Source organism: Billgrantia sulfidoxydans, assembly GCF_017868775.1.
GTDB lineage: Bacteria > Pseudomonadota > Gammaproteobacteria > Pseudomonadales > Halomonadaceae > Halomonas > Halomonas sulfidoxydans.
Genome location: NZ_CP053381.1, coordinates 448014 through 560157 on the forward strand (window position 1 = coordinate 448014; position 112144 = coordinate 560157).

The window sequence follows — 112144 nt, forward strand, 5'->3', positions numbered from 1 at the left end:
GCACGCTCGAGGATCTGGCCTGTGAGCAGCGCCGACCGGTGCGCGACCTGCGCTGTACGCTGCTGCTGGCACTGGCCGGGCGCGAGAGGCTGCTGTGGCTCAAGGTGGGCGATGGCGAACTGGTGCTGGAGCGGGCGGTATCCAGCGACGCCGGAGAGGGGGGTGAAGCGGAGCTGACGCCGCATCTCTCGACCCTGGGCGAACGCGGCAGGGGGGAGTTCGCCAACCAGACATGCTTCGTCGACGAACGCCTGGGCTTCGAGCAGGTGCAGTACGGCTGCGAATCGACGGCGGCACTGACGGGGGTCGCGCTGCTCAGCGACGGGGCGGCCGAGAAGCTGGTCTCGCTCGATGGGCAACAGGTGGCAGGACAGCTCAGCCACTGGCTCGACGACTTGCGCCAGGGGCGGTTGCGCCAGCGGGACCTGGTGCGTCGCTTCTACGGAGAGAGCTTCTGCCGCGGTACCAGCGGTGACGACCGCAGCATTGCCCTGCTGGCCAGGGAACTGCAAGCGCGGTGAGGCGTCGATGACCATGTAGGGGCGCAACCTCCGGCGTGGACGCGGAGACTTGCAAGATTCGTGCACGCCGTAGGCTATGCTTTGCCGTAGAGGCTCCAGCAGCTGTCGACTCGCCGCGATGCCAGGTACGGCTCGCCATCGGCGATGCGTGGGCAGGCGATACGACTCCCGCTGCACGGGGAGTGCCCAAGGATGGAGGAAGCGATGCAGAAGCCGCAGTACAGGCCGGACATCGATGGCCTGAGGGCGATAGCCGTCACCCTGGTGGTCGCTTATCATGCCGGAATTCCAGGATTTGACTTCGGGTTCATCGGCGTAGACGTCTTCTTCGTCATCTCCGGCTACCTGATCACGAGTTTGCTGATAAGGGAGCTGGAGCGCACCGGCGATATAAGCCTGCTCGCGTTTTACGGTCGCCGTGTCCGGCGGCTGATGCCGGCCATGGTCGTCGTGATCCTGTCCTCCCTTGTCCTTGGCTACCTCCTCCTCACCCCTGTGGGACAGCAGCAGAATCTGTCTGAATCGGCTATCGCCTCCATCGCGTTCTTCGCCAACTATTATTTCATCGCGACGACAGGCGGCTATTTCGATGGCCCCACCGACCAGGTGCCGTTGCTGCACATGTGGTCCCTGTCGGTGGAAGAGCAATTCTATGCCATCTGGCCGGTCCTCCTTATCGCGAGCCTGTCGCTCGCCAGGCACCATGGAAAACGGTCATGGGTCGTCTTTTCGACGCTTGCCGCGTTAGGAATCGGTGCCTCTTTTTGCTACGGGTGGTGGCTTTCCAGCGTCAATCCGAATGCAGCTTATTTCTCCGTTCTCTCCCGCGGCTGGCAGTTGTTGGCGGGCTCGCTGCTGGCGTGTGTGCTGGGGCGCGGGCTGCTTTCGCAGGTCTCGAACGCTGCTCGGTCTGCCCTGGCTGCGCTTGGAGCGGCGCTGCTGCTGGCAGCGGCGTTCGTCATCGAGGGCTCCCACGCGTATCCCGGCTGGGTGGGAATGCTGCCCGTTCTCTCGGCGGTGGCATTGATCGTGGCCGGGTTCGGCCGAGCTTCTAACCCCCTGTCCCGGTTGCTCGCCACACGGCCCTTCGTCTTCGTGGGAAAGATATCGTACCCCTGGTATCTCTGGCACTGGCCCTTGCTGGCCATGTCCCGCGCCTATCACCTGGGTGAGGGTGATCTGGAGCGTGACGTGATGCTGGCATCTCTCTCGTTCGTTCTCGCATTCCTGACCTATCGCCTGGTGGAAATCCCTGCCTCGGGTTTCTTCGCGAGGCGATCCGTATCCCACAAGCAGCTCGTCAAGCTGGGCGGGTTGTCGTCTCTCCTGCTCGCCCTCGCCGCGTTCGGGTTGATGAGCCATGCCAACCAGCAGAAGAGCACGGGCTTCTATCGACAACTGGACCGGGCGGCGGAAGATGTGCCCGAGCTGCGAGGAGAGTGCCATTTGAGCACCCCCTTCCAGGGGCTACCGGATGCATCCAGCTGTGTGAATCGGTCCGATATGGGCGCACCGGATCTGCTGCTATGGGGGGACTCCCACGCGGATCACTATTCCCCGATGCTGGAGGAGCTATCCGAAGTCCTCCAGTTCGCTTTCCTGCAGAGATCCTTCAGTACCTGTCCGCCATTGATAGGCTATTCCCACGGTTATTCTCAGGGCCATCCCCGGGAGAACGATCGGAACTGCGAGCTGTTCAAGGAGGCCCTGACCGATGAACTCGCCGAGTTGGCGCAGAGGGGGCTGTCGGGGGTCGTGTTGAGTGCCAGTTGGCTGGGGCGAGCGAGCAGCGAGAGCCACCTGTCGCTGGCGGAAAAGGGACTCAGGAATACCGTCGATCTTCTGCTTGCGCATGGGCTGAGGGTGGTTGTCGTGGCGCCCACGCCTGTGTTCAGCGTACCCATGACGGACTGCCTGGCCAGGCGAACCGTGGCGTCATGCAGCACCTATCAACGGCGGCTGGAAAAACGCAGGGAGGCCATACTTTCCATCATGCACGATATCGCCGAGGAGGAGCCGGGCGTCAGAGTCGTCGACTTCCACGCGCAGCTGTGTCCGGGCGGGAAATGTCACTCTTTGCTTGGCGACACCGTGGTGTATCGGGACGAGCACCATCTCACGACTCGCGCCGCCAGGGAGCTTTCCCCCTACGCGCGCAACGATATCGAATGGCTCCTGTAAAACCGACGGTCGTCGGTTCAGTACCGAGTGGGCACAAAAATCCGAGGCTGTGTGGCCTCGTTTTTCCTATTTGGTAGCGGGGGCCGCTGATCTTGAAACGAAGAGCGAACCGACGGTCATCGGTTCAGTACCGAGTGGGCACAAAAAACCGAGGCTGTGTGGCCTCGTTTTTCCTATTTGGTAGCGGGGGCCGCTGATCTTGAAACGAAGAGCGAACCGACGGTCGTCGGTTCAGTACCGAGTGGGCACAAAAAACCGAGGCTGTGTGGCCTCGGTTTTCCAATTTGGTAGCGGGGGCCGGATTTGAACCGACGACCTTCGGGTTATGAGCCCGACGAGCTACCAGACTGCTCCACCCCGCATCAATGTGCTGAGTATTCTACGCTTTTTCTGCGCTGTGTCAAGGTGGGCGGCAATCCTCGTGCAAGCGCGGCGCATGTGTCCATAATCAGGAGGGGAAGCTTGAAGGCGAGCCCTTCTGCCAGCATCCTGTTACGGCTGGCCTGCTGTGCCAGGTCAAGCAATGCAATGACAAGTGTCATGATCAGGGAGGTGGACTATGACTCAAACAGCACCCGTAGCGTGGGTCACCGGGGGAACCGGTGGCATTGGTTCGGCGATTTGTCGCGCGCTGGCGTCGGCCGGCTACCACGTGGTGGCGGGCTACCACAATCCGGAAAAGGCCAAGGCCTGGCTCGAGGCACAGAAGGCCGACGGATTCGACAATATCTCCCTGTCGGGTATCGACCTGACCGATTACCAGGCGTGCGAAGAGGGCGTAAAGGAGATCGAGGCGGCCCATGGGCCGATCAGCGTACTGGTCAACTGTGCCGGCATCACTCGGGACGGCACCATGAAGAAGATGACGCCGGAACAGTGGCATGAAGTCATCGACACCAACCTCAACACAGTGTTCAACACCTGCCGTAGCGTCATCGAGGGCATGCTCGAGCACAAGCATGGGCGGATCATCAATATCTCCTCGATCAACGGCCGCAAGGGTCAGTTCGGTCAGGTCAACTACTCGGCGGCGAAGGCGGGCATGCATGGCCTGACCATGGCACTGGCCCAGGAGACGGCGACCAAGGGCATCACCGTCAACACCGTGTCGCCTGGCTACATCGCCACCGACATGATCATGAAGATTCCCGAAAACGTGCGTGAAGCCATCCGTGAAACCATCCCGGTGAAGCGCTATGGCACACCGGAGGAGATCGCTCGGCTGGTCGTGTTCCTGGCCGACAAGGAGTCCGGCTTCATCACCGGGGCCAACATCGATATCAACGGTGGTCAGTTCATGGGCTGACAGGCAGTGAGGCTTGACGGGAGGCCTCGTGGCCTCCCGTTTTTGGTTGGTACCGCAAGACGTCAGGGCGGCGGCAGGCGCGTCAGGCGCGTCAGCAGCGAATCGAACTCGCCGACTTCCCGTTCCCATTGCTCGGGGGAGACCGGCCCCGTGGCCAGCAAGTTGCGCAGCACGATGCGAACCTCTTCGGCGCGGCTCAGCTCGCGGCCAAGCCCCTCGTTGAGTCGCTCGACCTGGATGGCGAGCCGCAGCGGCTCGTCATGCTGACTGATGCGCCCCAAGGCGAGCAGCGAAAGATGAACGCGTAGCCGGGCCAGCCCTTCAGCGACCTCTTGTGGAGACAGCGGGTCACGCCGTGAGGCATTGCGCTGCTCGTGGGCACGGCGCATCTCATCGGACAGGCCGAGTTCCGGGTCGAGGGGGACGTCCTCGCAGGCGCCTCCCGCGAGGCACGCGGCATCGGCCGCCAGATGGGCGTCGAGCAGGGGGCGGCAGGCCTGCCACTGCTGGATCTCTTCCACCACGGCCAGGCGCGCCAGGCGCTCGCGACGGGTGCGCACGATACCGCTCCAGCGGCGTCGCATGCCCTCCGTGCGCCGCCCCGAAGGCAGCGGCTCCAAGGCGGCGACCTGCGCAATGGCCTGCTCCAGCACCTGACCGTCGGCGTGACGGGCCGGCTGCCAGGCGTCGAGCCGGTCGATGAGGGCCTGCATCTCGTCGAGACGTTGGCGCGTACGCTGGGCGCGGTCGTCGCGCTGGGCCTCGCGCATGGCGAAGATCTGGTCGCATGCCGCGCGGAACTCGCGCCACAGCGTCTGTTCCTCACCGCGCGGGGCACGCCCCAGCTCCCGCCAGCGCTGTTGCAGGCGCTTGGCGTGTTCCGCCCGCTCGTCGGGGGAGGAAGGACGCTCGATCAGCGCCTGTGCCTCTTCGATGAGCCGGCGTTTGGCGTCGGCCACCTCCTTGGCGCGCTGGTCGATCAGGCCCTGCAGGGCGAAGCGGATGCGGCCGAAGCGTCGTCCGATGGCCTGGGCCTGCTCGCGAGGCACGGGGGAGTGGCGACGCCACTCCTCGCGGGCCTGATCGCGGATGCGCCGCAGCGCGTCCGGATCGGCGTCGGCGGCGGGCGTATCCAGCAGGGCTTCGAGCTGCTCGCACAGGGCGCTGCGCGCCTCGAGGTTGCGCTGTCGTTCGCTGGCCTGGCGCTCACGCCAGGGTGCCAGGCGTTCGTGAATCCGGTCGGAGGCGTGGCGAAAGCGCTCGGAAAGCTCGCGGCTGGCGGCGGCATCGCCGAGACCCTTCCAGTCGCGCACCAGCTGGCGGTGCCGTCGGTCGAGCTCGGCATCCGCGATGGCACGGTCATCGGCGAGCTGATCGATGGCCTGGCACAGCTGTTCGCGTTTGGGGCCGGCGACGAAGCCGCGCCAGTCGCGTAGCTCCGCCAGCCGGGCGCCAAGCCGCTTGAGCGTCGCCTGGTGTGGGCGCAGGCTCGCGGCGGGCAGCGTATCGGCGCGATGCCTGAGACTCTGGTGGAGACGGCTGGCGCCCTTGAAGGCGCCGCGGTCGAGCAGCGTTTCCAACTGGGCGAGATCCTGGGAGAAGCGCTCGAGGCGTGCCTCGAGGGCCTCTTCCGCCGGCTCCTCCCGGCCGGCCAGCCACTGCTGGGCGCGGGCGAGCAGCGGCGTCGGCGGTAGCGTGCCGGGCCAATGGCATGCGGCGACGCTGGCCTGCAGGCGCTCGGTGTCCTTGTCCTTGAGAGCCTGCTCGATATCGGCGACGTGCGCTTGGAGGCGCTCCCAGGCGTCGAGCACCGCGTCGTAATCCTTGAGCACGGTGTCGTAGCGTCGACGCAGCGTCTCGTCGGTCACGTGCAGGTCGGAAAGCGCTTGCCAGCGGTTGGCCAGCAGCACCTTCTGCGCACGCAGGCTGGCGATGTCCTGGCCCGTCAGGCGATCGCCCCTGGGCAGGCCGGCGAGGCTTTCCTCCAGCGCCTCGAGCAGCGACTCCCGGGCCTCGGCCGCCTGCTCCCGGCGTCGATCCGTCTCGGCGATGGCGTGCTCGCGTGCCTCGTGATCGGAAATGACCTTGCGGCAGCGCAGGCAGGCCTCCTGGAAGCGGCGCTCCTGTTCGGTACCGGGCAGGTCGTCGAGCGCTTCCCACTCGCGCACGAGGTGCCGGTACCGACCCGCATAGAGGGGCTCCCAGGGCGCCCTGGCGTGGGTCTCCAGCTTGGCCAGCAGCGCTTCCCGCTGAGCCCGAGCGTGAGCCAGGGAGGCGGCATCCGTGCGCAGCCGGTTCAAGCGCTCGCGCGCTTGGCGCATGACCTGGCGATCGCGGCGCGCCTGCTGGGCCAGGCGCTGCAGGCCGGCTTCGCTGGTGACGCGCGTTGCAGCGGCGTGACGCACGGCGGCGATACCGTTGTCGCAGGCCTGCTCGATGAGATCCTCTTCTTCCGTCAGGCGTGCCACGGCGGCCAGACGCAGCTGCTGGTTGTCGCCCTCCAGTGCCACGCGCGACAGCAGGAGCCTGTCGTCGAGGCCCTCGACGATGCGCAGCCGCCGGGTCAGGTCGATACCGCCGCCCTGGCTGCTGAGCAGCACGATCAGGCGTTGGCGGATCTCGGTCAGTTCCGGCTGGCGGGTCAGAAGTTCCAGAAGGGTTTCGGGCGAATCGATTCTTGCCAGCGCCGCCTGGCGCACGGAGTCCTCCGCATCGAGACACAGCGTTTCCAGTGCCTGGCGCTGCTCAGGGCGCGCAGGGTCGAGCCGGCTGGCGGCCTGACATCGCACCTTGGCATCGGGGTGCTGCCAGCGCGGGGCGAAAAGGCGGCGAAGGAATCCGGGCATGGGGCATCCTGAACGTGAAGGGCGCAGCGACGGCTGCGCAAGCCGTATTGTTGCTGTCGGGGCGGCGTCTTTCGTCTAATGTATGTTATCTAAGCACGCGCCGCGGCTACAGAAAAGCTTGTCGGAACAGGAGCGTGTGGACAAACGACGACAATGGCCGCCGAGCCTTGGCTGGCCGTATCATCAGTTGCAGGGGGGATGGGAGTCGCTTAGCTTTAGTCCCACGACCCGACAACACCCGAGTGGAGTCCGGCAATGAGTCTCAAAGTGGACAGGGCAGACATGGCATTCACCTTCAAGGGGGGCATGCTGCCCATGACGGTCATGGAGTTGGCGAGCGCGGATCCGGAGCAGATCCGCGAACAGCTCTCGGGCAAGCTCAGCCAATCCCCTGCCTTCTTTCAGCATACCCCCGTGGTCCTGAGCGTCGAGAAGCTCGACGAGCCCCACCTGGCCCTGGAGCGGATCTGTGCCGTATGCCGCACTCACAAGCTGCTCCCGGTGGCGGTGCGAGGTGGCGCCGACCCCGTGAAGCAGTCGGCCTGGGCGCTGGGGCTGGGCTGGTTTCCGCCCTCCGACGGGGCGCGGGCCCGCTCGCTCGAAGAGGTTCCGCCCGTTGAGATGCCAGCGGCCAGCACACCTGAGGCGGCAGCCTCGGTGGCCAGCGGCGGCCGCATCTATCGCGGTACGGTGCGTTCGGGACAGCAGGTGAGCGCCCCCGATGGCGACCTGGTGGTCATCGGCGCCGTCAACGCCGGGGCGGAGGTGCTGGCCGCCGGCAGCATTCACGTCTACGGCGCCCTGCGCGGCCGGGCACTGGCCGGCATCCATGGCGATACCGACGCCGGCATCTTCTGCCGTGAACTGCATGCCGAACTGCTTTCGGTGGCGGGCAACTACAAGCGTCTCGAGGACATCGATCCCCACCTGCTGGGTTCCTCGGTCCAGGTCGCCCTGCGCGATGCCCAATTAGGGATCACCTCGCTGGCCTAGGCCGCTTGCGCTCTCTCTTCGTCTTTACTTCGTCTAATCCAAAGGAACGTGTAACTTGGCCAAGATCATCGTAGTGACCTCAGGCAAGGGTGGGGTCGGCAAGACTACCAGTGCAGCGGCCATCGCCACCGGGCTGGCGCTGCGAGGCAACAAGACCGTCGTCATCGACTTCGACGTGGGGCTGCGCAACCTGGACCTGATTATGGGCTGCGAGCGCCGCGTGGTGTATGACCTGGTCAACGTGATCCAGGGGGAGGCCGGCCTCAACCAGGCGCTGATTCGCGACAAGCGGGTCGACAACCTGCACATCCTGCCGGCCTCACAGACCCGCGACAAGGACGCCCTCACCGCCGAGGGCGTCGAGAAGGTGCTCGATACCCTGGGCAAGGATTTCGACTACATCCTCTGCGATTCCCCCGCCGGCATCGAGCGCGGTGCCCAACTGGCCATGTACTACGCCGACGAGGCGATCGTGGTCACCAATCCCGAGGTATCGTCGGTGCGAGACTCCGACCGAATCCTCGGGCTGCTCGCTTCCAAGACGCGCCGCGCCGAGCGCGGCGAAGACCCGGTCAAGGAGCACCTGTTGATCACCCGCTACAATGCGACCCGGGTCGATCATGGCGACATGCTCAATCTCGAGGACATTCGCGAGATCCTGGCCATCGACCTGATCGGCCTGATTCCCGAGTCCGAGGCGGTGCTGCGTGCCTCCAACCAGGGGGTGCCCGTGACCCATGACGACAACAGCGATGCGGGCCAGGCCTACATGGATACCGTCTCGCGCCTGCTCGGAGAGGAAGTGCCGCTGCGCTTCCATGAACTCCAGAAGAAGAGCCTGCTGAGCCGCATGTTCGGAGGAGGTCGCCGGTGAAGTTGCTGGAATTCCTGAAGCGCGAACGCAAGAAGACCGCCTCGGTGGCCAAGGAGCGGCTGCAGATCATCGTGGCGCACCAGCGTAGCCAGCGTGGCCAGCCCGACTACATGCCGATGCTGGAGAAGGAGCTGCTGGAGGTGATTCGGCGCTACGTCCAGGTGGACGACGACGCTATCAACATCAGCCTGGACAGCGAGGACAACTGCTCGGTGCTGGAGCTCAACGTCACCCTGCCGCGCAGCTAGGGGAAGCCGGACGGAGCGCCGCGCGGCTGAGTCGCCCGCGGGGCTATGTTAGGCTGTGCCATTCAGGACGCCGTCAGGAGACACCGCGCCCATGGCGAAGCCCAATGCCGCCCCGATGACCTTCCTCTGGCACGACTACGAGACCTTCGGCGCCGATCCCCGTCGCGACCGGCCCTCGCAGTTCGCCGCGATTCGCACCGACAGCGACTTCAACGAGATCGGCGAGCCGGTCGAACTCTTCTGCAAGCCGGCGGACGACTACCTGCCGCATCCCCAGGCGTGCCTGATCACCGGCATCACGCCGCAGCAGGCGCGCCGCCGCGGGCTGCCCGAGGCCGAGTTCGCCGGGCGTATCCATGCGCTGATGAGCGAGCCGGGCACCTGCGCGCTGGGCTACAACAGCCTGCGCTTCGACGACGAGGTGAGCCGCTGCCTGTTCTACCGCAACCTGCTCGATCCCTACTCCCGCGAGTGGCAGAACGGCAATTCGCGCTGGGACCTGATCGATGCGGTACGCACCTTCCATGCCCTGCGCCCGGCGGGCATCGAGTGGCCGCGCCGCGAGGACGGCTCGCCCAGCTTTCGCCTCGAGGACCTGACCGCGGCCAACGGCATCGCCCATGAGGGCGCACACGATGCCGTGGCCGACGTGCGTGCCACCATCGCGCTGGCCCGGCTGCTCAGGCAGCGCAATGCGCGCCTGTTCGATCACCTGCTGGCGCTGCGCAACAAGCGCGAGGTGGCCAGGCGCCTCGACATCCCGGGCCGCAAGCCGGTGCTCCACGTATCGCGCCGCTACCCGGCCAGCCGGGGCTGCAGCGCGCTGGTGATGCCGCTGGCCGAGCATCCCACCAACCCCAATGGGGTGATCGTCTACGATCTCTCGGTGGACCCCCAGGGAATGATCGAGCTGGATGCCGAGCAGATCCGCCAGCGGGTCTTCGTCAGCAGCGACGACCTCGCCGAGGGCGAGGCGCGGATTCCGCTCAAGGTCATCCACATCAACCGCAGCCCGGTGATCCTGCCCGCCGCGGCGCTCAAGGACGTGGAGGGGCCGCGCCAGGGCGAGTACGGTGAAATCGTCGAGCGCCTGGGGCTCGATCTGTCCGCCTGCCGGGCCAACTGGAAGCGTCTCGCGGCGAGCCCCGAGGCGGCCGCCAAGGCGGCCGAGGTCTTCGCCCAGCCACCTCCCGACGGCCCCCACGACCCGGACCTGATGCTCTACAGCGGCGGCTTCTTCTCGCCGGCCGATCGCCAGCAGATGGAGCGTGTCCGCGCGACGCCGCCGTGGGATCTGGTGGATGCCCGGTTTGCCTTCCAGGACCTCCGCCTGGAGGAGATGCTGTTCCGCTACCGGGCGCGCAACTACCCCGACACCCTCAGCGGCGAGGAGCAGGCACGCTGGGAGGCCTACCGCTGGGAGCGCATGAACGACGGCGCCGTGGCCGGGTTCACGCTCAAGGACTTCGCCCGCGAGATCGAGCGGCTCAACCAGGTCGCCCTGAGCGATCGCGACCGCCTGATTCTCGAGGAGCTGGTCATGCATGTGGAGGCGATGATGCCGGCCCAGGCTTTCGGCTGAGCAGCGATTGACGCTGCGTTTCCCCGAGTCGATATGAAGCGCCCGGCCAGTGCCGGGCGCTTCGCCGAAGGCGGCTGCCGTCAGTCGGCGGCTTCGGGCATTGGCTCGAGGTGACGGGTCAGCGCCGCCACGTCGCTGGGTTCGTCACCCGGGTCGTAGGCGATGGTGGCGATGGCCGTGTCGAGCAGTGTCGGCCAGGTCTCGCGCAGGTCCTCGGCGGTGACCGCGAGCACACGCTGGGCCAGGCGCTCGCGGCGGTCGAACTCCGTATCGCCGAACGACAGCGCGCGCCACAGGCGGTTGGTCCGCTCCGACAGGCTGGTGTCGCGCTGCAGCAGACCATCGTGCACGGCTTGACGGTAGGGGGCGAGGTCGTCGTCGTCCATCTCCGCCAGGCGACGGCCGAAACTCTCCAGGAAGGCGTCGATGTGCGCCTGGATCTCGTCGCTGGTGGCATCGGGAGACTGCACCAGCAGGCTCAGCCCCGGGGCGTCGAGCAGCGGTGAATAGCCGGCACTGACGACGTAGCCGAGCTGCTCCTCGGTGCGCAGGCGCTGGTAGAAGGGGGTGTCGATCACCTGGCCGAGCACCGAGAGGCGCGCCTGGGCGTCGAGCGAGCGGTTGCTGCCCTGCAGGTAGCGCAGCACCAGCGACTCCTCGCGGGTGGTCACCGGGCGCAGGATAGGCAGTTCGTCATCGATGCGCAGCGGCGTCAGGTCGGGGATCGCCTCGCGAGGCAGCGACGGAGCGAGCATCTCGGCCACCAGCCGGCCTTCGCGGCGAGCCAACTCGGCATCGAGATTGCCGATGGCCAGTGCCTGCAGGCGCAGCTCGCCGAGGAAGCGCTTGCGGAAGGCGCGCAGGTCATCCACCGTCAGCTCGCGGCTGGCGTCCAGCAGGCTCTGGGTCGGCCAGTGGGGCCGCATCAGGGCCTCGGCCAGAGTGCGATGGCCCTGGCGGAACAGCGCCGCCTGTGGCGCGTTGCGCCATTCGCGCTGCAGCCGGTAGCGCACGCGCTCGAAGCTCGCCTCGTCGATGTCACCCTCGAGCAGCTGTTCGAGGGTGCGGCGCATGACCCGATCCTGGCGGTCTCGCCAGCCCGAGAAGGCCAGCGTGATGCCCCGCGCGTGGGCATAGGCCTCGGCATCGTGGCCGGCCAGGCGCGCGGCATAGAACTCCTCGTTGAGGCTGTCCTCCAGCCAGCCGGCCAGCAGGTTGGCCAGCACGGCATGGCGCGGGTCGCTGCTGGCCGCGGGGTTCTGCAGGCTGAAGCGCCACTCCACCTTGGGCGTGTCGAAGCTGGCGTCGGCCATGTGCCAGAGTTCGAAGCCGGGCGCTTCCAGCAGCTGCGAGGGGCGTTCGTCCTGCTCGTCGAGCAGTGTCACGTCCTCGGCGATGAAGGGGTTGGGGGCCGGCAGGGCAAGGCCCGCCAGCGGCCGGGTCGTGGCGGCCCCCGGCTCGATTTCGCGCCAGGGGGTGTCGAACCAGGGCGAAGTGCGTTCGCCTTCGACATCGGGGCCGCTATAGACGCGCAGCAGCCGCTCGGGGCGCAGCGCCTCGAGATAGGGCTCGATCAGCTCGGGCTCGAAGCCGTCCATGCGGTACGCGGCGTACTGCACGTCCTCCATCGGGAAGCGGGCCAGGTTCATGGCCAGGCGCATGGCGCTCTGTAGCGTCGAGCCGTGCTGCTGGAAGCGAAACTCCTGTTCGGCAAGCCGAGCCTGCTCGGCGTAGCGCCACGCCTCCAGACCATTCTCGCGGATCGCCTCGATGGCGGCGAACAGCGTGGCCTCGATCTCGTCGATGCGCTCGGCGCCGGCCGGCGTCAGGCTGATGCTGACGGTGAACAGCGCATGTCGCTCATCGCCGCGGCCCACGCCGGCCGAAAGCCCATCGGCCAGACCGGCCTCGCGCAATACCGCGAACAGGCTGCCTTCGCCCTCGTGGCCCAGCAGGTGCGCAAGAAGGTCGGCGGGCTTGTGGCGATAGTGCTGGATGGGGTCGGGCACCGGGAACATGAAGCTCACCTGACGGCTATCGCGCACCGATTGCAGCTCCACGTAACGCGGCAGGCTTCCCTCCCGTACCAGCGGCTCCTCGATGACCGGGCGTTCCAGGCCGCGGTCGGCGATGTCGGCGAAGCGCTCGGCCACCATCGCTTCCAGCTCGTCCAGCGGCTGTGGCGCCACCAGTGCCAGGTGCATGACGTTGGCGTCGTAGTAGCGCTCGTAGAACTCGATCACCCGCTCACGCAGGGAGGGTTCGCCCTCGGGCCGGTCGGCCAGCGTCTCGCGGCTGCCCACCGAGAAGCCGGTGGTGGGGTTGGCGGCATTGAGTACCTGGTTGAGCACGTCGTTCTCGCGCCGGCCGTCGTCACGTATCCGCGCCATGTACTCGGAGTGGACGATGTTGCGCTCGCTCTCCAGGCGGCTGGGGTTGAACAACGGCGTGAGAAAGAACTCGCTGAAACGGTCCAGGGCGCCGGGCAGCGCCTCGGGTTCGATGTCGAAGAAGTAGTTGGTGTCCTGTGGCGCGGTGAAGGCGTTGTGGCTGCCACCGTGGCGCTGCAGGTAGCCCTGGTAGGCATCGGCCTCGGGAAAGGGCTCGGTGCCGAGGAACAGCATGTGTTCGAGGAAATGGGCCAGTCCGGCAAGGTCGTCGGGATCCTGGGCGCTGCCGACGCCGACGTTCAACGAGGCGGCCGCCCGGTCGGCCTCGGGATCGCTGACGAGCAGGGCGGTGAGGCCGTTGTCGAGCCGTAGCACGCGATAGTCGCGGCTGTCGTGAGGGCTGACGTGAGGAAGCACGACTTCCTCGACCGCCTCCTCGGCAGCGGTATCGCCTGGCTGCTTTGCCTGGGCCAGGCCGGACAGCAGAAGGCCGGCCAGCAGCAGGTAGGCCAGCCAGGGCAGCGAGTGTCGGCGGCCAGGGCGAGGCAGGGGCGGGCGGGGCGTGGGCATCATTTCTCCTCTTCGTTCCAGCGCAGCATGGGACCCGTGGGATGGGCGCAGGCGGGATCCTGGTTGGCAGGGTCGTTCACCCTTCTTGATACCGGAAAGGCGCCCAACAGTTCCCGCGGAGCAGTTTGCAACAGGGCGCGTGCCGCGTCTGGCGGGGTCTCCGGATCGAGCCAGCGCATGGCGTCGGCGGTGTCGATCAGCGCCGGCAGCCTGTCGCCGAGCGGCGCCAGGAAGGCGTTGGTCGGCACGGTGATCAGCGCCATCGAGTCGGCATGTTCGGTCAGGTCGGTATGGTAGCGGCACCAGATGGCGGCCAGCAGCATCGGGCCGCGATCGACCCGGGTGACCAGGAACGGCTGCTTGAAGCGCGGCTGCGTCTTCCACACATAGATGCCTGCCACCGGGACCAGGCTGCGACGAGCACCGAAGGCGTCGCGAAACATGGGGCGGGCCTCGAGCGACTCGGCCCGGGCACAGTGGGGGGCGTGATCGAGCACGCTCAGCCAGGAGGGCGTCAGTCCCCAGAAGACCCGGGTCAGCCGGGCGCGACCGGCGGCCAGGCGGATGTGGGAGACAGGGCGCCTCGGCGCCAGGTTGGTGGCGGTCACCAAGGGAGACTCCTCGCACAGATCGGGCAGCAGTCGGGCCACGTCGAGTGGCGGAATGTAGAGGCGGCCGGCCATGGAGTCTCCGGATGACGTGGTGGCGTCAGGTTAGCCAAGTCGAAGAAAACGGAAAAGGGGTGATGCGCATGGTCGAAAACAGTGTTCGATGTGCGCTATCCTAAGCTACCGGGCGACGTCCTGTCGCCCCGCGATGTACCACCTCCTGCGAGGAACTCGATGGCTCGTCCCCGACAGCATGCGCCCGAAGCACTTCATGCCCAGGTCATGGCCGCCTGCGATGACTGGCTGCAGGGCAACCCTGTGCATGCGCTCTCGCTGCGCGCGCTGGCGCGCGAGGTGGGCTGTGCGCCGAGTACGCTGCTCAAGCTCTACGGCAGCTTCGGCAACCTGCTGCAGCATGTGAACATCGAGACCCTGGCACGCCTGCGCACGGTCATCGAGCCGTTGACCCAGGGGGCGGAGCCTGAAAGGCAGATGCGCGCCCTGGCGCTGGCCTACTGGCAGTTCGCCCAGCGCGAGCCGTTCCGCTGGCAACTGCTGTTCGATTATCCGCTGGCTCAGGAGGGTGAACTCGACCAGCGTCAATCCGACATGATCGAGGCCCTGTTCCTGCGTGTCGAGACGAGCCTCAAGGAGTACCAGCCGGCACTTGGCGACCTGGAGGCGAGGCGTCTCGGGCGCACCCTGTGGGGTAGCGTGCATGGCCTGGTGCAACTGGGCCTCAACGAGCGCCTGGGCTACTGGCAGGGGCAGCAGCTCGAAGTGCCGGAGCTGCTCGACCAACTGCTCTCCACCATCCTCGCCGGCCTGAGACACAGGTCCGATATCGCGTGAAGCTGGCGTTGTACGGGCTGGTCGGCTCCCTGCTGGTGTTGGGCGGCTGGCGCGTGGCGCGCTCACCGCGACCGCTCATCCGCTTTCTCATCTACCTGCTGGTTCGCTGCTGCTATCGGTTGCGCCTGCGCGGTCGCAACGCCATCCCGGCCAAGGGAGCGGCGGTGGTGGTGTGCAATCATGTCAGCTTCATGGATGCGCTGGTCATGGGCGGGGCCAGCCCGCGCCCGCTGCGCTTCCTCATGGACCGGCCGATCTACGAGTCGCCCTGGCTCAACTGGCTGTTCCGCCTGGTGGGGGCGATTCCCGTGGAATCCGACCGGCGCGACCCCGGCAGCGTACGTCGCGCGCTGGAGGAGGTCAGCCGGGCGCTGCGCGGCGGCGAGGTGGTGATGCTCTTTCCCGAGGGGCGATTGACCCCGAATGGCGAGGTGCAGGCTTTCCGCCGAGGGCTCGAGACGATCCTGGCGCGCGACCCGGTGCCGGTGATCCCGGCCGGCCTGTCCGGCCTGTGGGGCTCGTGGACCTCGCATCGCGATGGCCCGGCGCTATCCAAGCGGCCGCGGCGTTTCCGTGCCAGGGTGGCGCTCTACTTCGGCAAGCCGATTCCCCCCAGGCTGGCACGGCGCGAGCTGCTCGAGGCGCGGGTGCGGGGGCTCAAGGCCGAGGCCGACGCCTGGGCCTGTCCGCACGAGGTCTCCCCGTTGCGGCGAGGCTGATCACGTCTGGCGCTGGCGGCCGCTGCGCACCACCTGCCAGCAGCGCGCCGAGGTGATCAAGTTGTCACGGACTTCGAGAATTTCCATGCGTACGCTGCCGATCTGCAGGCAGGCGGGACCGTCGGGGAAGGCTTCCAGGTGTTCCAGGATCAGGCCGTTGAGGGTCTTGGGGCCGTCGGTGGGCAGCTTCCAGCCCAGGGCGCGGTTGATGTCGCGGATGTTGGCGGTGCCGTCGATCACATGGCTGCCGTCGTCCTGGCGATGGATCTCCTGATCCTGGCCGGCCACGTCGGTGGTGAACTCGCCGACGATCTCCTCAAGGATGTCCTCCAGCGTGACCAGCCCTTCCACGTCGCCGTATTCGTCGACCACGATGCCGATGCGGCGCTTCTGCTTCTGGAAGTTGAGCAATTGGGTGTGCAGCGGCGTCGATTCGGGAATGAAATAGGGCTCGCGCGCCTCCTGCACGATGGAGGCCTTGGTCACCTCGTCGCGCGACAGGAAGCGCGCCGCGTTGCGCAGGTGCAGCATGCCGATGATGTTGTTGATGTCGCCCTTGAACACCGGCAGTCGGGTGTGCTGGCTGGTGCGGATCTGGGCCAGGATGGCCTCCAGCTCGTCGTCGAGGTCGATCCCCACCACCTCGTGGCGCGGTACCATGATGTCGTTGACCGTGACGTTCTCGAGGTCGAGGATCGACAGCAGCATGGCCTGGTGGCGGTGGGGGATCAGCGTTCCCGCCTCGTGCACCACGGTGCGCAGCTCGTCGCGGGTCAGGCTGTCGGCGCCGCCCTCGAGGCTCTTGATCCCGATCAGCCTGAGCAGCCCGTTGGAGATGGCGTTGACCAGCCACACCAGCGGATAGAGCAGCTTCAGCAGGGGCTCGAGTATCAGCGATGAGGGGTAGGCGACGCGTTCGGGCTTGATCGCGGCATAGGTCTTGGGGCTGACCTCGGCGAAGATGAGGATCACGATGGTCAGGATCAGCGGGGCGATCGCCGGCCCGGTGACCTCGCCGAAGAAGTGGATGGCGAGCACGGTGGCGATGGCGGCCGCCAGGTTGTTGACCAGGTTGTTGCCGATCAGAATCACGCCGATCAGGCGATCCGGGCGTGCCAGCAGGCGCAGGACCCGGCGCGCCCGGCTGTCGCCGCTGCTGGCCTCATGGTTCAGCCGGTAGCGGTTGATCGACATCATGCCGGTCTCGGAGCTCGAGAAGAATGCAGAAAGGCAGATGAGCAGAAAAAGCAGGCCGAACAGCAATCCCAAAGGGAAGTCGTCGCTCAAGGTCGTAGGATCCTCGCTGGCGTGTCAGCCCCGTTTGTAGGGATTCGGCCTTTCAGTGTCAAGGCGACTTCCTGCTCAGGCGCGGTTGAGGACGACTTCCAGCACGAACTTGCTGCCGAAATAGGCCAGCAACAGTACGGCGCAGCCGCCCAGCGTCCAGCGTACCGCGCGCATCCCGCGCCAGCCCAGTATGTGGTGGCTGATCAGCAGGATGGCGAAGATCACCCAGGCGGCGAGCGACAGAATCGTCTTGTGGGCCAGGTGCTGGGCGAACATGCTGTCGACGAAGACGAAGCCACTGACGATCGACAGGGTGAGCAGCGCCATGCCCGCCCAGATCAGCTCGAACAGCACCCGTTCCATGGTGGTCAGCGGGGGCAGGACCTGCACCACCCCGCGGGTGTGATGATGGCGCAGGGCCTGGTTCTGCAGGCCGAGCAGGACGGCCTGGCAGGCGGCAATGAACAGGATGCCGAAGGCCAGCGCCGAACTCATGGCGTGCAGGGCGATGCCCGGCGTCATGCCGCCGGTGCGCTCGGGGCTCGGCAGGCCGACCGCCAGCAGCAGCGCCAGGCCCGACACCGGAAACAGGGCCACGGCCACGCTCAGTACCGGCTTGGCCAGGCTCACGCTGAGCAGCAGGATGACCATCACGGCGGTCAGCACCACGGCGCTGGTCGAGAGCCCGGGCATGAGGCCGGGGCTCTGGTCGAGCAGCCCGAAGGCCACGGGAAGGTGGAACAGCAGGCCCAGCAGGCCCAGGGCGCGGACCAGGGCAGGGCGCTGCGGCACACGTCGAAGCAGCGTGAGCCCTTGCCAGGAAGCCGCGCCCAGGTAGAGGATAAAGGCCATGATGGCCAGAGGAAGCGCCTGCATCAGTGTCGTCCGTGCGCCGTCACCAGCGTCTATTCATCTCGTGTGGATGGTGTCTGCCGAGGCCACTATACCCAATCCTCGCTGCGGCGCACAGCTGTGGCGCGTGGCGGCATGCATGGAGACTGTCCGTCGCAGGGCGTATAATGCCGCCCAGATTCTTCAACCGCTTTAATCAGGCTGTTTCCTTGCCTCACAATGGATGTGGCGCTTCGCCGCGGCCTTACGCAATGCGGTAACCCGACAGCCTGTCAGCCGGAGTGGCTTATGTTCCAGAACCTCAGCGAGCGGCTCTCCCAGACGCTCAAGTCGATCAAGGGCCAGGCGCGCCTGACCGAGGACAACATCAAGGACACGCTGCGCGAAGTGCGCCGCGCGCTGCTCGAGGCCGACGTCGCCCTGCCAGTGGTCAAGGACTTCATCGAACGGGTGCGGGCGCGCGCCGTGGGGCAGGAGGTATCGAAGAGCCTCTCGCCGGGCCAGCAGTTCGTCAAGATCGTCCAGCAGGAACTCGAGGCGACCATGGGCGAGGCCAACGAGGGGCTCTCGCTCAAGGGGGCGCCCGCGGTGGTGCTCATGGCCGGCCTGCAGGGCGCGGGCAAGACCACCTCGGTCGCCAAGCTGGCGCGCTACCTGCGCGAGCGCGAGAAGAAGAAGGTGCTGGTGGTTTCCGCCGACGTCTATCGCCCGGCGGCCATCGACCAGCTCGAGACGCTTGCCGGCGAAGTCGGCGTCGACTTCTTCCCCTCCCGGAGCGACCAGCGGCCGGTGGCCATCGCCGAGGCGGCGATCAAGCACGCCAGGATCCAGTTCCACGACGTGGTGATCGTCGACACCGCCGGCCGCCTGGCGATCGACGACGCCATGATGGCCGAGATCGCCGAGCTGCACCGCGCCTGCCAGCCGCAGGAAACCCTGTTCGTGGTCGACGCCATGACCGGCCAGGACGCCGCCAACACGGCCAAGGCGTTCCACGAGGCGCTGCCGCTGACCGGGGTGATCCTGACCAAGGCCGACGGCGATGCCCGCGGCGGTGCCGCGCTGTCGGTGCGTCACATCACCGGCAAGCCGATCAAGTTCATGGGCGTGGGCGAGAAGGTCGACGCGCTGGAGCCCTTCCACCCGGATCGGGTGGCCTCGCGCATCCTCGGCATGGGCGACGTGCTGTCGCTGATCGAGGAGGCCGAGCGCACGGTCGACAAGAAGAAGGCCGAGCAGCTGGCCAAGAAGGTCAAGAAGGGCGAGGGCTTCGACCTCGAGGACTTCCGCGACCAGCTCCAGCAGCTCAAGAAGATGGGTGGCATGGGCGGTCTGCTCGGCAAGCTGCCGGGCATGGGCCAGATGGCCGAGCTGGCCCAGGGGCCGGGGCCTGAGAAGGAACTGGGCAAGCTCGAGGCGCTGATCAACTCGATGACGCCTCAGGAGCGGCGCAAGCCCGACATCATCAACGGCTCGCGCAAGCGGCGCATCGCCGCCGGCGCCGGCCTGCAGGTGCCCGACCTCAACCGCCTGCTCAAGCAGCACAAGCAGATGCAGAAGATGATGAAGAAAGCGGGCAAGAAGGGGGGCATGCAGAAGATGATGCGCGGCATGTCCGGCATGATGGGCGGCGGCGGGCCGGGTGGCCCCGGCGGCATGGGCGGCATGGGTGGCCCCGGCGGCTTCCCCTGGCGATAGCCATGGGGCGGCTGCGCCTGTGAGGCTCGAGAAAAGGGTTTCAAAGCGGGGCTGATTTCCGTAGAATGCTGCGTCTTCATGGCAGGACCGTGGCTCTGCCCGGCTGCACGCTTGTAACGAAGCGCTTGTAAAGAAGTGACCGAATGACGCGAAAGCGGGTCCACGGACCCGCTTTCCTGGCAGATGCCGAGAACCCCGGCCGTTCGCCGGGGCCGGCGCATCGGTATTAAACGTAACCTCAACCGAAGGACAGTTAACGCCATGGTTACCATTCGTCTGGCACGTGGTGGCGCCAAGAAGCGTCCCTTCTACCACCTGACCGTGACCGATTCACGCAACTCCCGCGACGGCCGTTTCATCGAGCGTCTGGGCTTCTTCAACCCGATCGCCCGCGGTCAGGAAGAGCGTCTGCGCGTCGATCTGGACCGCGTCGCTCACTGGCAGGAGCAGGGCGCCCAGCTGTCCGATCGCGTGGCCGAGCTGGTCAAGGAAGCTCGCAAGCAGGCCTGAGCCTGCCGTGCAGCGGTGACCCCATGAGCGAGCAGGCCGTACGCAGCGAACGCGACGACCACGTGGTGCTGGGCAAGCTGACCAGTCCCTACGGCGTCAAGGGGTGGCTCAAGGTCTACTCTCACACCAGCCCGATGGATGGCATCCTCGAGTATCCCGAGTGGGTGCTCCGGCAGGATGGTACGCTGACGCGCCATCGGCTGCTGCAGGGTCGGCGCCATGGCAAGGGCCTGGTGGCGCTGCTGGAGGGCATCGATTCGCGTGAGGCCGCCGAGCGCGCCGCCGGCGCCGAGGTCCTGCTGTCCAAGACGGAGCTGCCCGAGCTGGACGGCGACGAGTACTACTGGCACCAGCTCGAAGGGCTCACGGTCGTGACCCGCGAGGGCATGGTGCTGGGTCGCGTCGCCTACCTGTTCGAGACCGGCGCCAACGACGTGCTGGTCGTCAGGGGCGATCCGCAGGACGTGCCGCCGGCGATCGACGATCGCGAGCGCCTGCTGCCCTTCCTGCCCGAGGAGGTGATCGTCGAGGTGGACCTGACGGGCGGCGTCATGACCGTCGCCTGGGATCCGTACTTTTGACTGTCGAGGCGAATGCCGGGCCGAGCGAGTCGCCAGGCATGTGGGTCGGTGTCGTGTCGCTGTTTCCCGAGATGTTCGAGGCCATCACCCGGCACGGCGTCACCGGGCGGGCGGTCAGCCAGGGGCGAATTGCGCTGGAGTTCTGGAACCCGCGCGACTACGCCAGCGACCGTCATCGCACCGTGGACGATCGGCCTTATGGCGGCGGCCCGGGCATGCTGATGAAGGTCGACACCCTGCGCGCGGCCATCCACGCCGCCCGAGAGCGCGCCGGTGAGGCCACGGGGCGGCGCCCCAGGGTCATCTACCTGTCGCCCCAGGGACGGCGGCTCGATCAGCAGGGCGTGCACGAGCTGGCGTCCGGCCCCCCGCTGGTGGTGGTGGCCGGGCGCTACGAAGGCATCGATGAGCGCATCGTCGAGAGCGACATCGATGAGGAATGGTCGATCGGCGACTATGTGCTCAGCGGCGGCGAGCTGCCGGCCATGGTGCTGATCGACGCCGCGGCAAGGCTGGTACCTGGCGTGCTCGGGCACCAGGACTCCGCGGTCGAGGACTCCTTCAACGAAGGGTTGCTGGATTGCCCCCACTATACGCGCCCCGAGGAGATCGACGGGCGGCGGGTGCCGGAGGTGCTGCTCAGCGGCCATCATGGCGAGATCCGGCGCTGGCGCTTGAAGCAGTCGCTGGGGCGGACCTGGCTGAGGCGTCCCGACCTGCTCGAGGGCAGGTCGTTGAGCGACGAGCAGCGCAAGTTGCTCGAGGAGTTCATCGAAGAATACGCCTCGTCTGACAAGTAGGTCGGGGCGGAGGTGCAGGGCACTCTCCTGGCGAGGAGCGGTGGATCTGCGTCACCCATCATCTCCCGCGCTCTCGAGCCAGGCTCGGGCGCCGGGATCACGCACCGTCCGTGCAATCGAGTTCGGTGCCGAACATCGAGGAGTTTATGTCATGAGCAGCAAGAACAAGGTGATCCAGGCGCTCGAAGCCGAGCAGATGAGCAAGCAGGTGCCGGAATTCGCCCCGGGCGATACCGTCGTCGTGCAGGTGAAGGTCAAGGAAGGCAACCGCGAGCGTCTGCAGGCCTTCGAAGGCGTGGTGATCGGCAAGCGCAACCGCGGCCTGAACTCTGCCTTCACCGTGCGCAAGATCTCCCACGGCGTCGGTGTCGAGCGTACCTTCCAGACCTACAGCCCGCTGGTCGATTCCATCGAGGTCAAGCGTCGCGGCGACGTGCGCCAGGCCAAGCTGTACTATCTCCGTGAGCGCAGTGGCAAGTCGGCGCGTATCAAGGAAAAGCTCTCCTGATCCAGGTTGGCTGACGGCGCTTGCGCCATCGCGAAGCCCCGCCACCGCTCACGCGGGGCGGGGCTTCGTCGTATCGGGCGATGACATGACACACGATACCCGCTCCCTGGCCCTGATCGAGAGCTTCCTCGACGCCCTGTGGCTGGAACGCGGGGCGAGCGAGCATACCCTGGCGGCCTATCGCCGCGACCTCGAGGCCTGGGCCGCGCGGCTGGACGAGGCGGGTGATGCGCTGCTCGCCCCGGGCGAGGCGCTGCTGCCGGCCTGGCTCGACGAGCGCCGCGCCGCCGGCTACCAGTTGCGCAGCAACGCCAGGCTGCTCTCCAGCCTGCGCGGCTTCTACCGCTGGGCGCTGGCCGAGGGTCGTATCGGGCGCGATCCGCTGGCCGAAGTGCGCCTGCCGCGGGTGCGGCCTAACCTGCCCGACACCCTCGACGAGGACGAGGTGGAGCGTCTACTGGCCGCGCCGGATCTCACGACCGATCTCGGCCTGCGTGACCGCGCCATGCTCGAAGTGCTCTACGGCTGCGGTCTGCGCGTGTCGGAGCTGGTAGGGCTCAGGGTGGATGCCCTCAACCTGCGTCAGGGCGTAGTACGGGTGCGTGGCAAGGGCGACAAGGATCGGCTGGTCCCGCTGGGGGAAGAGGCCGTACACTGGCTGACGCGCTACCTGCGCAGCGCCCGTGGCGCGCTGATGGCCGACGTGACGCGGCCGGCGCTGTTTCCCGGACGTGGCGACAACTGCATGACGCGCCAGACCTTCTGGCACCGGATCAAGGCCCATGCGCGTACCGCCGGTATCACCCGGCCGCTGTCGCCGCATACGCTGCGGCATGCATTCGCCACGCATCTGTTGAATCATGGGGCCAACCTGCGTGTCGTACAGCTGCTGCTCGGTCACAGCGACCTGTCGACCACGCAGATCTATACCCACGTGGCACAGGCTCGACTCGAAGCCCTGCATGCCGATCATCATCCTCGAGGCTGAATCATGATTGAGTTCCTTCACCGTCCTGCCGGCGCCCTGTTTGCCCTGGTCCTTCCTCTGGCAGCACTCCTGCCCGGCGCCGCCCTGGCCGATGGTGCCGAGCGGCTTGCCGAGCGCCTCAAGGTCAACGGCCAGCCGATGCCCGTGGCCAGCGTGCACGAGACCCCCCTGGAGGGTTTCTACCAGGTGCGCCTGGAAACCGGCGAGGCATTCTACAGCGACGCCGAAGGCAACTACTTCCTGGTCGGCGATCTCTACGAGAACGGCGAGAATGGGCTGACCAACCTGACCGAGCAGTCGCGCAACGTCGAGCGCGCCGAGCGGCTCGCCCAGGTGCCCGAGAGCGAGCGAGTGGTCTTCCGCGGCACCGCTGACAGCCGCGCCGAGCTGGTGGTGTTCACCGACACCACCTGCCCTTACTGCCGTCAGCTCCACGAGGAGGTGCCGACGCTCAACGAGATGGGCATCGAGGTACACTACCTGGCCTTTCCCCGTGCCGGCATGAACTCCCAGGGGGCGCGTATCCTCGAGCAGGTCTGGTGTGCCGACAACCGCAGCGAGGCCATGAACGCCGGCAAGCGCCAGGAGACGCTGTCGGGCAGCGGCGACTGCGACAATCCGGTCGAGGAACAGTATCATCTGGGCATGGCGTTGGGCGTCCAGGGCACGCCGGCCATCGTGCTGCCCGACGGGCAGCTGGTGCCGGGCTACGTGCCCGCCGAGCGCCTGGCCGAGATGCTTGGCCTGGCAGAGTAGTAGTCAGGGTGACAAGCGCCGGCAGCTCAAGCACTGCCGGCCGCAATCAGAACGCTGGACATTGGACACCATCAGGGGAGCAGGACATTGAAACCGGTGAGAGTGGGAATCTGTGGTCTGGGTACCGTCGGCGGCGGCACCTTCAACGTACTGACGCGCAACGCCGACGAGATCGCGCGGCGGGCCGGCCGCCCGATCATCATCGAACAGGTGGCCCTGCGTAGCACCAACCCGGAGTGCGACCTCACCGGTATCAAGACCACCAACGACGTGTTCGAGGTGGCCCGTAACCCCGACATCGACGTGCTGGTCGAGGTGCTGGGTGGCTATGACGTGCCCCGCGAGCTGGTGCTCACCGCCATCGCCAACGGCAAGCACGTGGTCACCGCCAACAAGGCGCTGATTGCCGTGCACGGCAACGAGATCTTCCAGGCCGCCCATGAGCAGGGGGTGATCGTGGCGTTCGAGGCCGCCGTGGCCGGTGGCATTCCGGTGATCAAGTCGCTGCGCGAGGGGCTCGGTGCCAATCGCATCGAGTGGGTCGCCGGCATCATCAACGGCACCGGCAACTACATCCTCACCCACATGCGCAGCGAAGGCCGCGCCTTCGAGGATGTGCTCGCCGAGGCACAGGCGCTGGGCTATGCCGAGGCCGATCCCACCTTCGACGTCGAGGGTATCGATGCCGCCCACAAGCTGACCATCCTGGCCTCCATCGCCTACGGTGTGCCGCTGCAGTTCGAGAAGGCCTACACCGAGGGCATTTCCCGGGTCACCGCCGAGGACGTCGAGCAGGCCGACAACCTGGGCTACACCATCAAGCACCTGGGGATTTCCAAGCGCACCGAGGCGGGGCTGGAGCTGCGCGTGCACCCGACCCTGATCCCCAAGGAGCGGCTGCTGGCCAACGTGCACGGGGTCAAGAACGCCATCGCCATCATGGGCGACGCCGTAGGGCCGACGCTCTACTACGGCGCCGGCGCCGGCTCCGAGCCCACCGCCTCGGCGGTAGTCGCCGACCTGCTCGACGTGGCCCGCGACATCGCCACGGACCACCACTACCGCGTGCCCTACCTGGCCTTCAGCGGCATCGGCGAGGACGAAGGCAACCTGCCGATCCTGCCCATGGAGGACATCGTCACCGCCTATTACCTGAGGCTGCTGGCGGTGGATCGTCCCGGGGTACTGGCGCGGGTGGCCACCATCCTTTCCGAGCAGGGCATCTCCATCGAGGCGCTGATTCAGAAGGAGGCCACCGAAGGCGAGCTGGTGCCGATCATTCTGCTGACCCACAGCTGCCGCGAGAAGCACATGAACGAGGCGATCCGCCAGATCGAGTCGATGGCCGACATCGCCGGACCGGTAACACGCATTCGCGTCGAGTCGCTGGACGAGCAGGAGTAAGGGCATGCGTTATATCAGTACCCGCGGGCAGGCGCCTGCGCTCTCCTTCGAAGAGGTCGTGCTGACCGGCATGGCCAGCGACGGCGGCCTCTACGTGCCGGAGACCATCCCGCAGCTCTCCCGTGAAGAACTCGCCGGCATGGCCGGGCTCTCCTACGCCGAGATCGCCTTCCGCGTGATGAAGCCCTACGTCAACGGCGAGATCGACGACGAGACCCTCCGCGGCATCGTGCGCGACGCCTACGCCACCTTCAGTCACGACGCGGTGGTGCCGCTCAACCAGCTCGACGCCAACCACTTCCTGCTCGAGCTGTTCCACGGCCCCACGCTGGCGTTCAAGGACGTCGCCCTGCAGCTGCTCGGCCGTATCCTCGACCACTTCCTGGCCAAGCGCGGCGAGCGGGCGGTGATCATGGGCGCCACTTCCGGCGACACCGGCTCGGCGGCGATCGAAGGCTGTCGCCACTGCGACAACCTCGACATCTTCATCCTCCATCCCCATAACCGGGTCTCCGAGGTGCAGCGTCGCCAGATGACCTCGGTGCTGGCGAACAACGTCTTCAACATCGCCATCGAGGGCAACTTCGACGACGCCCAGGCAATGGTCAAGGCGAGCTTCGCCGACCAGGGCTTCCTCGACGGCACGCGCCTGGTGGCGGTGAACTCGATCAACTGGGCGCGCATCATGGCCCAGATCGTCTATTACGTGGCCGCCGGCGTGGCGCTGGGGGCGCCGCATCGTCAGGTCAGCTTCTGCGTGCCCTCGGCCAACTTCGGCAACGTCTTCGCCGGCTACATGGCCTATCGCATGGGGCTGCCGGTCAAGCAGTTCATCATCGCCACCAATGCCAACGACATCCTGCACCGGACCATCGCCGCCAACGACTTCTCCAAGCAGGAGCTCAAGGCGACCCTGGCGCCCTCCATGGACATCGTGGTGTCGTCCAACTTCGAGCGCTTGCTGTTCGAGGCCTACGAGCGTGACGGTGCCGCCGTGGCGGCGCTGCTCGAGCGCTTCCAGCAGGAGTCCACTGCCCTGGCGGATGCCCCCCTGGCCCGGCTGCGTAAGCTTTTCTCGAGCCACAGCGTCGACGATGCCACCATCCTCGAGGTGATCCGCGAGGCGCACCACCGCACCAAGGAAGTGCTCGACCCCCACACCGCCACTGGCTACCGCGCCGCCGAGCGGGCCCGGGCCGACGCCGAGACGCCGATGATCACCCTGGCCACGGCCCACCCGGCCAAGTTCGCCGAGGCGGTGGTCAAGGCGGGCTTCCCCGGCGTGCCGCTGCCGCCGCACATGGACGACCTGCTCGAACGTGAGGAGCGCTATACCGTGCTGCCGGCGGAGCTGGCGAAGGTGCAGGCGTTCGTGGCCGAAAACCGGCGCTAGAATGGAAGGCCGAAGCTGAGCGAGGGCGCCGGGGAAAGGCCTCGGGAAGCCTCTATGCCGCTGGCGCCAGATGCCCGCTCAGGGCTGATCCGGCGACAGGCCAGGGGGCGCTGTGAACCCTTCCCTGGGCGCTACTTTTGCCATCCATGGCAAAAGACCCCCTCTTCGGCTTGTCCCCGGCGCCCTTCGCTCGGCACACCGTTTCCATCGCCTTGTACCATCGGATGCGAACCAGAGGAGCCACGCTTGGACGTGACCGCGCCGCCCGACCTGCACGCCCGACTCAAGCCGCGGCTATTGCCGCGTCCGCGCAACGAGGCACTCTACGCCCGCGCCCGCGCCGAGGGGCTGAGCGAGCTGCAGGCCCGCGTGCTGGCCGGCCGCCTGGCCGACTACGAAGGCGAACTGGCACCGCTGACCCAGCCCAGCCTGCGCTACCTCGAACACCCGGAGCGCCTGGCCGACGGCCGCCGCGCCGCCGAGCGCATCGCCACCGCCGTGGCCGAGGGCGAGCACATCGGCATCCTCACCGACTACGACGTCGATGGCATCACCTCCCACGTGGTGATCCGGCGCACCCTGGTGGAACTCTTCGGCGTGCCGGAGTCGCGCCTGCACAGCCTGATCGGTCACCGCATCCACGACGGCTACGGCATCAGCCTGCCGCTGGTGGAGCGCACGCTCGGGCTCTCGCCGCGGCCGACGCTGGTGATCACCGCCGACTGCGGCAGCTCCGACGAACCGCGCATCGCCCGGCTCAAGGCGGAAGGCATCGACGTGGTGGTGAGCGACCATCACGCCTTGCCTATCGAGGGACCTCCGCCCTCGGCCCATGCCGTGGTCAATCCCACGCGCAGCGACTGCCGGTATCCCGACCGTACTATCGCCGGCTGCATGGTCGCCTGGCTGGTCATGTCGCTCACGCGCAGCGTACTGATCGAATGGGGCGTGATCCCCGAGGCGACGCCCAAGCTCTCCGCCTGGCTCTCCTACGTGGCGCTGGGCACCGTGGCCGACTGCGTGTCGCTGGGGGCGAGCCCGGCCAATCGCGCGGTGGTCAGCCACGGCCTGGCGCTGATCAACCGCATGGAGGCGGCCTGCTGGCGCGCCATGGCCACGCGCCTGGGCGAGGACAGCGTGCCGTTTTCCGCCGAGACGCTGGCCTTCCAGATGGGGCCGCGCATCAACGCCCGTTCCCGCCTCGACGACCCCTACGCGGCATTGCACTTCATGCTGGCGGCGGACGATGCCACCGCGATACGCCATTTGCAGACGCTGGACGAGGACAACCAGTCGCGCAAGGTGATCGAAGCGGAGATGGTCGAGGAGGCGCGCACCCTGGCCCTGCCCCAGATCGAGGCCGATCTTCCGGCGCTGGTGGTCTACCTCGAAAGCGGACATCCCGGCGTGCAGGGCATCGTCGCCTCGCGGCTGGTGCAGGCCTTCGGACGCCCCGCGCTGGTGCTGACGCCGGCCGCGGCGCCCGGCATGCTCACCGGCTCGGGGCGCTCCATCGAGGCGCTGCACCTGCGCGACGCCTTGCAGCGCGCCCATGAGCTGGCGCCCGAGGCGCTGCCGCGCTTCGGTGGCCATCGCGGGGCGGCCGGGGTCGGCGTGCCGGTGGAGCGGTTCGAGGCTTTCCGTGTCGCCTTTCTGCAGGCCGTAGGCGAGCAGCTGGTCGGGCTCGAGCTGTTTCCCCAAGTGTTCACCGACGGGACGCTCATGCCCGAGCAGTTCCGGCTGTCCACGCTGCTCGAGCTGGAGGCGCTGGGCCCCTACGGGCGCGAGTTCGACGCGCCGCTGTTCGAAGGGGAGTTCCTGGTGGAGTCGCTGCGTTCGGTGGGGGCCGATGGCACTCATCTGTCGATGACGCTGTCGGCCGGTGCGGCGAGTCTCAAGGCGATCTGGTTTCGTGCCCTCACGCCGGGAGAATTGCCCGCCTTTGGTCTGGGTGACAGGCTGCGCTGCGCCTATCGGCTCAACCGCAACCGCTGGCGGGGGCAGGAGTCGCTGCAGCTGATGATCGAACATGCCGAGCCGCGTCGCGGTTGAAGCGTGCCTCGCGTACAGGTGAGTGAGATCAATGATTTCCCTGGCCCGACCCGCTAGAATCCGGGCCGTTCGGGCGCGATGCCCGCCTCCCAAGGAATCGTGAATGGATCCACAAGATCTCCCCACCGATCCCCATCGCCCCTACGAGGACGTGATGGCGATGCTGGTGGGCACGCTGTTCGTCGCCCTCGGCGTCGCCTTCTATACCCAGGCGCTGCTGCTCACCGGCAGTACCGCCGGCATGGCCTTCCTGCTGCAGTACGCCAGCGGCTGGCGCTTCGGGGTATGGTTCTTCCTGATCAACCTGCCGTTCTACTACCTGGCGGTGAAGCGCATGGGCTGGTCGTTCACCCTGCGCACCTTCGTCGCCATCGCCCTGGTGTCGCTGTTCTCCGAGCTGACCGGCCAGTGGGTCGCCTTCGACAGCCTGAACCCGCTCTACGCCTCGCTGATGGGTGGTAGCCTGATCGGCATCGGCATGCTGGTGCTGTTTCGCCACCGCACCAGCCTCGGTGGTATCAACATCCTGGCGCTCTACCTGCAGGGCCGCTACGGCCTGCGTGCCGGCTACGTGCAGCTCGGCATCGACGGGCTGATCATGCTCGCCGCTTTCCTGGTGCTGCCGCCGGAGCGGGTCTGGCTCTCGGTGCTCGGCGCCGTGGCGCTGAACCTGATCATTGCCCTTAACCACAAGCCCGGCCGCTATATGGGGGTTTCCTAATAATTAGGCCAGACGCCGGGCGTCGCTAGCTCGATCAGGTGGCCGTCGGGATCGCGAAAATAGAGGCTTTCGCCGCCGCGAGGCCAATGGGTGCGGCCCTCGATCGCGATGCCGTGGTCGTCGAGCTGGCGCTCCCAGGCGGGTAGTTCGCGGGCCGAGACGGCAAAGGCGAGATGCACCCGCCCCTTGCCATCGTGGGGCGGAATGGTGCCCATGTCGTGGGGCAGCACCACGGTCTCCAGCGTCTCGCCCTGCAGGAACAGCAGCAGCACCGAGCCGGCGCCGGCGTCGTAGGCGGTGAATCGGTGGTCGGCGTTGAAGGGCTCGAGACCCATCACGCCTTCGAAGAAGACCCGCGCCCGATCCATGTCGTCGACGTAGAGCGCGGTTTCGAGAACGCCGTTGAGCTTGGGCATGGCGTTTTCTCCTGCAACCATAATGTTTTCAGCTTAGCAGGCGCTGTTCGTTCGCCAGCGACGCTCACTTGCAGGGTAGGCGTGTTGCTTCGCACAAGGGAAAAGTTCAACGGCTTACGCTGGAATAGAACTAAAGGATGAGGATTTCTCGTATTAAAACGAACGTTTGGCCTTGATCCAAACGGATGTTTGGCGAAAACTGACCGGGTAGGGCACCGCTCCGGCGAGGGCGGAACTCATAAACAGCTCCAGCTCGCATCTGGATAGAGGACGTCGAGACCATGCAGAACAAGTTCAACAAGATCACCTGGGCCGTGGCCATCGCGGCTGCCGCTTTCACCAGCCAGGCCAACGCCGGCGGTTATCAGATCAACGAGCAGAGTGTCAGCGGCCAGGGCTATGGCCACGCGGGTCGGAGCTCCAACGTCAACGACGCCACCATCGTGTTCGGCAACCCGGCGGGCATGTCCTTCCTCGACCGCGCGCAGCTGACAGCGGGCGGGACCTACCTGAACGTCAATAGCGAGATCAGCGATGCCGAGGCGAGTCGCTCCAACCTCCTTACTGGTGGGTTTGCCCAGCCGGTTGACGGTTCCTCTGAAGGCGATATGGTGCCGGGTACCCTGATTCCCTTTGCTTTTTATGCGCATCCGGTGAATGAGCAGCTGGCCTTCGGTTTCGGTGTTTATGCACCGTTTGGTTCGAAGACCGAGTACGAAGACGGTTTCATTGGCCGCAACCTGGGCAATTATACCGAGCTGAAGGTGATGAGTGCTCAACCCACCGTGTCTTATCGCTTCAATGACCAGTGGTCTATCGGTGCTGGACTTACCTATAACCGTGTGGAGGGTGAACTTCAGCGCCAAGTGCCGCAGCCCGGTTTTGGCATGGCGGATCCTGATCAGGATCTGGATTCACGGGTGGAAGGGGATGACGATGCCTGGGGTTATAACCTGGGGGTCATCTTCCAGCCGGTTCCGGAGACCACGCTGGGTCTGACTTACCGCTCGAAGGTCGATTACGACCTTACGGGCACCTATAGGGCAACCAATCCCGATGGTTCGGTCGCTACCAATCCCCTTACAGGTGCAGCGTTGGAGGACAATGCACGCTTGAACTTGGTGACGCCAGAAACCGTCAACTTCTCCGTGACCCAGCAGATGAGCGACCGCTTGAAGCTGATGGCGGGTGCCTCTTGGGTTCGCTGGAGCCGCTTCGATGAAATCCATGTAACGAATGATGGGGGCGACACTATCACCCTGGAGACTCAGGACTACTCGAATGCCTGGGCTTATGGGGTCGGCGGTGAATACCAGCTCAACCCGCAGCTGGCGCTGCGTGCCGGTGTAACGCTCGACTTTACGCCAACCAGCGACCAGTATCGCAGCGCGCGGATTCCCTCCGACGATCGCCGCATCTTCTCCATCGGTGCCGGCTGGACGCCTACGGAGAATCTGACGCTGGACTTCGCATACTCTTATCTGACCGAGCGCAGTACGCAGGTGGATCAGACTCGCACGGATCATGCTGGCACGATAGCGGAGACTCAACTGACCTACACCGCCGACTACAAGAACGAGGCCCATGGCTTCGGTGCTCAGTTGACCTACCGCTTCTGATCGTATCGAAACTCTCCGAGGTTGATACTCCCCGGGCCCGGCACTGCCGGGCCTTGTGCGTTGGGCTGCTAGGCTGCCTCGGTGAGAAAAGCCGCATGTATTAGCTCGCGGGTATAGGCCTCGCGGGGGGAGCGGAACAGGGCCTCGGTCGCGCCCTGTTCGACCACCCGTCCCTCCTTCATCACCAGCACGGTATCGGCCAGCGCGCGCACCACGGCGAGATCGTGGCTGATGAACAGGTAGGTCAGGCCGTGGCGTTGCTGCAGCGTTCGCAGCAGCTCGATCACCGTGGCCTGCACTGAACGGTCGAGCGCCGAGGTCGGCTCGTCCAGCAGCAGGAAGCGCGGCTTGAGCACCAGCGCGCGGGCAATGGCGATGCGCTGGCGCTGGCCGCCGGAGAACTCGTGGGGGTAGCGCTGCCGCGTGGCAGGGTCCAGCGACACTTCCTGCAGCGCCTCGATCACTCGAGCGATGCGCTGCTGGCGGGTCAGCTCCGGATAGTGGACGCGCAGGCCTTCACTAACGATCTCGCCCACCGTCAGGCGTGGCGACAGCGAGCCGAAGGGGTCCTGGAACACCACCTGCATGCGCGAGCGCAGTGGGCGCAACGTGCTGCTGTCGAGGTGGGTCAGGTCGGTATCCTCGAAGCGCACGTCGCCCGAGCTCTGCAGCAATCTCAGCAGCGCCCGGCCCAGCGTCGACTTGCCGGAACCCGATTCGCCAACGATCCCCACCGTCTGGCCCTGGCGAATGGTGAGGTCGATGCCGCGCACCGCCTCGAAGTAGTCGCTGGGTCGGAACAGGCGCTTCTTGAGGGCGAAGCGCACCTTGAGGTCGCGAGCCTGCATGATCACCGGGGCGCTTTCCGCTACCGGCGCCTTGCGTCCGTGCGGCTCGGCGTCGATCAGCATGCGCGTGTAGTCGTGGCGGGGGGAGGCGAACAGCTCCCGGGTCGGGGCGCTTTCGACCACCTCGCCATGGCGCATCACGCAGACGCGGTCGGCGAAGTGCCGGACGATGCCCAGGTCGTGGGTGATGAACAGGATGGCCATGCCGTACTGGCGCTGCAGGTCTTTGAGCAGCGTCAGGATCTGCGCCTGGACGGTGACGTCCAGCGCCGTGGTGGGTTCATCGGCAATCAGCAGCCGCGGCTCACAGGCCAGCGCCATGGCGATCATCACGCGCTGACGCTGGCCGCCGGAGAGCTCATGGGGATAGCTCGACGCGCGGCGCTCCGGCTCGGGAATGCCGACCTGCTCGAACAGTTCGATCACTCGCCGCTTCGCCGCCTGGCCGCGCAGCGTGGTGTGCTTGTCGAGCACCTCGCGCACCTGGTGTCCGATCCGTTGCAGCGGGTTCAGCGAGGTCATCGGCTCCTGGAAGATCATCGAGATCTCATTGCCGCGGATGTGTCGCATGCGCCGGAGGGGGACGTCGAGCAGTTCCTCCCGGCCCTGGCGACCGTGCCAGTGGATGGCGCCGCGGGTCGAGGCGAACTCCGGGAGCAGGCGCAGGATGGCCGTGGAGGAGACCGACTTGCCCGAGCCGGACTCCCCCACAAGCGCCAGGGTCTCGCCTTCGGCGAGAGAGAAACTCACCTCCTTGACCGCCGGCACCTTCCCGTGGGGCAGGGCGAAGTCGACCTGCAGGTGATCGAGCTCCAGTAATGGCTGAGACATGCAGGCCTCCTTTAGCGAGTGCGAGGGTCGAGGGCGTCACGCAGCCCGTCACCGAGAAAGTTCAGGCACAGCAGGGTGAGCGCAAGAAAGGTCGATGGCACCAGCAGCATCCAGGGGGCGCTCTGCATCATGTCCACGCCTTCACTGATCAGCACGCCCCAACTGGTCATCGGCTCCTGCACCCCGAGCCCCAGGAACGACAGGAAGCTCTCCAGCAGGATCACCTTGGGCACGGTGAGCGTGACGTAGACGATCACCGGACCGAGGGTGTTGGGAATCAGGTGGCGCGTGACGATGGTGCTCGATTTCACCCCCAGGGCGCGGGCGGCCTCGACGAACTCGCGGCGCTTGAGCGCCAGCGTCTGGCCGCGCACGATGCGCGACATGTCGAGCCATTCGACGGCACCGATGGCGGCGTAGATCAGCAGGATGTTGCGGCCGAACACCACCATCAGCAGGATCACCAGGAACATGAACGGCAGCGAGTACATGATGTCGACGAAGCGCATCATCAGGCTGTCGACGCGCCCCCCGAGGTAGCCGGCCACGGCGCCATAGAGCACGCCGATCACCAGCGAGACGAAGGTGGCCACCACGGCCACCGAGAGCGAGATCTGGCCGCCGAAGAGCGTTCGCGTGAGCAGGTCGCGACCGTTGGCATCGGTTCCTGCGTAATGGCCGTCGGCGAGGCTGGGCGGTGCGTTGAAGGCGGCCCAGTCCACTTCGTTGAGCCCCCAGGGCGTGAGCCAGGGCCCCGCCACGCAGGCAAGCGCGATCACGGTCAGCAGCACCAGGCTGACCATGGCGGCGTGGTTCTGCTTGAGGCGACGCCAGGCGTCTTTTCCCAGGCTATCGCCCACCGGTAGGTCGCCGGCGCCCGGATGGGGGGTCGTTTGTTCAGTCGTCATAGCGGATCTGCGGGTCGAGTGCGGAGTAGAGGAGATCGACGATCAGGTTGAGCAGCACGATCAGGATGCCGTAGAACACCACCGTGCCCATCACCAGTGTGTAGTCCCGATTCAGCGCGGCCTGGACGAAGTAGCGGCCGATGCCGGGGATGCCGAAGATCTGCTCGATCACCACCGAGCCGGTGATGATCCCGGCGATGGCCGGCCCCAGGTACGAAATCACCGGCAGCAAGGAGGGGCGCAGCGCATGGCGCCAGATCACCTCGCGCTCCGTCAGGCCCTTGGCGCGGGCGGTGCGGATGTAGTGGCTGCCCAGCACCTCGATCATGCTGGCCCGGGTCATGCGGGCGGTGTAGGCGATCTGCTGAATCGACAGCGCCACCACCGGCAGCACCATGTTGCGCCAGTGTCCGTCGTTCCAGCCGCCCACCGGCAGCCACGCCAGCAGCACGCCGAAGACCAGGGCGAGGATCGGCGCGATGACGAAGTTGGGAATGGCAACCCCCGCCAGTGCCGTGCCCATGACCAGGTAGTCGACGCTCGTGTTGCGTCGCAGCGCCGCCACGATGCCGAGCGGAAGCCCCAGCGCGATGGCCAGGGCGATGGCCCACAGGCCGAGCTCGAGGCTGACCGGAAACCCCTGCGCGATCAGCTCGGTGACGGTGAAATCCTTGTAGCGGAAGGAGGGGCCGAAATCGCCCTGCAGCAGGTTGCCCAGGTAGATCAGGTACTGCTTCCACACCGGCTGGTCGAGATGGTAGGCCGCGCGCAGGTTGGCCTCGATCTCCGCCGGCAGCTGGCGTTCGCCGTCGAACGGTCCTCCCGGCGCCAGGTGCATCAGGAAGAACGACAGGGTAATGACGATCAGCAGGGTGGGAATGGCCTGGAACAGGCGCTTGAAGACATAGAGCAGCATGGCATCCCCCGGCCCCGGTCGCCCGGGGCCTCGTCAGGCTTGATGGAGAAAAATCAATCTTCGAAGGAAACCCAGCGTGAGCGATGGATGTCTTCGATGTTGTTCTCCCAGCCTTGCAGGGCGGGGTTCACCAGATTGCGCGAGACGTAGTAGTAGATGGGCAAGGTAGCGTTGTCCTCGAGCGCCAGGCGCTCGGCTTCGGTCATGATCTCGCCGCGCCGGTCGAGCTCCTGGGTCTCGGCGGCCTCGCGCATCAGGGCATCGAACTCCTCGTTGGAGTAGGCCCCGTAGTTGTTGGCCACGCCGCTCTCCAGCAGGCTGAGAAAGTTCTGGGCATCGTTGTAGTCGCCGATCCAGCCGGCACGGCCCACGTCGAACTTGCCCTGTCTGAGATCGGCATAGTGCACGGCGACCTCGGAGTTGAACAGGTCGACCTCGACGCCCAGTGGCTCCCACATGGCGGCGATGGCGATGGCCACCTTGCGATGGTCCTCGCTGGTGTTGTAGCGCAGGTTGAGCTGGAGCGGATTGTCGGGACTATAGCCCGCCTCTGTCATGAGTTCGCGGGCGCGTGCCATGCGCTCATCCTGGGACATATCGGCGAAATCGAGCGTCGCCGGTTCGTAATGGCTGACGCCGGGCGGAACGAAGCTGTAGGCCGGCTCCTCGCCCGTGCCCAGGATCTGCTCGGTAATCACTTCACGCCGCACGGCCAGGCTCAGGGCCTCGCGCACGCGCGGATCCGCCGTGGGATGGCCCTCGCGGGAGTTGAGCACGTAGTAGTAGATCCCCAGAAAGGGGGCGGTGTGGGTCGCTTCGGGCAGGTTGTCCTGCAGCCAGCCGTACTGCTGGGTCGGGAACTCGCGCGCCACGTCGATCTCCCCGGCGCGGAAGCGGTTGAGGGCGGTGTTGCGCTCCTCGATGGGGAAGTAGATCACCTGATCGAGCGCGACGCTGTCGGCATCATGGAAGTGCTCGTTGCGTACCGCCTCGATGCGTGTCTGCGACTGCCAGCGCTGGACCTTGAACGGGCCGTTGGAGACCAGGTTGTCGGGCCGCGACCAGCGGTCGCCGTGCTCCTCCACCACGTGCTGGGGAACGGGATAGGCGGTGTAGTGGGAGAGCTGGTCGAGGAAATAGGGCGTCGAGCGCTCCAGGGTGATCTGCAGGGTATGGGCGTCGAGCGCCTCGATGCCCAGCGTTTCGGGCTCCGCCTCGCCACCGTAGACCGCCTCGGCGTTCTTCACCGGATAGAGCAGATAGGCATAGTCGGCGGCGGTGGCGGGGTCTAGGATGCGGCGGAAGGCAAAGACGAAGTCCTCGGCGGTGACCGGCTCGCCATCCGACCAGCGGGCATCCTGGCGAATCTGGAAGGTGTAGGCCGTGCCGTCCTCCGAGATCTCCCACGACTCGGCCACCCCGGGGATGCGCTCCCCATCGGCGGCTTCGGTGACCAGCCCCTCGAAGAGATCGCCCGCCACGTCGTTCTCCCAGGTGCCGCTGATCTTGTGGGGGTCGAGGGAGGCGGGCTCGCCCATGATGGCAATACGCAGCGTGTCGGCCTGAAGCGGCAGGGCGGCGAGGCTGGCCATGAGGGCGGCGGAGCGGAGCGCAGGGCGCAAGCGAGATGCGAGTTCCATCAGCGTGTTTCTCCTTGTATCTTGTTATTGGATGGTGATTCCACTGTCAATTCAGTGGATCTTAGTAGAATTAACCATGGCGGCAACGTGCGACTTTGTCCAGTCCGCTGATGGGACATCGCCGAGGGTCGCGGCGGGCGAGGATGCGTCGCAGCGCCGAGTTGGCTACAATAGTCGCCTTTTCCGCGCTGCCGGGGCGGGTCCATGGCCTGCCCGGCAGCCGTTCTCCAAGCGAACCAGGCGAGCGAGCCCATGCTGGAAACCAACCCCATTCACAACCTCATCAAGGACCTGGCCGAGCGGACAGACGTCCTGAGGGGGTATCTTTGACTATGCCGAACGCAAGGATCGGCTAGAGGAAGTCACCCGCGAGCTGGAAGACCCGGGCGTGTGGAACGACCCCGAGTACGCCCAGAAGCTGGGTAAGGAACGTGCCTCCCTCGAGGCCATCGTCGAGACCATCGACGAACTCGACCAGGGCCTGGCGGACAGCCGCGACCTGCTCGAGCTGGCCGAGATGGAAGAGGACGAAGACACCGTCGCCGAGGTGAAGAGGGAGCTCGATGGGCTCCAGGAGAGCCTGGCGAAGCTCGAGTTCCGGCGCATGTTCTCGGGCGAGATGGACGCCAACAACGCCTACCTCGACATCCAGGCCGGTTCCGGCGGCACCGAAGCCCAGGACTGGGCCAACATGCTGCTGCGCATGTACCTGCGCTGGTGCGAGCAACACGGCTTCAAGACCGAGATCACCGAGCTCTCCGCCGGTGAGGTGGCGGGCATCAAGTCGGCCACGATTCACGTGCAGGGCGACCACGCCTTCGGCTGGCTGCGTACCGAGACCGGCGTGCACCGCCTGGTGCGCAAGAGCCCGTTCGACTCCGGCGGCCGTCGCCACACGTCATTCGCCTCGGTGTTCCTGTCGCCGGAGATCGACGACAGCTTCGAGGTCGAGATCAACCCGGCGGATCTGCGCGTCGACACCTACCGCTCCAGCGGCGCGGGCGGTCAGCACGTCAACACCACCGATTCCGCGGTGCGTATCACCCACGAGCCCACCGGCATCGTGGTGGCCTGCCAGAGCCAGCGCAGCCAGCACGCCAACCGCGACTTCGCCATGAAGCAGCTCAAGGCGAAGCTGTGGGAGCACGAGATGGAGAAGCGCAATGCCGCCAAGCAGGAGGCGGAAGACTCCAAGGCCGATATCGGCTGGGGTAGCCAGATCCGCTCCTATGTGCTCGACGACCAGCGCATCAAGGACCTGCGGACCGGCGTGCAAACCAGCAACTGCGACCGGGTGCTGGACGGTGACCTGGACGCCTTCATCGAAGCCAGCTTGAAGCAGGGGCTATAGCCTGCTGCGCTTGCTGATACGGCGTTGCCCCTCAACTCGAGAGTCTCATTGACGACAGTCAGCTCCGTTCTCGCGTTGAGGGGCGCCTTGTCTCAGCTTCGCTCGCGCGGCGCTAGTCGCGTTTACAACACCGCATATTGTGACTGCTAACAGGTAGCGAGATGGCCAACCAGAGCTCCTCCCCGGAAAGCCCCCAGACCGACGAGAACCGTCTGATCGCCGAGCGTCGGGCCAAGCTGGCGGCGCGCCGCGAGCGCGCCGATGCCACCGGCGGCAGCGCCTTCCCCAACGATTTTCGCCGCGACAGCCTGGCGGCCGACCTCGTGGCCGAGCTGGGTGAGAAGGACAAGGACGAGCTGGAGTCGCTGCACCGGCCGGCGGCAGTGGCCGGGCGCATCATGCGCAAGCGCGGCCCGTTCCTGGTGATCCAGGACCCCTCCGGCACGATCCAGCTCTACGTCGACAAGAAGGGGCTGGCGGAAGAGGTGCTGGAGGATATCAAGGGCTGGGACATCGGCGACATCGTGGCGGCCCGCGGCCCGGTGCACAAGTCGGGCAAGGGCGACCTCTACGTGATGATGGAGGAGGCCAGGCTCTTGACCAAGAGCCTGCGCCCGCTGCCGGACAAGTTCCATGGCCTGACCGACATGGAGGCGCGCTATCGCCAGCGCTACGTCGACCTGATCATGAACCCCGATTCGCGCAAGGTGTTCGAGACCCGCGCCGGGGTGATCAGCGCCATGCGCCGCTTCTTCGAGGAGCGCGGCTTCATGGAGGTCGAGACCCCCATGCTGCAGCCGATCCCCGGGGGCGCCACCGCGCGGCCCTTCATCACCCACCACAATGCGCTGGACATCGACATGTACCTGCGCATCGCTCCCGAGCTCTACCTCAAGCGCCTGGTGGTGGGCGGCTTCGAGAAGGTCTTCGAGATCAACCGCAACTTCCGCAACGAAGGGCTGTCGACGCGCCACAACCCCGAGTTCACCATGGTCGAGTTCTACCAGGCACACGCCAACCACCATGACCTGATGGACCTCACCGAGGAGATGCTGCGCGCCGTCGCGCTCAAGGTGCTGGGCACCACCACGGTGGTCAACACCGTGCGCAGCGCCGAGGGCGAAGTGCTCGAGACCTACGAATACGACTTCGGCAAGCCGCTCAGGCGCATCAGCGTGTTCGACTCGATCCTCGAGTTCAACCCGGACATTCACGCCGAGGCACTGGCCGACGAGGCCGCCGCACGGCAGATCGCCGAGCGCCTGGACATCGACGTCAAGGATGGCTGGGGCCTGGGCAAGATCCAGATCGAGATCTTCGAGAAGACCGTCGAGCACCGCCTGAAGGACCCGACCTTCATCACCGACTACCCCACCGAGGTGAGCCCGCTGGCGCGGCGCAAGGACAGCGACCCATTCGTCACCGAGCGCTTCGAGTTCTTCGTCGGCGGGCGAGAGATCGCCAACGGCTTCTCGGAGCTCAACGACGCCGAGGACCAGGCCGAGCGCTTCCGCGCCCAGGCCGCGGAGAAGGAGGCCGGCGACCTCGAGGCGATGTACTACGACGCCGACTACGTGCGCGCGCTGGAGTACGGCCTGCCGCCCACCGCCGGTGAGGGCATCGGCATCGACCGCCTGGTCATGCTGTTCACCGACAGCGCCTCGATCCGGGATGTGTTGCTGTTCCCGGCCATGCGTCCTGAGGTGGAGTGAAGGGGCTGCGCTTCGGCCAGGCGTTGTTGCTCAGGAGTTCGCTTTGCTCATGTACAAATTCGTACACACCGCCAGCGAACACCTGAGCGCCTAGCCTGGCCTTTGCTCGCCTCCTTCCGCTACTTGCGGTGGTTAAGCGAGGGGCGCCGGGGGGAGGCCGAAGAGGAGGTCTTTTGCCATGGGTGAGGAGCATTGCTCCGAACGGGCTGGCCATGGATGGCCAGCCCCGGTCCTGCAAGCGGAGCAGGATGCGAGAGCGAAGCAGGGCAAAAGTAGCGCCCAGGGATGGGTTCACAGCGCCTCCTCGAAGGCCTGCCCCCGGTAAAGCCCCGGGCCTCTCGGTGTCGAACCGGCGGAAGTATTGGTAAGCGGCGGCGCTAGCGCCCATAATGATCACCGTTTCGACGTCGAGGAGACCGCGATGAAACTGCTCAACCGCTCCGCCCTGAGCGTCAGGCCGACCCGGCACTTCGTGGACTGGATCAACGCCCTGGAACCCACCATGGGGGAGGACGACCTCACCCTGGCCGACGTCGAACGCGAAAGCACCGTCTACCTGATTCCCGAGATGGACACCCCGGAGGCGCTGGAGGCCTTCGTGCGGGAGCGCTACCTCGAGATCCTCGAGACCGAGCTGCGCGCCTGGGAAGAGGACGAGCGCCAGTGGCCCGAGGCTCTGGACTGGGCGCTGTTCCAGCGCTTCCTGCAGGTCGAGCACAGCTACCTGGCCATCGACCTCGACGACGAGACGGCGCTGGAGATCTCCGAGGTCGACGATTCCCTGCTGCTGGAGACGGATCAGGACTGATTCGCTCCTTCGTTGATCTTCGAGAACCGGCTGCGGCCGGTTTTCTCGTTATGTACCAAGCCCTGATGGGAACCGAATGAGCCGACTCTTTTCCACCCGGCCCGGCGACGACGGCCTGCCGGGGCCCGAGCGACGCCTGGCGGTACTGGCGCTGATCCTCGGTACGCTGATGGCCGTGGTCGACGTCACCATGGTCAACATTGCGCTGCCATCCATGGCGCGTGACCTCGAGGTCTCCGACGCCCGCGCGGTCTGGGTCACCAACCTGTTCCAGATCGTCTGCGCCGCCTTCCTGCTGGTGTGCGCCTCCTTCAGCGAGATGATCAGTCGCCGCCGGCTCTACGTGGCCGGGCTGGCGCTGTTCGTGGTTGCCTCGTTGGGTGCGGCACTGTCGCGCAGCCTGGAGTGGCTGCTGCTCTTTCGGGCCCTGCAGGGGCTCGGGGCGGCGGCCACGCTCTCCATCGGCCCATCGCTCTATCGCTCGATCTTTCCCACTCGCCTGCTAGGCAGTGCCTTGGGGCTTTCCGCCCTGGTGGTAGCGGGCGGCTATGCCGCCGGACCGGCCTTGGGTGGGCTGGTGCTGTCGGTGGTCAGCTGGCCCTGGCTGTTCGCCCTGCACCTGCCGCTGGGGCTTGTCGCGCTGTGGCTGGCGTGGCGTGCGCTGCCCCGCGAGAAGGGGCGCCGCGGCGGCTTCGACGGTCGCGGGGCGCTGGGCTCGGTGGTCACGCTGGGAAGCTTCTTCCTGGCCATGGATACCCTGGGCCACGGTGCGGCGCCGTGGCAGTCGCTGGCCTGGCTGACGCTCAGCGTGGTGACGGGCGGGCTGTTCCTGCGCCGCCAGCGCCGGGCCAGCCACCCACTGCTGCCGCCACGGCTGTTTCGGGTGCCGCGCTTCCGCCTGGCGGTGTCGGCGTCGGGGCTCGCCTTCGTCGGTCAGGGGCTGGCCTTCGTCGCGCTGTCGTTTCTTTACCAGCAGGAGATGGGGTTCTCGCCGCTGCACACCGCCTGGCTGTTCACACCCTGGCCGCTGGCCATCATGCTGGTCGGCCCCCTGGCCGGTCGCCTGGCCGACCGGATGAATCCCAGCCTCATGGCCAGCCTGGGGCTGGTGGTGCTGATGCTGGGGCTCGCCTCGCTGGCGCTGCTGCCGCAGGCGGCCGGTGTGCTGGACAGCCTGTGGCGCACGGCACTGTGCGGCATCGGCTTCGGTCTGTTCCAGCCGCCCAACAACCGCGAAATGATGACCAGTGCGCCGCACGAACTGAGCACCAGCGCCTCGGGCGTGCTCAGCACCACGCGTACCGTGGGCCAATCCCTCGGCGTGGCGCTGGTCGGTGCCTTCATGGCGGCCAATGCGCCGGTGCAGGCCACGCTGTGGGCTGGCTGCCTGGCCTGCCTGCTGGCGCTCCTGGCCAGCCTGGCGCGGGTGTCACTGGCCGGCGCCGCCCAGGCGGGCTGTCGCGAGGAGGCCGCGCAGGTGCAGTCGCCGAGCAAGCGAGTACAATGACCTGACATCCATGATCGAGGAGCCCTCATGAGCGTTCAGGCCGATATCGAAGAGAAGCTGCAGGCCCTCGAACCCACCCATGTGGCGGTGGAGAACGAGAGTCATCGGCATGCCGTGCCGGCCAATTCCGAAACCCACTTCAAGGTCACGGTGGTGTCCGAACACTTCCAGGGATTGATGCCGGTGAAGCGCCACCAGCGTCTCTATGCGCTGCTGGCCGATGAGCTCTCGGGGCCGGTGCATGCCCTGGCCCTGCATCTCTATACCCCGCAGGAGTGGGCCGCCCGCGGCGAGGCGCGCCCCGACTCCCCCAACTGCCGTGGTGCCGGTGCGTGACTACCGAACCGCAGCGTCTGCAGTACCTGGAGGCGATGGGGCTGACGGCCTGGGTGGCGCGTTACCGGCTGCCCCACGCACGGCCGACCGAGGCCTGCGCGTGGGAGCTGCCCGAGCGGCCCGCCGCCACGCCGCCCGCCGAGCGCCTGCATGCGCTGCTCGACGAGGCGGATGCCGCCGCGCGCCAGGCCCCTCCCGGACCACCGGCCGCGGAGCCGCCGAGAGCGTCGTCTCCCAACCGCGCTCGTCAGCTGCTGGGCATCGCCTCTGCCGATGAGGAGGCCGGGCCGGCGGCCAGCGAGGCGGCGGCTCCCGAGGCGGCAAAGCCGGGCCAGGAGCCGCTGCGCTTCACCCTGCAGGTGGCGTGCCTGGCAGGGCGCTGGCTGGTGACCGTGCCCGGGGAGGCGCCGCCGGGCGACCAGGGACAGCTGCTGGGCAACCTGCTGCAGGCGGCCGGGATCGCAGCCGAGCCCTCGCTGGTCTTCGAGACGTTTCGCTGGCCGCCGATGGAGAACCTGCCGGTCGAGGCGCCGCTGGAAGAGGCGCGCGAGGGGCTGCAGGCCTTCATCGAAGGCACGCGTCGACGGGGCTGGGCGCTCGAACGTATCCTGGTGTTCGGTCGCGACGAAGCCCTGGATCGGCTGCTTGGCCCGCAGCAGGGCGCATTCGAGCTGCTTGGCCTGCCCGCGTGGCAGGGGCCCGCGCTGGGCGAGCTGGCGCAGAGCGCCGCGGCCAAGCGTGAACTGTGGCCTACCCTGCTGGAGTGGCGGCGGGCCTGGTCCCGGTCTGACAGCGAGACCGATGACTGAACTCGCCATCCATCGGTTGACGACCGACGATCTGGGGCGCCTGGTGGCGCTGGAGAACTGTCAGCTGCGCCCCTGGTCACGTCGCCAGCTCGAGGCCGCCCTGAGCGATGCCGGCTGTCTGGTACTGGGGGCGGAGATGGCCGGCCGGCTCGTCGGCCATGCCGTGGTCGCCAGGCTGCCCTTCGAGGCGGAACTGCAGGCCATGCTGGTGGCGCCCGACATGCGTCGGCGCGGCCTGGCCGCCGAGCTGCTGGAAACGACGATCGAGCAGTGCCGGCAATGGGGCAGCGAGCGGCTGCTGCTCGAGGTAAGAGCGGGCAATGTGCCGGCCATCGAACTCTATCGCCACGCGGGCTTCGGCGAGGATGGGCGGCGCCGCGGCTATTACCCGCCCCTGGAGGAGGCGGCCGACGCACGCAGGGAGGATGCCGTTCTGATGTCGCGTCGGCCTTGAGACGGCTGGTGCGGTGAGGCGCCAGGACGCACGGCCGGAAACGCCAGGGCTCAGCCTCGTTCGGTTTCCACCTCGTCGAACTTGCCCAGCAGCGCGGTCAGGCGGCGCTCCCACTCCTCGCGCTCGTGCTTCAGCCGGCTGTTCTCCTCGCGCAGTTCCTCGGCCTCCATCTTCAGCAGTTCCAGGGCCTCGACGGCACTGGCCACTTTCTGTTCGAGCCGGTTGAAGAGTTCGGTGCTCATCGTGTTCTCCTGAATGACGTCCTGCCGGGGCGGGCGCCTGCCCGCGCTGATTCCGTTGCGCAGCGTAACGCCGAGGCCAAGGCTCGGCAAGCGTAGCCGAACGGCGACGCCGGGCCGGCTGACTACCGGCGCCGGTAGAGTCGCCCGGTACTATCGCCGGCCCGCACCTCGCGATGCAGCGCCCAGTTGGCGGGAACGTGTACGTCGAGCGCCGTTTCGGCCTCCAGGTAGATCCACGCCTCCGCGGCGAGCCAGCCCCGCTCCAGGTATTCGCAGCAGGGCTCCGCCAGGCCTTGGCGGAAGGGTGGATCAAGGAAGACCAGGGTAAAGGCAGCGTCGGCCGACCCGGCGGCGAGCAGGGCGAGGGCATCCCCGGCCTGCACCCGGCCCCGCTCGCTGGCGCCCAGGGTGCGGAGGTTGTCCGCAAGAGCTCCGGCGACCCTGGCGTCGCGTTCGACGAACAGCACCGAGGCCGCGCCGCGGGAAAGCGCTTCGAGACCCAGTGCGCCGGTGCCGGCGAACAGGTCGAGCGCCTGTGCGCCCGGCGTGGCCGCGGCCAGCCAATTGAACAGGGTCTCGCGCACCCGGTCGGGCGTGGGGCGCAGGCCCGGGCTGTCGAGTACCGGCAGCAGGCGTCGGCGATACTCGCCGCCGATGATGCGCAGGCGGCCGCTACCCTTGGACGGGCGAGCGCCGGGGCGGGAGCGTGAACGAGGGGAGGAGCGGCGACGTGTCATGCGGCGGAATTGTACCCGGCGCCGTGTCCACAGTCATGGTGCGCGGTGTTAGGATGTAGCGATCATTCACCCGTGAGGCTGAATTCCCCCATGTTCGGTTTTTTCAAGCGCAAGAAGCAGCAGGAATCCCAGCAGGAAGAGCAGCAGGAGCGGCAGTCGACTCAGCCTGATGAAGAGCACGAGGAGGAGGCGTCCCGCGAAGGTGCGCCGACGAGTGAAACGGCTGCCGAGGCGGAGCGGGAGGCGGCGCCCGCCGAGCCGGACGTCGTCGACGCCCCGCGCCCCGAGGAGACCGCCATGGCTGGCCCGGCGGCGGATGAGGTGCGTGACCGGACCGAAGCAGTCGATGAGGTCGGCCGGGAAGAGGAGAACGAGGTGCTGCGTGAGGAGGCGCTGGCCTCCGAGCCCGAGCCTCAATCACAACCCGAACCCGAACCCGAACCCGAACCCGAGCCCGAGCCTCAATCACAACCCGAACCCGAACCCGAACCCGAGCCTGCCCGCCCGGCGCTGCAGGAGAAACCGGCCGCCGAGAAGCGGGGCTGGTTCGCGCGCATCCGCTCGGGCCTGGGCAAGACCCGCGCCAACCTCACCGAGGGTGTCGCCGGGCTGTTCCTGGGCAAGAAGCAGATCGACGACGAGCTGATCGAGGACCTCGAGACCCAACTGCTGATGGCCGACGTGGGGATCGAGGCCACCAGCGAGATCATCGAGCGTCTTACCGAGCGCGTCTCGCGCAAGGAGCTCAAGGAGCCCCAGGCACTCTATCGTGCGCTGCAGGACGAACTCGCCGTGATGCTCGACGCCGTGGCCAAGCCTCTCGTGCTGCCGGCCAAGAGCGAAGGGCCTTTCGTGATCCTGGTGGTCGGCGTCAACGGTGTCGGCAAGACCACCACCATCGGCAAGCTGACCCAGCGCTTCCAGCGCGAGGGGCGCAGCGTGATGCTGGCCGCCGGCGACACCTTCCGTGCCGCCGCGGTGGAGCAGCTCAAGGTATGGGGCGAGCGCAACAAGGTACCGGTGATCGCCCAGCACACCGGCGCCGACAGCGCCTCGGTGATCTACGATGCCGTGGCTTCGGCCAAGGCGCGCAAGGTTGACGTGCTGATCGCCGACACCGCCGGGCGGTTGCACAACAAGAGCCACCTGATGGAAGAGCTCAAGAAGGTGCACCGGGTAATGGGCAAACTCGACGGGGGTGCCCCTCACGAGGTGATGCTGGTGCTCGATGCCGGCACCGGCCAGAACGCGCTGTCCCAGGCCAATACCTTCAACGAGGCGGTGCCGGTCACCGGCATCACCCTGACCAAGCTCGACGGTACCGCCAAGGGCGGCATCATCTTTGCCCTGGCCAAGCAGCTCGGCACGCCGATCCGCTTCATCGGCGTGGGCGAGGGCCTCGACGACCTGCGTCCCTTCGAGGCCCGCGATTTCGTCGACGCCCTCTTCGACCAGGGCGACGAGGGGGCTGCCGCCTCGTCATGATCCTCTTCGAGCATGTGGGGAAACGTTACGGCGGGCGCTTCGAGGCACTCGCCAACATCGATTTCCGCGTGCAGCGCGGCGAGATGCTCTTCCTCACCGGCCATTCGGGCGCCGGCAAGAGTTCGCTGCTGCGCCTGATCATGCTGCTGGAGCGGCCGACTCGCGGCCGGGTGCTGGTCGCCGGGCACGACATCGGCCGCCTGCACCCCAGCCAGGTGCCCTATTACCGCCGCCAGATCGGCGTCGTGTTCCAGGACCACCAACTGCTGCTCGACCGCTCCATTTTCCACAACGTGGCGCTGCCGCTGGAGATCCGCGGGGTCGACCCGCGTGAGGCGGCACGCCGGGTGCGCGCGGCGCTGGACAAGGTGGGGCTGCTGCATCGGGAGAAGGCACTGCCCATCGAGCTCTCCGGCGGCGAGCAGCAGCGGGTGGGTATCGCCCGGGCGGTGGTCAACAAGCCCTCGCTGCTGCTCGCCGACGAGCCTACCGGTAACCTCGACCCGCAGCTCTCGGCCGACATCATGGCGCTGTTCGAGGACTTCAACCGCATCGGCACCACCGTGATGATCGCCAGCCACGACCTGGCGCTGATCGCCCGCCTGCGGCACCGCGTGCTGCGCCTGCGCGATGGGCGCCTGGTGGCCGACGAGGAGGCCGCATGAGCCGGCAGCCGCCCGCGCCGCCGCGCGGCGCGCGCACTCAGCGCACCCGCTCCTCCAGCCGCTTTCGCGGCTGGCTGCGCCACCATCGTGCCATGTGCCTCGATAGTGCCCGGCGCCTGCTGCGAGCCCCCATCGGCAGCCTGCTCACCATGCTCGCCATTGCCATTGCCCTGGTATTGCCGGCGGCGCTGTGGCTGGCGCTGGACAGTGCGCGCCTGCTCGATGCCGAACTCGACGAGAGCGCTACCCTGACGGCCTACCTGGAGCGCCACGTGGACGAGGCCCAGGCCGGGCGTATCGGCGAGGCCGTGGCCGCCCAGCAGGGCGTCGCCCGCAGCCGCCTGATCACTGCCGCCGAAGGCATGGCGGAGTTCCAGCAGGCGCTGGGGCTGGACGATGCCTTGGGTCGGCTCGAGGACAACCCGCTGCCGGCCAGCATCGTGGTGGTGCCCGTCGACCCGGCCCCCGAGGCAGTGCGCCGGCTCGCCGGCGAACTCGAGACGTTGAGCGGCGTCGACGAGGTGCGGCTCGACCTGGCCTGGCTCGAGCGGCTGCGCCACCTGGCCGAATTGGGCAGCCGCCTGGCCCTGGCGCTCGGCGTGCTGTTCGGCCTGGGCGTGCTGCTGGTGGTGGGCAACACCATCCGCCTGGCGGTGGAGAGCCGCCGCCAGGAGATCGAGGTGGTGATGCTGATCGGTGCCACCCATGCCTTCGTGCGCCGCCCCTTCCTCTACAGCGGGGCCTGGTACGGGCTCGGCGGCGGCCTGCTCGCCTGTGGGCTGCTGGGGCTCGGCAACCAGTGGCTGGCGGCGCCGGTCAGCGCCCTGGCGGCGAGCTACGGTGCCACCTTCACACTGCCGCGGCTGGGGCCGGGGGGCTCGGCAACGCTGCTGTTGTGCAGTACACTATTGGGCTGGCTGGGTGCCTGGATCGCCGTGAGCCGCCACCTCGCGGAGGTGCGGCCCCGATAGGCCCATCCTCTGGCGATACCGGCCGCATCCGCTCGCTGGCGACATCGTGCGGCATCTGCCACCCTGTCGCCAGACAGGGAACATTATCGATATTCGATCGTCAAACAAGCGGTTGAAACAGACATCGGTCTTTATGTAGATGGGTTTTCAGGGAGACAACCTGCTATGAGCACCAGTCTTCTTCCGGTGGGCCAGCTCTCACCGGGACATGACCTCAACGGGTACATCCAGGCGGTCAATGGCATTCCCATGCTGACCGCCGAGGAAGAGCGCGAACTCGCCTTCCGCCTTCACGACGAAGGCGACCTGGAGGCGGCGCGTCGCCTGGTGCTGTCGCATCTGCGCTTCGTCGTGCACATCGCACGCAGCTACTCCGGCTATGGCCTGCCCCAGGCCGACCTGATCCAGGAGGGCAACGTGGGTCTGATGAAGGCCGTCAAGCGCTTCGACCCCAACCAGGGGGTGCGGCTGGTCTCCTTCGCCGTGCACTGGATCAAGGCCGAGATCCACGAATTTGTGCTGCGCAACTGGCGCATCGTCAAGATCGCCACCACCAAGGCCCAGCGCAAGCTGTTCTTCAACCTGCGCAGCGCCAAGAAGCGCCTGGCCTGGCTGAACAACGACGAGGTCGACGCCATCGCCCGCGACCTCGACGTCAAGCCCGAGGTGGTGCGCGAGATGGAGGGCCGCCTCTCGGCCCACGATGCCGGCTTCGACGTCTCGCCGAGCGACGACGAGGAGGCCGCCTACCAGGCGCCGGTCCACTACCTGGACGATGACGGCTCCGACCCCGCCGTCCAGCTCGAGGACAGCGACTGGGAAGACGATGCCAATCGTCGCCTGAAGATGGCCCTGGAGGCGCTGGACGAGCGTTCCCGCGACATCCTCCAGCGCCGTTGGCTGGCCGACGACAAGGCCACGCTGCACGATCTGGCCGATGTCTACGGCGTCTCCGCCGAGCGCATCCGACAGCTCGAGAAGAACGCCATGAAGAAGATCCGCCAGCAGCTGGGCGACACCCTGGCGGCCTGAGCGCCACATTGCCCCGACGACGAAGCCCCGGTTCCGTGAACCGGGGCTTTTGCTTGGCGGGCTGGGCGCCTACGCGCTCTGGGTGATCGGCGTGCGCATCAGCTGGGCCGAGAGCAGCGCCCACTGGTCGTCCCAGTGCTCGGTGGGGCGACGCTGGAAGTCGCTGCGCACGTACTGGGAGATGCGCCCCTCCGCCACGGCCATCAGCAGGTTGGCGGTGGCCGATACCGGCAGTACGGTACGCTGCCGTTCGCGCAGTTCGGCTTCGCGCAGCACCTGCTTGAGCTGGGTCTCCAGGCGTTCGAAAAGCTGGTGGATACGCAGCCGCAGCCGCTCGGTCTCGCCGGTCAGGACGTCGCCCTCCAGCAGGCGCGAGAGGCCCGGGTTCTTCTCGGCGAAGGCCAGCAGCAGGGTGAGGATCTGCCCGCAGCGCGGCACGGCCTCGTGCATCTCGTCGAGGATGCGGCTGATGCGCTCGAACAGGGTCTCCTCGATGAACGAGATCAACCCCTCGAACATGCGTGCCTTGCTCGGGAAATGGCGGTAGAGGGCGGCTTCGGAAACGCCCACCTGGCGCGCCAGCGCCGCGATGGTGATGCGTTTGCCGCTGTCTTCTTCCAGCATCAGGGCGAGCGCCTGCAGGATCTGCTCGCGCCGGCTGGAGGTCTGTGTTGCCTGCGTCATGTCGAAGTATGTCTTCTGGTTATTGGGTGGCCGGAGGTGCTCGCCCCATGGCCGGCACGGGGCGAGTGCCTCTTCAGGCGCTGTCGTTCCCTTGCTGGTCGGCATCGGTGATCAGGGTGCCGACCCCGGCGTTGGTGAAGATTTCCAGCAGCGTGGCATGCGCCACGCGGCCATCGATGATATGCGCACTGCGTACGCCTCCCTTCACGGCGTCGAGCGCGCAGCGGATCTTGGGCAGCATACCACCATGAATGGTGCCGTCGGCGATCAGGGCGTCCACCTGGGCGGTGGTCAGCCCGGTGAGCACCTCGCCCTCGGCGTTCATCAGGCCGGCCACGTTGGTCAGCAGCATCAGTTTCTCCGCCCCCAGCGCCTCGGCCACCTTGCCCGCCACCAGGTCGGCGTTGATGTTGTAGCTGTGACCCTTGGCGTCGACGCCGATGGGGGCGATCACCGGAATGAAGTCGCGCTCGGCGAGCATCTCGATCAGGTCGGTGGAGACATGCTCGACCTCGCCCACGTGGCCGATGTCGATGATCTCGGGGGCGGTCATTTCCGGCGTCTTGTGCGCCACCTTGAGCTGGCGTGCGCGGATCTGGGCGCCGTCCTTGCCGGTGAGGCCGATCGCCTTGCCGCCGCACTGGTTGATCAGGTTGACGATCTCCTTGTTGACCAGCCCGCCGAGCACCATTTCTACCACATCCATGGTCTGCGAGTCGGTAACCCGCATGCCATTGACGAAGCGCGACTCGATCTTGAGCTTGGCCAGCAATTCCCCGATCTGCGGGCCGCCGCCATGTACCACCACGGGATTGATGCCGACCTCCTTCATCAGCACCATGTCGCGGGCGAAGGAGTCGATTAGGGCATCTTCGGTCATGGCGTTGCCGCCGTACTTGACGACGACGGTCTTGCCGGAGAAACGCTGGATGTAGGGAAGTGCCTCGGAGAGCACTTCCACTACCAACCGCGGGTCACGAGTCGTTTCGGTCATGGTCCTTCCTCGGGGATACGAAACGCCGCCGTCAGCTCGGCAGCGTCAGCGCCGGGTCGACCTGCTTGAGGGCGTCGGCGAAACGGTTACGAATACGCTCGAGGGCGGCGTCGCTCTTGCCCTCGAAGCGCAGCACCAGCACCGGCGTGGTATTGGAGGCGCGGCACAGCCCCCAGCCGTCGGGATAGTCGACGCGGATGCCGTCGAGGGTGGTCTTGACGCCGTCCTCGCCGAAGTCACCCTCGCGGGCCAGCTTGTCGACCAGCTCGAACTTGTTCTCGTCGGTCACGTGGACGTTGATCTCCGGCGTGCCGAGGTCCTGCGGGTAGCGGGCGAAGAAGGTGTCGGCGTCGTCTTCCTGCTTGGAGAGGATCTCCAGCAGCCGGGCGGCGCCGTAGATGCCGTCGTCGAAGCCGTACCAGCGCTCCTGGAAGAAGATGTGGCCGCTCATCTCGCCGGCGAGCTGAGCCCCGGTCTCCTTCATGCGCGCCTTGATCAGCGAGTGCCCGGTGCGCCACATCTCCGGCGTGCCGCCGGCCCGCTCGACCACGCCCGCCAGGTTGCCGGTGCACTTGACGTCGAAGATCACGCGGGCGCCGGGATTGCGCGACAGCATGTCCTCGGCGAAGGCCATCATCAGGTGATCGGGGTAGATCAGCTTGCCGCTCGGCGTGACCACGCCGAGGCGGTCGCCGTCGCCATCGAAAGCCAGGCCGATGTCGGCGCCGGTCTCCTTCACCGCACGCATCACGTCCTGCAGGTTCTCCACCTTGCCCGGGTCGGGGTGGTGGTTGGGAAAGTTGCCGTCGATCTCGGCGAACAGCGGCACGGTGTCGGCACCGAGCCGCTCGATCAGCTTGGGCCCCAGCTCGCCGGCCACGCCGTTGCCACAGTCGACCACCGCCTTGAGCGGGCGCTCGAGACGGATGTCGCCGACGATGCGCTCGAGGTAGGCGTCGCGTACGTCCTCGTGCCGCACGCTGCCCTGACCTTCGGTCAGGTCGCCGGACTCGATGCGCTTGTACAGCGCGGTAATCGCCTTGCCGGAGAGCGTCTCGCCGCCCAGCACGATCTTGAAGCCGTTGTAGTCCGGCGGATTGTGGCTGCCGGTGACCATCACCCCCGAGGCGGTGCCTTCGAGGACATGGGTGGCGAAGTAGAGCACCGGCGTGGGCACCATGCCGATGTCGATCACGTCGCGGCCGGCGGCGGTCAGGCCGCGCATCAGCGCCTCGCTCAGCCGCGGGCCGGAGAGGCGGCCGTCGCGGGCCACCACCACGGTGGACTCGTTGCGGGCGGCGGCCTCCGAGCCGATGGCTCGGCCGATCTGCTCGACGGTCGCCTCGGTCAGGGTGTCGTCGACGATGCCGCGAATATCGTAGGCGCGGAAGATGGAGGCCGGTACGGGGCTGTTCTCGACTTGGCTCATAGCGGTTCCTTGTCAGACAGTGGTGGGTTCGTTGATGCCAGGTTACGACGGCGCTGCCGGGCGTCACCGCTCCTTGGGACGCTTGCGGCGTTCCTGCGGTCAGTGGCGGCCCGAGCTGCCGAAGCCGCCTTCACCGCGTAGGCTGGCCTCGAAGTCGTCGACGACGTCGAGCTCGGCCTGGACCACCGGTACCAGCACATACTGGGCCAGGCGCTCGAAGGGCTCCAGCACGAAGGTGTTGGTGCCGCGGTTCCACACGGAGATCATCAGCTCGCCCTGGTAGTCGGAATCGATCAGACCCACCAGGTTGCCGAGCACGATGCCGTGCTTGTGGCCCAGCCCGGAGCGCGGCAGGATCAGGCCGGCCAGGCCCGGGTCGCCGATATGGATCGCGAGCCCGGTGCGCACCAGTTCGCACTGGCCGGGCTCGAGGGTCAACGGCGCATCGAGCAGCGCACGCAGGTCCATCCCGGCGGAGCCCAGGGTGGCGTAGCGGGGCATGTAGTCGTGCAGCCGCTCGTCGAGCAGCTTGACGGCCAGGCGCGGTTGTCGGGGTCGGGAATCGGACATGGTGGCTCCGTCGGTTCTGCGGGTTCCGGGCAGGTTCGGGTTCAGTGTACGGGGCGGGAGGTCAGGCAGCCGAGCGCTCGCTCGATCACTGCCCTGGCCAGCTCGCGCTTGGGCTGCGGCGGCAACTGCTCGCCGCCTTCCCCTTCGCCGTCGCGCCACAGCAGCAGGGCGGCGTTGTCGTCGGCGCCGAAGCCGAGCCCTGCGGCCGAGACATCGTTGGCGACGATCATGTCCAGCCGCTTGCGCTCGAGCTTGTCGCGCGCATAGGCCTCGAGATCGCGGGTCTCGGCGGCGAAGCCCACCACGAAGGGGCGTCCCCCGGCCGCATCGCGCGTATGGGCGATATCGGCAATGATATCGGGGTTCTTGATCAGCTTCAGGGTCAGGCCTTCCTCGCCTTCGCGCTTCTTGATCTTGTGTTCGGCGGCCGTCGCGGCGCGATAGTCGGCCACCGCGGCGCAGCCGATGAACAAGTCGCAGTCGGCCGCCAGGCGGCGGCTCGCCTCGTGCATCTGGCGCGCCGTCTCCACATCGGTGCGCTCGACTCCCGCGGGGGTCGGCAGGCTCACCGGTCCGCTGATCAGGCTGACCCGGGCGCCGAGCTCGGCCGCGGCGGCGGCCAGGGCGAAGCCCATCTTTCCCGAGCTGTGGTTGGAGAGGTAGCGCACCGGATCGAGCGGCTCGCGGGTGGGGCCGGCGGTGATCACCACGTGCAGGCCCCGGGCCGGGGCGTCTTCGACCCGCGCCGCCTGGGCTTGTGCACTCTCGCGGGTGGGCTGAATGAGTTCGGCCACGATCGCCTCGGGCTCGAGCATGCGGCCCGGCCCCACGTCGCCGCAGGCCTGGTCGCCGCTGGCCGGCCCCAGCAGCCACCAGCCGTCCTGTGCGAGGCGTTCGGCGTTGCGCTGGGTGGCGACATGGCGCCACATGGCCTGGTTCATGGCCGGCGCCATCACCTTTTCGGCGTCGCTGGCCAGGCACAGGGTGGTGAGCAGGTCGTCGGCCATGCCCAGAGCCAGGCGTGCCATCAGGTCGGCGGTGGCCGGGGCGATCAGGATCGTCTCGGCCCAGCGGGCCAGCTCGATATGCCCCATGCCGGCCTCGGCTTCGGGATCGAGCAGCGAGGTGCGCACCGGCTCGCCGGTCAGCGCTTGCAGCGTCAACGGGGTGATGAAGGCCTGGGCGCCTTCGGTCATGGCCACGCGCACCTCGCAGCCCGCCTGCTTGAGCAGCCGGGCGAGCTGGGCGCTCTTGTAGGCGGCAATGCCGGCACTGATGCCGAGCAGGATGCGCCGGCCGGCAAGCCGTTGTGCGAGTTGCGTTGCCATGCTGTTTTCCTGAGCTGAAACCCGACCGCCTACCTTACCACTGCCGTTGAAGTTGCGCAGCCGCAGCCTTCGGCCAAGGTCGGTTACAATGAGTGACTTCCTATCACCAGGGAAAGCGTAGCAAGGAGACAGGGGATGTCGATTCGCGACTGGCCCGAGGGCGAGCGCCCGCGGGAAAAACTGCTGACGCTGGGCGCCGAGGCACTGTCGGACGCCGAGCTGCTGGCGATCTTCCTGCGCGTGGGGGTGGCGGGGCGTTCGGCGGTGGACCTGGCCCGCGACCTGCTCGGCGCGTTCGGCGGCCTGCGCCAACTGCTCGAGGCCGACCAGGCTCGCTTCTGCGCCGAGCGCGGGCTGGGCACGGCTAAGTTCGTCCAGCTCCAGGCCACCCTCGAGCTCTCCAAGCGTCATCTTGCCGCCGAGCTTGCGCGCGGCAATGCGCTGACCTCGCCCTCCCTGGTGCGCGCCTATCTGGCCACCCAACTGCGCCACCTGGGCCACGAGGAGTTCGCCGCGCTGTTCCTCGATACCCAGCATCGCGTGATCCGCTTCGAATCGCTGTTCCGCGGCACGCTGGACAGCGCCTCGGTCTACCCCCGCGAGGTGGCGCGCCGCGCGCTGGAGCTGGGCGCCGGGGCGGTCATCTTTGCCCATAACCACCCTTCCGGCGTGGCCGAGCCCTCTGACGCCGACCGGCGCATCACCGAGCGGCTGCGCGAAGCGCTGGGGTTATTCGAGATTCGCGTGCTGGACCACTTCGTGGTCGGCGATGGGGAAGTCGTATCTTTTGCAGAGAGAGGGTGGCTTTAGGCGGCAGGAAAGGTAGAATACGCGCCTACTATTGCCTGCCGGGGCGCACTCTGCTATAAAGTGCAGCCTTTGAATTCCCTTGGGTCAAATGACAACGGGGTCGTTCCCGGTTTGCCCGACAGGTTTTGAACACACAGGTTTGACCACCTGGCCAAGCGGTTGGAGGCTCCCATGTCCAAAGTATGTCAGGTTACCGGCAAGCGCCCGGTGACTGGTAACAACGTTTCACACTCCCAGCGCAAGACCCGCCGTCGTTTCTTGCCGAACCTGCACACCCACCGCTTCTGGGTGGAGTCCGAGAACCGCTTCGTCAAGCTGCGGGTCTCCTCCAAGGGTATGCGCATCATCGACAAGAAGGGCATCGACGAGGTGCTCAGCGACATCCGCAAGCGCGGCGAAGCCGTCTAAGCGAACCTCAGGGAGACAGCAGTCATGCGTGACAAGATCAAGTTGGTGTCCAGCGCCGGTACCGGCCACTTCTACACCACCGACAAGAACAAGCGGAACACCCCGGACAAGCTCGAATTCAAGAAGTACGATCCGGTCGTCCGCAAGCACGTGATGTACAAGGAAGCCAAGATCAAGTGAGCCGATCCGGCGTCCGCCGCTGGCGACGGGCGCCCTTGGCGGCTTGACGGCTTCCAGCCGCAGGTAGCAAGACCTGTCCTCCTGAACCCGGCCCTGCCGGGTTCAGGCGTATCTATTCCCCGGATTTCCTCGCCATGCCCGAGCTTCCCGAAGTCGAGACCACCCGCCGCGGCATCGCTCCTCACGTGGAGGGGCGCGAGATCGTCGAGGCGATCGTGCGTCAGCCGCGCCTGCGCGTGCCGGTGCCGGACGACTTCATCGAGCGCCTGGTGGGCTCGCGCATCGGCGTCCTGGCGCGCCGCGCCAAGTACCTGCTGCTGCCGATCGAGGGCCGGGGCGAGGGCGCCGGCAGCCTGATCTGGCACCTGGGCATGTCGGGCAGCCTGCGCATCGTCCGGCTGGGCGAACTGCCCAGGAAGCACGACCATGTCGACCTGGTGCTCGACGACGGTGGCATCCTGCGCTACCACGATCCGCGCCGCTTCGGCTTCGTCGACTGGCTTGCCGGAAGCCGGGAGAGCGACCCGCGCCTGGCGAACCTGGGGCCCGAGCCGCTCTCCGAGGCTTTCGACGGCGAGCGGCTCTACCGGCTCTCGCGCGGCCGACGCATGGCCGTGAAGCCGTTCCTGATGGACAATGCCGTAGTGGTCGGCGTGGGCAACATCTACGCCAGCGAGGCGCTGTTCCTGGCCGGCATCGACCCGCGCCGGGCGGCGGGGCGCATCTCCCGCGAGCGCTACGCGCGCCTGGCCGCGGCGGTACGCGAGGTGCTCGCCGCGGCCATCACCCAGGGCGGCACCACCCTGCGCGACTTCGTCAGCGGCACCGGCGAGCCGGGCTACTTCAAGCAGCGTCTCAACGTCTATGGCCGCCATGGCCAGGGCTGCCGGCGCTGCAATGGCGAGCTGCGGCTGGTGACGCTGGGCCAGCGGGCCAGTGTGTTCTGTCCTTCTTGCCAACGATGATTACCCTTCCACGAGACCTGCCATGACCCAGACCCTGCGCCTCAAGAAGAATGCCGATCGCCGCCTCAAGGCCGGCCACCTGTGGCTCTACTCCAACGAGGTCGACACCGAGGCCACGCCGCTCAAGGGCCTCGAGCCGGGCGCCCAGGTGGTGGTCGAGGCCGCGGGCGGCAAGGCCATGGGCGTGGCCTACGTCAACCCCAACTCGCTGATCTGCGCCCGGGTGGTGTCGCGCGACCCCGGCATGCGCCTCGACCGTTCGCTGCTGGTGCACCGCTTCAACCAGGCGTTGGCCCTGCGCCAGCGGCTCTACGCCAAGCCGTTCTACCGCCTGGTGCACGGCGAGGGCGACCTGCTGCCGGGGCTGGTGGTGGACCGCTTCGACGACGTGCTGGTGGTGCAGCTCAATACCCTGGGCATGGAGCGCCTGGCCGAGGAGGTCGTGGCCGCGCTCGACAAGGTGCTCTCGCCACGGGTCATCGTGTTCAAGAATGACTCCTCCGGGCGGCGCCAGGAGCAGCTCGAGCGCCAGGTCACCGTGGCCAAGGGCGAACTCGACGGCCCCGTGCTGATGGAAGAGAACGGCGTGCGCTTCCACGCGCCGGTGCTCGACGGGCAGAAGACCGGCTGGTTCTTCGATCACCGCGCCAACCGCGCCTGGCTCAATGGCCTGGTGGCCGGCAAGCGGGTGCTCGACCTGTTCAGCTACGTCGGCGGCTGGGGTGTGCAGGCGGCGGCCCACGGCGCCCGCGAGGTGCTGTGCGTGGACGCCAGCGCCCAGGCGCTGGAACGGGTGGCCGAGAATGCGGCCCTGAACGGCCTGCACGATCAGGTGGCGGTAGGCGAAGCCGACGCCTTCGAGGCGCTGGCGGCGCTCAAGGCCGACGGCGAGCAGTTCGACGTGGTGATCCTCGACCCCCCGGCCTTCATCAAGAAGCGCAAGGACATTCCCAACGGTGAGCGCGCCTATGCCAGGCTCAACCGCGAGGCGATGCGCCTGCTGGGACGCGATGGCCTGCTGCTGTCGGCCTCCTGCTCCATGCACCTGGCGCCGGAGCGGCTGGTGGACGTGGTACGCGGCGCGGTGCGCCACCAGGATCGTCATGGGCAGGTGATCTACCAGGGTCACCAGGCGGCGGACCATCCGGTACACCCGGCGATTCCCGAGACGGCTTATCTGAAGGCGCTCGGCGTCAGGGTTTTCAGGGATTGAGGTGGGCGGCTACGTTCGTGTCTTCGCGCACTCCAACGCGCTGCTGGTCAGCCACGTGCGCAACCTGCTGGCGGCGGCGGGAATTCCCGTGGAGCTGCGCAACATGGTGCTGGGCGGCGGTGCGGGCGAGCTGCCGCTGGGCGAGTGCGAGCCCGAGGTATGGGTGGCGCCACACAACCGTGAACGCGCCGAGGCGCTGATCCACGAGGCCATGACGGGCGGCAGTGAAGCGCCGGGCTGGACCTGTTCCGGCTGTGGCGAGGCGTTGGAGGGAGTGTTCGAGGCCTGTTGGCGCTGCGGTGCGACGAGGGACTGAGCTGGCGAAGTAACCCGGCAAGGAGGCGACATTGTCACAGGAGTGGGATCTTCCCGACCCGTACGTCATCGAGCTCGAGGTGGAGGCCTCGGCCATCGACGAGTACGGCCATGCCAACAATGCCGCGTACCTGCGCTGGGTCGAGCAGGTGAGCTGGGCGCATTCGCGGCATCTGGGTCTCGACCTGGCGCGCTATCGGGAACTGGACCGTGCCATGGCCGTGCATCGCCACGAGCTCGACTACCTGGCACCCGCCTTCGAGGGGGAGCGCCTTGCGCTGGCCACCTGGATCGTAGGCTGCGACGGTCGCCTGACCCTGACCCGGCGCTTCCAGCTCGTCCGACCCGCCGACGGTCGCACCCTGCTGCGGGCGCGCACCCGCTTCGCCTGCATCGAGCTCACCACGGGCCGGCCGCGGCGCCTGCCCGTGGAGTACGTGGCCATCTACGGTGGCGCGCTTATTGCCGAGTGATGCTGCGATTTTTTTGTTGAAGCCTTGGCTGAGGTGCTGATTTTCTTCTGCTAGTTGCCCTTTCACGATTTTTTACCGTTCTTTATGCGGGGTGCTTCATGTTTGGACTGTCTGTGCTGTAATTCGCCTGTCATACCCTAACAACAGGCGTCGAACGCTCAGGAGGTGTCCCATGAAGATCGCCGTGCCGAAGGAAATCAAGAACCATGAATATCGCGTCGCCCTGACGCCGACTGGGGCTCGAGAGCTGGTGGCCCGCGGTCATTCGGTCACCGTGCAGGCTGGCGCTGGCGTCGGTGCGGGCTTCTCCGATGCCGATTATGAAGCGGCCGGGGCCCGGCTCGAGGCGGACCTGGCCACGCTGTGGGGCGACGCCGAGCTGATCCTCAAGGTCAAGGAGCCGCAGCCGGAGGAAGTGGCACGCCTCACCCGCGGCCAGACCCTTTTCACCTACCTGCACCTGGCGGCCGAGGAGAAGCTGACTCGTGGGCTGATGGAGAGCGGGGCCACCTGCATCGCCTACGAGACCGTCACCGACCGCCAGGGCGGCCTGCCGCTGCTGGCGCCGATGAGCACCGTGGCCGGCCGCATGGCGGTACAGGCCGGAGCCCATAGTCTGGAGAAGGCCCAGGGCGGTTCCGGGGTGCTGCTGCCCGGCGTGCCCGGCGTGGCCCCCGGCAAGGTCGCCGTGATCGGCGGCGGCGTGGTGGGCGAGAACGCCGCACGCATGGCGCTGGGCCTGGGCGCCGAGGTCTCGGTGCTCGACAAGTCGATCCCGCGCCTCGAGGTGCTCGACGACCGCTACCAGGGCCGCATGAAGACCGTCTTCTCCACCGCCGACGCCATCGACGAGGCGGTGCGCGAGTGCGACCTGATCGTGGGCGCCGTGCTGATCCCCGGCGCCGCCGCACCCAAGCTGATCACTCGCGCGATGCTGGCCGACATGAAGCCCGGCAGCGTGCTGGTGGACGTGGCCATCGACCAGGGCGGCTGCTTCGAGACCAGCCGTGCCACTACCCATGCCGAGCCGACCTATCTGGTCGACGGCATCGTTCACTACTGCGTGGCCAACATGCCGGGTGCGGTGGCGCGTACCTCGACCCAGGCGTTGACCAACGCCACCCTGCCGTTCGTCATTGCCCTGGCCGACAAGGGCTGGAAGCGGGCACTGGCCGACGATGCCCACTTCCTGCCCGGGCTCAACGTCCACGACGGCCAGGTCACCTACCGCGCCGTGGCCGAGGCCTTCGGCCTTGAGAGCGTCGATCCCGCCAGCCTGATACGGTGAGAGCGGCGCCGGGGGCGGTCGCCTTGACCGTCCCCTCGCGTTACCATAGCGGGCATTTCCGATCAGCAGAGTCCGCTTTCCATGAGTGCAGCTTCCCAGAAGACACGCGTTCTCACCGGCATCACCACCACCGGCACGCCCCACCTGGGCAACTACGTCGGCGCCATCAAGCCGGCCATCGCCGCGAGCCAGGACCCCAGCGTGCAGTCCTACTACTTCCTCGCCGACCTGCATGCGCTGATCAAGTGCCAGGATCCACGCCGGGTGCAGGAGTCGCGCCTGGAGATCGCCGCCACCTGGCTGGCGCTGGGGCTCGACACCGACAACGCCATCTTCTACCGCCAGTCGGACATTCCCGAGATCCCCGAGCTGACCTGGATGCTGTCGTGCGTCTGCGCCAAGGGCCTGATGAACCGCGCCCACGCCTACAAGGCGGCAGTGGCCGAGAACGAGGCCGCCGGCAACCAGGACCCCGACAAAGGCATCACCATGGGGCTATTCGGCTACCCGGTGCTGATGGCTGCCGACATCCTCATGTTCAACGCCAACAAGGTGCCGGTGGGTCGCGACCAGATCCAGCACATCGAGATGGCCCGCGACATGGGTGGGCGCTTCAATCACCTCTACAAGGGCGAATTCTTCACTCTGCCCGAAGCGGTGGTGGACGACGAGGTGGCGGTGCTCGGCGGTCTCGACGGACGCAAGATGTCCAAGAGCTACAACAACACCATTCCGCTGTTCGTCTCCGAGAAGAAGCTGCTCAAGCTGGTGCGCAAGATCAAGACCAACTCGCTGGAGCCCGGCGAGCCCAAGGACCCCGAAGGTTGCACCCTGTTCCAGATCTACGCCGCCTTCGCCACACGTGAGGAGCGCGAGGCGATGCGCCGCGAGTACGCGAACGGCATCGGCTGGGGCGAGGTCAAGAATCGCCTGTTCGAACACCTCAACGCGCAGCTGCGCGAGCCCCGTGAGCGCTATGTGGCGCTCATGGAGGACCCCGGGCACATCGAAAGCGTGCTGCTCAAGGGCGCTGAGCGCGCCCGCGCCGAGGCCGCACCGTTCATGGACAAACTGCGTCATGCCGTGGGGCTGGGCCGTTTCGTCTGATCGGCCTCAGCCTCCGTACAGGGCGCCCCTGCGGCGCCCTGTCTCGTTGCGGCGGCCGGTTGGCGCGCATTGGCGAAACTTGCCACGCTGCATGAGAGAGTCGAGAGGAGAAGTCTCATGGTCACTGCGGTAGAGGCGGTACAACCGCGCCGGATCTCCCTGCTGCTGGGCGCGTTGGTAATGACGGGCGCGCTGCTGGTTGGACTGGCCTTCGGCGCGCGCCTGGGCCTGCTGATGATCGTCGGGGCGCTGCTCGGGGTTTCCCTCTACCACGCCGCCTTCGGCTTCACCGCCGCCTGGCGGGTCTTCATCAGCGAGCGCCGCGGGCGTGGGCTGCGCGCCCAGATGGTGATGCTGGCCATCGCCGTGGTGCTGTTCTTCCCCGCACTGGGTGCGGGTACGCTCTGGGGCCAGAGCGTGTCCGGTTTCGTGGCGCCGATCGGGGTTTCGGTGGTGGTGGGCGCGTTCCTGTTCGGCATCGGCATGCAGCTCGGCGGCGGCTGCGCCTCGGGTACGCTGTTCACCGCCGGCGGCGGCAACGCCCGCATGGCGATCACGCTGCTCTTCTTCATCGTCGGCTCGCTGATCGGCACCGCCCACTTCGCCTGGTGGATGGATCTACCGGCCCTCGAGCCGGTGTCGCTGGTGGCTACCTTCGGCGCAGGCGGCGGCATCGCCGTGAGCCTGGCGCTGTTCGGCGCCATTGCCGTGCTCACGGTACTGCTGGAGAAGCACCGCCATGGCCGTCTGGAGGAGGCGCCGCGGGCCAACTTCAGCCAGGGACGCTGGTTCACCGGGCCCTGGCCGCTGCTGTTCGGCGCGGTGGCGCTGGCGCTGCTCAACTTCACCACCCTGGCGCTGGCCGGCCGCCCCTGGGGCATTACCTCGGCCTTCGCCCTGTGGGGTGCCAAGGCATACGAATTCATCGGCGGTGACGTCAGCCAGTGGGCCTACTGGCAGAGCCCGGGCAACGCCGCGGCGCTCGAGGCCAGCGTGTGGAGCGACATCACCACGGTGATGAACGTGGGCATCATCCTTGGCGCCATGGTCGCTGCCACCCTGGCCGGGCGCTTCGCCCCGACCCTGCGCATCCCGCTGGGCTCGGTGATGGCGGCGATCATCGGCGGCCTGATGCTGGGCTACGGGGCCAGGCTGGCGTTCGGCTGCAACATCGGTGCCTACTTCAGCGGCATTGCCTCGGGCAGCCTGCACGGCTGGGTGTGGCTGGTGGCGGGCTTCGCCGGCAACATGCTCGGCGTGCGGCTGCGCCCGTGGTTTTTCGATCGTCCGCCCAGCAACAGGACACGCGCCAAGGTCAGCTGATGCGCCACGATGGCAGAGGCGTGGTAGAGTTGGCGCCAAGGCGCCAGTAGAGCGCCTACGGCCCGGTTCCAGTCACCGTATCGAGACAAGAGATGCCCGAAAGCAAACGTCCACTTTACATTCCCTACGCTGGCCCTCCGCTGCTCGAGATGCCGCTGCTCAACAAGGGCAGCGCCTTCACCCGCGAGGAGCGGCTCGAGTTCAACCTGGTCGGCCTGCTGCCGCAGAACGTGGAATCGATCGAGGAGCAGGCCGAACGCGCCTATCGCCAGTACCAGCAGTGCCACAGCGACCTTGAGCGGCACATCCACCTGCGGGCGATCCAGGACGACAACGAGACCCTCTACTACCACCTGGTGATGCAGCACCTCGAGGAGATGCTGCCGATCATCTACACCCCCACGGTGGGCCAGGCCTGCGAGGAGTTCTCCAACATCTACCGCAGCCACCGGGGCCTGTTCGTCAGCTACCCCGACCGCGAGCGTATGGACGACATCCTGCGCAGTGCCACCAAGGACCGGGTCAAGGTGATCGTGGTGACCGACGGCGAGCGTATCCTCGGCCTCGGCGACCAGGGCATCGGCGGCATGGGCATTCCCATCGGCAAGCTGGCGCTGTATACCGCCTGCGGCGGCATCAGCCCCGCCTATACGCTGCCGATCACCCTCGACGTGGGCACCAACAACCAGACCCTGCTCGACGATCCGATGTACATGGGCTGGCGGCATCCGCGTATCTCCCAGGAGGAGTACGACGCCTTCGTCGACGAGTTCATCGCCGCGGTGAAACGCCGCTGGCCCAACGTGCTGCTCCAATTCGAGGATTTCGCCCAGGCCAACGCCGTGCCGCTGCTGGAGCGCTATCGCGATCAGCTGTGCTGCTTCAACGACGACGTGCAGGGCACCGCTGCCGTGGCCGTGGGCACCCTGATGGCGGCCTGCCAGGCCCGCGACGAGACCATCGCCGACCAGCGCGTGGTGTTCGTCGGTGCCGGTTCCGCCGGCTGCGGCATCGCCGAGCAGGTGGTGGTGGCGATGCAGGCGGAGGGGCTCTCCGAGAAGGAGGCGCGGCGGCGCGTCTTCATGGTCGACCGCGATGGCCTGGTGACCTCGGACCAGCCGTGGCTGCGCGACTTCCAGCGGCGCCTGGCGCACGACCCGGAACTGGTCGCGGCGTGGCAGGATCAATCCCTGCTCGAGGTGGCGCGCCATATCAAGCCCACGGTGCTGATCGGCGTCTCGGGCCAGCCGGGACTGTTCTCCGAGGAGGTGGTCCGCGCCATGCACGCCGGCTGCGAGCGCCCGGTGATCATGCCGCTCTCCAACCCCACCTCGCGCGCCGAGGCCACGCCCGCGGACGTGATCGAGTGGACCGACGGTCAGGCGCTGGTGGCCACCGGCAGCCCCTTCATGCCGGTGGTGCACGATGGCAAGACCTATCCCATCGCTCAGTGCAACAACGCCTACATCTTCCCCGGCATCGGTCTCGGCGTGGTCGCCAGCGGTGCCAAGCGAATCACCGACACCATGCTGATGACCGCGTCCCGGGCGCTGGCTCGCGAGGCGCCGCTGGTCAAGGAGGGTGAAGGGGCGCTGCTGCCGCCGCTGTCGCATATCCGCGAACTCTCCAAGGCGATCGCCTTCGAGGTCGCTGCCCAGGCCCAGCAGGAGGGCGTGGCACTGCGTACCGACGGCATCAAGTTGCGCGAGGCGATAGAGCGCAGCAGCTGGACGCCGGAGTATCGCAGCTATCGGCGCCGCTCGTTCTAGGTGCAAGCTACGGGCTACGGGTCTCGAGCTGCGAGCAAGATGCAGCCCGCAACCCATAGCCCGACACAAAGAGGCCCCGCCGGCTGCCGACGGGGCCTTTCTCGTGTAGCGCAACAGGCAGGAAGGGGCTCAGGCTGCGCCGATCATTCGCCGCAGCACGTAGTGGAGGATGCCGCCGTGGCGGTAGTACTCCAGCTCGTTGGCGGTGTCGATGCGGCACAGCGCCTCGATGCGCTTCTCGCCCTTGTCGCTCTTGATGGTCACCGTCACCTTGCCGCCCGGGGTGAGGTCGGCCAGCCCCTCGATCGAGATCGTCTCGTCGCCGGTCAGGCCGAGGCTCTTGCGATCCTCGCCCTCGGGGAACTGCAGCGGCACCACACCCATGCCGATCAGGTTGGAGCGGTGGATGCGCTCGTAGGACTCGGCGAGCACCGCGCGCACGCCGAGCAGGCGCGTGCCCTTGGCCGCCCAGTCGCGTGACGAGCCGGTGCCGTACTCCTTGCCGGCTATCACGACGAGCGGCGTGCCCTTCTCCTGGTACTTCATGGCGGCGTCGTAGATCGCCATCTGCTCGCCCGAGGGCACGTGGCGGGTCTCGCCGCCGACCACGCCGTCGAGCATCTCGTTTCTGATGCGCACGTTGGCGAAGGTGCCGCGCATCATCACCTCGTGGTTGCCGCGCCGCGAGCCGTAGGAGTTGAAGTCCACCGGCTTGATGCCGCGCTCTTGCAGGTAGCGCCCGGCGGGGCTGTCGGGCTTGATCGAGCCAGCCGGCGAGATGTGGTCGGTGGTCACCGAGTCGCCCAGCAGGGCGAGGATATGGGCGTCCCGCACGTCCTCGATCGGGTCGGGGTCACGGCCCATGCCCTCGAAGAAGGGCGGGTGCTGGATGTAGGTCGAGGAGGGAGACCACTCGTAGACCTGGCTCTGCGGTACCTGCAGGGCCTTCCAGGTCTCGTCGCCTTCGAATACCTCGGCGTACTCCTTGCGGAACATCTCGGTCTTGACCTTCTCCACGGCGCTGGCGATATCGGCCTGGGAGGGCCAGATGTCATGCAGGTAGACCGGGTTACCGTCCCGATCCTCACCCAGCGGATCGCGGCTGAGGTCGAGGCGTACGTTGCCGGCCAGGGCATAGGCCACCACCAGCGGCGGCGAGGCGAGCCAGTTGGTCTTCACCAGCGGGTGGATGCGCCCCTCGAAGTTGCGGTTGCCGGAGAGCACCGAGGCCACGGTGAGATCGCCGTCCTCGATCGCCTTCTCGATGGGCGGCGGCAGCGGGCCGGAGTTGCCGATGCAGGTGGTGCAGCCGTAACCCACCAGGTTGAAGCCCAGGGCGTCGAGGTCTTCGTTGACGCCACCCGCTTCGAGATACTCGGTGACCACCTTGGAGCCCGGCGCCAGCGAGGTCTTGACCCAGGGCTTGGTCTTGAGCCCCTTGGCCAGGGCGTTGCGCGCCAGTAGCCCCGCGGCCATCATTACGCTGGGGTTGGAGGTGTTGGTACAGGAGGTGATCGCGGCAATCACCACGGCGCCCGGGTTGAGCATGAACCGCTCGCCGTCCATCTCGACGTCCTGGCTGTCGTGGTGCTCGTAGCTCTCGTGCACGCCGACCGCCGTCTGGCCGCCTTCGGAATTGAGCCGCCCGCGCTCCTCGCTGGGCGGGGCCTTGCCATTTTCCTCGCCCGCCATCAGCTTCTCGAAGGTGGTCTTCATGTCTTTCAGGGCGACACGGTCCTGGGGGCGCTTGGGGCCGGCCAGGCTGGCTTCGACGTCACCGAGGTCGAGGTGCAGGGTGTCGCTGAAGATCGGTTCGTCCCCGGGCTCGCGCCACAGCCCCTGGGCCTTGCTGTACGCTTCCACCAGGGCGATCTGGGCATCGTCGCGGCCGGTCAGGCGCAGGTAGGCCAGGGTTTCGTCGTCGACCGGGAAGAAACCGCAGGTGGCGCCATACTCCGGCGCCATGTTGGCGATGGTGGCGCGGTCGGCCAGCGGCAGGTCGGCCAGGCCGTCGCCGTAGAACTCGACGAACTTGCCCACCACACCGCGGCTGCGCAGCATCTGGGTCACCGTCAGCACCAGGTCGGTGGCGGTGATGCCCTCCTTGAGCTTGCCGGTGAGCTTGAAGCCCACCACCTCGGGGATGAGCATCGATACCGGCTGGCCGAGCATGGCGGCTTCGGCCTCGATGCCGCCCACGCCCCAGCCCAGCACGCCGAGGCCGTTGATCATGGTGGTATGGGAGTCGGTGCCCACCAGGGTGTCGGGGTAGGCGAAGGTCTTGCCGTCCTCCTCCTTGCTCCACACCGTGCGGCCCAGGTACTCGAGGTTGACCTGGTGGCAGATGCCGGTGCCCGGCGGCACCACGCGGAAGTTGTCGAAGGCCTGTTGGCCCCAGCGCAGGAACTCGTAGCGCTCGCGGTTGCGCTCCATCTCGATGGCGACGTTGTCCTTGAAGGCGGTGGGGTTACCGAACTTGTCGACCATCACCGAGTGGTCGATCACCAGATCCACCGGCGACAGTGGGTTGATGCGCGAGGGATCCTCGCCGAGCTTCTGCACCGCGGCGCGCATCGAGGCCAGGTCCACCACGCCGGGAACGCCGGTGAAGTCCTGCATCAGCACCCTGGCCGGGCGATAGCCGATCTCGCGGCTGGAGCGCCCGCCCTGCTGCCAGTCGACCAGCGCCTGAAGGTCCTCGCGGGCGACGCTCTCGTCGTCGGCGAAGCGTAGCTGGTTCTCCAGCAGGATCTTCAGCGTCTTCGGCAGCCTGTCGATGTTGCCCAGGGCGGCGGCTGCCTGCGGCAGGCTGTAGTAGTGGTAGGTGCTGCCGCCGACAGCCAGGGTCTGCTGGGTGTCCGGCATCTCGTCACGGCTCATGAAGGCCTCCTGTCACGATAGTGAACGGTCCTTTTCTTTGCTCTCATGCTTAGCACATGGTCATGATAGGCCCCCCTTTCAAGCGCTGCCCAAGGTTTCTATGCTGAACGAAAACCGTTGCGTGGCGCTGCCGCCCCGGTAGGAGAGGGCGAGCGCCGGGAGTTTCCCGTCATGCATGAAGAACAGCTCGATACTCATCCGGTCCACTGCCCCTACTGCAGCATGCCTTTCGACCTGCCAGTCGACGTCTCGCAAGGCAGCCATCAGACGTGGGAAGACTGCCCCTACTGCTGTGCGCCGATCCAACTGCGGGTGGAAGTGTCGCCGATGACGGGAGAGCTCGATGCCCTGGTGCTGGGGCGCGACGACGAAGTCCTGTGAAGACACGGGCCGGGGCGACGCCCTCGGCATCGTAGGCTGGTACAATGGCGGCAACCCTATGCCCCGGCGGGTTGCCATGGCAGCGACCGGGACATGACAAGCCTCATCCTGTTTTCGAGCTGCGAGGATTCCCTTCATGAGCGAAGCGCGTCACGAACGCCTGATCATTCTCGGTTCCGGTCCGGCCGGCTATACCGCCGCGGTCTACGCGGCGCGGGCCAACCTCAAGCCGGTGCTGATCACCGGCATCCAGGCCGGCGGCCAGTTGACCACCACCACCGACGTCGACAACTGGCCCGGCGACGATGCCGGCGTGCAGGGACCGGAACTCATGGAGCGCATGAAGCGCCATGCCGAACGCTTCGATACCGAAGTGCTGTTCGACCACATCCATGAGGTGGACCTGCGCAACCGTCCCTTCACTCTGAAGGGCGACAGCGGCAGCTACACTTGCGATGCGCTGATCGTCGCTACCGGCGCCAGCGCCCGCTACCTGGGGTTGCCCTCCGAGCAGCAGTACATGGGCCAGGGGGTGTCGGCCTGCGCCACCTGCGATGGCTTCTTCTACCGCAACAAGGAGGTGGTGGTGGTGGGCGGCGGCAATACCGCCGTGGAAGAGGCGCTCTACCTCTCCAACATCGCCTCCAAGGTGACCCTGGTGCACCGGCGCGACAGCCTGCGCGCCGAGAAGATCCTGCAGGATCGCCTGCGCGAGAAGGCCGAGAGCGGCAACGTGGTGCTCGAGTGGAACCACGTGGTGGAGGAAGTGCTGGGCGACGCCAGCGGCGTGACCGGTGTGCGCGTACGCTCCACCGTGGATGGCGGCGTGAAGGAGATCGCGGCGCCGGGGGTGTTCATCGCCATCGGCCACAGCCCCAACACCGGCATCTTCGAGGGCCAGCTCGAGATGCACGACGGCTACATCAAGGTGAAGTCCGGCCTCGAGGGCAACGCCACGGCCACCAGCGTGCCGGGCGTGTTCGCCGCCGGCGACGTGATGGATCACGTCTACCGCCAGGCGGTGACCTCCGCCGGCACCGGCTGCATGGCGGCATTGGATGCGGAGCGCTACCTCGACGACCTGTAGAACGCGGCTACGCCGCTGCAGAGGGAAGAGCGGCGCTGCGCACCTGGAAGACAGAAGAGAAAACCTTGGGTCGAGGAGAGGTAGCCATGGGCTGGCTTTCCTCTTCTCCCTTCCTTCTTCAGTAATGCGGCGGCACTTCGTCCTGCGCTGACGGTGCCGCCATCTCCGAATCCTGTAGCGCCCGCTGCTGGTCGCGCAGCTTTTCCTGCATCAGGGCGTTGATCCGCTCGAGCTGCGCCAGGCGCCGCTCCTGGGCAGCCACCGCCTGGTCCAGCGTATCCAGCCAGTGTTCCTGATAGGCAATCCGGCTCTCCAGGGCTTCCAGTCGGGTGGCGAGCGCCTGGGAAAGGCTCATGCTAGAATCGTCGCGCTGCGTGTCGCTGTTCATCGTGACACCTTCATTGGTCGGCGGGGCCTCGGGTCGCGTCGTCATCGAACATCCTGTTTCTTCAATTCCCCATAACAAGTGAGCAATACGGATCCATGAATCGCAAGGTCATCATTCGCTGTACGTTGGTCAGCCTGTTGCTGGCGCTGCCGGCGCCGTTGCTGATTGCCCTGTCCCTGGCCCTGGCCGATGTCGGCCTGCCCCAGCAGCTCCTGACCCTGCTGGAGCCCGGCGGCTATGCGGTGGGTTATGTCACCGTCTCCCTCGCCGTCTTCGTGCTGCTGCTCATCGCCACGCTGTCCACCCAGGCGCTGAACCCGCAGCTGGCGGTGCTCGCCGCCGTGGAGAACGACGATCGCGAGATCGGCGAGGTCAAGTGGTTCAACGTCAACAAGGGCTACGGTTTCATCAAGCGCGAGAGTGGCGAGGACGTCTTCGTCCACTTTCGCGCCATTCGCGGCCGCGGCCATCGTACCCTGGCCGAGGGCCAGAAGGTGCGCTATCACGTGATCGAGAACGAGCGGGGATTGCAAGCCGACGACGTCACGGTCATCACTTGAGCGAAGCGCCTGCGCTCGACCAGGCGTTGTTGGAATTGCAGCGCGAGAGGCTCATTTACTAAAGTAAACTCCGCTCTCTCGCTGCAATCCCGCCTAGCCTGGCCATCACTCGGCAGCTTCTCGCATCGAGTCTCACTCTAACCAACCCATCGCCCTGCATGTTTCAGAACATGCGGGGCGATGTCGTTTCGAGTCACTGGCCGGAGTCGGGCCAGTCGATGGCATTTTCGCTGCCGTCGGGCAGCACCTGCCAGAAGCGGTCGGGGTCGTCGCCGGGCTGCCAGCCGCCCAGCGAGCAGCGTACCTCGCAGCCGAGCCGTGCAGCGGCGTCGCGGGCGCAGTCGCAGTCTCTCAACCACGGCGTGTGCGAGCTGTCGAACCACAGGCTGGCGAAGCCGTCGGCGGCCTTCTCGACCAGCAGCACCGGGATCTCGTGCCCGGCGTGATGGCCGCGGGTCTGCCACTTGCCGCGCCCGGCACCGCGCAGCGGGGCGGCATCCAGCGTCTCGCCGAGCCAGGCATCGATCGCTCCCGGCTGAGGGTGGCGCAGGTAGATCTCGATGTCCGGGTAGCGCATGTGGCTGTCGTGCGGGTGTGGCATGGTGAACCCTCTTGGCGCGGTCAGGGCCGGGCGGTGCCGTTGACGAAGAGCCTGGCCAGGATCGTTTCGTAGATCCGGCTCAGGTCGTCGAGGTCGGCGGCGCGAACGTGCTCGTTGGTCTGGTGAATGGTGGCATTGCGTGGCCCCAGTTCCACCACCTGGCTGCCCAGCGTGGCGATGAAACGCCCATCCGAGGTACCACCGCTGGTCGAGAGCCGCGGGCGGCGGCCGAGCACGCTTTCCACGCCGTGCAGGGCGGCGTCCACCAGTTCGCCCTCGGCGGTGAGGAACGGTTCGCCGTTGAGCGTCCAGTCGAGCTGGTACTCGAGGCCGTGGGCATCGAGGATCGCCTCGGTGCGTGAGCGCAGCTGCTCATGGGTCACTTCGGTGGAGAAACGGAAGTTGAACACCGCCTCCACCTCGCCGGGGATCACGTTGGTGGCCCCGGTGCCGGCACGCAGATTGGAGATCTGGAAGCTGGTGGCCGGGAAGAAGTCGTTGCCGCCGTCCCAGTGCTCGTGCACCAGCGCGTCGAGTGCCGGCATGACCTGGTGGATGGGGTTGCGCGCCAGGTGCGGGTAGGCCACGTGGCCCTGGATGCCGCGTACGTGCAGCACGCCGCCGAGCGAGCCGCGGCGGCCGTTCTTGATCACGTCGCCTAGCACGTCGGTGGAGGAGGGCTCGCCGACGATGCAGTAGTCGAGCCGCTCGTGGCGTTCACGCAGGTGTTCGACCACGGCCCGGGTGCCATCCACCGCGGGGCCCTCCTCGTCGGAGGTGATCAGGAAGGCAATGCGGCCGTGGTGATCGGGGTGGGCGGTCACGAAGCGCTCCACCGCGGTGACCATCGCTGCCAGGCTGCCCTTCATGTCGGCCGAGCCGCGGCCGCGCAGCATGCCGGCCTCGTCGATGACGGGTTCGAAGGGAGGCGTGTCCCAGTGGGTGTGGGGGCCGCTCGGCACCACGTCGGTATGGCCGGCGAAGGCCAGTACCGGGCCGTGATGGCCATGGGTCGCCCAGAAGTTCTCCACGTCGCCGAAGGGCAGGCGTTCGACCTGGAAGCCCAACCGCTCCAGGCGCTCGATCATCAGCGCCTGGCAGCCGAGGTCGTCGGGCGTGACCGAGGGGCGGCGAATCAGCTCGAAGGCGAGCTGCAGGGTCGCGGAGAGCCCCTGTGGATCAGTCGTTGGCATGCAGGGCCTCGTTGAGCGCGATGGCGCTCTTGTTGGTCAGGCACTCGATGCGACCGTTCTGCGAATTGCGCCGCAGCAGCAGGTCGCTCTGGCCGGCCAGTTCGCGCGCCGCCACGGTCTTGACCTCCTGGCCCTGGTCGTCGAGCAGGGTGACCTTGGCGCCGGCGGTGATGTAGAGCCCGGCCTCCACGGTGCAGCGGTCGCCCAGCGGAATGCCGATGCCGGCATTGGCGCCGATCAGGCAGCCCTCGCCCACCTTGATGACGATGTTGCCGCCGCCGGAGAGGGTGCCCATGGTGGAACAGCCACCGCCCAGGTCGGAGCCCCGGCCCACCATCACGCCGGCGGAGATGCGGCCCTCGATCATGCCCGGGCCCTCGGTGCCGGCGTTGAAGTTGACGAAGCCCTCATGCATGACGGTGGTGCCTTCGCCCAGGTAGGCGCCCAGGCGCACCCGCGCGGTGTCGGCGATGCGCACGCCGCTCGGCACCACGTAGTCGGTCATCTTGGGGAACTTGTCGACGCAGTCCACCGACAGGGCGCGGCCCTCCAGGCGCGCCTTGAGGCGACGGGCGGGCAGCTCCTCGATGTCGATCGGGCCCTCGCTGCTCCAGGCCACGTTGCGCAGCAGACCGAACATGCCGGTGAGGTCGACGCCGTGCGGCTTGACCAGGCGGTGCGACAGCAGGTGCAGCTTGAGATAGACCTCGGGGGCGCTCTGCGGCGGCAGGTCGCTGTCGAGGAAGGTGGCGACCAGCGGACGCTGGCTGGCGGCCAGTGCCTCGGCCAGCTCGGCCTGGGCCACGTGACCCGCCGCCCTGAGTGCCTCGGCCAGCGTGGCGCAGTGCTCCGGCAGGAAGCTGACGGCGCCGTTGCCGGTGGGAACGTCGAGCACCTTGCCCACGGCCTCCACCAGGCTGGCATCCGGCTTGAGCAGCGGCGCCGGATAGTAGATCTCCAGCCAGTCGCCCTGGGTGTTCTGGGTGCCGATTCCGAAGGCAAAACTCAGCATGGGGGTGTCCTCACGTCTTGAAGGGGGATGGGCCTCAGCCCTTGAGATCGTCGTAGTCGCCGTCGCGGTAGCCGACGCGTATTTCGTCACCGGTATCGAGCAACGGCCGCTTGAGCAGGGTGGGGTGGGCCATGAGCAATGCACGCACCTTGTTGGCGTCGAGGTCCTGCTTGTCCTCCTCGGGCAGGTTGCGCCAGGTGGTGCTGCGCCGGTTGATGGCCTCCATCACGGGGACCCGGGCGAGGATGTGCTCGAGCAGCGCGGCGGAGAGGCCGTCCTCGCGCAGGTCGTGGACCTGATAGGGCAGGCCCTTCGCGTCCAGGGCCTGGCGCGCCTTGCGGCAGGTGTCGCAGTTCTTGATCACGAAGAGGGTCGCCATCATGCACTCCTTTCGATGAAACGGCGAATGCGCCGGGCGGCTTCCACGGTGGCGTCGAGGTCGGCGACCAGCGCCAGGCGGATGCGGCCCGCACCGGGATTGGTGCCGTCGTGGCCCTGGCGTCCCATGTAGGCGCCGGGAAGCACGCTGACGTGCTCGGCGGCAAACAGCGCCCGGGCGAAGGCCTCGTCGTCACCGCCCGGCACCGCCGGCCATAGGTAGAAACTGGCCTCGGGGGAGGGAAATTCAAGTACCGGGGCAAGCATCTCGGTCACCGCGGCGAACGTCTCGCGGTAGGCGTCGCGGTTGGCACGCACGTGAGCTTCGTCGTTCCAGGCGGTGATCGAGGCGTGCTGCAGCGGCAGCGACATGGCGCAGCCGTGATAGGTGCGGTAGCGCTTGAACGGCGCGATCAGCTCGGCGTCGCCGGCGACGAAGCCGGAGCGCAGCCCCGGCAGGTTGGAGCGCTTGGAGAGCGAATGGAACACCAGGCAGCGCCGGTAGTCGTGGCGGCCGAGGGCGGCGCAGGCCTCGAGCAGTCCCGGCGGCGGGGCGTCCTCGTCGAGGTAGAGCTCGGAGTAGCACTCGTCGGAGGCGATGATGAAATCGAACTCGTCGGCCAGGTCAATCAGCTTCTCGAACTCGGCGCGCGGCGTTACCGCCCCGGTGGGGTTGCCCGGCGAGCAGAGGAAGAGGATCTGCACCTCGCGCCAGGTCTCGGGCGGCACGGCATCGAAATCGGGGCGAAAGCCGTTTTCGGCCCGGCAGTCGAGGTAGAGCGGCTGGCCGCCGGCGAGCAGGGTGGCGCCCTCGTAGATCTGGTAGAAGGGGTTGGGTACCGCCACCCGGGCCGGACGGCGGCGGTCCAGGGCGGCCTGGACGAAGGCGAAGATCGCCTCGCGGGTGCCGTTGACCGGCAGCACCTGGCGCTCGGCGTCGAGCCCCTCGAGGCCGAAGCGCCGTGTGGCCCAGCCGGCGATGGCGTCGCGCAGCTCGGGAATGCCGGCGGTGGCCGGGTAGCGGGCGAAATCCTGCTGGTGGGCCTGGAGCGTCGCCAGGGCGGCAGCGAAGGGGGCGTGCTGCGGTTCGCCGATGGTCAGCGGGATGTGCGCGAGCCCCGTAGGGGGCGTCACGCCGGCCTTCAGCTTGGCCAGCCTTTCGAAGGGATACGGCTTGAGGGCGTCGAGGTCGGGGTTCATCGGTGTCCAGGCGCCGTGGGGCGGCGTCGTTGTCGTGTCTGCGGGCAGACCGACGATTATAGGGAAGCGCCAGGCTCGCCTCAAACCCGGACGTGGCGGGCGTCAGCCCGCCACGTCCAGCACCTCGATCAGCCGCTCGCGCAGGCGCTGCTGACGGGCGGGGTCGGTCAGCGGTGTGCCCGTCTTGTCGGTAATGAAGAAGACGTCCTCGACCCGCTCGCCCAGGGTGGCGATCTTGGCCGCCGAGAGCGAGATGTCCTGCTCCATGAAGATGCGTCCGACCCGGGCCAGCAGGCCGGGGCGGTCGGGGGCGGTCAGCTCCAGCAGGGTGCGCTCGTTGGCCGGGTCCTGCTCGATCAGCACCTCGGTCGGTACCTTGAAGTGGCGCAGCTGGCGCGGGGTATGACGGGTGACGATCTGCGGGTAGTCGTCGGGGTCGTCGAGCTCCTCGACCAGATGCGCGCGGATCTCCTCGATGCGGTTCGGGTCGCGGATGGCACGGCCCTGGTCGTCGAGCACGATGAAGGTGTTGAGCGTCCAGTCGTTGCTCGAGGTGGCGATGCGCGCGTCGTGGATGGAGAGCCCGAGCTGCTCCATGGCGGCGGCGGTGGCGGCGAACAGGTCGTCCACCGAGCGGGTGTGGATGAACACCTTGGTGCCGCCGTCGGTCATGTCGTCGGTGGGGGCGCTGATCAGGATCAGCGGCAGCGGCGACTCCCCGTGGGCCAGGATGCCCATGGTCTGCCAGGCGATCTCGCTGGGCGCGTACTGCAGGAAGTACTCCTCCCCGAGCGACTCCCACAGGCGGTCGACCCGGTCGATGTCGGCCCCCACCGTGGCCAGCAGCGAGCGCGACTCGCTGCGGGTCTCGCGCACCCACTCCTCGCGGTCCAGCGGGTTGTCCAGGCCGCGGCGCAGGGCGCGCTTGGTTTCGGCGTGGAGCTGGCGGAGCAGCGAGGCGCGCCAGCCGTTCCACAGCGTCGGGTTGGTGGCGTTGATGTCGGCCACGGTCAGCACGTAGAGGTAATCGAGGCGGATCTCGTCGCCGACCTGGGCGGCGAATTCGCGGATCACGTCGGGGTCGGTGATGTCGCGCTTCTGCGCCACCATCGACATCACCAGGTGATTCTCCACCAGCCAGCTGACCAGCCGCGTGTCGCGGCTCGACAGGCCGTGGCGCTCGGCGAAGCGCTCCACGTCGCGGGCACCGAGGAGCGAGTGGTCGCCGCCGCGTCCCTTGCCGATGTCGTGGTAGAGACCCGCGATCCAGAGCAGCTCGAGCTTGGGCAGCTGGTGCACCAGCGCTGCCGCCACCGGGAAGTCATCGCGCGCCTCGGGCTTGCGAAACTGGTGGATGAACTTGAGCAGGCGCAGGGTGTGGGCGTCCACGGTGTAGATGTGGAACAGGTCGTGCTGCATCAGGCCCACCGCCTGGCCGAACTCGGGCAGGTACTTGCCCAGCACGCCGTAGCGGTTCATGCGCCGCAGTTGGCGCGCCACGTTGCCGCTGGAGCAGAGCAGCGACATGAACAGGTGCTGGTGCTGGGCGTCGTCGCGGTAGAGGTCGTCGATCAGGTGGCGGTTGTCGCGAATCAGGCGGATGGTGTCGGCGCGCACGCCCTCGATCTCGGGGTGCTCGGCCATCAGCAGGAACAGCTCGAGCAGCGCATAGGGGTGGTCGCGAAACACCGAGCGGGTGCGCGCCTTGATGTAGCCGCCCTCGATCACGAAGCGCTCGTTGAGATCGGCGGTCTCCAGACGCTCGCCGCTGCGCAGGATCGCCTCGTCGAAGTGCTGCAGCAGCATGTCGTTGAGACCCGCCAGCGCCGTGACGTGGCGGTAGTAGCGCTTCATGAACTGCTCGACGGCGAGCCGCTCGGGGGTGTCGCGAAAACCGAACAGCTCGGCGATGGTGCGCTGGTGGTCGAACAGCAGGCGATCCTCGGCGCGGCCGGTGAGCATGTGCAGCGCATAGCGCACCTGCCACAGGAAGGCCTGGCCCTGGCTCAGGATGCGCAGCTCGGCATCGTTCATGAAGCCGTTCGCCACCAGATCCTCGTAGCGCTGGCTGCCGAAGTGGCGCTTGGCCACCCAGCCGATCATCTGGATGTCGCGCAGCCCGCCCGGTGAACTCTTGATGTTGGGCTCGAGGTGGTACTCGGAGTTGTTGAAGCGGTGATGGCGGGCGATCTGCTCCTGCCACTTGGCCTCGAAGAATCGGTCCGACGGCCACATCCGCTCGCGGGCGATGCGCGCCTTCATCGCCTCGCGCAGCGACTCGGGGCCGGCCAGGAGGCGCGACTCCATCAGGTTGGTGATGACGGTGATGTCGCCTTCTGCCTCGCGTTCGCAGTCGGCAAGCGAGCGCACGCTGTGGCCGATCTCCAGGCCGATGTCCCACAGCAGGGTGATGAAGGCGGTCAGTCCTTCGCGGTAGGGCGTGTCGTCGTCGTCCTCGAGCAGCAGCATCAGGTCGACGTCGGAGTGCGGATGCAGCTCGCCGCGGCCGTAGCCGCCCACGGCGAGCAGCGCCACGCCGTCGTCGGGCCAGTCGTGCAGCGACCACGCCACACCGAGCAGCTGGTCGAGGCACCAGGCCCGACCGTGCACCAGATCGCGGATGTCGGCACCGGCATGGAAGCGCTCGTCGAGCCGGCGCTGGATGTCGCGCAGCGCTGTCTTGAACGGCGCGATGGGTGAACGCGTGCCGGCCAGTTCGCGGCGGAAGGTCTCGGCGTCGAACAGCGTCTCGTCGGGCACGAAGCGGTAGTGGTGCAGGAGCATGTTGGCTCGACTCAGTGGTCGAGGAAGGAGAAGTCTTCCTCGTGGCGCGCGGTGAGCACCTCGACGCCGGTCTCGGTGACCAGCAGCGTGTGCTCCCACTGCGCGGACAGGCTCTTGTCCCGGGTCACGGCGGTCCAGCCGTCGCGCAGCACCTTGGTCTGGTGGCCGCCGACGTTGATCATCGGCTCGATGGTCAGGCACATGCCGGCGGCCAGGGTGGCATCGGCCTCGGGGGCATAGCCGTCATAATGCAGTACCTGCGGGTCCTCGTGGAAGCCGGCACCGATGCCGTGGCCGCAGAAGTCGCGCACCACCGAGTAGCCGTTGGCCTCGGCGTGGCGCTGGATGGCGCGGGCCAGCTCGGAGAGGCGTACGCCCGGACGTACCAGCGCGATGCTCTTGTACAGGCACTCCTGGGTCACGCGGCACAGCCGCTCGCCCTGGATGTTTTCGCCGACGATGTACATGGCGCTGGAGTCGCCGTGGTAGCCGTCGGCGGTCTTCACGGTGACATCGATGTTCATGATGTCGCCCTTCTTGAGCTTCTTGGCCGGATCGGGGATGCCGTGGCACACCACGTGGTTGAGCGAGGTGCAGATCGACTTGGGGAAACCGTGGTAGTTGAGCGGCGCCGGCGTGGAGCCCAGCTCGTCGACGATGTAGTCGTGGCACAGCCGGTCCAGCTCGCCGGTGGTCACGCCGGCCGTGACGTGCGGTGCTATCATTTCCAGCACGCTGGCGGCCTGGCGGCCGGCCTCGCGCATCTTCTCGATCTCGTCGGGCGTCTTGATGGGTATGTTCATGGAATCTCGGTTCAGAGGGGTTGCAGCGCCGGCAACGTGGGCCAAGGACGGCGGGCGACTTCATCTCGTTGGCGAACTATGGTATAAAGCCGCGCGCTTTCCTGCAATCGTCGCCCGCCATGGCCCCGGCCCGGCCGGCAGGCGAGACGCCGAGGGCGCCGGCGCCAGGTCGCGACAGGTCGCGGCTCGAGCCGTCAACTCAACAGCCTTGAAAACACACACGTACCGGCACATGGTCCCGGGTGCTGCCGCGGTCTAGCCCGGCGGTCGGATCCATGGGGTGCGTGGAGGCCTAACCCGATTTTCAGGAGTCATCCATGGCACATGTCAACATGCGCGACCTGCTCAAGGCGGGCGCACACTTCGGTCACCAGACCCGTTACTGGAACCCGAAGATGGGCAAGTTCATCTTCGGCGCCCGCAACAAGATCCACATCATCAACCTCGAGCACACCCTGCCGGCCCTCAACGAGGTAATCGACGTGGTCGAGAAGATGGCGGCGGCCAACAACAAGATCCTGTTCGTCGGCACCAAGCGCAGCGCGAGCAAGATCATCAAGGAAGAGGCCAACCGCGTCGGCATGCCCTTCGTCAACCACCGCTGGCTCGGTGGCATGCTGACCAACTACAAGACCATCCGTCAGTCGATCAAGCGTCTGCGCGACCTCGAGACCATGCGCGAGGACGGCACCTTCGAGAAGCTGACCAAGAAGGAAGTCCTGATGGCGACCCGCGAGCAGGACAAGCTCGAGCGCTCCATCGGCGGCATCAAGGAGATGGGCGGCCTGCCCGACGCGCTGTTCGTGATCGACGTCGACCACGAGCGCATCGCCATCAACGAGGCGAACAAGCTCGGCATCCCGGTCATCGGCGTGGTCGACACCAACTCCGATCCGGACGGCGTCGACTACGTGATCCCCGGCAACGATGACTCCATCCGTGCCATCCAGATCTACGTCAAGGCGATCGCCGACGCCTGCGCGCGGGCGAAGGAAGGCCGTCCCGACGAGTTCGTCGAGGTCACCGAGGGTGAGAGCGGCGACGCGGCGGCCGCTGCCGAGTAACGGCGAGTCGCCCGGGCCGGCGCTGTTGGCCCGGGCGGGCGGCCAGCCCAGGCGGCCGCCCGCCACCGCTCCGCTGCGGCGGAGCGGGATTGCACCGGGCCCACGGGTCCGGCGCCCTTATTCCCAGGTCGAACCTACCCGGGTTCCACTTATCGAGAGGTGAATACCATGGCAGCGATCAGCGCTTCCCAGGTCAAGGAACTGCGCGAGCGTACCGGGCTCGGCATGATGGAGTGCAAGAAGGCGCTCACCGAAGCCGATGGTGACATCGAGGTCGCCATCGAGAACCTGCGCAAGAGCTCCGGCCTCAAGGCCGCCAAGAAGGCCGGCCGTACCGCCGCCGAAGGCGCCGTGGCGACCCGCGTCGCCGAGGACGGCAGCTACGGCGTGGTAGTCGAGATCAACTCCGAGACCGACTTCGTCGCCCGCGATGCCAACTTCAAGGCCTTCGCCGACCAGGTCGCCGACGCCTTCTTCTCCGCCAAGAGCGAAGACGTCGCCGCGGTGATGGAGGGCGCCCTCGAGAGCGCTCGCGAGCAGCTGGTGCAGAAGATCGGCGAGAACATCGGCGTGCGTCGTTGCGCCGTGGTCGAGGCGCCGGAAGGCGCGCTGGTGGGCGAATACGTCCACGGCGGCCGTATCGGCGTGCTCACCGTGCTCAAGGGCGGCAACGCCGAGGTGGCCAAGGACGTCGCCATGCACGTGGCCGCGATCAACCCGGCCGTGGCGCGTCCCGAGGACATGCCGCAGGAGCAGCTCGACAAGGAGAAGGCGATCATCCTGGCCCAGCCCGACATGGCCGGCAAGCCCGAGCAGATCGCCGAGAAGATGGTCGAAGGCCGCCTGAAGAAGTACCTGGCCGAGAACAGCCTGACCGAGCAGCCCTTCGTCAAGGACCCGAACCAGTCCGTGGCCGAGTTCGTCAAGGCCGCCGGCGGCGAGGTGATCGGCTTCACCCGCTTCGAGGTGGGCGAGGGCATCGAGAAGGAAGAGGTCGACTTCGCCAAGGAAGTCATGGAACAGGCTGGCCGTCGCTAAGGTCAGAGGTTCCAGCTCGAGAATGGCGTGCGCGCGAGCGCACGCCTTCTCGTATCCGGCCCCCGCGTCGGCTGTAGTAGAGTTGCTTGATCCCCTTGCGCCCAGGAGAGATGCCATGTCCACGCTCGATCACGTCGATAACCCCGCCAAGACCCGCAGCGACAAGTCCAAGTACAAGCGCATCCTGCTCAAGCTCTCCGGCGAGGCGCTGATGGGCGAACACGACTTCGGCATCGATCCCCAGGTGCTCGATCGCATGGCGCTGGAGATCGGTCAGCTGGTGGGCATCGGCGTGCAGGTCGGCATCGTCATCGGCGGCGGCAACCTGTTCCGCGGCGCCGCGCTCAACGCGGCCGGCATGGACCGGGTCACCGGCGACCACATGGGCATGCTGGCCACGGTGATGAACGCCCTGGCCATGCGCGACGCCCTGGAGCGCTCCAATATCCGCTCACGCGTCATGTCCGCCATTCCCATGAGCGGCGTGGTGGAGCACTACGACCGGCGTACCGCCATCCGCTACCTGACCTCGGGAGACGTGGTATTGTTCTCCGCCGGTACCGGCAACCCCTTCTTCACCACCGACTCCGCGGCCTGCCTGCGCGGCATCGAGATCGATGCCGACGTGGTGGTCAAGGCCACCAAGGTGGACGGCGTCTACGACAAGGACCCGGTGAAACATGCCGATGCGGTCAAGTACGATCATCTGAGCTACGATAATGCGCTCGATCAAAAGCTCGGCATCATGGATTTGACCGCTATCTGCCTGGTGCGGGACCATGACATGCCGGTTCGCGTCTTCAACATGAACAAGCCGGGCGCCCTGCTGAACCTGGTGGTGGGCGGCAAGGAAGGCACGCTGATAGACAGAGGTTGATACCGTGATCAATGACATCCAGAAAGATGCTGAGAGTCGCATGAAGAAGAGCCTCGACGCCCTTCATGCCAACTTCAACAAGATCCGTACCGGGCGTGCTCACTCCAGCATCCTCGACTCGGTCACCGTCGAGTACTACGGCAGTCAGGTGCCGCTCAACCAGGTCGCATCGGTCAACGTCGAGGACGCCCGCACTCTCTCCGTGGTGCCCTGGGAGCAGAACATGGTGCCCAAGATCGAGAAGGCGATCATGACTTCCGACCTGGGCCTGAACCCGGCGAGTGCCGGCAACGTGATCCGCGTGCCGATGCCGATGCTCACCGAGGAGACCCGCAAGGGCTACATCAAGCAGGCGCGCGCCGAGGCCGAGAACGCTCGCGTGGCGGTGCGCAACGTGCGTCGCGATGCCAACAACGACATCAAGGCGCTGCTCAAGGAGAAGGAGATCTCCGAGGACGAGCAGCACCGCGCCGAAGAGGCGATCCAGAAGCTGACCGACAAGTACATCGGCGAGATCGACAAGCAGCTCGAAGTGAAGGAACACGACCTGATGCAGGTCTGAGCAGCGCCGGGCGGCGCCCGCAGCGACGCCGCCTGGTCCTTCCATTCCCATTGCGAGACATCATGACGTCAGCGCAGACTTCCGCATCGCAGATGCCACCGAAGCCCCCCGGCGACGACCTGCCGCGACACGTGGCGATCATCATGGACGGCAACAATCGCTGGGCGCGAGCACGCGGGCTGTCCGGCATTCGTGGTCACCGTGCCGGCGTCGAGGCCGTGCGAGCGGTCATTCGCCGGGCCGCCGAGCGCGGCATCCAGACCCTCACGCTGTTCGCCTTTTCCAGCGAGAACTGGCGCCGCCCGGAGGCCGAGGTGCGCGCCCTGATGGAGCTGTTCCTGATCGCGCTCAAGCGCGAGGTGAGAAAGCTGCATGACAACGGTATCCGGCTCTCGGTCGTCGGCGATCGCAGCGCCTTCTCTTCCTCGATCCAGAAGTACATCGTGCGGGCCGAAGAGCTCACCCGCGACAATACCGGCCTGCACCTCGTCGTCGCCGCCAACTACGGCGGCCGCTGGGACATCGTCAACGCCGCGCGACACCTGGCCATGCGTGTCGCACACGGCGAGCTCGAGCCCGACGCCATCGACGAGCACGTCTTCCAGCGGGAGCTGTGCCTGGGCGACGAGGCGCCGATCGACCTGTGCATCCGCACCAGCGGCGAGCAGCGCATCTCCAACTTCCTGCTGTGGCAGATGGCCTACGCCGAACTCTACTTCACGCCGCTGCTGTGGCCGGACTTCGACGGCCAGGCCTTCGACATGGCGATCGATGATTTCTGCCGGCGCCAGCGTCGCTTCGGCATGACCGACGAACAGATCGAGGCGAAGGGTGCTTAGACAGCGGATCGTGACGGCGGCATGGCTGGCGCCGCTGATGCTGGCCGGCCTGTTCGGCCTCTCGGGAGGGCCTTTTGCCGCTTTCACCGGCCTCGTCGTGCTGCTGGCCGCCTGGGAGTGGACCAACCTCGCGGGGGTGGCCGAGACGAGCCGCCGCCTGACGCTGGTGGGTGTCCTGGCCGTGCTGATGACGCTGCTGTGGTGGCTCGGCGCGGCGCTGGCGGTATGGCCGCTGTGGCTCGCCGTGGCCGGCTGGGCGATCAACTTCTACTGGGTCGTCCACTACCCGGCGAAGCGCGAGCAGTGGGGCTCGACGGCCGCGCGGCTGGCCATGGGGCTGTGGGTGCTGCTGCCGGCCTGGGTCGGGTTCAACGTGCTGCGCGACAGCGGCGGCGTGTGGTTGCTCTACGTGCTGTTACTGGTATGGGGCGCCGATATCGGCGCCTACTTCTGCGGGCGCGCCTGGGGCCGGCGCAAGCTGGCGCCGGGGGTGAGCCCCGGCAAGTCCTGGGAAGGCGTGGCCGGCGGCGTGGCCGTGACCCTGCTGCTGGCGCTGCTGTTCGCCGTGTGGCAGGGGCTGGGCGTGGCCGCTGGCCTGGGGCTCATGGTGGTGACCGCGGGGGTGACGCTGGTCTCGGTGCTCGGCGACCTGCTCGAGAGCATGCTCAAGCGCTTTCGCGGCATCAAGGACTCCAGCAACCTGTTGCCCGGGCACGGCGGCGTACTCGACCGCATCGACAGCCTGACCGCGGCGGTGCCGCTGTTCGCACTGCTCTCCACCGGGATGCTGTGACATGAGCGGTCCGTTTCGGCAGCAGGGCGTCACGGTACTCGGCGCCACCGGCTCCATCGGCACCAGCACGCTCGACGTGGTCGCACGCCATCCCGAGCGCTACCGGGTGCATGCGCTGACGGCGCATCGCTCGCGCGAGGCGCTGCTGGCCCAGTGCCTGCGTCATCGGCCCAGCCTGGCCGTGCTCGACGAGGAGCACGACGCCGCCTGGCTGCGCGAGCGGCTGGCCGGGGCGGGCCTGGCGACCGAGGTACGGGCCGGCGAGGCGGCGCTCGTCGAGGTCGCCAGCGCCGCCGAGGCGGACGTGGTGATGGCCGCCATCGTCGGTGCCGCGGGGCTGTTGCCGACGCTGGCCGCGGTGCGCGCCGGCAAGCGCGTGCTGCTGGCCAACAAGGAGGCGCTGGTGATGTCCGGGGCGCTGTTCATGGACGCCGTCGCGCGCCACGGCGCCACGTTGCTGCCGATCGACTCCGAACATAATGCCATCTACCAGTGTCTACCACCCGAACACCGCGGCGGCCTCTCCCGCCATGGCGTGACCCAACTGCTGCTGACGGCCTCCGGTGGGCCTTTCCGCGGCTGGTCGTCGGAGCGCCTGGCCACGGTGACGCCGGCGCAGGCCTGCGCCCACCCCAACTGGTCGATGGGGCGCAAGATCTCGGTGGATAGCGCCACCCTGATGAACAAGGGGCTGGAACTAATCGAGGCGTGCTGGCTGTTCGACGCCCGCCCTGAGCAGATTCAGGTGGTGGTGCACCCGCAGAGCGTGATTCACTCCATGGCCGCCTACAGCGACGGCTCGGTGCTGGCCCAGTTGGGCAACCCGGACATGCGCACGCCGATCGCCTACGGCCTGGCGTGGCCGGAGCGCATCGCGGCCGGCGTCGAGGCGCTGGACCTGTTCCGGGTCGCGCGGCTCGACTTCGAGGCGCCGGATGAGGTGGCCTTCCCGTGCCTGCGGCTGGCGCGCGAGGCGATGCAGGCGGGAGGCACGGCGCCGGCCGTGCTCAACGGCGCCAACGAGGTGGCCGTCGATGCCTTCCTGGCGGGGCGCCTGAGCTTCCCGGGCATCGGCGAGCTCGTGGCGGAGGTGCTGGAAGCGCTGCCGGTCGAAGCCGGCGGGGACCTGGAAACCATCCTCGGCGCCGATGCCCGGGCGCGCCAGGCGGCGCGCGAGAGGCTGCAAGGGCGCTGAGCCGATTCGCCGACGGCGTCGTGACTTTTCGAGGAGACTGATTTGGGCCTGATCCAGAACGTGCTGGCCGTCATCGTGGTGCTGGGCCTGTTGATCACCTTCCACGAATTCGGCCATTACTGGGTGGCACGCCGCTGCGGTGTCCGGGTGCTGCGTTTTTCGGTCGGCTTTGGCAAGCCGATCTGGTCCCGTGTCGATCGGCATGGGACCGAGTTCGCCGTGGCGGCGGTTCCGCTCGGCGGCTACGTCAAGATGCTCGACGAGCGCGAGGCGCCGGTGCCCGGCGACCAGCTCCACGAGGCGTTCAACCGCAAGACGGTATGGCAGCGCATCGCCATCGTCGCGGCGGGGCCGCTGGCCAACTTCCTGCTCGCCATCGTCGCCTACTGGGCGCTGTTCGTGGCCGGCACCTCCACGGTGGCGCCGGTGGTGGGCGAGGTGGCCCCCGGCTCGCCGGCGGCCCGCGGTGGCCTGCAGCCGGGCCAGGAAATCGTCGCAGTGCAGGGGAGCGAGGTGCGCTCCTGGGACGAGATCAACCTGCGCCTGATCGCCGCCATCGGCTACAGCGGGGAACTCACCCTTCAGGCCCGCGAGGACGCCGCGGCCGACCCCCGTGACTATCGCCTGCCGGTGGAGGACTACCTGGTGCGCCAGGAGCCGCCCCAGCCGCTGGCCACCCTCGGCATCACTCCCTGGCAGCCGAGCATCCCCGCGGTGCTGGGCCAGGTGATCGACGGCGAGCCCGCCGCCGAAGCGGGGCTGCGCCCCGGCGACCGGATACTGGCCGTGGACGGCAGCGCGGTCGAGGAGTGGATGGACTTCGTCAGCGTGGTGCGTGCCAGCCCCGGCGAGACGCTGGAGCTGGAGGTCGCGCGCGGCGACGAGCGCTTCGCCCTGACCCTGGTGCCGGGCGAGCGCGAGCTCGAGACGGGGGCGGCGATCGGCTATGTCGGCGCCGGCGTCGAGGCGGTCGAATGGCCGGAGGAGTTCCGCCGCGAGATTCGCTACGGTCCCGTGGCGGCGGTGGTGGCGGCGGTGGGGCAAGGCCATGAGCCGTACCGGCGAGATGACGCTGCTGACCCTGGATGCCATCCGCAAGATGCTGGTGGGGCTGATTTCGCCGACCAACCTCTCGGGGCCTATCACCATCGCCCAGATGGCGGGGGATACGGCGCGCACGGGGCTGGAAAGCTTCGTCAGCTTCCTGGCCTACCTCTCGATCAGCCTGGCGGTGCTCAATCTGCTGCCGATTCCGGTACTTGATGGTGGCCACCTGCTTTACTATCTCGTCGAGGTGGTGCGCGGCCGGCCGGTGTCGGAGCGGGCCCAGGCGTTCGGGCTGCGGATCGGTCTGGCGCTGGTCGGCATGCTGATGCTGATGGCCCTCTATTTCGATCTGATGCGTCTCTGGTAGCAAGCGCCCCACAGGGGCACAGGGAGGCAGAGCTTCGCTCTGCCTTGTCAGTCACCCGCACATATGTATATGGTGCCTGTCTGGACAGGCAGGCGGATCAACGCGAGCGAAGCGACTGCATGAATATCAAGACCCTCGGACTGGCGGCACTGCTGCTGGCCGGTTCCAGTACGGTGCTGGCCGAATCTTTCGAAGTATCCGACATTCGCGTGGAGGGGCTGCAGCGGGTTTCCGCCGCTTCCGTCTTCAACGCCTTCCCCATCAGTGCGAGTGATCAGGTGGATGACCGTGAGCTGGCCGAGGCGGCCCGCAGCTTGTTCGCCACCGGCCTGTTCGAGGACATTCAGCTCGCCCGCGACGGCAACGTGCTGGTCATCCAGGTCGTCGAGCGGCCGACCATCTCGCGGCTCAACATCACCGGCAACAGCAAGATCTCCGAGGAGGACCTGCGTCGCGGGCTGCGCGAAGGCGGGCTGGCGGAGGGCCAGGTGCTGCAGATCTCGACGCTCGAGGACATCCAGCGCGAGCTCGAGGGGGTCTACCAGGCCCAGGGGCGCTACAGTGCCCGCATCGAGACCAGCGTGCGCGAGATCGACGAGGGGCGGGTCCAGGTCGACATCGACATCAACGAAGGCGCGGTGGCCAAGATTCGCCAGATCAACATCGTCGGCAACCGCCAGTTCGACGACGACGAGCTGCGCGAGGTGTTCGAGCTCAACGATCGCCCCGGGCGCTTCTTCGGCTGGTTCTCGAAGGACGAATACTCGCGTGAGGCGCTGGCCGGCGACCTGGAGCGGCTGCGCTCCTTCTACCTCGACCGCGGCTACGTCAACTTCAACATCACCTCCACCCAGGTCTCGATCAGCCCCGACAAGTCGCAGATCTTCGTCACCGTCAACGTCGACGAGGGCAGCCAGTACCGCCTGGGCGATATTCGCTTCGCCGGTGATCTCGAGATCTCCGAGCGCGAAGCGCGCGGCCTGCTGCAGGTGGAGAGCGGCGATATCTTCTCGCGCAGCGACGTCACCGCCTCCACCGAGGCGCTGCGCTCGCGGCTGGGCGCCGAGGGCTTCGCCTTCGCCCGGGTGGAGGGCGTGCCCGAGCCGCGCGCCGACGGCGAAACGGTCGACCTCACCTTCAGCGTCGATCCGGGGCGCCGCGCCTACGTACGCCGCATCAACTTCATCGGCAACACCACCACCCAGGACGAGGTGCTGCGCCGCGAGATGATCCAGATGGAGGGGGCGCCGGCTTCCACCGAATCGATCAGCCAGTCACGCCGCCGCCTGGAGCGCCTGGGCTTCTTCCGTCAGGTCGAGGTGGAGACCCAGCCGGTGGCTGGCGAATCCGACAAGCTCGACGTCACCTATACCGTCGAAGAGCAGCCCTCCGGCTCGGTCTCGGCGAGCATCGGCTTCTCCCAGAGCGCCGGGGTGATCTACGGCGCGGCGCTGGCCCAGAACAACTTCCTGGGTACCGGCAATCGCGTCAACATCGGCGCCCAGCGCAGCGACACCTTCACCAGCGTCAACTTCGGCTTCACCGATCCGTACTGGACGCTGGACGGCATCTCGCGTGGCTACAACCTGTTCTACCGCGAGACCGACTACGAAGATTCGGACATCTCGACCTACTCCACCGACGCCTATGGCGCGGGGATCAACTTCGGCTACCCGGTCAGCGAGCTGTCGCGGCTCAACTTCGGCGCCAGCGTCGAGGACCTGACGGTCAAGACCTATCGCGACACCGCCTCGGAAATCGTGCGCTACGTCGACGAGCAGGGCGACAACGCCCAGAGCCTCAAGCTCACCGCGAGCTGGACCCGCAACAACCTCAACCGCGGCATCATGCCGACCTCCGGCGACTATCAGCGCGTGTCGCTGGAGACCGCGGCGCCCGGCAGCGACGCCGACTACTACAAGCTGCGCGCGCGTGCCCAGCAGCTCTTCGCCCTCAACGAGGAGGAGACCTGGGCGCTCAAGTTCGGCACCACCCTGGGCTACGCCGACAGTATCGGCAGCGATCCCTATCCGTTCTACGAGAACTTCTTCGCCGGTGGCCTGGGGTCGGTGCGCGGCTTTACCGCCAATACCCTGGGCGAGCGCACCACGCCGCGCGAATCCGGACGCGACCGCACCCTGGGCGGCAACATCCTGGTCGAAGGCAGCGCCGAGCTGCTCTTTCCGCTGCCCTTCATCGAGGACCAGCGCTCGCTGCAGACCGGCTTCTTCGTCGACGCCGGCAATACCTTCCTGACCAGCTGCTATCCGGTGGTGGAGGGCGACGGTCCCTCGCGCTGCTCGTCGGGCGTCGACCTGGGTGAGCTGCGCTACAGCATCGGCGTGGGGCTCTCCTGGCTCACTCCGGTCGGCCCGCTGACCTTCAGCATTGCCGAGCCGCTCAACGACGAGAGCGGCGACGACACCCAGTTCTTCCAATTCTCGCTGGGCCAGACGTTCTGAGCCGGCCTGCCAAGAGGGTATTTCGCATGCGCAAGTTGACCGCCATTCTCTGCCTGGGCCTGTTTGCCGTCCTGGCCGTACCGGCTCACTCGGCCGAAGTCGCGCTGCTGGACTGGCGCCGTGCGCTGCTCGCCTCCGATGCCGCCCAGCGCTCCATGCAGGACCTCGAGAGCCGCTTGTCCGGCCAGCAACAGGAGGCCCAGTCGCTGGGCCAGGAGCTGTCCCAGCTGCAGCAGCGGCTGCAGCAGGAGGGCGACAGCCTGCCCGATGCCGAGCGCCAGTCGCTGATCCAGGAGTTCCAACAGAAGGGCGGCCGCTTCGAGCAGCTGCGCCAGCAGATCATGGAGGAGCAGATGCGCGCCGAGCAGGAGTTCCTGCAGCAGGCCGAGCCGAAGCTGGAGGAGGCGGTTGGCCAGGTGATCGAGCGCCACGGCGTCGAGGTGTTGGTGGAGCCCCAGGGCGTGCTGCACGCCGAGCAGGAGCTGCCCAACCTGACGGACGAAGTGATCGAAATCCTCAATTCTCTCAACTGATCATTGCGGCAGCTTCTGCCGCACGCTGTCGATACGGGTTTCCATGAAGCACCCTGTTACTCGCGAATTCACCCTGGCCGAACTGGCCGAGCGGCTCGGCGCCCACCTGGAGGGCGATGGTGGCCGCCGGGTCCGGGGCCTGGCCACCCTGAGGGAGGCCGGTCCCGATCAGGTCGCCTTCGTGGCCAACCGCTCCTACCTCAAGGACCTCTCGGCAACCCGGGCCGGTGCCGTGCTGCTTCAGCCCGAGCATGCCGCCGCCTGCCCGGTGGCGCGTCTGGAACTGGCAAACCCCTACCTAGGCTACGCCCAGCTGTCGCAGCTGTTCGACCCGATCCTGGCCCCCCCGCGGGGAGGCATCCACCCCGCGGCCGTGGTGGCCGATGACGTGGTGCTGGGCGAGCGGGTCGAGGTCGGCCCCAATGCCGTGATCGAAGCCGGCGTGGAGCTGGGCGACGAGGTGGTGGTCGGCGCCGGCTGCTTCATCGGCGCGGGCTCGCGCATCGGTGCGGGCTCGCGGCTGCACCCCAACGTCACCGTCTGCCATGGCGTGGTCGTCGGGGCACGGGCCATTCTGCACAGCGGCTGCGTGATCGGCGCCGATGGCTTCGGCTTCGCCCACGACGGTGGTCGCTGGCACAAGATCGCCCAGCTCGGCGGCGTGGTGCTGGGCGACGACGTCGAGGTGGGCAGCTGCTCCAGCATCGACCGCGGCGCGCTCGACGACACCGTGATCGGCAACGACGTGAAGATCGACAGCCAGGTGCAGATCGCCCACAACGTGCGCATCGGCGACCACACGGCACTGGCCGGCTGCGTCGGCATCGCCGGCTCCACCCGGGTGGGCAGGAACTGCATGCTGGGCGGCGGCGTGGGGCTCGCTGGCCACCTCACCATCGGCGACGGGGTGCAGGTCACCGGCATGAGCCTGGTGACCAACTCGATTCACGAGCCGGGCGTCTACTCCTCGGGCACCGGGGCCATGACCAATGCCCTGTGGCGCAAGAATGCGGTGCGCTTCAAGCAGCTCGATGACTTCGCCCGACGCCTGGCGCGCCTCGAGAAGCGCGGCCGGGAGGGTTGAGACAGGATCGGGCGGCGCTATAATTCCGCCTGCCTGATGCAGGCGTTCTTGCGGGAAGCCCGGGCGACGCGCGCCGCGCTCGCAATGGCTTCCCTACTTCATTTCAGAGGTCGCTACGATGGTAATGGACATCAACGAGATTCGCGAATACCTGCCGCACCGATACCCGTTCCTGCTGATCGACCGGGTGACGGAGCTGAGCCTTGGCGAAGCCATCGTTGCCTACAAGAACGTCAGCATCAACGAGCCGTTCTTCAACGGCCACTTCCCGCACCACCCGATCATGCCCGGTGTGCTGGTGCTGGAGGCGATGGCGCAGGCCTGCGGCATCCTCGGCTTCAAGACCGTCAACAAGCTGCCGGCCGACGGCTATGTCTATTACCTCGTGGGCAGCGACAACGTGCGTTTCAAGCGGCCGGTGATGCCGGGAGACCGGCTGCGGCTGGAGGCGAAGGTCGAGCGTGAAAAGCGCGGCATCTGGAAGTTCGCCTGTCGTGCTACGGTAGATGGCGAGCTGGTCTGCGAGGCCGACGTCATCTGTGCGGAGAGGAAGGTTTCTTGATACATACCACTGCCATCGTCGACCCCGGGGCACGTCTGGCCGAGGATGTGGAGGTCGGTCCCTTCAGCGTGATCGGGCCCGACGTCGAGATCGGTCCCGGCAGCCGCATCGGTCCGCACGTGGTCATCAAGGGGCCGACCGTGCTGGGGGCGCGGACCCGCATCTTTCAGTTCGCCTCGGTGGGAGAGGACTGCCAGGACAAGAAATACGCCGGCGAGCCGACGCGCCTGGTGATGGGCGACGACAACGTCATTCGTGAATGCGTGACGCTGCATCGCGGCACCGCCCAGGATCGCGGCGAGACCACCATCGGTTCGCGCAACCTGTTCATGGCCTATGTGCACGTCGGCCACGACTGCGTCATCGGCGACGACTGCGTGCTGGCCAACCAGGCGACCCTGGCGGGGCATGTGACCCTGGGCAACTTCGCCATCCTCGGCGGGCTGTCGGCGATCCACCAGTTCTGCCACTTCGGCGATCACGCCATGGCCGGCGGTGGTTCGATCATCACCAAGGACACCCCCGCCTTCGTCATGATCAACGGCAATCCGGCCCGGGTGCACGGACTCAACCAGGTAGGGCTCAAGCGGCGCGGGTTCTCGACCGAGGCGATCAAGGCGCTGAACGAGTGCTACCGTCTGGTCTATCGTCAGGGATTGACCATCGCCCAGGCGCTGGAGGAGATCCGCCGCCGCTACTCTCTGGCCGAAACTGAAGCCTTCGCCGCGTCCATCGAGGTCTCGACACGCGGCATCATACGCTGACGCGGCTTCGCAACGGGTCTGATATGAGCAAGCTTGCGCGTGTCTATATCGTCGCCGGCGAGATGTCCGGCGACCTGCTCGGGGCGAGCCTGATGCGCGCGCTGAAGGCGCGCCATCCCGAGGTGCAGTTCCGCGGTATCGGGGGCCCGGGCATGATTGCCGAGGGCATCGACAGCCGCTTCCCGCTCGAGACGCTCTCGGTCATGGGGCTGGTGGAGGTGCTCAAGCATCTGCCCGAGCTGGTACGGGTGCGGCGAACCCTGCGCGCCGATGCCCTGGCCTGGCAGCCGGACGTGATGATCGGCATCGACGCCCCCGACTTCAACCTCGGCCTCGAGCGCCAGCTGCGCGAGGCGGGCCTCACCACGGTCCATTACGTCAGCCCGACGGTCTGGGCATGGCGCCAGGGCCGGGTGAAGGGCATCGCGCGAGCAGTCGACGCCATGCTCACCTTCCTGCCCTTCGAGGCCGCCTTCTACGAGCGGCATCGTCTGCCGGTGGCCTTCGTCGGCCATCCGTTGGCCGACGAGCTTCCGCTGGTCAGCGATCGCGCCGGTGTGCGTGACGAGCTCGGCCTGCCGCCAGACGATCCGGTGCTGGCCGTACTGCCGGGTTCGCGGGCCAACGAGATCCGCTTTCTCGGCGTGACGTTCCTGGACGCCGCCGAGCGGCTGTGCCGGGAGCGACCCACGCTACGGGTGGTGATCCCGGCGGCAACACCGCTGCGCCGGGAGGAACTCGAGCGCCTGCTGGCCACCCGCCCGACGCTGGCGGGGCGGGTCACGCTCCTCGACGGCCGGGCGCGCCAGGCGATGGTGGCCAGCGACGCGGTGCTGCTGGCCTCGGGCACGGCGGCGCTCGAGGCGATGCTGTGCCACCGCGCGATGCTGGTGGCCTACCGCATGGCGCCGCTGACCCACTGGCTGGCCCGGCGTCTGGTCAAGACGCCGTGGATCTCGCTGCCCAACCTGATCGCCCAGGCGTCGCTGGTGCCGGAGCTGATCCAGGACGCCGCGACGCCCGAGGCGATCGTCGCGCATGTCGGGTCGATGCTCGACGATGACGAGGCTCGCGCCCGCCTGGAGGCGCGCTTCGCTGCCCTGCATGCCGGACTGCAGCGCAACGCCAGCGCCCGGGCGGCCGAGGCCATCGAGGCCGTGGTGGCGGGGCGGCCGCTGCCGACCGAGCTGTCCAGCGATGAGTCCCTGGTGGTGAGCGCCACGCGGCCGGTCGAACGAACGCCGAAAGGGAGAGAAGAGACATGAGTGACTGTCCGTTTCCCCCGCTGGTGATCGACTACCAGGGCCAGCTGCTCGCCGGTGTCGATGAGGTGGGCCGTGGGCCGCTGGTCGGCGCGGTGGTGGCGGCGGCGGTAATCCTCGATCCGCTGCGCCCCATCGCGGGGCTGACCGACTCCAAGAAGCTCACGCCGCAGCGGCGTGAGGCGCTGGATACCGAAATCCGCGACAAGGCGCTGGCCTTCGCCGTGGCCGAGGCCACGCATGCCGAGGTCGACGAACTCAACATCTACCACGCCACGCACCTGGCCATGCGCCGGGCGATCGACGCCCTGCCGCTGGCGCCGGAATACCTGCTGGTGGACGGCAACCGCCTCCCCGGGCATCATGTTCCCGGCCAGGCGATCGTCAAGGGGGATGCCCGCCATCCGGCTATCGCCGCCGCCTCGATACTCGCCAAGGTGGCGCGCGATGCCCAGATGGTGGCGCTCGACGGCCTGTTTCCCGACTACGGCTTCGCCCGCCATAAGGGCTATGCCACGCCCGAGCACCTGGCTGCACTGGAGCGCCTCGGGCCGCTGCCCGAACATCGCCGCTCCTTCGCCCCGCTCAAGGGGCAGCTCGAGCTGCTCTAGATCATTTACCGCCTAGCCCCGAGCCTCTTATGACCACGCCTTTCGTTCATCTCCGCGTGCACACCGAATATTCCCTGGTCGACGGCCTGGTGCGGCTCAAGCCGCTGCTCAAGGCCACCGCCGAGCAGGGCATGCCGGCGCTGGCCGTGACCGACGAATCCAACCTGTTCGGTCTGGTCAAGTTCTATCGCGGTGCCCAGGGCAGCGGCCTCAAGCCGGTGATCGGCGCCGACCTGTGGCTGGCCAATCCCCACGACGAGACGCACCCCTACCGGCTGACGCTGCTGGCGATGAACGACACCGGCTATCGCAACCTCACCGAGCTGATCTCGCGGGGCTGGATGCAGGGACAGCGCCAGGGGCGCGCGGTGCTGGAGAAGGCCTGGGTGCTCGAGCAGAGCGAGGGCCTGATCGCGCTGTCCGGCGGCCGTGAGGGCGAGATCGGCCGCCACCTGCTCGCCGATCACCGCGATGAGGCGCGCGCGCTACTGGAGGAGTGGCAGGCGGCCTTCCCGGAGCGCTTCTACCTGGAGCTGACCCGCACCGGGCGACCGCTGGAGGAGGAGTGCGTGCACCTCTCGGTGGAACTCGCCATGGCCTCGGGCACGCCGGTGGTGGCCACCAACGACGTGCGCTTCCTCGAGCGCGACGACTTCTGGGCCCACGAGACCCGGGTCTCCATCGGCGAGGGCAAGGCGCTGGACGACCCGCGCCGCGAGCGCAAGTACACCGAGGAGCAGTACCTCAAGAGCCCGGCGGAGATGGCCGAGCTGTTCGCCGACATTCCCGAGGCGCTGGAGAACAGCGTGATGATCGCCGCGCGCTGCAACGTCGACGTGCGCCTGGGCGAGATCTTCCTGCCGGAGTTCGAGATTCCCGAGGGCATGACCCAGGATGAGTTTTTCCGCAAGGTCTCCCACGACGGCCTCACCGAGCGCCTCGACTTTCTCTACCCGGCCGAGAAGTATCCGCGCGACGGCGCCGAGTTCGCCGAGATCGACAAGCGCTATCGCGAGCGGCTGGACTTCGAGCTCGACATCATCATCCAGATGGGCTTTCCCGGCTACTTCCTGATCGTGATGGACTTCATCCAGTGGGCCAAGGACAACGACGTGCCGGTGGGGCCGGGGCGCGGCTCCGGGGCCGGCTCGCTGGTGGCCTATGCGCAGAAGATCACCGACCTCGACCCGCTGGAGTACGACCTGCTGTTCGAGCGCTTCTTGAACCCCGAGCGGGTCTCGATGCCCGACTTCGACGTCGACTTCTGCATGGAGAAGCGCGACCGGGTGATCGAGTACGTGGCCGACCGTTATGGCCGCAATGCGGTGTCGCAGATCGTCACCTTCGGCACCATGGCGGCCAAGGCGGTGGTACGCGACGTGGCCCGCGCCCAGGGCAAGCCCTATTCGCTCGGCGACAAGCTCTCCAAGCTGATTCCCTTCGAGGTGGGCATGACCCTGGCCAAGGCCATCGAAGCGGAGCCGGCGCTCAAGGAGTTCGTCGAGAATGACGAGGAGGCCGCCGAGATCTGGGAGATGGCGGTCAAGCTCGAGGGCATCACCCGCGGCACCGGCAAGCACGCCGGCGGCGTGGTGATCGCGCCGACCAAGCTGACCGACTTCTCGCCGCTGCTGTGCGACGAGGAGGGCAACGGCCTGGTCGTGCAGTTCGACAAGAACGACATCGAGGAGGCCGGGCTGGTCAAGTTCGACTTCCTCGGGCTGCGTACCCTGACCATCATCGACTGGGCGCTGGAGATGGTCGACAAGGTGCGGGCGGTCAAGGGCCAAGGACCGCTCGACATCGACAGCATCCCGCTCGATGACGGTCCCACCTTCGAGATGCTCAAGCGCGCCGAGACCACGGCGGTGTTCCAGCTCGAATCGCGCGGCATGAAGGAGCTGATCAAGCGCCTGCTGCCCGATTCGCTGGAGGACATGATCGCGCTGGTGGCGCTGTTCCGTCCCGGGCCGCTGCAGTCGGGCATGGTCGACGACTTCATCAACCGCAAGCACGGTCGCGCCGAGATCTCCTACCCCCACCCGGACTACCAGCACGAGTGGCTCAAGCCGGTGCTCGAGCCCACCTACGGCATCATCCTCTACCAGGAGCAGGTGATGCAGATCGCCCAGGTGCTGGCCGGTTACACCCTGGGCCAGGCCGACATGCTGCGCCGGGCGATGGGCAAGAAGAAGCCCGAGGAGATGGCCAAGCAGCGCAGCGGCTTCATGGAGGGCTGCGCCGCCAACGGCATCGACAAGGAGCTGGCCGGCAACATCTTCGACCTGGTGGAGAAGTTCGCCGGCTACGGCTTCAACAAGTCGCACTCGGCGGCCTACGGCCTGGTCTCCTACCAGACCGCCTGGCTCAAGACGCACTACCCGGGCCCGTTCATGGCCGCGGTGATGTCCACCGAGATGGACAACCTCGACAAGGTGGTACCGCTGATCGAGGAGTCGCGGCGCATCGGCCTGACCGTGACGCCGCCGGACGTCAACATCGGCGCCTACAAGTTCACCGTCGATACCGAGGGCCGCGTGGTCTACGGCCTGGGTGCCATTCGTGGCGTAGGCGAAGGGCCCATCGGCGCCATCGTCGAGGCCCGCGAGGCCGACGGCCCGTTCACCGACCTGTTCGACTTCTGCCGCCGGGTCGATCCCAAACGCATGAACAAGCGCACCCTGGAGGCGCTGATCCGCTCGGGCGCGCTGGACAACCTGGGGCCGAGCCGGGCGGTGCTGGCCGCGGCACTGGACGACGCCATCCGCGCCGCCGCCCAGACCCAGACCAACCAGAGCCTCGGCATGTTGGACATGTTCGGCGAGGCCTTCGCCGACGACGAGGCCGAGAGCGACCCCTACGAGGCCTATCGCAGCGCCCGCGAGTGGACCGACAAGGAGCGTCTGGCCGGCGAGAAGGAGACCCTGGGGCTCTACCTCACCGGCCACCCCATCGACGAGTACGAGAAGGAGCTCGCCCGCTTCGTCTCCACCCGCATCAGCGATCTCAAGCCCTCACGGGAGCCGCAGCGCGTCGCCGGCCTGGTGGTGGCGTTGCGCACCATGAAGTCCAAGCGCGGCGACACCATGGCCTTCGTCACCCTGGACGACCGCACCGGACGCATCGAGGCGTCGCTGTTCGGCGAGCTCTACGACCAGCTGCGTGGCCAGATCGAGGCCGACCAGGTGCTGATCGTCGAGGGCGAGGTCTCCAGCGACGACTTCTCCGGCGGCCTGCGCCTGCGCGGCAAGGAGATCACGCCGATGGTGGCGGCCCGCGCCCGCTACGGCGAGGCGGTGGAGCTGTCGCTCGACGGCACCCGGGTCAACGGGAGGCTGGTGGAGAGCCTGCGCGAGAGCCTCGTGCCGCACCGCGACGATGGCGGCCTGCCGGTGCGCCTGCGCTACCGCAACGACGCCGCTGCCGGCTGGCTGGAGCTGGACGCGCAGTGGCGCGTGGCCCCCAGCGACGAGCTGCTGATCGCGCTGCGTGAGGTGGAGGGGCAAGACGGCGTGCGGCTGAAGTACCGCTAGGTATCGACGATGGGTGTTGGCGCCGAGAAAGGCAGCGGGGCTGACCCGGCGACAGGCCTGAGAGGAGGCGCTGTGAACCCTTCCCTGTGCGCTACTTTTGCCATCCATGGCAAAAGACCTCCTCTTCGGCCTGTCCCCGGCAGCCCTCGGTGCTGGCGAAGTCCGCATACGTTGCCTTGCGCCGCGCGTTGAGGGTGCGATAATGCCCGACACTCGATTTTATGGCTTCCGGGGCGAACAGCGTTCATCATGCCCCGGCGACAGCAAAGACAAGGCGGCCCAGCCACTATGAATCCCAACTACCTCGATTTCGAACAGCCCATCGCCGAACTCCAGGCCAAGATCGAAGAGCTGCGCCTGGTCGGCAACGACAGCCAGCTCAACCTCAGCGACGAGATCGGTCGCCTCGAGGAGAAGAGCCGCAAGCTCACCGAGTCGATCTTCAAGGACCTGAGCCCCTGGCAGGTGTCGCAGCTCTCGCGCCACCCCCAGCGCCCCTATACGCTCGACTACCTCGAGCACGTCTTCACCGACTTCGACGAGCTGCACGGCGACCGGCGCTTTGCCGACGATCCGGCCATCGTCGGCGGCGTCGCCCGCCTCGACGACCGCCCGGTGATGGTCATCGGCCACCAGAAGGGCCGCGACGTCAAGGAGAAGGTGCGGCGCAACTTCGGCATGCCGCGCCCCGAAGGCTACCGCAAGGCGTGCCGCCTGATGGAGATGGCCGAGCGCTTCAAGATGCCGGTGCTCACCTTCATCGACACCCCGGGCGCCTACCCCGGCATCGACGCCGAGGAGCGCGGCCAGAGCGAGGCCATCGCCTACAACCTGGCGGTGATGTCGCGGCTCAAGACCCCGATCGTCTCCACCGTGGTGGGCGAGGGCGGCTCCGGCGGGGCGCTGGCGATCGGCGTATGCGACGAGCTGGCCATGCTGCAATACTCCACCTACTCGGTGATCTCGCCCGAGGGCTGCGCCTCGATCCTGTGGAAGAGCGCCGAGAAGGCCGCCGACGCCGCCCAGGCCATGGGCATCACCGCCGAGCGGCTACAGGAGCTCGGCTTCGTCGATACCCTGATCGAGGAGCCGCTGGGCGGCGCCCACCGCCACCCGCAGACCACCGCCGAACGGGTCAAGGAGGCGCTGCTGGCGAGCCTGGATCGGCTCGAGGCGATGGATACCGAGGCGCTCCTCGAACGGCGCTATGAGCGCCTGATGAGCTATGGCGCACCGGCATAAGAGAGTCTCGCTGCAGGCCCTGATCGACGACGCCCTGGCGGAGACCCCGCCGGGGCGTGTCGTCTGGGTGGCGCTCTCCGGCGGGCTGGATTCGAGCCTGCTGCTCACCCTGGCGGCCGCGGCGTGCCGTCGACATCCCCGGCCGCTGCGTGCGCTGCACGTCCACCACGGCCTGCAGGCCGCCGCCGGCGACTTCGAGACCCACTGCCGGCGGCTCGCCTCGCGGCTCGGCGTACCGCTGTTCGTCGAGCGCGTGGCGGTCGAGCGCGACGCCGGGCTGGGGCTGGAGGGCGCGGCGCGCCAGGCGCGCTACGACGCCTTCGCGCGGCGCGTAGCCCCGGGCGAGACGCTGTGGCTGGCCCAGCATGGCGACGACCAGGCCGAGACCTTCCTGCTGGCCGCCCTGCGCGGCAGCGGCGTGCGCGGCCTGGCCGGCATGCCGGCCGGGCGCGAGTGGCGGGGCAGGCGCCTGGTGCGCCCCCTGCTCGCCCGCTCGCGGGCCGAGCTCGAGGCCGAGGCCGCGCGGCGCGGGTTGCGCTGGGTCGAGGACCCCTCCAACGCCGACGAGACGCTCGATCGCAACTTCCTGCGTCGCCGCGTGCTGCCGCTGCTGGCGCAGCGCTGGCCCCACGCGGGCGAGGCGCTGGCGGCCAGCGCGCGCCAGGCCGCCGAAGCCGACGCGCTGATCGCCGATCTGTCCGCCGTGGATCTGGCGGTCTTGGGGGACGACGCCGCGTGCCTGCCGCTGGCGGGGCTGGGGCGCCTATCGCCGGCGCGTCGGCGCGTGCTGGTGCGGCACGCCTGCCACCGTCTGGGGTTGCCCACGCCGCCCGCGGCGCGTCTCGAGGCGCTGCTTGCCCAGTGCGATGCGCGTCATGACGCCCGGGTGAGGGTCACCTGGACCGGCGCCGAGGGGAGGATCTGGCGCGGACACCTTCACTTGTTGTCGAGCCGGCCGCCGCTGGCGCCGACGTGGCAGGTCGAATGGGACGGCGTCTCCCCCCTGGCGACTCCTTGGGGAACCGTCGACGTCACGCTCGTTCCCGAGGAGGGCGGCCAGGCTTCGCTGCGCCTCATGCCGCGCCAGGGCGGCGAGAGTCTGCGTCTGGCACGGCGCGGAAGTCGCGATCTCAAGCGCCTGCTACAGGAAGCGGAGGTACCGCCATGGGAGCGCGAGCGGCTGCTGGTGGCCTGGCACGGCGAGGTGCCCGTGGCGGCGCTTCAGTCCGACGCGATACGCTGGCTGGCGGTGGCCGAGGGGTGGCGGGCTTCTGTCGGCGAGGGGTCAGCGTCGAGCTGAGAGGCCCCGAGCCAGCATGTCGTGCAGCACCCCTTCGCGCAGCGCCCCATCGGCGTAGCGCATCGTGGTCAGCCCGAACGCCTCGAAGATCGCCCCGAGAATGGCCACTCCGGCGGGAAAGATGCGCGCGCGATCGGGCTTGAGGCCTTCCAGGGCAACCCGGTCGAGGTGGCCGCACTGGACCAGGCGCCGGCGCAGCTCTGCCAGGCCGGTCCGGGTGATCTCGCCGGGCGTGCCGCCATCGGCTGCCAGTACCGAAGCGGCGGCCTTGATGGTGCCACTGGAGCCCAGTGCCTCGTCCCAGCCGAGTTCGCTGTAGCTCGCCTTGAGGGGGGCGAGCCGTGCCAGTACGTCCGCTTCGGCCTGCTCCATGCGTGCGGCACTCAGCTGGCCATCGGCGAAGTGGCGCCGGGTATGGGTGACGCAACCGATGTCGAGGCTCTCCAGCATCAGCGGTTTCAGCCGTTCACCGACGATGAATTCGGTGGAGCCTCCGCCGATGTCGACGACCAGGCGGCGGCCGTTCTCGGCCAGGGCGTGGGCCGCGCCCAGATAGATCAGGCGGGCTTCCTCGTGGCCGGGAATCACCTCGACGCGGCAGCCCAGCAGCGCTTCGGCGCGGGCGATGAAGACCCGACGGTTGCGCGCCGTACGCAGCGCGCTGGTCCCGACCACACGCAGGCATTCGGCGCCGACGCCGTCCAGCAGCGGCGCGAAGCGGGCGAGACACGCCATGGCACGCTCCATCGAGGCGTCGTCCAGGCAATTGGTGGCGTCGAGGCCGGCGGCCAGCTGCACCTTCTCACCCAATCGGGCCACCACCTGAAGCCGGTCGTCCTGATACTGCGCGACCAGCAGGTGAAAGCTGTTGGAACCCAGGTCGATCGCGGCCAGGCGCACTGCCTGGGGCATGTCGACAGCGTCGCTGACGAGATTGGGCCGTTCCGTGGGTGAGTTCATCGAAGCATCCTGATAGTCAATGGCTAAAGGGTGCGGCGACTCCCCGGGCGTGTCAATCGCACAAGGTTGATCTGCGGGGTTGCGTTCGTCGCCGGCCTTGACTAACATCGGGTCGTTCGCCTGTTCCGAATGCTTTCCGACCGAGACACGACGTCCGCGTCGCGGTCAACATCAAGTCGTCAGTCAGCCCCCTTTTTGTCGCCCTGTCATGTGCCGTTAGCCTCGGTGGCACTTGAAACGCACCAGGCGAAGAGTCCCGGCGACAAGAAGCGCTGCTCCCTCTAACACGATACCGTGCCGGCGACCCTTGCGCAGAGTGGTCGTACCGCGACGGGCATCGCTCATGAGCGACAGCTTCCCGGGCGCTGAACGCACCCAAGCGGCGTACCGTTCTTTCTCCGCACCATTCCCACGGCCGCCGTGCCGCCACGCTGACATGAGCAACTTCCGAACGCACCGATGAATCTTACCGAACTCAAGCAAAAATCCGTGCCGGACCTCCTGGAGATCGCCCGTGAGATGGGCATCGACAACCTGGCCCGCTCGCGCAAGCAGGACATCATCTTCGCCATCCTCAAGAAGCACGCCAAGAGCGGCGAGGACATCTACGGCGACGGTGTTCTGGAAATCCTCCAGGACGGCTTCGGCTTCCTGCGTAGCGCCGACAGTTCCTACCTGGCCGGCCCCGACGACATCTATGTCTCGCCGTCGCAGATCCGTCGCTTCAACCTGCGCAAGGGCGATTCGATCTCCGGCAAGATTCGTCCGCCGAAGGAAGGCGAGCGCTATTTCGCGCTGCTCAAGGTCAGCCAGATCAACTTCGACAAGCCGGAAAACGCCAAGCACAAGATCCTGTTCGAGAACCTCACGCCGCTGTTCCCCCAGGAGCGGCTGCGCATGGAGATCGGCAACGGCTCCACCGAGGATCTCACCGCGCGCATCATCGATCTCACCGCCCCCATCGGCAAGGGCCAGCGCGGCCTGATCGTCTCGCCGCCCAAGGCGGGCAAGACGCTGATGCTGCAGAACATCGCCACCTCGATCACGCGCAACAATCCCGAGTGTCACCTGATCGTGCTGCTGATCGACGAGCGCCCGGAGGAGGTCACCGAGATGTCGCGCACCGTGCGCGGCGAGGTGGTCGCCTCGACCTTCGACGAGCCGCCGGCGCGCCACGTGCAGGTCGCCGAGATGGTCATCGAGAAGGCCAAGCGCCTGGTCGAGCACAAGAAGGACGTGGTTATCCTGCTCGACTCCATCACCCGCCTGGCGCGCGCCTACAACACCGTGGTGCCGAGCTCCGGCAAGGTGCTCACCGGCGGTGTCGACGCCCACGCCCTGGAGAAGCCCAAGCGCTTCTTCGGCGCCGCGCGCAACATCGAGGAGGGCGGCAGCCTGACCATCATCGCCACCGCGCTGGTCGACACCGGCTCGAAGATGGACGAGGTGATCTTCGAGGAGTTCAAGGGCACCGGCAACATGGAAGCCCACCTGGACCGCAAGCTCGCCGAGCGCCGCGTCTATCCGGCGATCAACATCCGCCGCTCCGGCACTCGCCGTGAGGACCTGATCGCCTCCGAGGACGAGATGCAGCGCATGTGGATCCTGCGCAAGCTGCTCAACCCGATGGAGGATACCGCGGCCACCGAGTTCCTTATCGACCGCCTGAAAGATACCAAGACGAACCTGGAATTCTTCGAGGCGATGAAGCGCCGTTGATCGGAGCTATTAGGCTTCGGTTGCTAGGCCAAGGCTAGCGGCGCCGGGGACAGGTCGAAGAGGAGGTCTTTTGCCATGGATGGCAAAAGTAGCGCCCAGGGATGGGTTCACAGCGCCTCCTCGACGGTCCGGCGCCTGTCGACGGAGTGGCCGCGGGTAAGGATGCGTTGGCCGGCGGGGAAGAGGAAGGGGCGGCATGCTATGCTGCCCCTTTCGTCGTTCCGGAAACGGGAAATCGAATGAAGTACAACGATCTGCGCGACTTCATCGCGGCCCTGGAGGCCCAGGGCGAGCTGGTGCGTGTTGTAGCCGAGGTGGACCCTTACCTCGAGATCACCGAGATCTGCGACCGCACCCTGCGTGCCGGTGGCCCGGCGCTGCTGTTCGAGAACGTCAAGGGGCACGACATGCCGCTGCTCGGCAACCTGTTCGGCACACCGAAGCGGGTCGCCATGGGCATGGGCCAGGACAGTGTCGAGGCGCTGCGCGAGGTGGGCGAGCTGCTCGCCTTCCTCAAGGAGCCCGAGCCGCCCAAGGGCTTTCGCGACGCCTGGGACAAGCTGCCGATCTTCAGGCAGGTGATGAGCATGGGGCCCAGGACGGTGCGCAGCGCCCCGGTGCAGCAGGTGGTGCTCGAGGGCGATGACGTCGACCTTGACCGCCTGCCGATCCAGCACTGCTGGCCCGGTGATGCCGCGCCGCTGGTCACCTGGCCGCTGGTGGTCACCCGCGGGCCGCACAAGAAGCGCCAGAACCTGGGCATCTACCGCCAGCAGAAGCTGTCGAAGAACCGCCTGATCATGCGCTGGTTGTCGCACCGCGGCGGCGCGCTCGACTTCCAGGAGTTCCAGCAGACGAACCCCGGCGAGCCCTTCCCGGTGGCGGTGGCGTTGGGCGCCGACCCGGCCACCATTCTCGGCGCGGTGACCCCGGTGCCGGACTCGCTCTCCGAGTACGCCTTCGCCGGCCTCCTGCGCGGCTCGCGCACCGAGCTGGTCAAGTGCGGCCACGCCGACCTCGAGGTGCCGGCCTCCGCCGAGATCATCCTCGAGGGCTTCATCTACCCCGACGATACGGCGCCGGAAGGGCCCTACGGCGACCATACCGGCTACTACAACGAGGTCGACGAGTTCCCGGTGTTCACCGTGACGCGCATGACCATGCGCCGCGACGCCATCTACCATTCGACCTACACCGGACGACCGCCCGACGAGCCGGCGATCCTCGGCGTCGCGCTCAATGAGGTGTTCGTGCCGATCCTGCGCAAGCAGTTCCCCGAGATCGTCGACTTCTACCTGCCGCCGGAGGGCTGCTCCTACCGCATGGCGGTGGTGACCATGAAGAAGCAGTACGCCGGCCACGCCAAGCGCGTGATGATGGGCGTATGGAGCTTCCTGCGCCAGTTCATGTACACCAAGTTCGTGGTGGTGCTCGACGACGATGTCGACGCCCGCGACTGGAAGGACGTGATCTGGGCCATCACCACCCGCATGGATCCTGCCCGTGATACCGTGATGGTCGAGAACACACCTATCGACTACCTCGACTTCGCCTCGCCGGTGGCGGGGCTGGGGTCCAAGATGGGGCTGGATGCCACCACCAAGTGGCCCGGCGAGACCGATCGAGAATGGGGCACGCCCATCGTCATGGACGAGGCCGTCAAGGCCCGCGTCAGCGAACGCTGGAACGAGCTGGGCATCCGCCTGCCCCCCCACCCTGACGACAAGAGGCCTGCATGACCCCGAGGACCCTGAGCTGCCAGGTGACGGCAGTGGAGGACCTGACTCCCGACGTGTTCCGCGTGCGCCTGGAAGGGCGCGCCGAAGCCATGGCGCACGCGCCGGGCCAGTATCTCGAACTCAAGCTGGACGACGAGACCTGGGTGCCGTTCTCCATCGCCAGTGCGCATGCCGGCGACGGCACCCTGGAGCTGCACATCCAGCACTGGCCGGAGCGCGAGAACTCCGCCCGGCTGCGCGAGCTGATCGTGGTGGCGCACCACCTGACGGTACGCCTTCCCGGCGGCGACTGCGTGCTGGACACCACCAGCCGGCGGCCGCTGCTGCTGGTCGCCGCCGGCACCGGTTTCGCCCAGGCGAAGGCGATCGTCGAGGCCTCGTTGCACGAGGTGCCGGAGCGCCCCATCGAGCTGTGGTGGGCCGCCCGCGAGCGGCGCGACCTCTACCTCGAGAGCCTGCCGCGGCAGTGGGCCGAGAGCCACGAGAACGTGCGATTCCACGTGGTCACCGAGGCGGCGCCGGAGCCGCCGGTCACCGGAGAGCGCATCCAGGGCCACCTGGGCCGTATCGACCAGGCGCTGGCCACCGGGCTCGAGGACGTCAGCGGCTACGATGTCTATCTTTCCGGCTCGCCGGGCATGGTCTATGCCTGCGTCGACGTGCTGGCTTCGCTGGGCCTCGAGCCGAGTCGGGTCTTCTCCGACGTCTTCGCCTACGCGCCGCGCCGACCGTTGGTGCCGACCGCCGGGGTGCTGCGCCGGGGGAGCGCGGGGTGAGCGCCTCGCCGATCCTGATCACCGGCGGCGCCCAGCGCCTGGGTCGTCACTGCGCCGAGCGCCTGGTCGAGGATGGGCACCCGGTGATCATCAGCTATCGCCGCGAGCGCCCGGAGCTCGAGGCGATGCGCCGCCGCGGCATCGTCGCCCTTTACGCCGACTTCTCCAGCGAAGCCGGCATTCTCGACTTCATCGCCCGGCTCAAGGACGAGACGCAGTCGCTGCGGGCCATCGTGCACAACGCCAGCGACTGGACACCGGACCGCCAGGGCGACGAGGCCGGCGCCGACTTCGAGCGACTGTTTCGCGTGCACATGCAGGCGCCCTACCTGATCAACCTGCACGGCCGCGAGCTGCTCGAGGCGTGCGGTGAACCCCAGCGCGACATCGTGCACATGACCGACTACGTGGTGCAGAAGGGCTCGAAGCAGCACGCGGCCTACGCCGCCACCAAGGCGGGGCTGGCCAACCTGACGCTCTCCTTCGCGGCAATGTACGCCCCCGCGATCCAGGTCAACGCCATCGCGCCCGCCCTGATCATGCTGGGGGCGGATGACGACCAAGCCTACGCCGAGCAGGCGCGAGCCAAATCGGTCATGGGGATGGTGCCGGGGCCGGGGGTGGTCTACCAGAGCCTGCGCTACCTGCTCGACAACCGCTACGTCACCGGCATCACGCTACCGGTCGATGGCGGCCGCCACCTCCGCTAAAATGGTGTCCCCCCCTGACAACTCGAGAGGAGCCGACATGGCTTACGACCCCGACTTCAAGGACGACAGCGGCCTGCTGTCCATCGTGCTGGGCCTGGTGGTGCTGGTCAGCATGAGCGCACTGCCGGCCACCATCGGCTGGTACCAGGTGTTCGCCGGCTGACGGCCACGCTTGCCAAGCCTGCCCTGATCGGGCACGATGAGGCGAGAACATCGGGAGACGACCATGACACCGAAGCCGCATACGAACCTTGCCGTCGCCTACCGCGCCCCGAGCGCGGTGGCGGCGCATGGCGTCGGCTTCGGTGGTCAGTACTGGTATTGGTTTAGCATCGGTGTGCCCGCGGCCGGGTCCTGAGCGAGGACAGCGCCGCGAAGGCACACCCTAACCGGGTTGCCTCCCACGAAACCCCCGGTCGGCAACCCCGACCGGGGGTTTTGCGTTGGTCGCCCGGTATTCGCCCGACCCTTCAACCAGAGGAGAAGCACCATGACCGCACGTCGCGCCACTTTCGCCGCCAACGCCCGTTACGCCTATTATGGCTGGGACTACGGCTGGCGATTTAGCGCCGCGCGGTCGGTCCAGTGCGCCACCTCCGACCGTGAGATGACCGGTGGCATGACGACACGATGTTTGCCGATCCCACGGAGTTGAAGACACATGAATGCCCCCGCATCGCTTGCCCAGCGCCTGGCCGACAGCCATGACGATTCTGCCGCCCCTCCCTCCAGCCGGGTCGGGATGACCCTGCCGACGCCCGGCGAACTGCGCCGGCGCCTTCCCGTCTCGCCCCGGGTGGCGGAACGCCTCTCGGCCCAGCGCCGCGCCATCCAGGAAGTGGTCGTCGGTCGCGACGACCGGATGCTGGTAGTGGTCGGCCCCTGTTCGATCCATGAGCCCCTGGCGGCGCTGGAGTATGCCCATCGCCTGGCCGAGCTGTCGCCCAGGGTAAGCGATCGCCTGCTGCCGGTCATGCGGGTCTACGTGGAGAAGCCGCGTACCACGGTCGGTTGGAAGGGGCTCGCCTACGACCCCGATCTGGACGGCAGCGGCGACATGGCCCGCGGCCTGCACCTGTCGCGCCACCTGATGCACGAGATCGCCGCGCTGGGGCTGCCGGTGGCCACCGAGGTGCTGCAGCCGATGCTGGCCGCCTACCTCGGCGACCTGGTGGCCTGGGTCGCCATCGGGGCCCGCACCACCGAATCGCAGCTGCACCGCGAGCTGGCCAGCGGCCTGGACGCGGCGGTGGGCTTCAAGAACGCCACCAGCGGCGACGTAGGCGTGGCGGTGGACGCCATTCGCGCGGCGGCGCATCCTCACCAGCATTTCGGCCTCGACGAAGAGGGCCGCCCGGCGCTGCGCGAGACCAGGGGCAACCCGCATGCCCACGTGGTACTGCGTGGGGGGCATCGGGGGCCCAACCACGACGGCGTCTCGGTGCGTGCCGCCCGCGAGGCCCTGGAGGCTGCCGGCCTGCCGGCCCGGCTGATGGTCGACTGCAGCCACGCCAACGCACGCAAGGATCATCGCCGCCAGGCGGAGGTGCTGCGCGACGTGGTGGCACAGCGAGCGGCGGGCGAGGCGTCTCTCATGGGGCTGATGCTGGAGAGCTACCTCGAGGAGGGCAAGCAGCCCCTGACCCCCGGTGCGCTGCGCCATGGCGTGTCGGTGACCGACCCCTGCCTGGGCTGGCGGGAAACCGAAGCGCTGCTGCTGGAAGCCGCCGAGCGGCTGCGCTGAGCCGCGAGGAGGGCGACTGTACCTCGGCGCGCGATGCCGGGATAATCCCGCCATCGCGTTGCCACAGGAGCCCTCCATGCCGTTTACCTTCGAACACCACGATCCCGAGACCTACCGCCGCAAGGCCAGGATCATCAGCGTGGCCATGGCCGGCCAGCTGATCGTCTTCGGCCTGGTGTTTTCCCAGCTGCTGGTGGCGGCCTTCGGCTCCAGCCTGTGGCTCAACGCGCTGGGGGTGTTCCTCGGGCTGCTGGCGACCAGCCTGACCTTTGCCGTGCTGCGCGAGCGGCCATGGATGCGCGAGATGCGCTACGTCTGGCAGCTCAAGCACCATCTGTCCCGGCTCAGCGGCTACCTCGCCACCCTGCGTCGCGAAATGGACCAGGGCAACGGCGTCGCCCTCCACCTGATGACCGCCTATCACCAGGGCATGGCGCAGCTGGCCGAGCTCAACGGCCGCACCCTGGATGACGACGGAGAGCTGCTCGGCGAACGCGCCAGGATCCGCCAGCTGCGCGAGGAACGCGGGCTGGCCGCCCGGGTCGACGGTTTCGATCCTCACGACCTGGCGGCCTTCAAGCGAGGCTAGCCGGCGAGCAGGCGCGCGGCGCGCTTGGCGAAGTAGGTCAGCACGCCGTCGGCGCCGGCGCGCTTGAAGCACATCAGCGATTCGAGGATCACGGCGTCGGCCTCGAGCCAGCCGTTGTCGAAGGCGGCCATGTGCATGGCGTACTCGCCGCTCACCTGGTAGGCGTAGGTGGGCACCCGCAGCTCCTCCTTGACGCGCCGCACGACGTCCAGGTACGGCATGCCGGGCTTGACCATCACCATGTCGGCCCCCTCGGCCAGGTCCAGCGCCACCTCGTGCAGCGCCTCATCGCTGTTGGCCGGGTCCATCTGGTAGGTGCGCTTGTCGGCCTTGCCGAGGTTGGCCGCCGAGCCCACTGCGTCGCGGAACGGGCCGTAGTAGCGCGAGGCGTACTTGGCGCTGTAGGCCATGATGCGCACGCTGTGCAGGTGCTCCTGCTCGAGCACCTGGCGGATCTCGCCGATGCGCCCGTCCATCATGTCCGATGGGGCGACCACGTCGGCGCCGGCTTCGGCATGCGACAGCGCCTGCTTGAGCAGCGTCTCCACGGTGCGGTCGTTGAGCACGTAGCCGCTGTCGTCGATGATGCCGTCCTGGCCGTGGATGGTGTAGGGGTCGAGGGCGACGTCGGTGATGAGGCCGAGCTCCGGCACCGCGGCCTTGAGTGCGCGCACGCTGCGCTGGACCAGGCCGCTGGCGCTGTAGGCCTCCTCGGCGAGCTCGCTCTTCAGCGACTGGTCGACCACGGGGAACAGCGCCAGGGCGGGGATGCCCAGCTCGTGCGCCTCGCGCGCCTCTTCGATCAGCAGGTCCAGCGACAGCCGCTCCACGCCCGGCATCGAGGGCACGGCCTCGCGGCGCTGCTCGCCGTCGAGCACGAACACCGGCCAGATCAGGTCGGCGGCGGTCAGGGTCGATTCCCGCATCAGCCGGCGCGAGAAGTCGTCGCGGCGCATGCGGCGCATCCGGGTGGCGGGGAACTGGCGCGTGGTCATGAAACTCAAGATGTTCTACTCCGGCAGTGGGGCCGCGTTGCGCCATTGGCATGACGTAACGGAAGTGTGCCCCGGCAAGGATGACAGTGCGATGGCGTTCGAATGCGTTTCGTCGAGTATATCAGCGCCACCCCGTGCGGGAAGTCACGCCTTGTCGCACCCGTTGCGACTCTCTAAAGTGTGGGCTTCAGGATTCGAGGCGAAGCTCTTCAACCGAGGCGCCTTTACAACAAGGAGAATGGCATGAGCAAACAAGTGGCGGTCATCCTGGCGGGCTGCGGCGTTCAGGACGGTTCGGAGATCTACGAGACCACCCTGACCCTGCTGCGGCTGGATCAACTGGGCATCGGCCATCGCTGCTTTGCACCGGACATCATGCAGCATCACGTCATCGATCATCGCAGCGGCGAGGTGGCCGAAGGTGAATCACGCAGTGTGCTCACGGAGTCGGCTCGCCTCGCGCGGGGTAATATCGCGCCGCTGGAGGAGCTCGAGGTCGAGGAGTTCGACGCGGTGATCCTGCCCGGTGGCTTCGGTGCGGCCAAGAATCTGTCCAACTTTGCCGAAGCCGGCAGTGACATGGAGCCTCTGCCGGAACTGGTCGAGGCGCTGGCACCGTTCCACGAGGCGCGCAAGCCGATCGGGCTGATGTGCATTGCACCGGCGCTGGTGCCCAAGCTGCTGGGGCCTGGCATCGCCGTGACCATCGGCCACGATCCGGGTGTCGCCGGCGCGATCAGCTCGATGGGCGGCCTGCATCGCAGCTGTGGCGTCGAGGACATCGTGGTCGACTTCGAGAACCGCGTGGTGACCACGCCGGCCTACATGCTCGCCACGCGCATCGGCGAGGCCGCCACCGGCATCTTCAAGCTGGTCGAGCGCATCGATGAACTGATGGATCTGTGACCCACCGCGGCAATGCAAGGCGCCCCCGCTTCGTCGGAAGCGGGGGTGCTTTCGCTATGGCGCGACGGCCGGTTCAGGCGTCGTCGCGCTCCTCGGCCGACATCGCTGCGTCTTGCCGGCGCCGGCGCACCAGACGGCCGAACAGGATGCCCACCTCGTAGAGCAGGTACATCGGGATGGCCAGCAGGCTCTGAGAGATCACGTCGGGCGGCGTCAGCAGCATGCCGATCACGAAGCAGCCGAGGATGATGTAGGGCCGCTTCTTCGTCAGGCTCTCCACCGTAGTGGCGCCGGAGAGGATCAGCAGGAAGGTGGCGATGGGGATCTCGAAGGCCACGCCGAAGGCGAAGAACAGCTTGAGGACGAAGTTCAAGTACTGGTTGATGTCGGTCATCACCGCCACGTTCTCCGGCCCGGTCTGGGTGAAGAACTGGAACAGCAGCGGGAAGACGACGTAGTAGGCGAAGGCGGCGCCGGCATAGAACAGCCCCACGCTCGAGGCCAGCAGCGGCAGCGCCAGGGCCTTCTCGTTGTCGTAGAGCCCGGGGGCGACGAAGGCCCAGGCCTGGTGCAACACGTAGGGGATGGCGACGAACACCGCCACCACCAGGGTCAGCTTGAACGGGGCCAGGAACGGCGAGGCCACCTCGGTGGCGATCATCTGCGAGCCTTCCGGCAGCATGCCCATCAGCGGCTGGGCCACGAAGGTGTAGATCTCGTTGGCGAAGGGGTAGAGCCCCAGGAAGATCACCAGGATCGCCACCACGGCGCGCAGCAGGCGCGAGCGCAGCTCGATCAGGTGCTCAATCAGGGGAGCCTGGCCAAGTTCCTGCTTGTCGTCGGAGTCGCTCATCGGGAAGCGGCGTCCTTGTCATCGTCGGAGGGGGAGGGAGGCTCGCTGCCGGCAGCCCGGGCGTCGGCCAGGGCATCGTCGAGGCGCGCGGAGGCCGGCGGTGTCGCCTCGCCGTCGCCCTCGGCGGAGCGCTTGGCGTCGGCCTGGCCTGGCGTCGGAGCGGGGTCGGCGATACTCTCCACGTCGCGCTTGGCCTTGCTCAGGCTCTCGTCGAGCTTGGCCTGCTGCTCCTTGAGCTTCTGGCGCAGCTCCTCCGCCTCGAGCTGCGAGTTGATCTCTCGCTGCATGCTCGACACGGTGCGCTTGATCTTGCCGACCCACAGCCCCACGGTGCGCGCCGCCTTGGGCAGGCGCTCCGGGCCGAGCACGAGCAGGCCCACGATCCCGAGGACCAGGAGTTCGAGGAAGCCGATATCGAACATGGAGGCTTACTTGCGCTCTTCCCGTTCCTCGACGCTGTCCGCCGCCTTCTTCTCCTCGGCGCGGACGTCATACGTGTTGGGCTGCTCTTCGTGGGTCACCTTGGCCTGCGGCTTGTCGTCCTTGCCCGCCTTGTCTTCTTCATTGACGGCCTGCTTGAAGCCCTTGACCGCGCCACCCAGGTCGGAACCGACGTTGCGCAACTTCTTGGTGCCGAAGATCAGGATGATGATGCCGAGTACGATCAGCAGTTGCCAGATACTGATGCCACCTAACATGAAGCGTTACCTCTGAGTCGGGTTTCCGGCGAATCCGGAAGCCAATTTCACTTGGACCTTGCGGCCTTCTCTTCGTGCCCGGAGATTCCGAAACGGCGGGCCAACTCGTCTAGCACGTCCCGGTGGTCGAGTCCGAGATGCGACAGCATCACCAGGCTATGAAACCACAGGTCGGCGGTTTCGGCGACCAGTGCCTTGCGCTCGGCGTCGCCGCCGGCCTCGGCGTCTTTGGCCGCCAGCAGGGTTTCCGTGGCTTCCTCGCCGACCTTCTCGAGTATCTTGTTGAGCCCCTTCTGATGCAAGGCGGCCACGTAGGAGTCGGCGGGGTCGGCGCTGCGACGGCTTGCCAGGACGCCGAAGAGTTCATCGAGAATATCATGCATGCGGGCGACTCCGGTTGCGATGGATCAAGTTCACTGCCAGGCCAGCAGGGCGAGGCCCAGCACGGCGATCAGCAGCACCGGCCAGGGCTGTCCCGCGGCCCACTCGGAGAGCGGTTGCCAGGCCAGCGCCAGGCCGGCCAGCAGCAGCCCCAGGCGCAGGCGGCGCCCACCGCGCCGGCTTTCGCGCAGCTGGTGCTGGATGCCGCCCAGGGCGTGGGCCTGGCGCCGCCGCTGGCGATGCTCGTGCTCGATACGGCTGAGCGCCTGGTGGGCCACGGAAGGCAGCTCGGGCAGCTGGCGCGACAGCTCCGGCGCCTGACGCTTGAGCGATTCCCACAGGCCCACCGCGCCGGCGCGCTCGTGCATCCAGCGTTCCAAATAGGGCTTGGCGGTGCTCCACAGGTCGAGGTCGGGATAGAGCTGGCGCCCCAGTCCCTCGATGTTGAGCAGGGTCTTCTGCAGCAGCACCAGCTGTGGCTGCACCTCCATGTTGAAGCGCCGTGCGGTCTGGAACAGCCCCAGCAGCACCTGGCCAAAGGAGATGTCCTTGAGCGGCTTCTCGAGGATCGGCTCGCACACCGTGCGGATGGCGGCGGCGAACTCGTTGGCACGCGTGTCCTCGCCGACCCAGCCCGACTCGATGTGCAGCGCGGCGACCTCGTAGTAGTCCTGATGGAAGAAGGCGAGCAGGTTGCGCGCCAGGTAGTCCTGGTCCTCGCGGGTCAGGCTGCCGACGATGCCGCAGTCGATGGCGATGTACTGCGGGTCGTGGGGGTGCTCGCGGGACACGAAGATGTTGCCCGGATGCATGTCGGCATGGAAGAAGTTGTCGCGGAACACCTGGGTGAAGAAGATCTCCACGCCGCGTTCGGCGAGCCGCTTGAGGTCGGTGCCCTGGGCGCGCAGCGCGGCGATGTCGGCCACCGGGATGCCGTGGATGCGCTCCTGCACCATGACCCGGCGGCGGGTGTGCGACCAGTGAACCGTGGGCACGTGAAGCAGCGGCGAATCCTTGAAGTTGCGTTTGAGCTGCGAGGTGTTGGCGGCTTCCTTGTGCAGGTCGAGCTCGTCGAACAGGGTGGCCTCATAGTCACGAACCACCTCCACCGGGCGCAGCCGTCGCGCTTCTGGCAGCAGGGCCAGCAGCCCCGCCACCCGGTACATCAGCGCCATGTCCTGGCGCATCACCCGGTCGATGGCGGGGCGGATGATCTTGACCACCACGTCCTCGCCGCTGTGCAGGCGGGCGGCATGTACCTGGGCAATGGAGGCCGAGGCCAGCGACTCGGGCTCGAAATGGGCGAAGGCGGCGTCGAGTGGCATGCGAAGCTCGGCCTCGACCAGAGCCCTTGCCTCCTCGGCGGGAAAGGGCGGCACCTGGTCCTGCAGGCGCCTCAGCTCGTTGGCGATCTCCTCGGGCAGCAGGTCGCGGCGGGTGGAGAGCAACTGGCCGAACTTGACGAAGATCGGGCCCAGCGATTCGAGCGCCAGGCGCAGGCGTTCGCCGCCGGTGCGGCGTCCCACCGGCACCAGGCGCAGCGGCGAAAGCAGGAAGGCCAGCCGCAGCCACCACGGCAGGCGTTGCAGTGGCAGCAGGGTATCGAGGCGGTAGCGGGTGATCACCCAGATGATGCGCAGCAGCCGTAGCCCCATCATGGCGCGGCCTCGTGTTCCAAGCGGCGGCGCAGCCTGGCCAGGCGGGCCTCGAGGCGGTCGGCGGCCACCTCCAGCTCGGTGAGGTGGTCGCGCAGGGTCTCGAACTGGTGACGCCCGGGCAGCAGGCGCGCCTCCTCGAACACGTACTCGGCGATATCGGCGCGCATCTCCTCCTGGGCACGCAGGCCCCAGCGGGCCATGCGCCTGAGCCCCTCGGCCAGGCTGTGGGCAGGCACGTCGCCGAGCCAGCGGGCGAGCTCCGCCTCCCAGTCGATGTCGAGGTCGAAGAACAGCTCGCGCACCTCCTCGAGCAGGTGGACCCGGCCCCGCACTGCCAGGCGGCCGCGGAACATCAGCCGCTCCATCGATTCGCCGCCGAGCAGCTCACCGAGCGTCTCGGCATCGAGTTCGACGACGGCGTCGGCGCTTCCCTCGTCGAGCTCTTCCTGGCGCATCAGGTCGACGCCACGCGGATGGAAGCTCAACAGCAGCGTCAGGGTGGGGTGCTCCAGGCGCAGCAGCAGCCGGCTGCCGGCCAGCCGGGCCAGACGCGAGGGCGCGGCCAGATCGCGGGCGAGAAGGGCATTGAGGGTACGCTCGATGCCGGCCAGGACCAACATTATAACTTGAT

108 protein-coding genes, 1 tRNA gene and 1 pseudogene (2 of these 110 only partly in view) are annotated in these 112144 nt (G+C 67.4%); 74 read left to right on the plus strand and 36 right to left on the minus strand.

The features are described from left to right. A protein-coding gene (locus HNO51_RS02135) for a protein phosphatase 2C domain-containing protein (RefSeq protein ID WP_209538363.1) crosses the window boundary here: on the plus strand, positions 1-521 show its 3' portion. 337 nt of this gene lie to the left of the window's left edge; only the last 521 of its 858 coding nucleotides appear in the window; its start codon lies off the left edge, out of view; its stop codon occupies positions 519-521. Positions 522-725: 204 nt separating this feature from the next. Beyond that, positions 726-2702: an acyltransferase family protein gene (locus tag HNO51_RS02140; RefSeq protein WP_209538364.1), complete on the plus strand. Its 1977-nt coding sequence runs from the start codon at positions 726-728 to the stop codon at positions 2700-2702. Positions 2703-2987: 285 nt separating this feature from the next. Here the strand turns inward: HNO51_RS02140 and HNO51_RS02145 are convergent. Further along, a tRNA-Met gene (locus HNO51_RS02145) sits at positions 2988-3064 on the minus strand. Positions 3065-3261: 197 nt separating this feature from the next. Between HNO51_RS02145 and phbB the strand changes: the two genes are divergently transcribed. Next, the gene (gene phbB, locus HNO51_RS02150; RefSeq protein ID WP_197449422.1) at positions 3262-4008 is read left to right on the plus strand and encodes an acetoacetyl-CoA reductase; all 747 of its coding nucleotides are present in this window, start codon (positions 3262-3264) and stop codon (positions 4006-4008) included. A 62-nt stretch (positions 4009-4070) separates the two neighbouring features. Here the strand turns inward: phbB and HNO51_RS02155 are convergent, their stop codons facing one another. Beyond that, complete coding sequence (locus HNO51_RS02155; RefSeq protein ID WP_209538365.1) at positions 4071-6854, minus strand: DUF349 domain-containing protein; 2784 nt, start codon at positions 6852-6854, stop codon at positions 4071-4073. A 255-nt stretch (positions 6855-7109) separates the two neighbouring features. Between HNO51_RS02155 and minC the strand changes: the two genes are divergently transcribed. The 4 genes from minC to sbcB all read left to right on the plus strand — a co-directional run bounded on the left by minC (position 7110) and on the right by sbcB (position 10551). Continuing rightward, the gene (gene minC, locus HNO51_RS02160) at positions 7110-7847 is read left to right on the plus strand and encodes a septum site-determining protein MinC (protein ID WP_197449424.1); all 738 of its coding nucleotides are present in this window, start codon (positions 7110-7112) and stop codon (positions 7845-7847) included. A gap of 55 nt (positions 7848-7902) precedes the next feature. Further along, positions 7903-8721 carry a septum site-determining protein MinD gene (gene minD / locus HNO51_RS02165; RefSeq protein ID WP_197449425.1) on the plus strand — a complete coding sequence of 273 codons (819 nt, stop codon included), beginning with the start codon at positions 7903-7905 and terminating at the stop codon, positions 8719-8721. After that, positions 8718-8969 carry a cell division topological specificity factor MinE gene (gene minE, locus HNO51_RS02170; protein ID WP_010630224.1) on the plus strand — a complete coding sequence of 84 codons (252 nt, stop codon included), beginning with the start codon at positions 8718-8720 and terminating at the stop codon, positions 8967-8969. Before minD ends, minE begins: the two co-directional genes overlap by 4 nt. A gap of 91 nt (positions 8970-9060) precedes the next feature. Next, positions 9061-10551, plus strand: coding sequence for an exodeoxyribonuclease I (gene sbcB / locus HNO51_RS02175; protein WP_209538366.1), 1491 nt, complete (start codon positions 9061-9063; stop codon positions 10549-10551). Positions 10552-10631: 80 nt separating this feature from the next. Here sbcB and HNO51_RS02180 read toward each other — a convergent pair whose 3' ends face one another. Continuing rightward, positions 10632-13514: an insulinase family protein gene (locus HNO51_RS02180; RefSeq protein ID WP_209538367.1), complete on the minus strand. Its 2883-nt coding sequence runs from the start codon at positions 13512-13514 to the stop codon at positions 10632-10634. After that, complete coding sequence (locus HNO51_RS02185; RefSeq protein WP_197449428.1) at positions 13511-14194, minus strand: SOS response-associated peptidase; 684 nt, start codon at positions 14192-14194, stop codon at positions 13511-13513. The genes HNO51_RS02180 and HNO51_RS02185 overlap by 4 nt, the downstream gene beginning before the upstream one ends. A gap of 159 nt (positions 14195-14353) precedes the next feature. Here HNO51_RS02185 and HNO51_RS02190 point away from each other — a divergent pair, with 159 nt between their 5' ends. Both HNO51_RS02190 and HNO51_RS02195 read left to right on the plus strand, forming a co-directional pair. Next, on the plus strand, positions 14354-14971 hold the full coding sequence (locus tag HNO51_RS02190) for a TetR/AcrR family transcriptional regulator (RefSeq protein WP_197449429.1): 618 nt from the start codon (positions 14354-14356) through the stop codon (positions 14969-14971). Beyond that, a complete protein-coding gene (locus HNO51_RS02195; RefSeq protein WP_197449430.1) occupies positions 14968-15690 on the plus strand; it encodes a 1-acyl-sn-glycerol-3-phosphate acyltransferase in 723 nt (240 codons plus the stop codon). Before HNO51_RS02190 ends, HNO51_RS02195 begins: the two co-directional genes overlap by 4 nt. On the opposite strand, the gene HNO51_RS02200 is transcribed toward HNO51_RS02195, so the two are convergent. Further along, positions 15691-16977, minus strand: a complete 1287-nt coding sequence (locus HNO51_RS02200) for an HlyC/CorC family transporter (protein WP_197449431.1) — start codon at positions 16975-16977, stop codon at positions 15691-15693. A 75-nt stretch (positions 16978-17052) separates the two neighbouring features. Next, entirely contained in the window at positions 17053-17853 is an 801-nt protein-coding gene (locus HNO51_RS02205) for a cytochrome C assembly family protein (RefSeq protein ID WP_197449432.1), read from the minus strand. A gap of 264 nt (positions 17854-18117) precedes the next feature. Here HNO51_RS02205 and ffh point away from each other — a divergent pair, with 264 nt between their 5' ends. The 11 genes from ffh (at position 18118) to HNO51_RS02260 (ending at position 29240) form a co-directional block, all read left to right on the plus strand. Then, positions 18118-19527 carry a signal recognition particle protein gene (ffh, locus tag HNO51_RS02210; RefSeq protein WP_209538368.1) on the plus strand — a complete coding sequence of 470 codons (1410 nt, stop codon included), beginning with the start codon at positions 18118-18120 and terminating at the stop codon, positions 19525-19527. Between the two features lie 261 nt (positions 19528-19788). Continuing rightward, positions 19789-20037, plus strand: coding sequence for a 30S ribosomal protein S16 (gene rpsP, locus HNO51_RS02215; RefSeq protein ID WP_197449434.1), 249 nt, complete (start codon positions 19789-19791; stop codon positions 20035-20037). Between the two features lie 23 nt (positions 20038-20060). Then, on the plus strand, positions 20061-20618 hold the full coding sequence (gene rimM, locus HNO51_RS02220) for a ribosome maturation factor RimM (protein ID WP_209538369.1): 558 nt from the start codon (positions 20061-20063) through the stop codon (positions 20616-20618). 38 nt (positions 20619-20656) lie between these two features. Continuing rightward, on the plus strand, positions 20657-21418 hold the full coding sequence (trmD, locus tag HNO51_RS02225; RefSeq protein ID WP_197449436.1) for a tRNA (guanosine(37)-N1)-methyltransferase TrmD: 762 nt from the start codon (positions 20657-20659) through the stop codon (positions 21416-21418). A 151-nt stretch (positions 21419-21569) separates the two neighbouring features. After that, the gene (rplS, locus tag HNO51_RS02230; protein WP_111412830.1) at positions 21570-21926 is read left to right on the plus strand and encodes a 50S ribosomal protein L19; all 357 of its coding nucleotides are present in this window, start codon (positions 21570-21572) and stop codon (positions 21924-21926) included. An 85-nt stretch (positions 21927-22011) separates the two neighbouring features. After that, complete coding sequence (gene xerD / locus HNO51_RS02235; RefSeq protein WP_422674247.1) at positions 22012-22914, plus strand: site-specific tyrosine recombinase XerD; 903 nt, start codon at positions 22012-22014, stop codon at positions 22912-22914. 3 nt (positions 22915-22917) lie between these two features. Beyond that, on the plus strand, positions 22918-23670 hold the full coding sequence (locus HNO51_RS02240; protein WP_209538370.1) for a DsbC family protein: 753 nt from the start codon (positions 22918-22920) through the stop codon (positions 23668-23670). Between the two features lie 87 nt (positions 23671-23757). After that, positions 23758-25074, plus strand: coding sequence for a homoserine dehydrogenase (locus tag HNO51_RS02245; protein WP_197449438.1), 1317 nt, complete (start codon positions 23758-23760; stop codon positions 25072-25074). A 4-nt stretch (positions 25075-25078) separates the two neighbouring features. Next, positions 25079-26467: a threonine synthase gene (thrC, locus tag HNO51_RS02250; protein WP_209538371.1), complete on the plus strand. Its 1389-nt coding sequence runs from the start codon at positions 25079-25081 to the stop codon at positions 26465-26467. Positions 26468-26713: 246 nt separating this feature from the next. Beyond that, the gene (locus tag HNO51_RS02255) at positions 26714-28519 is read left to right on the plus strand and encodes a single-stranded-DNA-specific exonuclease RecJ (RefSeq protein WP_209538372.1); all 1806 of its coding nucleotides are present in this window, start codon (positions 26714-26716) and stop codon (positions 28517-28519) included. 103 nt (positions 28520-28622) lie between these two features. After that, entirely contained in the window at positions 28623-29240 is a 618-nt protein-coding gene (locus tag HNO51_RS02260; protein WP_197449441.1) for a YitT family protein, read from the plus strand. On the opposite strand, the gene HNO51_RS02265 is transcribed toward HNO51_RS02260, so the two are convergent. After that, positions 29237-29656: a VOC family protein gene (locus HNO51_RS02265; protein WP_197449442.1), complete on the minus strand. Its 420-nt coding sequence runs from the start codon at positions 29654-29656 to the stop codon at positions 29237-29239. The genes HNO51_RS02260 and HNO51_RS02265 overlap by 4 nt on opposite strands. Positions 29657-29937: 281 nt before the next feature. On the opposite strand from HNO51_RS02265, the gene HNO51_RS02270 reads away from it, so the two are divergent. Then, positions 29938-31275: an OmpP1/FadL family transporter gene (locus HNO51_RS02270; protein WP_209538373.1), complete on the plus strand. Its 1338-nt coding sequence runs from the start codon at positions 29938-29940 to the stop codon at positions 31273-31275. A 68-nt stretch (positions 31276-31343) separates the two neighbouring features. On the opposite strand, the gene HNO51_RS02275 is transcribed toward HNO51_RS02270, so the two are convergent. From HNO51_RS02275 to HNO51_RS02290, 4 genes are read right to left on the minus strand one after another with little or no spacing between them, the layout of a single operon-like run. After that, positions 31344-32954, minus strand: coding sequence for an ABC transporter ATP-binding protein (locus HNO51_RS02275; protein WP_209538374.1), 1611 nt, complete (start codon positions 32952-32954; stop codon positions 31344-31346). Between the two features lie 11 nt (positions 32955-32965). Beyond that, positions 32966-33862, minus strand: coding sequence for an ABC transporter permease (locus tag HNO51_RS02280; RefSeq protein WP_209538375.1), 897 nt, complete (start codon positions 33860-33862; stop codon positions 32966-32968). Then, positions 33852-34778 (minus strand): oligopeptide ABC transporter permease OppB, encoded by a 927-nt coding sequence (gene oppB, locus HNO51_RS02285; RefSeq protein ID WP_209538376.1) that lies wholly within the window; start codon positions 34776-34778, stop codon positions 33852-33854. Before oppB ends, HNO51_RS02280 begins: the two co-directional genes overlap by 11 nt. A gap of 53 nt (positions 34779-34831) precedes the next feature. Next, complete coding sequence (locus HNO51_RS02290) at positions 34832-36418, minus strand: peptide ABC transporter substrate-binding protein (protein WP_242597184.1); 1587 nt, start codon at positions 36416-36418, stop codon at positions 34832-34834. A gap of 252 nt (positions 36419-36670) precedes the next feature. On the opposite strand from HNO51_RS02290, the gene prfB reads away from it, so the two are divergent. The 7 genes from prfB (at position 36671) to rimI (ending at position 43395) form a co-directional block, all read left to right on the plus strand. Then, a protein-coding gene (gene prfB / locus HNO51_RS02295) for a peptide chain release factor 2 (protein WP_338035274.1) occupies positions 36671-37769 on the plus strand; the annotation gives its coding sequence in 2 pieces (ribosomal slippage) (positions 36671-36745 and positions 36747-37769; 1098 coding nt in all). A gap of 161 nt (positions 37770-37930) precedes the next feature. Beyond that, positions 37931-39481 carry a lysine--tRNA ligase gene (lysS, locus tag HNO51_RS02300; protein ID WP_209538377.1) on the plus strand — a complete coding sequence of 517 codons (1551 nt, stop codon included), beginning with the start codon at positions 37931-37933 and terminating at the stop codon, positions 39479-39481. A 421-nt stretch (positions 39482-39902) separates the two neighbouring features. Further along, a complete protein-coding gene (locus HNO51_RS02305) occupies positions 39903-40289 on the plus strand; it encodes a hypothetical protein (protein ID WP_197449449.1) in 387 nt (128 codons plus the stop codon). A 76-nt stretch (positions 40290-40365) separates the two neighbouring features. Next, positions 40366-41796: an MFS transporter gene (locus tag HNO51_RS02310; protein WP_197449450.1), complete on the plus strand. Its 1431-nt coding sequence runs from the start codon at positions 40366-40368 to the stop codon at positions 41794-41796. A gap of 27 nt (positions 41797-41823) precedes the next feature. Further along, entirely contained in the window at positions 41824-42132 is a 309-nt protein-coding gene (locus HNO51_RS02315) for a BolA family protein (RefSeq protein WP_209538378.1), read from the plus strand. Continuing rightward, positions 42129-42941: a hypothetical protein gene (locus HNO51_RS02320; RefSeq protein ID WP_197449452.1), complete on the plus strand. Its 813-nt coding sequence runs from the start codon at positions 42129-42131 to the stop codon at positions 42939-42941. Before HNO51_RS02315 ends, HNO51_RS02320 begins: the two co-directional genes overlap by 4 nt. Then, on the plus strand, positions 42934-43395 hold the full coding sequence (gene rimI, locus HNO51_RS02325; RefSeq protein ID WP_209538379.1) for a ribosomal protein S18-alanine N-acetyltransferase: 462 nt from the start codon (positions 42934-42936) through the stop codon (positions 43393-43395). Before HNO51_RS02320 ends, rimI begins: the two co-directional genes overlap by 8 nt. A gap of 50 nt (positions 43396-43445) precedes the next feature. Here the strand turns inward: rimI and HNO51_RS02330 are convergent, their stop codons facing one another. Both HNO51_RS02330 and rsmD read right to left on the minus strand, forming a co-directional pair. Then, entirely contained in the window at positions 43446-43637 is a 192-nt protein-coding gene (locus HNO51_RS02330) for a cell division protein ZapB (RefSeq protein WP_197449454.1), read from the minus strand. 122 nt (positions 43638-43759) lie between these two features. Then, a complete protein-coding gene (gene rsmD / locus HNO51_RS02335) occupies positions 43760-44374 on the minus strand; it encodes a 16S rRNA (guanine(966)-N(2))-methyltransferase RsmD (protein WP_197449455.1) in 615 nt (204 codons plus the stop codon). 90 nt (positions 44375-44464) lie between these two features. Here rsmD and ftsY point away from each other — a divergent pair, with 90 nt between their 5' ends. The 4 genes from ftsY to rpoH all read left to right on the plus strand — a co-directional run bounded on the left by ftsY (position 44465) and on the right by rpoH (position 48527). Next, positions 44465-45859, plus strand: coding sequence for a signal recognition particle-docking protein FtsY (gene ftsY / locus HNO51_RS02340; protein WP_209538380.1), 1395 nt, complete (start codon positions 44465-44467; stop codon positions 45857-45859). After that, on the plus strand, positions 45856-46524 hold the full coding sequence (ftsE, locus tag HNO51_RS02345; protein WP_197449457.1) for a cell division ATP-binding protein FtsE: 669 nt from the start codon (positions 45856-45858) through the stop codon (positions 46522-46524). Before ftsY ends, ftsE begins: the two co-directional genes overlap by 4 nt. Further along, positions 46521-47495, plus strand: coding sequence for a permease-like cell division protein FtsX (ftsX, locus tag HNO51_RS02350; RefSeq protein ID WP_197449458.1), 975 nt, complete (start codon positions 46521-46523; stop codon positions 47493-47495). The genes ftsE and ftsX overlap by 4 nt, the downstream gene beginning before the upstream one ends. A gap of 165 nt (positions 47496-47660) precedes the next feature. Further along, positions 47661-48527 carry an RNA polymerase sigma factor RpoH gene (gene rpoH / locus HNO51_RS02355; protein ID WP_197449459.1) on the plus strand — a complete coding sequence of 289 codons (867 nt, stop codon included), beginning with the start codon at positions 47661-47663 and terminating at the stop codon, positions 48525-48527. 69 nt (positions 48528-48596) lie between these two features. Here the strand turns inward: rpoH and slmA are convergent, their stop codons facing one another. The 5 genes from slmA to coaBC all read right to left on the minus strand — a co-directional run bounded on the left by slmA (position 48597) and on the right by coaBC (position 53532). Next, positions 48597-49211, minus strand: a complete 615-nt coding sequence (slmA, locus tag HNO51_RS02360; protein ID WP_197449460.1) for a nucleoid occlusion factor SlmA — start codon at positions 49209-49211, stop codon at positions 48597-48599. A 73-nt stretch (positions 49212-49284) separates the two neighbouring features. Continuing rightward, complete coding sequence (gene argB, locus HNO51_RS02365; RefSeq protein ID WP_209538381.1) at positions 49285-50205, minus strand: acetylglutamate kinase; 921 nt, start codon at positions 50203-50205, stop codon at positions 49285-49287. Positions 50206-50236: 31 nt separating this feature from the next. Then, positions 50237-51634: a phosphomannomutase/phosphoglucomutase gene (locus HNO51_RS02370; RefSeq protein WP_209538382.1), complete on the minus strand. Its 1398-nt coding sequence runs from the start codon at positions 51632-51634 to the stop codon at positions 50237-50239. Positions 51635-51733: 99 nt separating this feature from the next. Continuing rightward, positions 51734-52204 carry a dUTP diphosphatase gene (gene dut, locus HNO51_RS02375; RefSeq protein ID WP_209538383.1) on the minus strand — a complete coding sequence of 157 codons (471 nt, stop codon included), beginning with the start codon at positions 52202-52204 and terminating at the stop codon, positions 51734-51736. Positions 52205-52245: 41 nt separating this feature from the next. Further along, the gene (coaBC, locus tag HNO51_RS02380; RefSeq protein ID WP_209538384.1) at positions 52246-53532 is read right to left on the minus strand and encodes a bifunctional phosphopantothenoylcysteine decarboxylase/phosphopantothenate--cysteine ligase CoaBC; all 1287 of its coding nucleotides are present in this window, start codon (positions 53530-53532) and stop codon (positions 52246-52248) included. 135 nt (positions 53533-53667) lie between these two features. Between coaBC and radC the strand changes: the two genes are divergently transcribed. From radC to HNO51_RS02435, 11 genes are all read left to right on the plus strand, one after another. Next, the gene (gene radC, locus HNO51_RS02385) at positions 53668-54342 is read left to right on the plus strand and encodes a RadC family protein (protein ID WP_209538385.1); all 675 of its coding nucleotides are present in this window, start codon (positions 53668-53670) and stop codon (positions 54340-54342) included. A 171-nt stretch (positions 54343-54513) separates the two neighbouring features. Beyond that, complete coding sequence (gene rpmB / locus HNO51_RS02390) at positions 54514-54750, plus strand: 50S ribosomal protein L28 (protein WP_197449466.1); 237 nt, start codon at positions 54514-54516, stop codon at positions 54748-54750. Between the two features lie 24 nt (positions 54751-54774). Further along, on the plus strand, positions 54775-54930 hold the full coding sequence (gene rpmG / locus HNO51_RS02395) for a 50S ribosomal protein L33 (RefSeq protein ID WP_016417370.1): 156 nt from the start codon (positions 54775-54777) through the stop codon (positions 54928-54930). Positions 54931-55064: 134 nt separating this feature from the next. Next, complete coding sequence (gene mutM / locus HNO51_RS02400) at positions 55065-55895, plus strand: bifunctional DNA-formamidopyrimidine glycosylase/DNA-(apurinic or apyrimidinic site) lyase (RefSeq protein WP_197449467.1); 831 nt, start codon at positions 55065-55067, stop codon at positions 55893-55895. 22 nt (positions 55896-55917) lie between these two features. Further along, complete coding sequence (locus HNO51_RS02405; protein ID WP_209538386.1) at positions 55918-57108, plus strand: class I SAM-dependent rRNA methyltransferase; 1191 nt, start codon at positions 55918-55920, stop codon at positions 57106-57108. 1 nt (position 57109) lies between these two features. Beyond that, a complete protein-coding gene (locus tag HNO51_RS02410; RefSeq protein WP_209538387.1) occupies positions 57110-57424 on the plus strand; it encodes a putative signal transducing protein in 315 nt (104 codons plus the stop codon). Positions 57425-57455: 31 nt separating this feature from the next. Further along, positions 57456-57896, plus strand: a complete 441-nt coding sequence (locus HNO51_RS02415) for an acyl-CoA thioesterase (RefSeq protein WP_197449470.1) — start codon at positions 57456-57458, stop codon at positions 57894-57896. Positions 57897-58068: 172 nt separating this feature from the next. Beyond that, the gene (ald, locus tag HNO51_RS02420) at positions 58069-59184 is read left to right on the plus strand and encodes an alanine dehydrogenase (RefSeq protein WP_209538388.1); all 1116 of its coding nucleotides are present in this window, start codon (positions 58069-58071) and stop codon (positions 59182-59184) included. A gap of 81 nt (positions 59185-59265) precedes the next feature. Further along, the gene (locus HNO51_RS02425) at positions 59266-60291 is read left to right on the plus strand and encodes a tryptophan--tRNA ligase (RefSeq protein ID WP_197449472.1); all 1026 of its coding nucleotides are present in this window, start codon (positions 59266-59268) and stop codon (positions 60289-60291) included. A 117-nt stretch (positions 60292-60408) separates the two neighbouring features. Then, positions 60409-61614 carry a YeeE/YedE family protein gene (locus HNO51_RS02430; RefSeq protein WP_209538389.1) on the plus strand — a complete coding sequence of 402 codons (1206 nt, stop codon included), beginning with the start codon at positions 60409-60411 and terminating at the stop codon, positions 61612-61614. A 92-nt stretch (positions 61615-61706) separates the two neighbouring features. Next, positions 61707-63383, plus strand: a complete 1677-nt coding sequence (locus HNO51_RS02435; protein WP_197449474.1) for an NAD-dependent malic enzyme — start codon at positions 61707-61709, stop codon at positions 63381-63383. A gap of 129 nt (positions 63384-63512) precedes the next feature. Here the strand turns inward: HNO51_RS02435 and acnA are convergent, their stop codons facing one another. Next, complete coding sequence (gene acnA / locus HNO51_RS02440) at positions 63513-66263, minus strand: aconitate hydratase AcnA (protein ID WP_197449475.1); 2751 nt, start codon at positions 66261-66263, stop codon at positions 63513-63515. A 171-nt stretch (positions 66264-66434) separates the two neighbouring features. Here acnA and HNO51_RS02445 point away from each other — a divergent pair, with 171 nt between their 5' ends. Continuing rightward, positions 66435-66644 (plus strand): zinc ribbon domain-containing protein, encoded by a 210-nt coding sequence (locus tag HNO51_RS02445; protein WP_197449476.1) that lies wholly within the window; start codon positions 66435-66437, stop codon positions 66642-66644. Positions 66645-66780: 136 nt separating this feature from the next. Next, positions 66781-67731, plus strand: coding sequence for a thioredoxin-disulfide reductase (trxB, locus tag HNO51_RS02450; RefSeq protein ID WP_197449477.1), 951 nt, complete (start codon positions 66781-66783; stop codon positions 67729-67731). Between the two features lie 118 nt (positions 67732-67849). Here trxB and HNO51_RS02455 read toward each other — a convergent pair whose 3' ends face one another. After that, the gene (locus HNO51_RS02455; RefSeq protein ID WP_197449478.1) at positions 67850-68164 is read right to left on the minus strand and encodes a SlyX family protein; all 315 of its coding nucleotides are present in this window, start codon (positions 68162-68164) and stop codon (positions 67850-67852) included. Positions 68165-68214: 50 nt separating this feature from the next. Here HNO51_RS02455 and HNO51_RS21120 point away from each other — a divergent pair, with 50 nt between their 5' ends. Then, complete coding sequence (locus HNO51_RS21120) at positions 68215-68679, plus strand: cold-shock protein (RefSeq protein WP_209538390.1); 465 nt, start codon at positions 68215-68217, stop codon at positions 68677-68679. Positions 68680-68872: 193 nt separating this feature from the next. Here the strand turns inward: HNO51_RS21120 and HNO51_RS02465 are convergent, their stop codons facing one another. From HNO51_RS02465 to map, 7 genes are all read right to left on the minus strand, one after another. Further along, positions 68873-69280, minus strand: a complete 408-nt coding sequence (locus tag HNO51_RS02465; RefSeq protein WP_197449480.1) for a hypothetical protein — start codon at positions 69278-69280, stop codon at positions 68873-68875. Positions 69281-69300: 20 nt separating this feature from the next. Beyond that, entirely contained in the window at positions 69301-70473 is a 1173-nt protein-coding gene (dapE, locus tag HNO51_RS02470) for a succinyl-diaminopimelate desuccinylase (RefSeq protein WP_209538391.1), read from the minus strand. After that, positions 70460-71485: a 2,3,4,5-tetrahydropyridine-2,6-dicarboxylate N-succinyltransferase gene (gene dapD, locus HNO51_RS02475; protein ID WP_209538392.1), complete on the minus strand. Its 1026-nt coding sequence runs from the start codon at positions 71483-71485 to the stop codon at positions 70460-70462. Before dapD ends, dapE begins: the two co-directional genes overlap by 14 nt. A gap of 34 nt (positions 71486-71519) precedes the next feature. After that, a complete protein-coding gene (locus HNO51_RS02480) occupies positions 71520-71864 on the minus strand; it encodes a Spx/MgsR family RNA polymerase-binding regulatory protein (protein WP_197449483.1) in 345 nt (114 codons plus the stop codon). Beyond that, on the minus strand, positions 71864-73063 hold the full coding sequence (gene dapC / locus HNO51_RS02485) for a succinyldiaminopimelate transaminase (RefSeq protein ID WP_197449484.1): 1200 nt from the start codon (positions 73061-73063) through the stop codon (positions 71864-71866). The genes HNO51_RS02480 and dapC overlap by 1 nt, the downstream gene beginning before the upstream one ends. A gap of 102 nt (positions 73064-73165) precedes the next feature. Then, the gene (locus tag HNO51_RS02490; protein ID WP_197449485.1) at positions 73166-75847 is read right to left on the minus strand and encodes a [protein-PII] uridylyltransferase; all 2682 of its coding nucleotides are present in this window, start codon (positions 75845-75847) and stop codon (positions 73166-73168) included. Positions 75848-75858: 11 nt separating this feature from the next. After that, positions 75859-76650 (minus strand): type I methionyl aminopeptidase, encoded by a 792-nt coding sequence (map, locus tag HNO51_RS02495; RefSeq protein ID WP_197449486.1) that lies wholly within the window; start codon positions 76648-76650, stop codon positions 75859-75861. 317 nt (positions 76651-76967) lie between these two features. On the opposite strand from map, the gene rpsB reads away from it, so the two are divergent. The 18 genes and pseudogenes from rpsB to tilS all read left to right on the plus strand — a co-directional run bounded on the left by rpsB (position 76968) and on the right by tilS (position 97785). Next, positions 76968-77714 (plus strand): 30S ribosomal protein S2, encoded by a 747-nt coding sequence (rpsB, locus tag HNO51_RS02500; RefSeq protein WP_111412877.1) that lies wholly within the window; start codon positions 76968-76970, stop codon positions 77712-77714. A gap of 168 nt (positions 77715-77882) precedes the next feature. Then, positions 77883-78752, plus strand: coding sequence for a translation elongation factor Ts (gene tsf, locus HNO51_RS02505; RefSeq protein WP_197449487.1), 870 nt, complete (start codon positions 77883-77885; stop codon positions 78750-78752). 115 nt (positions 78753-78867) lie between these two features. After that, positions 78868-79629 (plus strand): UMP kinase, encoded by a 762-nt coding sequence (pyrH, locus tag HNO51_RS02510; RefSeq protein WP_197449488.1) that lies wholly within the window; start codon positions 78868-78870, stop codon positions 79627-79629. Positions 79630-79633: 4 nt separating this feature from the next. Continuing rightward, positions 79634-80191, plus strand: coding sequence for a ribosome recycling factor (frr, locus tag HNO51_RS02515; RefSeq protein WP_197449489.1), 558 nt, complete (start codon positions 79634-79636; stop codon positions 80189-80191). A 62-nt stretch (positions 80192-80253) separates the two neighbouring features. Next, complete coding sequence (uppS, locus tag HNO51_RS02520; protein ID WP_422674248.1) at positions 80254-81030, plus strand: polyprenyl diphosphate synthase; 777 nt, start codon at positions 80254-80256, stop codon at positions 81028-81030. Further along, positions 81023-81823, plus strand: a complete 801-nt coding sequence (locus HNO51_RS02525; protein WP_197449490.1) for a phosphatidate cytidylyltransferase — start codon at positions 81023-81025, stop codon at positions 81821-81823. The genes uppS and HNO51_RS02525 overlap by 8 nt, the downstream gene beginning before the upstream one ends. 1 nt (position 81824) lies before the next feature. After that, entirely contained in the window at positions 81825-83018 is a 1194-nt protein-coding gene (gene ispC / locus HNO51_RS02530) for a 1-deoxy-D-xylulose-5-phosphate reductoisomerase (RefSeq protein ID WP_197449491.1), read from the plus strand. A 42-nt stretch (positions 83019-83060) separates the two neighbouring features. After that, positions 83061-84432: pseudogene (rseP, locus tag HNO51_RS02535) on the plus strand (RIP metalloprotease RseP). Between the two features lie 119 nt (positions 84433-84551). Beyond that, positions 84552-86894 (plus strand): outer membrane protein assembly factor BamA, encoded by a 2343-nt coding sequence (gene bamA / locus HNO51_RS02540; RefSeq protein WP_234283627.1) that lies wholly within the window; start codon positions 84552-84554, stop codon positions 86892-86894. A 26-nt stretch (positions 86895-86920) separates the two neighbouring features. After that, positions 86921-87427, plus strand: coding sequence for an OmpH/Skp family outer membrane protein (locus tag HNO51_RS02545; protein ID WP_197449493.1), 507 nt, complete (start codon positions 86921-86923; stop codon positions 87425-87427). Between the two features lie 43 nt (positions 87428-87470). Continuing rightward, the gene (lpxD, locus tag HNO51_RS02550; RefSeq protein ID WP_197449494.1) at positions 87471-88511 is read left to right on the plus strand and encodes a UDP-3-O-(3-hydroxymyristoyl)glucosamine N-acyltransferase; all 1041 of its coding nucleotides are present in this window, start codon (positions 87471-87473) and stop codon (positions 88509-88511) included. Between the two features lie 118 nt (positions 88512-88629). Then, positions 88630-89073, plus strand: coding sequence for a 3-hydroxyacyl-ACP dehydratase FabZ (fabZ, locus tag HNO51_RS02555; protein WP_197449495.1), 444 nt, complete (start codon positions 88630-88632; stop codon positions 89071-89073). Further along, complete coding sequence (lpxA, locus tag HNO51_RS02560; RefSeq protein WP_197449496.1) at positions 89070-89837, plus strand: acyl-ACP--UDP-N-acetylglucosamine O-acyltransferase; 768 nt, start codon at positions 89070-89072, stop codon at positions 89835-89837. The genes fabZ and lpxA overlap by 4 nt, the downstream gene beginning before the upstream one ends. A gap of 23 nt (positions 89838-89860) precedes the next feature. Next, a complete protein-coding gene (gene lpxB, locus HNO51_RS02565) occupies positions 89861-91102 on the plus strand; it encodes a lipid-A-disaccharide synthase (protein WP_209538393.1) in 1242 nt (413 codons plus the stop codon). Continuing rightward, positions 91099-91710, plus strand: coding sequence for a ribonuclease HII (gene rnhB / locus HNO51_RS02570; RefSeq protein WP_209538394.1), 612 nt, complete (start codon positions 91099-91101; stop codon positions 91708-91710). Before lpxB ends, rnhB begins: the two co-directional genes overlap by 4 nt. Before the next feature lie 29 nt (positions 91711-91739). Further along, positions 91740-95243 carry a DNA polymerase III subunit alpha gene (dnaE, locus tag HNO51_RS02575; protein ID WP_209538395.1) on the plus strand — a complete coding sequence of 1168 codons (3504 nt, stop codon included), beginning with the start codon at positions 91740-91742 and terminating at the stop codon, positions 95241-95243. A gap of 288 nt (positions 95244-95531) precedes the next feature. Then, positions 95532-96485, plus strand: a complete 954-nt coding sequence (gene accA / locus HNO51_RS02580) for an acetyl-CoA carboxylase carboxyl transferase subunit alpha (RefSeq protein WP_197449500.1) — start codon at positions 95532-95534, stop codon at positions 96483-96485. Continuing rightward, the gene (gene tilS / locus HNO51_RS02585; protein ID WP_209538396.1) at positions 96469-97785 is read left to right on the plus strand and encodes a tRNA lysidine(34) synthetase TilS; all 1317 of its coding nucleotides are present in this window, start codon (positions 96469-96471) and stop codon (positions 97783-97785) included. The genes accA and tilS overlap by 17 nt, the downstream gene beginning before the upstream one ends. On the opposite strand, the gene HNO51_RS02590 is transcribed toward tilS, so the two are convergent. Continuing rightward, a complete protein-coding gene (locus tag HNO51_RS02590) occupies positions 97771-98745 on the minus strand; it encodes a Ppx/GppA family phosphatase (RefSeq protein WP_197449502.1) in 975 nt (324 codons plus the stop codon). The two genes, tilS and HNO51_RS02590, sit on opposite strands and share 15 nt — an antisense overlap. Positions 98746-99204: 459 nt before the next feature. Here HNO51_RS02590 and rho point away from each other — a divergent pair, with 459 nt between their 5' ends. The 9 genes from rho to HNO51_RS02625 all read left to right on the plus strand — a co-directional run bounded on the left by rho (position 99205) and on the right by HNO51_RS02625 (position 106022). Continuing rightward, positions 99205-100464 (plus strand): transcription termination factor Rho, encoded by a 1260-nt coding sequence (gene rho / locus HNO51_RS02595; RefSeq protein ID WP_111412893.1) that lies wholly within the window; start codon positions 99205-99207, stop codon positions 100462-100464. Positions 100465-100703: 239 nt separating this feature from the next. Then, positions 100704-102203 (plus strand): 4-hydroxy-3-polyprenylbenzoate decarboxylase, encoded by a 1500-nt coding sequence (gene ubiD, locus HNO51_RS02600; RefSeq protein WP_197449503.1) that lies wholly within the window; start codon positions 100704-100706, stop codon positions 102201-102203. Beyond that, a complete protein-coding gene (locus HNO51_RS02605; protein WP_197449504.1) occupies positions 102200-102979 on the plus strand; it encodes an NAD(P)H-flavin reductase in 780 nt (259 codons plus the stop codon). The genes ubiD and HNO51_RS02605 overlap by 4 nt, the downstream gene beginning before the upstream one ends. After that, positions 102976-103689 (plus strand): dihydromonapterin reductase, encoded by a 714-nt coding sequence (gene folM / locus HNO51_RS02610; protein ID WP_197449505.1) that lies wholly within the window; start codon positions 102976-102978, stop codon positions 103687-103689. The genes HNO51_RS02605 and folM overlap by 4 nt, the downstream gene beginning before the upstream one ends. Positions 103690-103726: 37 nt before the next feature. Continuing rightward, positions 103727-103852, plus strand: coding sequence for a hypothetical protein (locus HNO51_RS21125; RefSeq protein ID WP_267956410.1), 126 nt, complete (start codon positions 103727-103729; stop codon positions 103850-103852). Positions 103853-103915: 63 nt separating this feature from the next. Continuing rightward, complete coding sequence (locus tag HNO51_RS21130; RefSeq protein WP_267956409.1) at positions 103916-104047, plus strand: hypothetical protein; 132 nt, start codon at positions 103916-103918, stop codon at positions 104045-104047. Positions 104048-104179: 132 nt separating this feature from the next. Continuing rightward, entirely contained in the window at positions 104180-104344 is a 165-nt protein-coding gene (locus HNO51_RS02615; protein WP_197449506.1) for a hypothetical protein, read from the plus strand. A gap of 6 nt (positions 104345-104350) precedes the next feature. Further along, on the plus strand, positions 104351-105433 hold the full coding sequence (locus HNO51_RS02620) for a 3-deoxy-7-phosphoheptulonate synthase (RefSeq protein ID WP_197449507.1): 1083 nt from the start codon (positions 104351-104353) through the stop codon (positions 105431-105433). A gap of 76 nt (positions 105434-105509) precedes the next feature. Continuing rightward, on the plus strand, positions 105510-106022 hold the full coding sequence (locus tag HNO51_RS02625) for a DUF3087 family protein (RefSeq protein WP_197449508.1): 513 nt from the start codon (positions 105510-105512) through the stop codon (positions 106020-106022). On the opposite strand, the gene hemB is transcribed toward HNO51_RS02625, so the two are convergent. Next, positions 106019-107017 (minus strand): porphobilinogen synthase, encoded by a 999-nt coding sequence (gene hemB, locus HNO51_RS02630; RefSeq protein ID WP_422674259.1) that lies wholly within the window; start codon positions 107015-107017, stop codon positions 106019-106021. The genes HNO51_RS02625 and hemB overlap by 4 nt on opposite strands. A 243-nt stretch (positions 107018-107260) precedes the next feature. Between hemB and elbB the strand changes: the two genes are divergently transcribed. Then, positions 107261-107923, plus strand: a complete 663-nt coding sequence (elbB, locus tag HNO51_RS02635; RefSeq protein WP_209538398.1) for an isoprenoid biosynthesis glyoxalase ElbB — start codon at positions 107261-107263, stop codon at positions 107921-107923. A 73-nt stretch (positions 107924-107996) separates the two neighbouring features. On the opposite strand, the gene tatC is transcribed toward elbB, so the two are convergent. The 7 genes in view from tatC to ubiE are tightly spaced (at most 47 nt apart) and all read right to left on the minus strand, a layout consistent with a single transcriptional unit that may run on beyond the window. Next, positions 107997-108776, minus strand: a complete 780-nt coding sequence (tatC, locus tag HNO51_RS02640; RefSeq protein WP_197449511.1) for a twin-arginine translocase subunit TatC — start codon at positions 108774-108776, stop codon at positions 107997-107999. After that, positions 108773-109198 (minus strand): Sec-independent protein translocase protein TatB, encoded by a 426-nt coding sequence (gene tatB, locus HNO51_RS02645; RefSeq protein WP_197449512.1) that lies wholly within the window; start codon positions 109196-109198, stop codon positions 108773-108775. The genes tatC and tatB overlap by 4 nt, the downstream gene beginning before the upstream one ends. A gap of 6 nt (positions 109199-109204) precedes the next feature. Next, on the minus strand, positions 109205-109474 hold the full coding sequence (tatA, locus tag HNO51_RS02650; protein WP_197449513.1) for a Sec-independent protein translocase subunit TatA: 270 nt from the start codon (positions 109472-109474) through the stop codon (positions 109205-109207). A gap of 47 nt (positions 109475-109521) precedes the next feature. After that, on the minus strand, positions 109522-109857 hold the full coding sequence (locus HNO51_RS02655) for a phosphoribosyl-ATP diphosphatase (protein WP_197449514.1): 336 nt from the start codon (positions 109855-109857) through the stop codon (positions 109522-109524). Positions 109858-109887: 30 nt separating this feature from the next. After that, positions 109888-111510, minus strand: a complete 1623-nt coding sequence (gene ubiB, locus HNO51_RS02660; protein ID WP_197450897.1) for a ubiquinone biosynthesis regulatory protein kinase UbiB — start codon at positions 111508-111510, stop codon at positions 109888-109890. Next, positions 111510-112133 carry a ubiquinone biosynthesis accessory factor UbiJ gene (locus HNO51_RS02665; RefSeq protein ID WP_209538399.1) on the minus strand — a complete coding sequence of 208 codons (624 nt, stop codon included), beginning with the start codon at positions 112131-112133 and terminating at the stop codon, positions 111510-111512. The genes ubiB and HNO51_RS02665 overlap by 1 nt, the downstream gene beginning before the upstream one ends. Then, positions 112133-112144, minus strand: partial view of a bifunctional demethylmenaquinone methyltransferase/2-methoxy-6-polyprenyl-1,4-benzoquinol methylase UbiE gene (ubiE, locus tag HNO51_RS02670; RefSeq protein WP_197449516.1) — the 3' portion only. The gene runs 756 nt beyond the window's last position; only the last 12 of its 768 coding nucleotides appear in the window; its start codon lies beyond the right edge, outside the window; it ends in the stop codon at positions 112133-112135. The genes HNO51_RS02665 and ubiE overlap by 1 nt, the downstream gene beginning before the upstream one ends.

Excerpts from the sequence above, each read along its gene's own strand:
- HNO51_RS02140 (WP_209538364.1), top strand. The coding sequence starts at position 726 with ATGCAGAAGCCGCAGTACAGGCCGGACATCGATGGCCTGAGGGCGATA.
- phbB (WP_197449422.1), top strand. The coding sequence starts at position 3,262 with ATGACTCAAACAGCACCCGTAGCGTGGGTCACCGGGGGAACCGGTGGC.
- HNO51_RS02155 (WP_209538365.1), bottom strand. The coding sequence starts at position 6,854 with ATGCCCGGATTCCTTCGCCGCCTTTTCGCCCCGCGCTGGCAGCACCCC.
- minC (WP_197449424.1), top strand. The coding sequence starts at position 7,110 with ATGAGTCTCAAAGTGGACAGGGCAGACATGGCATTCACCTTCAAGGGG.
- sbcB (WP_209538366.1), top strand. The coding sequence starts at position 9,061 with ATGGCGAAGCCCAATGCCGCCCCGATGACCTTCCTCTGGCACGACTAC.
- HNO51_RS02180 (WP_209538367.1), bottom strand. The coding sequence starts at position 13,514 with ATGATGCCCACGCCCCGCCCGCCCCTGCCTCGCCCTGGCCGCCGACAC.
- HNO51_RS02185 (WP_197449428.1), bottom strand. The coding sequence starts at position 14,194 with ATGGCCGGCCGCCTCTACATTCCGCCACTCGACGTGGCCCGACTGCTG.
- HNO51_RS02190 (WP_197449429.1), top strand. The coding sequence starts at position 14,354 with ATGGCTCGTCCCCGACAGCATGCGCCCGAAGCACTTCATGCCCAGGTC.
- HNO51_RS02205 (WP_197449432.1), bottom strand. The coding sequence starts at position 17,853 with ATGCAGGCGCTTCCTCTGGCCATCATGGCCTTTATCCTCTACCTGGGC.
- ffh (WP_209538368.1), top strand. The coding sequence starts at position 18,118 with ATGTTCCAGAACCTCAGCGAGCGGCTCTCCCAGACGCTCAAGTCGATC.
- rpsP (WP_197449434.1), top strand. The coding sequence starts at position 19,789 with ATGGTTACCATTCGTCTGGCACGTGGTGGCGCCAAGAAGCGTCCCTTC.
- rimM (WP_209538369.1), top strand. The coding sequence starts at position 20,061 with ATGAGCGAGCAGGCCGTACGCAGCGAACGCGACGACCACGTGGTGCTG.
- trmD (WP_197449436.1), top strand. The coding sequence starts at position 20,657 with ATGTGGGTCGGTGTCGTGTCGCTGTTTCCCGAGATGTTCGAGGCCATC.
- rplS (WP_111412830.1), top strand. The coding sequence starts at position 21,570 with ATGAGCAGCAAGAACAAGGTGATCCAGGCGCTCGAAGCCGAGCAGATG.
- xerD (WP_422674247.1), top strand. The coding sequence starts at position 22,012 with ATGACACACGATACCCGCTCCCTGGCCCTGATCGAGAGCTTCCTCGAC.
- HNO51_RS02240 (WP_209538370.1), top strand. The coding sequence starts at position 22,918 with ATGATTGAGTTCCTTCACCGTCCTGCCGGCGCCCTGTTTGCCCTGGTC.
- thrC (WP_209538371.1), top strand. The coding sequence starts at position 25,079 with ATGCGTTATATCAGTACCCGCGGGCAGGCGCCTGCGCTCTCCTTCGAA.
- HNO51_RS02260 (WP_197449441.1), top strand. The coding sequence starts at position 28,623 with ATGGATCCACAAGATCTCCCCACCGATCCCCATCGCCCCTACGAGGAC.
- HNO51_RS02265 (WP_197449442.1), bottom strand. The coding sequence starts at position 29,656 with ATGCCCAAGCTCAACGGCGTTCTCGAAACCGCGCTCTACGTCGACGAC.
- HNO51_RS02270 (WP_209538373.1), top strand. The coding sequence starts at position 29,938 with ATGCAGAACAAGTTCAACAAGATCACCTGGGCCGTGGCCATCGCGGCT.
- HNO51_RS02275 (WP_209538374.1), bottom strand. The coding sequence starts at position 32,954 with ATGTCTCAGCCATTACTGGAGCTCGATCACCTGCAGGTCGACTTCGCC.
- HNO51_RS02280 (WP_209538375.1), bottom strand. The coding sequence starts at position 33,862 with ATGACGACTGAACAAACGACCCCCCATCCGGGCGCCGGCGACCTACCG.
- oppB (WP_209538376.1), bottom strand. The coding sequence starts at position 34,778 with ATGCTGCTCTATGTCTTCAAGCGCCTGTTCCAGGCCATTCCCACCCTG.
- HNO51_RS02290 (WP_242597184.1), bottom strand. The coding sequence starts at position 36,418 with ATGGAACTCGCATCTCGCTTGCGCCCTGCGCTCCGCTCCGCCGCCCTC.
- lysS (WP_209538377.1), top strand. The coding sequence starts at position 37,931 with ATGGCCAACCAGAGCTCCTCCCCGGAAAGCCCCCAGACCGACGAGAAC.
- HNO51_RS02305 (WP_197449449.1), top strand. The coding sequence starts at position 39,903 with ATGAAACTGCTCAACCGCTCCGCCCTGAGCGTCAGGCCGACCCGGCAC.
- HNO51_RS02310 (WP_197449450.1), top strand. The coding sequence starts at position 40,366 with ATGAGCCGACTCTTTTCCACCCGGCCCGGCGACGACGGCCTGCCGGGG.
- HNO51_RS02315 (WP_209538378.1), top strand. The coding sequence starts at position 41,824 with ATGAGCGTTCAGGCCGATATCGAAGAGAAGCTGCAGGCCCTCGAACCC.
- rimI (WP_209538379.1), top strand. The coding sequence starts at position 42,934 with ATGACTGAACTCGCCATCCATCGGTTGACGACCGACGATCTGGGGCGC.
- HNO51_RS02330 (WP_197449454.1), bottom strand. The coding sequence starts at position 43,637 with ATGAGCACCGAACTCTTCAACCGGCTCGAACAGAAAGTGGCCAGTGCC.
- rsmD (WP_197449455.1), bottom strand. The coding sequence starts at position 44,374 with ATGACACGTCGCCGCTCCTCCCCTCGTTCACGCTCCCGCCCCGGCGCT.
- ftsY (WP_209538380.1), top strand. The coding sequence starts at position 44,465 with ATGTTCGGTTTTTTCAAGCGCAAGAAGCAGCAGGAATCCCAGCAGGAA.
- ftsE (WP_197449457.1), top strand. The coding sequence starts at position 45,856 with ATGATCCTCTTCGAGCATGTGGGGAAACGTTACGGCGGGCGCTTCGAG.
- ftsX (WP_197449458.1), top strand. The coding sequence starts at position 46,521 with ATGAGCCGGCAGCCGCCCGCGCCGCCGCGCGGCGCGCGCACTCAGCGC.
- rpoH (WP_197449459.1), top strand. The coding sequence starts at position 47,661 with ATGAGCACCAGTCTTCTTCCGGTGGGCCAGCTCTCACCGGGACATGAC.
- slmA (WP_197449460.1), bottom strand. The coding sequence starts at position 49,211 with ATGACGCAGGCAACACAGACCTCCAGCCGGCGCGAGCAGATCCTGCAG.
- argB (WP_209538381.1), bottom strand. The coding sequence starts at position 50,205 with ATGACCGAAACGACTCGTGACCCGCGGTTGGTAGTGGAAGTGCTCTCC.
- HNO51_RS02370 (WP_209538382.1), bottom strand. The coding sequence starts at position 51,634 with ATGAGCCAAGTCGAGAACAGCCCCGTACCGGCCTCCATCTTCCGCGCC.
- dut (WP_209538383.1), bottom strand. The coding sequence starts at position 52,204 with ATGTCCGATTCCCGACCCCGACAACCGCGCCTGGCCGTCAAGCTGCTC.
- coaBC (WP_209538384.1), bottom strand. The coding sequence starts at position 53,532 with ATGGCAACGCAACTCGCACAACGGCTTGCCGGCCGGCGCATCCTGCTC.
- radC (WP_209538385.1), top strand. The coding sequence starts at position 53,668 with ATGTCGATTCGCGACTGGCCCGAGGGCGAGCGCCCGCGGGAAAAACTG.
- rpmB (WP_197449466.1), top strand. The coding sequence starts at position 54,514 with ATGTCCAAAGTATGTCAGGTTACCGGCAAGCGCCCGGTGACTGGTAAC.
- rpmG (WP_016417370.1), top strand. The coding sequence starts at position 54,775 with ATGCGTGACAAGATCAAGTTGGTGTCCAGCGCCGGTACCGGCCACTTC.
- mutM (WP_197449467.1), top strand. The coding sequence starts at position 55,065 with ATGCCCGAGCTTCCCGAAGTCGAGACCACCCGCCGCGGCATCGCTCCT.
- HNO51_RS02405 (WP_209538386.1), top strand. The coding sequence starts at position 55,918 with ATGACCCAGACCCTGCGCCTCAAGAAGAATGCCGATCGCCGCCTCAAG.
- ald (WP_209538388.1), top strand. The coding sequence starts at position 58,069 with ATGAAGATCGCCGTGCCGAAGGAAATCAAGAACCATGAATATCGCGTC.
- HNO51_RS02425 (WP_197449472.1), top strand. The coding sequence starts at position 59,266 with ATGAGTGCAGCTTCCCAGAAGACACGCGTTCTCACCGGCATCACCACC.
- HNO51_RS02430 (WP_209538389.1), top strand. The coding sequence starts at position 60,409 with ATGGTCACTGCGGTAGAGGCGGTACAACCGCGCCGGATCTCCCTGCTG.
- HNO51_RS02435 (WP_197449474.1), top strand. The coding sequence starts at position 61,707 with ATGCCCGAAAGCAAACGTCCACTTTACATTCCCTACGCTGGCCCTCCG.
- acnA (WP_197449475.1), bottom strand. The coding sequence starts at position 66,263 with ATGAGCCGTGACGAGATGCCGGACACCCAGCAGACCCTGGCTGTCGGC.
- HNO51_RS02445 (WP_197449476.1), top strand. The coding sequence starts at position 66,435 with ATGCATGAAGAACAGCTCGATACTCATCCGGTCCACTGCCCCTACTGC.
- trxB (WP_197449477.1), top strand. The coding sequence starts at position 66,781 with ATGAGCGAAGCGCGTCACGAACGCCTGATCATTCTCGGTTCCGGTCCG.
- HNO51_RS02455 (WP_197449478.1), bottom strand. The coding sequence starts at position 68,164 with ATGACGACGCGACCCGAGGCCCCGCCGACCAATGAAGGTGTCACGATG.
- HNO51_RS21120 (WP_209538390.1), top strand. The coding sequence starts at position 68,215 with ATGAATCGCAAGGTCATCATTCGCTGTACGTTGGTCAGCCTGTTGCTG.
- HNO51_RS02465 (WP_197449480.1), bottom strand. The coding sequence starts at position 69,280 with ATGCCACACCCGCACGACAGCCACATGCGCTACCCGGACATCGAGATC.
- dapE (WP_209538391.1), bottom strand. The coding sequence starts at position 70,473 with ATGCCAACGACTGATCCACAGGGGCTCTCCGCGACCCTGCAGCTCGCC.
- dapD (WP_209538392.1), bottom strand. The coding sequence starts at position 71,485 with ATGCTGAGTTTTGCCTTCGGAATCGGCACCCAGAACACCCAGGGCGAC.
- HNO51_RS02480 (WP_197449483.1), bottom strand. The coding sequence starts at position 71,864 with ATGGCGACCCTCTTCGTGATCAAGAACTGCGACACCTGCCGCAAGGCG.
- dapC (WP_197449484.1), bottom strand. The coding sequence starts at position 73,063 with ATGAACCCCGACCTCGACGCCCTCAAGCCGTATCCCTTCGAAAGGCTG.
- HNO51_RS02490 (WP_197449485.1), bottom strand. The coding sequence starts at position 75,847 with ATGCTCCTGCACCACTACCGCTTCGTGCCCGACGAGACGCTGTTCGAC.
- map (WP_197449486.1), bottom strand. The coding sequence starts at position 76,650 with ATGAACATACCCATCAAGACGCCCGACGAGATCGAGAAGATGCGCGAG.
- rpsB (WP_111412877.1), top strand. The coding sequence starts at position 76,968 with ATGGCACATGTCAACATGCGCGACCTGCTCAAGGCGGGCGCACACTTC.
- tsf (WP_197449487.1), top strand. The coding sequence starts at position 77,883 with ATGGCAGCGATCAGCGCTTCCCAGGTCAAGGAACTGCGCGAGCGTACC.
- pyrH (WP_197449488.1), top strand. The coding sequence starts at position 78,868 with ATGTCCACGCTCGATCACGTCGATAACCCCGCCAAGACCCGCAGCGAC.
- uppS (WP_422674248.1), top strand. The coding sequence starts at position 80,254 with ATGACGTCAGCGCAGACTTCCGCATCGCAGATGCCACCGAAGCCCCCC.
- ispC (WP_197449491.1), top strand. The coding sequence starts at position 81,825 with ATGAGCGGTCCGTTTCGGCAGCAGGGCGTCACGGTACTCGGCGCCACC.
- bamA (WP_234283627.1), top strand. The coding sequence starts at position 84,552 with ATGAATATCAAGACCCTCGGACTGGCGGCACTGCTGCTGGCCGGTTCC.
- HNO51_RS02545 (WP_197449493.1), top strand. The coding sequence starts at position 86,921 with ATGCGCAAGTTGACCGCCATTCTCTGCCTGGGCCTGTTTGCCGTCCTG.
- lpxD (WP_197449494.1), top strand. The coding sequence starts at position 87,471 with ATGAAGCACCCTGTTACTCGCGAATTCACCCTGGCCGAACTGGCCGAG.
- fabZ (WP_197449495.1), top strand. The coding sequence starts at position 88,630 with ATGGTAATGGACATCAACGAGATTCGCGAATACCTGCCGCACCGATAC.
- lpxB (WP_209538393.1), top strand. The coding sequence starts at position 89,861 with ATGAGCAAGCTTGCGCGTGTCTATATCGTCGCCGGCGAGATGTCCGGC.
- rnhB (WP_209538394.1), top strand. The coding sequence starts at position 91,099 with ATGAGTGACTGTCCGTTTCCCCCGCTGGTGATCGACTACCAGGGCCAG.
- dnaE (WP_209538395.1), top strand. The coding sequence starts at position 91,740 with ATGACCACGCCTTTCGTTCATCTCCGCGTGCACACCGAATATTCCCTG.
- accA (WP_197449500.1), top strand. The coding sequence starts at position 95,532 with ATGAATCCCAACTACCTCGATTTCGAACAGCCCATCGCCGAACTCCAG.
- tilS (WP_209538396.1), top strand. The coding sequence starts at position 96,469 with ATGGCGCACCGGCATAAGAGAGTCTCGCTGCAGGCCCTGATCGACGAC.
- HNO51_RS02590 (WP_197449502.1), bottom strand. The coding sequence starts at position 98,745 with ATGAACTCACCCACGGAACGGCCCAATCTCGTCAGCGACGCTGTCGAC.
- rho (WP_111412893.1), top strand. The coding sequence starts at position 99,205 with ATGAATCTTACCGAACTCAAGCAAAAATCCGTGCCGGACCTCCTGGAG.
- ubiD (WP_197449503.1), top strand. The coding sequence starts at position 100,704 with ATGAAGTACAACGATCTGCGCGACTTCATCGCGGCCCTGGAGGCCCAG.
- HNO51_RS02605 (WP_197449504.1), top strand. The coding sequence starts at position 102,200 with ATGACCCCGAGGACCCTGAGCTGCCAGGTGACGGCAGTGGAGGACCTG.
- HNO51_RS21125 (WP_267956410.1), top strand. The coding sequence starts at position 103,727 with ATGGCTTACGACCCCGACTTCAAGGACGACAGCGGCCTGCTGTCCATC.
- HNO51_RS21130 (WP_267956409.1), top strand. The coding sequence starts at position 103,916 with ATGACACCGAAGCCGCATACGAACCTTGCCGTCGCCTACCGCGCCCCG.
- HNO51_RS02615 (WP_197449506.1), top strand. The coding sequence starts at position 104,180 with ATGACCGCACGTCGCGCCACTTTCGCCGCCAACGCCCGTTACGCCTAT.
- HNO51_RS02620 (WP_197449507.1), top strand. The coding sequence starts at position 104,351 with ATGAATGCCCCCGCATCGCTTGCCCAGCGCCTGGCCGACAGCCATGAC.
- HNO51_RS02625 (WP_197449508.1), top strand. The coding sequence starts at position 105,510 with ATGCCGTTTACCTTCGAACACCACGATCCCGAGACCTACCGCCGCAAG.
- hemB (WP_422674259.1), bottom strand. The coding sequence starts at position 107,017 with ATGACCACGCGCCAGTTCCCCGCCACCCGGATGCGCCGCATGCGCCGC.
- elbB (WP_209538398.1), top strand. The coding sequence starts at position 107,261 with ATGAGCAAACAAGTGGCGGTCATCCTGGCGGGCTGCGGCGTTCAGGAC.
- tatC (WP_197449511.1), bottom strand. The coding sequence starts at position 108,776 with ATGAGCGACTCCGACGACAAGCAGGAACTTGGCCAGGCTCCCCTGATT.
- tatB (WP_197449512.1), bottom strand. The coding sequence starts at position 109,198 with ATGTTCGATATCGGCTTCCTCGAACTCCTGGTCCTCGGGATCGTGGGC.
- tatA (WP_197449513.1), bottom strand. The coding sequence starts at position 109,474 with ATGTTAGGTGGCATCAGTATCTGGCAACTGCTGATCGTACTCGGCATC.
- HNO51_RS02655 (WP_197449514.1), bottom strand. The coding sequence starts at position 109,857 with ATGCATGATATTCTCGATGAACTCTTCGGCGTCCTGGCAAGCCGTCGC.
- ubiB (WP_197450897.1), bottom strand. The coding sequence starts at position 111,510 with ATGGGGCTACGGCTGCTGCGCATCATCTGGGTGATCACCCGCTACCGC.
- HNO51_RS02665 (WP_209538399.1), bottom strand. The coding sequence starts at position 112,133 with ATGTTGGTCCTGGCCGGCATCGAGCGTACCCTCAATGCCCTTCTCGCC.